Source organism: Streptomyces sp. NPDC001852 (assembly GCF_042891825.1).
Taxonomy (GTDB): Bacteria; Actinomycetota; Actinomycetes; order Streptomycetales; family Streptomycetaceae; genus Streptomyces.
Genome location: NZ_JBIATN010000031.1, coordinates 1 through 113,493 on the forward strand (window position 1 = coordinate 1; position 113,493 = coordinate 113,493).

Below are 113,493 nucleotides of genomic sequence, written 5' to 3' on the forward strand. Positions count from 1 at the left end.
ATCAACGTCCCCAGATCCTGACTCGAACCCCGCGAATCACGCATCAACGTCGACAGCGTCTGCGCACCCATGTCGAACTTCATCTGGCCTCCCCCGTACGGGCTCACGCGGCATGCACCGCTCGTGTCACATACGGAAGCATCTCTATCAACTCTCAAACGGCCGGGGCAATCCAGGGCCCGCACCGTCACAAAGTCAGCAAACATCCGTGACCAAAGCTTGGCGAAGGGCCGCCCCCGGTGGCGTCAGTGTGCCGCCGGCGCCGTCGACCACTCTCGGCAGATCAGGAGCAGGGCCCGGTCGTCGTTGACGTCCTTCGCGACCGCTTCGATGAGGTGCCAGGCGGCGCCGTGGAAGCCGCCGGCGACATAGCGGTCGGCCTCGCCGGTGAGCCGGTCGATGCCCTCGACGATGTCGCGGTCCGAGGTTTCCACCAGGCCGTCGGTGAACAGCATCAACACGTCACCGGGACGCAGCGAGCCCTTCACGGAGTCGAACTGGGCGCCGTCGTACACACCGAGGAGCGGGCCCTCGGCGGCCTTCTCCTCCCAGCGTCCGCTGCCCGCGCTCAGCTGCAGCCCCGGCGGATGCCCGGCGGAGTACAGCTCGTAGTCGCCGGAGTCGAGGTCCAGGACGAGGTGGATGGAGGTGGCGAAGCCCTCGTCCCAGTCCTGGCGGAGGAGGTAGCCGTTCGCGGCCGGGAGGAAGGCGTGCGGCGGGAGGGAGCCCAGGAGGCCGCCGAAGGCCCCCGACAGCAGCAGGGCGCGCGATCCCGCGTCCATGCCCTTGCCGGACACGTCGGTGAGCACGACCTCCAGCGTGCGGCCGCCGTTCGTGCGGGCCGCGACGACGAAGTCACCGGAGAAGGACTGTCCGCCGGCCGGCCGCAGCGCCATCTCGTGGTGCCAGCCCTGCGGCAGCTTCGGCAGCTTGCTCTGCACCCGGATCCGCTCGCGCAGGTCGAACAGCATGGTGCCGCCGCGCCGCCACGGCACGCCGACCCGGCTGCGGAACTGGGCCGTGAGCAGGCCGAAGAAACCGCACGCGGCCACGACCAGGACCACGCCCGGGGTGACCCGCGACGGTCCCTCGGTGTACGGGCCGAGCCGTACCGACTCCACGATCAGCGCGGTGGCCCCGGCCGCGTACAGGCCGAGCAGGCTCGCCGGGCGCAGCAGCAGGCCGCCGGCGACGATCGGCAGCACCAGGGTGGCCGGGGAGCACCACACCGAGTCGACCAGGGTCATGCCCATGAGGGCGGGGATGGCCAGCAGCAGCCCGGCGAACGCGATCCAGTCGGAGCCGTCGCCGCGGAAGTAGTCCACGGCGCTTCTGCGCAGGCCGGTACGGACCCGGTGCCACTGCATCCTGCACCGGGCCGTGAACGTCTCGGCCTTCGCGCGCCGCTCTCGTCCTGCTGCCATTAGTTCGGGACCCTATCCATCGGACCGGCTGCTTGGCACGGGAGGTCCCACTTGTCCCCCGTGCGAGGTTCGACTTCGCGGTTCGACTTCGCGTTGGTCCTCACAGTGAACGGCACGCGGGGCCTGCGCGCCTCCGTCCGGGAGAAATTCGCTCGCTCGCCCCGCGCCGCGCTGGTAGGCATGGCCCATGGGGACTGACCGGGGAACCGAGTTGAAGGTACTGCGCGAGTCCGACTGGGACCGGTGGTACGACGTCCTGTACCGCGCCTTCGGCGCCTCGGCGGCGCCGGCCGAGGAGCGCGAACTGGACAGATCCCTGACCGAGTTCGACCGTTCCCTGGCTGCCTGGGACGGGGACGAGATCGTCGGTACGACGGGGGCGTTCAGCTTCCGGATGACCGTGCCGGGCGGGGCCGCGGTCCCGGCGGCCGGCGTGACCATGGTGAGCGTGGCGGCCACCCACCGGCGGCGCGGGGTGCTGACCTCGATGATGCGCCGGCAGCTGGACGACGTACGGGCGCTGGGCGAGCCGATCGCGGTGCTGACCGCGTCCGAGCCCGCGATCTACGGCCGCTTCGGGTACGGCGCGGCCACCTTCCGTACGAGTGCCGAGATCGACACGGGCCGGGTGACGCTGTCCCTGCCGCCCGGGGTCGAGGGCGTACGGGTGCGTTATGCGGCGCCCGCCGACGTCCTGGGCGCCTGCGAGGCGGTCTACGCGGCGCTGGTGCCGCTGCGGCCGGGGATGCTGGCCCGGCAACCGGGCTGGGAGCGGGCCGGTCTCCTCGACCCCGAGAGCGAGCGGGGCGGGGCGTCGGCGCTGCAGTGCGCGGTCGCCGAGCGGGACGGCGAGGTGACGGGTTACGTCCGCTTCCGCACCAAGATGGGCTGGGGCGAGAGCGGCCACGACGGCACGGTGCACCTGAAGGACCTGGCCGCGCTCGACCCCGTCACCGAGGCGGCGCTGTGGCGGTTCCTGTTCGGCATCGACCTGATGACGACCCTGTCGGTGGGGTCGCGGCCCGTCGACGACGCCTGGCGGTACCTGGTCTCGGACACCCGCCGCTGCCGGCCGCGCCTGAGGGACGACGCGTACGTCCGTCTCGTCGACGTCGGTGCGGCGCTGTCGGCGCGTACGTATCAGGCGCCGGTCGATGTGGTGCTGGAGGTGGCGGACGCCTTCTGCCCGTGGAACGCGGGGCGTTGGCGGCTGACGGGCGACGCCAAGGGCGCGTCCTGCGAGCGCACGTCCGACGCCGCCGACCTCTCCCTGTCCGTACGGGAGCTCGGCGCGTCCTTTCTCGGCGGCGTGACGCTGCTGTCGCTCGCGGCGGCCGGGCGGGTGCGGGAGCTGCGGCCGGGGGCACTGACGGAGGCGTCGGTGGCCTTCGGCTCACCGGTGGCCCCGTGGCTGCCGCACGGCTTCTGAGAAGGCCTGAAGGCACCTGCAGCGACCACGGCACGGTGAAGGGGGCCTTCACCGTGCCGTGGTCGCTGGAAGAGGAGGGGACGGATCAGCCGACGGACACCTTGTCGGCCGGGGCCTCGACGGCGGGGTCCGTGCGACGGCCGGCGACCTTCTCCTTGATCAGGGCGGTGGCGACCACGAGCGCCGCCACCAGCACCGACAGCAGCACCGTCGTACGACCGCTGCTCTCGCCCTTGGTGTCCGTGAGCATGTAGCCGAGGACGCCGATGATGAAGAGGGCCGTCGCCCAGGTCAGGTACGGGTAGAGCCACATCCTGACGACGAGCTTCTCCGGCGCCTCCCGCTGGATGATCTTCCGCATCCGCAGCTGCGAGAAGCAGATGACCAGCCACACGAACAGGGCGACCGCGCCGCTGGAGTTGACCAGGAAGAGGAAGACGGTGTCCGGGTAGGCGTAGTTGAAGAACACCGCCACGAAGCCGAAGACGACCGAGGCCAGGATCGCCGCCATCGGCACACCGCGGGAGGTGGTGCGGGCGAACGCCTTCGGGGCGTCACCGCGCTGGCCGAGCGAGAACGCCATGCGGGAGGCCGTGTACAGGCCGGAGTTGAGGCAGGACAGCACCGAGGTCAGGATGATGACGTTCATGATCTGACCGGCGTTGGGGATGCCGAGCGAGTTCAGCGCGGCGACGTAGGAGCCCTGCTTGGCGATGGACGGGTCGTTCCACGGCAGCAGCGAGACCACGACCAGGATCGAGCCCAGGTAGAAGACGCCGATACGCCAGATGATGCTGTTGGTGGACTTGGTGACCGCGCGCTGCGGGTCCTCCGACTCGCCGGCCGCGAGGGTGGCGATCTCGCTGCCCATGAAGGAGAAGACGACCAGCAGCACACCGGTGAGGATGGTGCCGGGCCCGTGCGGCAGGAAACCGCCGTGGCTCGTCAGGTTGCCGAAGGACGCCTTGTCGGCGTGCACCCCCGGAAGCACGCCGAAGATGGCCAGCACGCCGATGGCGATGAACGCGCCGATCGCCACGACCTTGATGCCGGCGAACCAGAACTCGAACTCGCCGTAGGAGCCGACGGAGACCAGGTTGGTCGCGGTCAGCACGGTCATCACGATAAGCGCCCAGCCCCACTGCGGCACGGCCGGGACCCAGCCCGAGAGGATCTTGGCGCCCGCGGTGGCCTCGACGGCCAGCACGACGACCCAGAAGAACCAGTAGAGCCAGCCGATGGAGAACCCGGCCCAGCGGCCGAGGGCACGGTCGGCGTGCGCGGAGAAGGAGCCGGAGGTGGGGTTGGCGGCGGACATCTCGCCGAGCATCCGCATCACGAGGACGACGAGGGTGCCGACGAGCGCGTAGGACAGAAGGATGCCCGGTCCCGCGGTGGCGATACCGGAACTGGAACCGACGAAGAGGCCGGCTCCGATGACACCACCGATCGCGATCATCGTCAGGTGGCGGTTCTTGAGTCCTGCTTGAAGGCCCGAACCAGGGGTCATGGAGGGGTTTCCTTTACACCAGGCGGAGCATCTCGCACGAGCGGTGTACGAGTCGGTCCAGTGAATCCGAGGCGAACGGATTCGGGAACCTCTGAATCCGTATCGTTACTTGAGGTTCCCTTGAGGTTCTATGGTCCTGCTCACGTTTTCCGAGGCCTGGTGAGGTAATTCCTCGGAGCCCGGCGGCGGCCGCCACCCGAGGCTGCTGCCCTCCATGGGGCGTGTCACACTCATGGCATGCGCGTGTATCTCGGCTCCGACCATGCTGGCTACGAACTCAAGAACCACCTCGTCGAGTGGCTCAAGGCGGCGGGTCACGAGCCCGTCGACTGCGGGCCGCACATCTACGACGCCCAGGACGACTACCCGCCCTTCTGCCTCCGCGCCGCGGAGCGTACGGCGGCGGACGCCGACGCCCTCGGCATCGTGATCGGCGGCTCGGGCAACGGTGAGCAGATCGCCGCGAACAAGGTGAAGGGCGTGCGGGCGGCGCTGGCCTGGAGCGAGGAGACGGCGGCGCTCGGCCGGCAGCACAACAACGCCAACGTGGTCTCGGTGGGTGCGCGCATGCACAGCACGGAGGAGGCGACGAAGTTCGTCGAGGTCTTCCTCAACACGCCGTTCTCCGGTGACGAGCGTCACATCCGGCGGATCGACATGCTGGCGGTGTACGAGACGACGGGCGACCTGCCCCCGATCCCGGCCCACCACCCGCAGGCCTAGGCCCTGTCGGCCTGGAGCCCGACGCACGCGGCCGAAAGGGCGTCCCTGGGGGCTCGGCCCCCAGGCACCCCGGTCCTGGCGAGGAAGAAGGAAAGGACACCCCGCCGTGCCGGAAGGGCACACCATTCATCGGCTGGCCCGGGACTACGCCGAGCGCTTCCACGGCACGGCGCCCCGCGTCAGCAGTCCGCAGGGCAAGTTCTCCGACGCCGCGGCCCTTCTGGACCGAGCCCCGCTGACGGCCACCGAGGCCCACGGCAAGCACCTCTTCCTCCGCTTCCGGGGCACCGACTGGGTCCACATCCACCTCGGCCTGTTCGGCAAGGTCACCTTCGGCGACGCCCCCGCACCCCCGCCGACCGACACCGTCCGGCTCCGGCTCGCGAACGACACGGCGTACGTCGACCTCCGCGGCCCCACCACCTGCCGACTGATCACCGGCTCCGAGAAGCGGGCCGTGCACGACCGCCTCGGCCCCGACCCGCTCCGCGAGGACGCCGACCCGGACGCGGCGTACCGCAGGGTCTCCCGCAGCCGTACGACGATCGCCGCGCTGCTCATGGACCAGAAGATCGTCGCCGGCGTCGGCAACGTCTACCGCGCCGAGGTGCTGTTCCGGCACGGCATCGACCCGTACCGCGCGGGCCGGGACATCACCCCGGCCGAATGGGGCGCCCTGTGGGCCGACCTCGTCGAGCTGATGCACGAGGGGGTCCGGAACAACCGGATCGACACCGTCCGGCCCGAGCACACCCCGGAGGCCATGGGCCGGCCACCCCGCGTGGACGACCACGGCGGCGAGGTGTACGTCTACCGCCGCGCCACCCTGCCCTGCCACATCTGCGGCGACGAGATCCGCACCGCCGGCCTCGCCGCCCGCAATCTCTTCTGGTGCCCCACCTGCCAGCAGCCGTGACCGGATGTGCGTGGTGCAGATCAATCACCTGGGCGGCGCGCTCGGCCGCCCTCGGCCGAACGCGGTGCCGTACCGCGAAGGGCGGTTCCTGGTGCGGCTGCTGACGGTCCGCGAGCGGGCGCGGGCGCGGGCCCTGCTCGACCCGGCGTTCGCGCTGCCGGCCGGGGACACCCTCGGACGGTCCCTCGACTTCGCCTTCGGGGCCGGGGACAGGAACGCCGGGTTGTACGACCCGGAGACGCGAAAGAGGCTCGCCCGGGTCAAGGAGACGTACGACCCGGCGAACCACTTCCGCAGGAACTACGGCGTCGGCGCGTGAGGGCTCAGCGCTTGCCGGCGAACTTCCAGGCGGTGGGCAGCGCGCCCATCGCCAGGGCCGCCTTGAGGGCGTCCCCGATCAGGAACGGGGTGAGGCCGGACGCGACGGCCTGGGACAGGGAGAGGTGGGCCGCGAGGGCCAGGTAGGGGACGCCCACGGCGTAGATGATCGCCTCGCCGAGGATCACCGTGCCCGCCATGCGCAGCGGCGATCGGTCGGCGCCGCGCCGGGCCAGCGCGCCGACGGCCGCCGAGGCGAGCAGCATGCCGAGGATGTAGCCGAAGGTGACCGAGGCCGCGCCGGAGGAGCCGTCCGCGAACCACGGCACGCCCACGACACCGGCGAGCGCGTACAGGGCGAGGGAGAGGAAGCCGCGGCGGGCGCCGAGCGCGGTGCCGACGAGCAGGGCGGCGAAGGTCTGGCCGGTCACCGGCACCGGGGAGTGGGGCACCGGGATCGCCACCTGGGCCGCGAGGCCGGTGAGCACGGCGCCGCCGACGACGAGGGCCGCGTCGCGGACGCGGGTGGGGGCACCGCCCAGCTCGAGCGAAGCCGAGAGCCTGGGGGAGGGCAGCAGATCGGCGAGGACTGCGCCGGGGTGAGCGGTGGCGGTGGCGGTGCTCATGGGGACTCCGCGGGTGAGTGGGCAGGTGGGAACACGGTGACGCTATACCGCGCCGCTCGCGGCGATCACCGTCTCCGGTCGACAAAGGCTTGAGCGGGGCATTGGTGGGCTCCGCACAAAGGATGTGGGTTACACCGGGTTCGGCGTGATACCGGTCACTGAGGTGGAGTGGCCTGCGGTACCTGGGCGCCGGGCGGCGCCTCTGTGGACTCCCGCCAAAGCCCCGTGGGGCCCGTCTCGCCCGTCGGTCGCCGTCTGGGCAGCGCCGGGGCGTTTTGCTAGCTTCGAGCGCATGGTTGCCCAGGCCCGGTACCTCACCTCGCGTCGCTATGTCGACCTGCGACGCCAGGGCACGGCCACCTGTCGCCGCCCGGGGTAGGGGCGAGCGCTCGGCACGCCCCTCCTTCCGAGACGTGTCGGCCCGTTGCCTCCAGGACGGTTCCCATGCCCCGTACCGCGGTGTCCACCCTCGACTCGCCCGTTCCGCGGGCCGCCGACAGCGACCGGCGGCGCACCAGCGCCAGTGTCGTGCTCCGGTCCGTGCTGGAGCACGGGCCGGTGGCGCGCAGCACCGTCGCCCGGCTGACCGGCCTGTCGCCCGCGTCGGTGACCGAACACTGCGCCCGGCTCACCGAGCTCGGCCTGATCCGCGAGTCCGCCGCGCCCCGTCGCTCGAACGGGGTCGGCAGACCGCACGTCCCCGTCGACCTGGACGACACGGGGTTCGTCGTCGCCGGGGTGCATGTGGCCGTGCCGTACACGACGGTCGCGCTGCTGGATCTGCGCGGCCGGGTGGTGGCCCGGCGCGAGCTGAAGCACGAACGCACCGATCCCGGCTGGGTGCTGGCGCGAGCCGCCGAGGGACTCGCGGCGCTGCTCGCCGAGGTGCCGGGCCGGCGGCCGCTGGGGGCCGGGGTGGCCGTCGGCGGCTGGGTGGACCGGGAGACCGGCACCGTGGTCGAGCACGAGCTGCTGGGCTGGCGCGAGGTGCCGGTGCGGGAGCTGCTCGGCGCCCGCACCGGGCTGCCGGTCCATGTGGACGGGCACGCACGGGCGTTGGTGCACGGGGAGCGGCTGTTCGGGCGGGCCCGGGGCGCCCGGAGCGTGCTGCACCTGTTCGTGGGCAATGTGGTCGACGCGGCCTTCGCCACCAACGACGAGGTGCACCACGGGCCGCGTTCGGCGGCCGGGGCGATCGCGCATCTGCCGGTGCCGGGCGGCAGCGAGCCCTGCCCGTGCGGCCGTACCGGCTGCCTGCAGGTGGAGCTGAGCGAGCGGACGCTCAGCCGGCGGGCCCGGGAGGCCGGGGTGATCGACTCGGCGAACCCGATGCATGTGGTGGCCGCGGCGGCGGGCGGGGACGCGGTGGCGCGGCGGCTGCTGGTGGAGCGGGCCCGGGCGACCGGGCGGGCGGCCGGGCTGCTGCTGGACGTGCTCAATCCGGAGACGGTCGTGGTGACCGAGGTCGGGACCCTCCACTTCGAGGACTGCCTGGGCGCGCTCCGCGAGGCGGCCGGAATTCGCCGTGCGGCGGCCGTGCTGCCGACGAGTTTCCCGGATTCCGTGCTGGCGGTGGCGGGCGGCTCGGTGGTTCTCGACGTGCTGTTCCGGGATCCACTGGGCCTGTCACCTGAGGGTATTTAATTCAGAAACTCGGAATGTTGACAGGGATCGCCGAGAGGCAGGAACATCCTGGTCATGAGCCCGCTTACCAGCTGTCGCACCCTTTGTTGCTGACACATTGCCGCGCGTGAAGCGCGTGTTTCCGGCTCCTTGCGCTCTTTTTCCTCCGGCTTCTCGCTCCGGAATTCCGCCTGTCTTTCCCCTCCTTTCCCTGGGGTGTTCTCTCATGCACCGTCGTGTCTTTCTCACCTCCCTGCTGGGCGCGTCCGCCGCCGCCGTGGGCCTGAGCGGCTGCGCCAAGGGCGACGCGTCCGCCGACACCGGTGGCGCCGCCACCAAGCCGCTCGCCGACAAGGTGCCGGCCGGCACCAGCCTGAAGATCGCCTCCTACCAGGGCCAGCAGCAGCTGCAGTTCCGGCTGGCGAAGCTGCCCGCGCTGCCGTTCACCGTGTCGAACTGGCTGAACATCGGGGCGGGCCCGGATGTCATCAACGCCTTCCGCGCGGGGTCCCTGGACCTGGCCAACAATGCGGGCATCCCGCCGATCCAGGCGCACTACCAGGGCTTCGGCGCCAGGATCGTGGCGATCGACCTCACCCGCAAGCCCAACTACCTCTTCGCCACCAAGCCCGGCAGCGACATCCACACCGTCGCCGACTTCAAGGGCAAGCGGCTCGCGTTCTCCCAGGGCCAGGCGCAGGGTGTCGTCCTGCTGCGGGCGCTGAAGCAGGCGGGCCTGAAGTACGACCAGGTGAAGCTGGTCCCACTGACCAGCAACCAGTTCCTCACCGCCCTGCAGTCCGGCCAGGTCGACGTGGCCCCGCTCGCCATCAGCCAGGCGCCCGCCTATCTGCAGCAGTACGAGGCGAAGGGCGCCCGGACCATCCCCACCGATGTCGTCGACCTGCTCAACCTGCTGTGGGCCCCGCAGTCCGTGCTGAACGACCCGGCGAAGGCCGCCGCGATCGCCGCGTACATCCCGCAGTGGGCCAAGGGCCAGGTGTGGCAGTACGAGCACCCTCAGGTGTGGGACGAGGAGTTCTACGTCAAGACGCAGAACCTGACCCTGCAGCAGGCGCAGGGCATCTCCAGGCTCGCCAACAAGCCGCTGTTCCCGGCCAGTTGGGCCGAAGCGATCAAGTGGGAGCAGGAGACGGCCGACCTGCTCGCCGAGGGCGGGTTCGTGAAGAAGTTCGACGTCGGCTCGCTCTTCGACCACCGCTTCGAGTCGATCGCCGCCAGGGCCGTACCCGAGGAGTACCGGAAATGACCGCGCTGACCACGACGACGACCGCCGTCGCGGCGGCGGAGGCCGGGGAGCTCCCCCAGGTCCGCCGGCGCCGACGGCTCTCCCCCGGCCGCCGGCTGCCCGCCGCCCGGCTGATCGGCCCCCTCATCGTCCTCGCCCTGTGGGCCGCCGCCTCCGCCGCCGGGACGCTCGACACCGGTGCCGTACCGGCGCCCTGGACGGTGGTGAGGACCGCCGGTCACCTGTGGACCGACGGCACCCTGTCCACGGACGTCCTGACCTCGCTGACACGCGCCGGGTACGGCTTCGCGATCGGCCTGGCCGCGGGGGTGCTGCTCGCCCTCGCCGCCGGGCTGAGCCGCACCGGCGAGGCGCTGATCGACGGGACCGTGCAGCTCAACCGGGCGATCCCGACGCTCGGCCTGATCCCGCTGTTCATCCTCTGGCTGGGCATCGGCGAGACCTTCAAGGTCGCCATCATCGCGATCGTCGTCTACATCCCGATCTACCTGAACACGCACGCCGCGCTGTCCGGCATCGACAGCCGGTACGTCGAACTCGCCGAGGTGCAGGGCCTGTCCCGGCTCGCCTTCGTCCGCCAGGTGGTGATCCCCGGCGCGCTGCCCGGATTCTTCGTGGGACTCCGGCTCGGTGTGACCGGCTCCTGGCTGGGCCTGGTGGTGCTGGAGCAGATCAACGCCACGTCCGGGCTCGGCTACATGATGTTCCAGGCGCAGAACTACGGCCAGACCGACGTGATCCTGGTGGGTCTGCTGATCTACGGCGTCTTCGGCCTGGTCTCCGACAGCGTGGTCCGTCTCGTCGAACGGAGGGTGCTGTCGTGGCGCCGCACACTGAGCAACTGACCCGCCCGGCCGTCCGGCTCCAGGGCCTGACCCGGTCCTTCGAGGGCCGTACGGTCCTCGACGGCATCGACCTCGACCTGCCCGCCGGCCAGTTCACGGCCCTGCTCGGGCACAGCGGCTCGGGCAAGTCCACGCTGCTGCGGGCGGTGGCGGGGCTGGACCACGGGGTCGCGGGCGACGGCAGGCTCACCGCCCCCGAGCGGGTCTCGGTCGTCTTCCAGGACTCCCGGCTGCTGCCCTGGCGCCGGGTGCTGGACAACGTCCTGCTGGGCCTGGACGGCAAGGACGCCGAGGAGCGCGGCCGGGCCGCCCTCGCCGAGGTCGGGCTGAAGGGCCGCGAGCGGGCCTGGCCGGGCGAGCTGTCCGGCGGCGAGGCCCAGCGGGCCGCGCTCGCCCGCTCCCTGGTCCGCGAGCCCGAACTCCTGCTGGCCGACGAGCCGTTCGGCGCGCTGGACGCGCTCACCCGGATCAAGATGCACAACCTGCTGCGCGACCTGTGGCAACGCCACCGCCCGTCGGTGCTCCTGGTCACCCACGACGTGGACGAGGCAATCGTGCTCGCCGACCGCGTCCTCGTCCTGGACCAGGGCCGCATCGGTCTCGACCTGACCATCGACCACCCCCACCCGCGCTCCTACCGCGAGCCGGTCCTGGGCGAGTACCGCGAACGACTGCTGGGCGCACTGGGCGTCACGGAGGACCACCGGTGACACGGGAAAAGACACAGAGAAGACTCCACCTGAACGCGTTCCTCATGAACACCGGCCACCACGAGGCATCGTGGCGGCTCCCGGAGAGCGATCCGTATGCGCATGTCGACCTGCAGCACTACGTCACGCTGGCGCGCATCGCCGAGCGCGGCACGTTCGACTCGCTCTTCCTCGCCGACGGCCCCCAGCTGTGGGGCAACCTCGCCCAGCGGCCGGCCGGCGCCCTGGAACCGCTCACCCTGCTGACCGCGCTGGCGACGGCCACGGAGCACATCGGGCTGATCGCCACCGCGTCCACGTCCTACAACTCGCCCTACAACCTGGCCCGCAAGTTCGCCTCGCTGGACCTCATCAGCGGTGGCCGGGCCGGCTGGAACATCGTCACCACCGCCGGTGCCGAGGCCGCCCGGAACTTCGGGCTGGACGCCGAGCCCGCGCACGCCGAGCGCTACGCCCGCGCGGCCGAGTTCCTCGACGTGGCGCTGAAGCTGTGGGACAGCTGGGAGGACGACGCGATCGTCGCCGACAAGGCGGCCGGCGTCTGGGGCGACGACAGCAAGATCCACCCGCCCCGGCACCGGGGCACGTACTTCAGCGTGGCCGGTGCCCTCAACGTGCCCCGCACACCCCAGGGTTACCCGCTCCTGGTGCAGGCGGGGTCGAGCGAGGACGGCAAGGCCTTCGCCGCCCGGTACGCGGAAGCGGTCTTCACCGCGCAGCAGACCCTCGCCGACGCCCAGGCCTTCTACGCCGACCTCAAGTCCCGCACGGCACGAGCCGGAAGGGACCCCGAGCACATCAAGGTGCTGCCCGGGATCGTGCCCGTCCTCGGCTCGACGGAGGCGGAGGCACGGTCGGCGGAGCAGCTGCTGGAGGACCACATCGTGTACGACCACGGGGTGCGCCGGCTGGAGAGCCTGCTGCAACTCCCGGACGGCGCACTGGAGTTGGATGCCCTGCTGCCCGCCGACCTGCCGCCCGAGTCCGCCGTCGAGGGGGCCAAGAGCCGCTACACGCTCGTGGTCGAGCTGGCCCGGCGGGAGAGCCTCACCGTCCGGCAGCTGATCGCCCGGCTCGGCGGCGGGCGCGGACACCTCACCTTCGCCGGGACCCCCGAGCAGGTCGCCGACCAGATCGAGACCTGGTTCACGCAGGGCGCCGCCGACGGCTTCAACATCATGCCCGCCGTGCTGCCCTCCGGCCTCGACGCGTTCGTCGAGCACGTCGTACCGCTCCTGCGCACCCGCGGCCTGTTCCGCGACGCGTACGGCCCCCGCCAGACCCTCCGGGAGCGCTACGGCCTCCCCCGACCCGCCAACCAGTACCTGAGCCCGGCCCCCGCCCTCGTCTGAAAGGACCCGCACATGTCCCTCGAGATCACCAAGGTCACCGCCCGGATCGGCGCCCGTGTCTCCGGCGTCGACATCACCGCCCCGCTCGCCCCGGAAGAGGTCTCCGCGATCCGCGAGGCCCTGAACGTCCACAAGGCGCTCGTCTTCGACGCGGCCGGCCTGGACGACGCCGGCCAGCAGGCCTTCGCCCGCCACTTCGGCGACCTGACCACCGCGCACCCGACGGTCGGCGCGGTCGACGGTGCCCCGAACGTGCTGCCCGTGGACAGCGAGCGGGGCCGGGCCAACCACTGGCACACCGACGTGACCTTCGTCCTCAACCCGCCGCAGGCCAGCACCCTGCGTTCGATCACCGTCCCGCCGTACGGCGGCGAGACCCTGATCGCCAACGCGGCCGCCGCCTACCGCGACCTGCCCGAGCCGCTGCGCCGCCTCGCCGACACCCTGTGGGCCGAGCACACCAACGACTACGACTACGCCGTACCGGAGGAGGAGATCGACGAGGAGAAGGCCGCCCAGCGCGCCCAGTTCACCTCGATCACCTACCGCACCGCCCACCCGGTGGTCCGGGTGCACCCGCTGACCGGGGAGCGCGGGCTGTTCATCGGCGGGTTCGCGCAGCGGATCGTCGGCCTGTCCGTCGGCGAGTCCCGCAGGATCCTGGACCTGTTCCAGGCGTACGTCACCCGTCCGGAGAACATCCTGCGCCACCGCTGGGCGGAGAACGAGCTGGTGCTCTTCGACAACCGGATCACCCAGCACTACGCCATCGACAACTACGACGGGCGGCCCCGTCGGCTGCACCGGGTGACCGTCGCCGGTGACGTCCCGGTCGGCATCGAGGGCAAGGAGAGCTACTCGATCGAGGGCGACGCCTCGCACTACACGCCGGTGCTCGCGGCGGCGTGACCGTCCGGACACCCTCCGTACGGCGGGTGTCCGGATACTGGGCGGCTCCTTCGCGTCAGCGGACGGGCCGCCCAGACTGGCGGGGTTTTTGCCCGCCCATTGCCTTGCCCGGGAGAGCCGCGCCCATGCCCAGCAGCACGACCACAGAGACGCCGCCACAACAACAGGACGGCGCCTCCCTCTCCCACGGCCTCAAGCAGCGCCATCTGTCGATGATCGCCCTGGGCGGCGTCATCGGCGCGGGTCTGTTCGTCGGCTCCGGCGCGGGCATCGCCGCCGCCGGTCCGTCCATCGTGATCGCGTACACGCTCTCCGGCCTGCTGGTGATGCTGGTGATGCGCATGCTGGGCGAGATGTCCGCCGCCTACCCCTCCTCCGGCTCCTTCTCCGCGCACGCCGAGCGGGCGATCGGCCCCTGGGCGGGCTTCGCCGCCGGCTGGTCGTTCTGGGTGCTGCTGTGCACGGCCGTCGGCCTGGAGGGCATCGGCGCCGCGAAGATCGTCCAGGGCTGGGTGCCGGGCACCCCGCAGTGGATGTGGGTGGCCCTGTTCATGGTGGTGTTCTGCGGGGCGAACCTGGCCGCAGTGAAGAACTTCGGCGAGTTCGAGTTCTGGTTCGCCGCGCTGAAGGTCGGCGCGATCAGCCTGTTCCTGATCCTCGGCGTCCTGGCCATCGCGGGCGTCCTGCCCGGCACCCACTCCCCCGGCGCCGCGCACCTCACCCACTTCCTCCCGCACGGCAGCGAGGGCCTGATCATCGGCCTGCTCGCCTCCGTCTTCTCCTACGGCGGCATGGAGACGGTGACCATCGCGGCCGCCGAGTCCGAGAACCCGGTCAGGGGCGTGGCGTCCGCCGTCCGCACCGCCATGTGGCGCATCGCCCTGTTCTACATCGGCTCGATGGCGGTCGTCGTCACCCTGGTCCCGTGGAACTCCGAGGAGGTCGTGGAGAAGGGCCCCTACGTCGCCACGCTCGACCATCTCGGCATCCCCGGCGCGGGCCGGCTGATGAACGTGGTCGTCCTGGTCGCCCTGCTGTCCGCGATGAACGCCAACATCTACGGCTCCTCGCGCATCGCCTACTCGCTGGTCGAGCGCGGCCAGGGTCCGAAGGCGCTGGTCAGGCTGTCCGGCGGGGTGCCGCGGATCGCGGTCCTCACCTCCTGCGTCGTCGGTTTCGTCTGCGTGCTGCTCAGCTACTGGAGCCCGGACCGCGTCTTCCCGTGGCTGCTGAACATGATCGGCGCGGTCATCCTGGTCGTCTGGATCTTCATCGCCGTCTCCCAGCTGCTGCTGCGCCGCCGTATCGAGCGCGAGGCCCCCGAGAAGCTGGTCGTGCGCATGTGGGCGTTCCCGTGGCTGACCTGGGTCGCGCTGGCCGGCATGGTCGCGATCTTCGTCCTGATGGCCCGCGAGCCGGACACCCGCGTCCAGCTCGGCTCCACCGGCGCCATGACCCTGTTCCTGGCGGTCGTCGGCTACCTCTGGCAGCGGGCCCGCGCCAGGCGCTGACCCCCTTGGTCCGGCAAGGCCCCCACGTGCGACACGTGGGGGCCTTTCTGTTGCCCGGGCACTGTTGTTGCTAGCGTGTAGTTGCAAGCTCTTTGCAATAAGCTTCTCGAGGGGATGACCCATGCCCGTCTACTCGCTGCCCGACCTGCCCTACGACTACTCCGCGCTCGCCCCCGTGATCAGCCCGGAGATCATCGAGCTGCACCACGACAAGCACCACGCGGCCTATGTGAAGGGCGCCAACGACACCCTGGAGCAGCTCGCCGAGGCACGGGACAAGGAGGCGTGGGGCTCGATCAACGGCCTGGAGAAGAACCTGGCCTTCCACCTCTCCGGGCACATCCTGCACAGCATCTACTGGCGGAACATGACCGGCCCGAGGGACGGCGGCGGCGAGCCGCTCGCGGCCGACGGCGTGGGCGAGCTGGCCGACGCGATCAAGGAGTCCTTCGGCTCCTTCGCCGCCTTCAAGACCCAGCTCTCCAAGGCCGCGGCCACCACCCAGGGCTCCGGCTGGGGCGTGCTGGCGTACGAGCCGCTGAGCGGGCGCCTGATCGTGGAGCAGGTCTACGACCACCAGGGCAACGTCGGCCAGGGCGCCACCCCGATCCTGGTCTTCGACGCCTGGGAGCACGCCTTCTACCTCCAGTACCGCAACCAGAAGGTGGACTTCATCGAGGCCATGTGGCAGGTCGTGAACTGGCAGGACGTGGCGCGCCGTCACCAGGCCGCCAGGTCCCGCGCGAACGCGCTCCTGCCGGCCCTCTGAGAACGTCCTGCCTCGTGATCGTCTTCTCACCCTTCACGACGGCAGGCGGATGAACGGAGGACCCCCGCGCGGACGGGACGCGCGGGGGTCCTCCCCTCACTCCGGCCCGCAGGGCACGTTCAGCGACAGCAGCGCGGTGTGTTCACCGTCCACGCGGAGCTCGCTGACCGCCGCGTTGCGCAGGCGCGGGAAGACGCGGCGGTATTCGGCGAGCGGGATGTGCAGGAGCGAGCAGAGCACCAGCCGCAGCAGGGTGTTGTGGGCGACGACCAGGACCCGCCCGCCGGGGTGGGCGGCGGCGATGCGGCGCAGGGCGGCACTCCCGCGACCGGCCGCCGCGCGGGGGTCCTCGGCGCCCGGGAACGGGTGCGCCACCGGGTCCCGGCGGTATGCGTCCGCCGCGCCGGGGTCCTGTGCCGCGAACTCGGCGAGCGTACGGCCCTCCACCACCCCGAAGTCGCATTCGCGCAGGCCGGGTTCGCGGCGCGGGGTGAGACCGAGGGCCCGGCAGGCGGGGTCGGCGGTGAGGATCGCCCGGGACAGCGGCGAGGTCCAGACCGCGTCCACGGGCTGCGCGGCGGCCCATCGTCCCAGCGCCCCGGCCTGGGCGTACCCGGTGGGCGTGAGCGCGACATCGCTGACTCCGGCGTACCGGTTCTCGGCGTGCCAGACGGTCTGTCCGTGGCGGGCGAGGAGCAGGGTGGCGCGGGTCATGGGCAGCAGTATCGGTCCGGCATGCGGGCAGACGGCGGGTGGCGCACGATGAGCGTATGTCCGACCACGACATCGCACGCGGCGGGCGGCGACTCGTCCGGGCAGCGGCCACGGTCGCGCTGGCCGCGACCGCGCTGCTGCCGGCCACCGGTTGCGCGTCGGCCGCGCCCAAGGCGCCCAAGGCGTCCAAGGACGACACGGTCGCCGTGCGGACGCTCGACGACATCGTCAAGGGGCACTACAAGGCCGCCACCGCCCACTTCGACACGGACATGCGCAAACACCTGCCGCCGGACGGGCTCGAGAAGGTGTGGAAGAGCTACCAGGCCCAGTTCGGGCACTACACGTCGCACGAGAAGCCCAAGGACGTCAGGACCGGCCGGTACACCGTGGTCAGGGTTCCCCTGCGCATGCAGCACGGGCCCGGCGAGTTCCGCGTGAGCTTCGACAGCAAAGGGGCCGTCGCCGGCCTGTTCTTCCTCACACCGGGCGTACCCGTCCCGAAGCCGTCGCGCACCTGATCGGGGAACGGGCCCGGCGCCGAGCGGCACCGGGCCCGTACGCCGGAGACCTACAGGTTGCTGAAGTCGGGCCCCTTGGTCCGGGTCCGCTTGATCTCGTAGAAGCCCGGCACCGAGGCCACCGCGAGCGTGCCGTCCCACAGGCGGGCCGCCTCCTCGCCCTTCGGGGCGGGAGTGACGACCGGGCCGAAGAAGGCGATCTGCTCACCGTCGGGACCGGGCACCGCGATGACCGGGGTGCCGACGTCCTGGCCGACCTTCTCGATGCCCTCCTTGTGGGAGGCGCGCAGCTCGGCGTCGAACTCGAAGTCCTGCTGCTCGGCGTAGTCGATCAGGTCGGCGGGCAGGCCGACGTCGGCGAGGGCGCCGGCGACGGCCTCCAGGGTCGGGCCCTCGCCGTTGTTGTGGATGCGGGTGCCGAGCGCGGTGTACAGCGGGCCGAGGATGTCGGCGCCGTGCTTCTGCCAGGCCGCGGTGACCACGCGGACCGGCTGCCAGGCCTTGGTCGCGAGCATCTCCCGGTACTCCTCGGGCAGCTCGTCCAGCCGGTTCTCGTTGAGGACGGCGAGGCTCATGATGTGCCAGCGGACCTCGATGTCGCGGACCTTCTCCACCTCCAGCACCCAGCGGGAGGTCATCCAGGCCCACGGGCACAGCGGGTCGAACCAGAAGTCGACGGGGGTCTTGCCGGACTCGGACGCGGTCTCGGGCATGGCTCTCCTCAGCGAAGGACTCGTTTCACGCTCTCAACGACGTCCTCGGCGCCCGCATTCCCTGCTGCCGCCTGTCAGGGGCACATGGCAGGATCGGTCCTGTTCCGCCGTCATCCACGCGATCACAAGGGAGTACCGTCCGTGCCCGGTGAGAATCTGTCCCGTGACGAGGCCCGGGAGCGGGCCGCCCTGCTGTCCGTAGACGGGTACGAGGTGTCCCTGGACCTCAGGTCCGCCGTCGGCGACGGGGCCTCCGAGGGCGGGGCGCCGCGCACGTTCCGCTCGGTGACCACGATCCGCTTCCGCTGCAACGAGCCGGGGGCGGCGAGCTTCGCCGATCTGGTCGCGCCGGGTGTGACCGCCGTCTCGCTGAACGGCCGGGACCTCGACCCCAGCGAGGTCTTCGACGGCGCCCGGATCGCGCTGGAGGACCTGGCCGCGGAGAACGAGCTGGTGGTGGACGCCCAGTGCGCCTACTCCCGCACCGGCGAGGGCCTGCACCGCTTCGTCGACCCCGAGGACGGCGAGGTCTACCTCTACACCCAGTACGAGCCGGCCGACTCCCGCCGGGTCTTCGCGAACTTCGAGCAGCCGGACCTGAAGGCGCCGTACCGCTTCGAGGTGCGGGCACCCGAGGGCTGGACGGTGTGGAGCAACGGCGCGGGCGAACTGACCGACGGCGTCTGGCGGTTCGCGGAGACCAAGCCGATCTCGACGTACATCACGTGCGTGGTGGCGGGGCCGTACCACTACGTCACCGACTCCTACACCCGTACCTTCGAGGACGGGACCAAGCTGGAGATCCCCCTCGGTGCGATGTGCCGCAAGGGGCTCGCCCCGCACTTCGACGCCGACGACGTCTTCCTCGTCACCAAGCAGGGCCTGGACTTCTTCCACGAGCACTTCGACTACCCGTACCCGTTCGGGAAGTACGACCAGGCGTTCGTGCCGGAGTACAACCTGGGCGCGATGGAGAACCCGGGTCTGGTGACCTTCCGCGAGGAGTACATCTTCCGCGGCAAGGTGACGCAGGCGTCGTACGAGGCGCGGGCCAACGTCATCCTGCACGAGATGGCGCACATGTGGTTCGGCGACCTGGTCACCATGGAGTGGTGGGACGACCTGTGGCTGAAGGAGTCCTTCGCGGACTTCATGGGCACGTTCGCGAACGTCGGCGCGACGCGTTTCAAGGACGCGTGGATCACCTTCGCCAACCGCCGCAAGGCCTGGGCGTACCGCGCGGACCAGCTGCCGTCGACGCATCCGATCACGGCGGACATCCGTGACCTGGAGGACGCCAAGCTGAACTTCGACGGCATCACCTACGCCAAGGGCGCCTCGGTCCTCAAGCAGCTGGTGGCGTACGTCGGCCAGGAGGCGTTCCTGGAGGGCGCGCGGCGCTACTTCAAGCGTCACGCGTACGGCAACACGCGCCTCGCCGACCTGCTGTCGGTGCTGGGTGAGACCAGCGGCCGGGACATGTCGGCGTGGGCGCGTTCGTGGCTGCAGACGGCCGGGGTCAACTCGCTGACCCCGCAGGTGCTGCTGGACGCCGAGGGCAGGGTGGCCGAGCTGGCGGTGGTGCAGGAGGCGCCGGAGTCGCATCCCGAGGTGCGGCCGCACCGGATCGCGGTGGGCCTGTACCGGCGCACGCCCGAGGGCGCGCTGGAGCGGTACGCGCGCGTGGAGACGGACGTGCACGAGCCGCGCACGGTCGTCGCGGAGCTGGCGGGCGCCGAGGTCCCGGATCTGGTGCTGGTCAACGACGACGACCTGACGTACTGCAAGACCCGCTTCGACGACACCTCGCTGGCCACCCTCAAGGAGCACCTGGGCGCGCTGACCGACCCGCTGGCCCGGGCCCTGTGCTGGTCGGCGCTGTGGAACATGACCCGGGACGCGCTGCTGCCGGCGCGGGACTTCGTCGGTCTGGTGCTGCGGTTCGCGGGCCGCGAGTCCGACATCGGGGTGCTGCAGATGCTGCACGCGTGGGCGAACTCGGCGCTGGTGCACTATGCGGCGCCCGAGTGGCGGGAGACCGGCGGGGAGCTGCTGGCCGAGGGCGCGCTGCGGGAGCTGGAGTCGGCCGAGCCCGGCAGCGAGCAGCAGCTGGCGTGGGCGCGGTTCTTCGCGACGGTCGCGTCGGGCGAGACGGACCTCGCGCTGCTGGGTCGTCTGCTGGACGGTACGGAGGTGATCGACGGCCTGGAGGTGGACCAGGAGCTGCGCTGGGCGTTCCTGGAGCCGCTGGCGGCGCACGGCGCGGCCGACGAGTCCGTCCTCGCCGCCGAACTGGCCCGCGACGACACGGCGTCCGGCAAGCGCCACCAGGTCCGCTGTCTGGCGGCCCGCCCGTCGGCGGCGGTCAAGGCGCAGGCGTGGGCGCAGGTGGTGGAGTCCGACGCGCTGTCGAACGCGCTGGTGGAGGCGACGATCGCCGGCTTCGGCCAGCCCTCGCAGCGGGAGCTGACGGCGCCGTACGCGCAGAAGTACTTCGCCGCGATCGAGCGGGTGTGGCGGGAGCGGTCGATCCAGATCGGCATGGATGTCGTACGGGGCCTGTTCCCGGCGCTGCAGGACCGGACGGAGACGCTGCTGGCGACGGACGCGTGGCTGGAGGCGCACCGGGACGCGGCGCCGGCGCTGCGCCGGCTGGTGCTGGAGGCGCGGGACGACCTGGCGCGGGCGCTGCGCGCACAGGAGTGCGACGCGACGGCCGCCAACGGCTGACCTTTGGCCTGAGGTTGGGCCGCCGGTGACCGTTACGGAATTCGGTCAATCGGAACCGTAACCCCTGGTCCGCACCCGATCGGACCAGGGGTTTCCCGTCCCTACTCGGCACCCGAACACCTGACCTTTAGTCCCCTCTTGTCCGCATTCTTCGACGGGCGTGTAACAGCGGTTAAGGAAGGGACCGGGCGCGGGAATCCCGACGCCATGACGCACAACACCCCGCTCTCCCCCCGCCCCCTCCGCCACCTCGCCGAGGTCCACCGCCGCGTCCTGACGGCGGCCCAGCTCCGCTCCCACGGAGTGACGACGGCCGAGCTGACCGGCCAGTGCCGCCCCGGCGGCCCCTGGCAGCTGCTGCTGCCGAACGTGGTCCTGCTGCACCCGGGCCCGCCGACGAGCGAGGAGCGTCTGCACGGGGCGCTGCTGTACGCGGCCCGCGAGTCCGCGCCCGGTGTCCCGGCCCAGCCGACGGCGGAGGACCCGCACCGCCCGGTCTACGCGGAGGCGATGATCACGGGCCTCGCGGCCCTCACCCTCCACGGCTTCTCCGCGACCCCGCCGCTGCTCTCCCTGGACCGCGTCGACGTCCTGGTCCCCCGCCTGCGCCGGCTGCGCTCCGCGGGCTATGTCCGCGTGCTGCGCACGCCCTGCCTGCCCGCGCCGAAGACGGTGACGGGCCTGCCGTTGGCGCCGGTGCCGAGGGCACTGGCCGACGCGGTGGCGGAGCTGACGGACGCGGACGCGGTACGGCGGCTGCTGACCGAGGCGGTGCGCGGCGGCCACTGCGAACCGGCTTCCGTGGTACGGGAGTTGACCCAGGCGAAGCTGCTGAACCGCCCGCACGTGGTGGACGCGGTGGACGCGCTCGTGGCGGAGGGCCGCTCGATCGCCGAGGACCGCCTGTACCGGATGGTCGGCGAGTACGGCCTGCCCGACCCGGTCTGGAACGTCGACCTGCGGCTGCCCGGCGGCCCGCACCTCGGCGGCCTGGACGCGTACTGGCCGGACCAGGCGGTGGCGGTGGAGCTGGACACGAGGGCGCCCCGGCAGGACGAGGACGCGCTGTGGTCGGAGTACGCCCGCAAGCGCGAGCACCTCGAACGCCTCGGCATCACGGTCGTGTACCTCACGCCGAAGAAGCTCAGGGACGCGATGGAGCAGCAGGCGGCGGTGGTCCGCACGGCCCTGATGGCCTCGGCCGACCGTGACCCGGCCGCGTACGTCGTGGTGCTCCCCCGGTAGTGACGCACCGGGAGGAGGCAGCAGGAGGGCCGGCGCGAGCCCTCAGGAGGGGAGAGGAGGGGCCACCGGGCGACTGCCGGTGGCCCCTCCTCGTGCAGCACCCGGATTCACTCGATCGGACCAGCCGCGCGGGCGGCGCGGCCCGCGCCACGAAAGATGAGAGGTATGCGACATACCCGGACAGCCGTGTGCGCCTCGGCCCTCCTGCTCGCCACCGCCTGCCTCGTCGCCGCCCCCGGGACGGCGGGAACGGCGCCGCTGACGGCGGGCCCGGGGTACGTGGCCCTCGGTGACTCCTACTCCGCCGGGCTCGGTGCCGGCGACTACCTGCCCACCGGCACGAACTGCAAGCGCAGCGGCCGGGCGTACCCGGTCCTGTGGGCCTCGGCGCACAAGGTGGCGCCCTTCGCCTTCGCCGCGTGCAACCACGCCCGGACGGGCGACGTCCTGTCCGGTCAGCTCGGCGCGCTCGGCGCCGGCACCCGGCTGGTCACCCTCACCGTCGGCGGCATGGACGCGGGGTTCGGCGTCGTGATGACGACCTGTGCGCTGGGCGGCACCAGCCGCTGCCTGTCGGCCGTCGCCGACGCCCGCGCCACGGTGGACAGGTCCCTCGGGGCGGGCCTGGACCGGCTCTACTCGGCCATCAGGGACCGGGCTCCCGCCGCGCACGTCGTGGTGCTCGGCTATCCGCACCTGTACCAGCTCAGGGGCACCTGCGAGATCGGCCTCCAGGACACCGCGCGCGCCGCCGTCAACGACGGTGTGGACCACCTCGACGCGTTGATCGCCCGCCGCGCCGCCGCGCACGGGTTCACCTTCGCCGACGTCAGGGCCGCCTTCGCAGGCCATGAGATCTGCTCGTCCAGCCCCTGGCTGCACAGCGTCGACATCCCGGCGGTCACCGAGTCGTACCACCCGACGGCACCGGGCCAGGCGCTCGGCTACCTCCCGGTCCTCGATCGGGTCTCCTGACGGGGCCCTGACAGGCCGAGCCGTACCCTCTGGCGCATGGCTGCCGAATCCGTGACCCTGCGCCCCGTCGGCGAGGACGACCTGCCCCTGCTGGAGCGCTTCCTCACCGACCCCGAGGCGGCAGGGCCCTTCCAGTGGTACGGGTACGCCGACCCACGGCGGTTCCGGCAGCGCTGGACGGAGAACCGGCTGCTCGGTGAGGACGGCGGCGGGCTGATCGTCACGGCGGCGGCCGAGCCGCTGGGGTTCGTCGCGTGGCGGAAGGTCGTCGTCTCGGCCTCCACCCACTGCTGGAACATGGGCGCCCAGCTGCTGCCCGAGGCCCGGGGCCGGGGCATCGGCAGCCGGGCCCAGCTACAGCTCGTCCGCTATCTCTTCGCCCACACCCCCGTGATGCGCATCGAGGCCGACACCGAGGCCGAGAACATCGCCGAACAACGGGCCCTGGAGAAGGCCGGGTTCACCCGCGAGGGCGTAACTCGGGGCATCGTCTTCCGGAACGGCCGGTGGCGCGACGGCGTCGCCTACAGCGTGCTGCGCCACGACCCGCTGCCCGCCGACGTGTGAGGCGTACACCTCGTCGAGCAGGGTGGCGTAGGCCGCGATCATGCGGGTGCGGCTGAAGCGCTCGCGGGCGGCCTCCAGGGCCGGGGACAGCTCCGTACGGCGGGCGGCCGCGGCGGACCAGGCGAGGGCGATCGCGCCCGGCTCCGGCGGGGTGACGAGGCCGAGGCCGTCGACGATCGACGCGCTGTCACCGACGTCGGTCGTCACCGCGACCGCGCCGCACATCATGCCCTCGATCAGGCACAGCGGCGCGGCCTCGCCGGAGACGGAGGTCAGGGCGACGACGTCGGCGGCTGCGTACACGGTCTCCATGTCACCGCGCACGCCGAGCAGGCGGATCCGGTCCGCCAGGTGCCGGTCCTCGCCGAACGCGGTCTCGATGTCGGCCCGCAGCGCCGGGTTCTCGCCGGTCATGCCCGCGCCGCACATCAGGACGTGGGCCTCTGGCTCGCGGGACAGCCACGCGCGGGCCGCCCGGAGGAAGAGCGGGACGTTCTTCATCCGGGCGTAGCGGGCCGCGAAGACGACCACCGGGGCCGGGGCCGGGATGCCCAGGGACGCGCGGAACGCCAGCCGTGCCGCCGCGTCGGGGCGGAAGCGGAGGAGGTCCACCCCGTTGGGGATGACGTGCAGCACCTCGCCGGGGACGCCCGCCGCCTCATATGCCGCCCTGGTCGACTCCGCGCAGCACACGCACGCCACCACCTTGCCCTCGGCGATGGCGGCCTTGAGCTCGTCCAGGGCGGGGCCCTGGTTCTCCGGGTCGGAGCGGTGCAGACAGACCACCACCGGGCGGCGGGGCAGGCCGGCCTGGTTGAGCAGCGCCAGGGGCTGCTCCTTCAGGGAGAGGATCACATCCGCCCCGGCCATCGACCGAGCCGTTTCGGCCAGCTCGGGCCCGCTGAAAACGTCCGCCGCGAGCTCGCCGTCCACCAGGCCCGCGCTGCGGCCGAGCGAGGTGACGCCGACGCCGCCGGCGGTCAGCGCCCGGTAGCAGTGGTCGTCCTCCATGCGCTGCCGGGTGGCCTCGCGATGGACCTCGCCATGGAGGCTGAGCACCTGGTGGGACTGGCCGCCCTCGGCCAGTCCCAGTACGACGTCACTGTGCACGATCCGGGCTCCTCCGGAGAAGAAGCCCTCGTAGACCGACAGCACACGCAGTCCGTGCCTCGCGCGCACGCGACCACCCCGCCTTGCATAAATGATCGAGAAGATCGAGCCATCCCCGTCCAAAGCGGGATAGCCGATATGAGGCGGTACGGACATTGCATCCGGGTTAACACGGAATGACGCGGATGAAACGGTGGCTAACAGAATTCCCCGTCGATCACCGACTGCATGTCCCCGGCCCAGTCGCCGTTGAAATTGAAGGCGATCGAATGATCGCCGGCCGCCGTCGTCATCGCCGTGGACGTCGACCCGTGGATGCCACCGTTGTGTCCCCAGACGTGAACCCCGCAGGTCAGCCGGATGTCCATGAGTCCGAGGCCGTAGCGCGCGTTCGGGATGCCCGTGGCCTCGACCGTGGTCTTCATTTCCTTCAGCTGTTCGGGCGGCAGGAGTTCTCCGCGCAGCAGGGCGCTGTAGAAACGGTCGAGATCGGCGGAGTCGGAGATCATTTCACCGGCGGACGAGGCCAGGGACGGATTCAGGGTCGTGACGTCGTACACCGGCCCCGTCGGGTCGAGGAATTTCGAGTAGGCACGGCTGCTCGGGCGGGGCACGGTGATCCGGGTGCCGGGCAGGAAGGTGCCCCGCAGCCGCAGCGGCGCGATGACACGGCGTTCGATCTCGGTGGCGTACGAGTGGCCCGTCACCTTCTCGATCACCATTCCGGCCAGGACGTAGTTGGTGTTGGAGTACTTCCAGGAGGTGCCCGGCGCGAAGTACGGCTCGTGCTTCATGGCGATCGAGACCAGCTCGCCCGGGGCGAGCGTGTCGTAGCGGTGCCGGAAGAAGCCGTCCTTGGTGAAGACCGCCCGGTCGAAGTCCGCGTCGCCGGTGTAGTCGAAGATGCCGCTGGTGTGGTTCAGCAGCTGCCGGACGGTGATGTGGCGGCCGTCGTGGCCGTGCCCGTGGACGACACCGGGCAGCCACTTCTCCACCGTGTCGTCCAGCGACAGCCGGCCCTCCGCCTCCAGCTGGAGCAGGACGGTGGCGACGAAGGTCTTGGTGATGCTCCCGACGCGGTACCGGTCGGCGGTGGAACGCGGCTCGCCCGTCCGCCGGTCGCCCACGCCGGCGGTGGTGGACCAGGTGCCGTGGCCGTCCTTCGCTGTGACGGTCACCCCGGGCACCCCGGCGGCGACCGCGGCCTCGACGGCCTTGCGGGTGGCCGCGTGCGAGTGCCCGCCCGCCGGGTGCTCGCCGGTGGGGTGGGCGCCGGTGGCGGCCACGGCCGGAGCCGCGAGGGCCGCCGTGAGGAGCAGGGCGGTGGCGCCCACCAGAGTCGTGCGTACGCGCATGTCTTCCCCCAACCTGTGCTGTTCGTGCGGTCGGGGGAAGAAACCGATACCGGATGCGCGAAGGTTGCTTGCCGTTACTCCAGTTGGGTGACTTTCAGCCCTTCTTCAGCACCAGCTCCGTGTTCCGGTCGGCCGTGCCGCCCGCGCCGAGGGTCTTGCTGGCGCCCGGGGCGTTGAAGGTCAGCTCGCGGTAGAGGGCGGCGAGGCCGGTCTGGGAGAGGTCGGCGAAGTCGGTGCGGTGCGGGGCGGCGGACTCGATGAGGGTGGTGAAGACGGAGATCGTGCCGTCCTTGTTGTCGGCCACCTCGATGATCCGGGCGAGGTGCGGGAAGTCGATGTGCGAGGCGGTGGAGATCTCCCAGAAGGAGCGGCCGGCGGGGCCCTGGTGCGGGGTGATGGCGTTCTTGTGGATGTGACCGTTCACCCAGGCGAGCACGTTGGGGTGGGAGGACAGGACCGAGAGCACCTCGGCGCCGCTGTGCCGCTTCTCGCCGGGGCGCGCCGGATCGGGGCGGGTGTTGCCCATCGTGGTGCTGGTGTGGTGGCTGAAGACGACCGCGTGGGAGTCCTTGTTGGCCTTCAGTGTGCTGTCGAGCCAGTTCAGCTGGGCGGTGCCGATGGAGCCCGAGGAGTCGCCGCCGGGGTCGGTGGTGTCGAGGCTGATGCCGATGACGTCGTCGGAGATGCGGAAGACGTAGTACTGGGTGCCCGCGTCGAGGTTCGCGGAGGAGTAGCCGTGCCCGACCGGGCCGTGCCCCCGGTAGACGGGGTCGAGGTGGGCCTTCAGATAGTCGGCGGGCGTGTACGGGGCCCGCTTCTCGTCCGGGGTGACCGAGCGCATCGAGCGGGCGTGGGCCTTGAGGAAGTCCCGGTAGCCGGAACCCCTCGGGTCCTTGGCGCTGCTGATGGCGTCCTGGAGCTTCCTGGCGTCGGCGGCGGAGACGTCGAACAGCTTCCTGCCGCCGATGGCGGCCTCGGCGAGGTAGGGGTCGCCGTGGGAGCCGAAGCAGCCGAGGGCGAGGGCGTCGTGGTTGCCGACGGTGGAGTACCACGGCAGGTTGAGGCCGGGGCTGTTCACCTCGCGGATCGCGGCGGCCAGGAAGCCGCCCAGATGCGGGAAGCCGAGCGCCTTGTCACGGTCGCGGGTGGCGGAGTCCGGCTGCCAGTACAGCTTCAGACCGCTGTTCTGCACCCCCTCGTAGTGCCGGGGGTCACCGGTGTTCGGGGTGATCCGGCCGCCGCTCATGATCTGCATGAACCACTCCAGTTCGGAGTGGGCGTTGTTGTCGGTGTTGTCGCCGGTGGTCATCACGAAGTGCAGCGGGGCGCCGGTGGCGGGGGCCCCGGGCAGCGCGTTGACCCGCTCGACGAGCGCGATCGCGCCGGGCACGGTGAGCGCCTCCTGCGGGCGCCAGGAGTGCGGGGCGTTCGAGCGCAGGTACTCCAGGCGCAGCGGGTGCTGGACGTCCTGCAGGTGCAGATCGGTGAACTGCACGAACGCGGCGAGGACCGTACGGCGCTGCTCCCGGCCGGACCTGGGGGTGGCGAGCTCGCTGCGCACGACCCGCTTCCAGCCCGCCCCGTCGCCGAGGCGCTGGTAACCGGAGCTGTTCCGCGGGGCGGCGACCGAGGCGAGCGTGGTGCCCTTGGTGTACGGCGCGAGCGGGGCGGCGGAGGCCGCTGCGGACTGGGCGGCGGACACGTCCCCCGTGCCCCCGGGACCGGTGGCGGCCTGGCTGTCGGTGGGACGGAGGGCGTAGCCGACGCCCGCGGAGAGCGCGACCGCTCCGGTGGCGGCGAGGACGGTACGGCGGTTGAGGCTGGAAGCAGCGGAGGCGGTGACAGAGCGTATGCGCGACATTGGCGCGATCTCCCCGAGTGCGAACGCGTCGGCAGTGGTCGCGGGCCGTCGCTGCACGCGAACGCCCCGCTCGCTCTGGATCGTTGGCACCGGGGATGACCTGCGCGTGAACGCGGCGGCAACGCGCAGCGCCGATCACCGTACGTGGATCACGGGGTACCGGACGCGGTCATGGAGTGGATCGCGGGCGGCCGGGGGCCGGTCACTCCTCGTTCATCTCCTGGGGAAGGGGACGGGTTCCGGCGGTGAGATGCCCGTGCGTGGGGCGTTCCCGCCACAGGCGCAGGGCGGTGTCGACGAGCGGCACCCGGTTCAGGTCCGGTACGGCCGAAAGGTCCTGCCAAGCGGCGAAATCAGTCGATCCGCCGACCTCGTACCGGAGTTCACCGCCGACGACCTCTCCTTCGTAGACGAGACGCAGGGCGTGGTGGTCGGTGGGGCGGTGCCGGCCCACCGTCAGCCGGTGCGAGTCCACGCCGAGGAGACCGGTCACCGCTATGCGGTAGCCGGTCTCCTCGGTCAGTTCGCGGCGGACGGTGTCGTACGGGTCCTCGCCGTGCTCCATGCCGCCACCCGGCAGCACCCACTCCTGGGTTCCGCCGGGACCGGGGGAACGCGCCAGCAGGATCTGTCCGTCGCGGACGCACACGGCGTAGGCCGCCACCCTCAAGTTCCGTCGCATGGAGGGACGTTAGCGCGGGATGTCCGGATTCGCCGGTGAGTATTCGGGTGCGGACCAGCGCAGCGGCAGGGCGGCCTTGGTCCACAGGGCCTCGGTGAGGGTGAAGCGGACGCTTCGCCGGCCGTCGGGGGTGAGGTCGGCGTGTGCCTCGCCGGTGAGCTGGAGGGTGGTGCCGGTGGTCCAGTCGAGGAAGAGGAGTCCGGTGCGCGGGTCGCCACGCAGGTTGCCGAGGGTGAGGAACATGGCGTTGCCGGGGTAGTCCGGCCAGGTCAGTTCGCGCGGGGACATGACCTCGACGAAGCCCGGGTTGCCGCCTCGGTGGCTGGCGTCGGCTCCGGCGGGGTGGACCGTGGCCATGAAGAAGGTGTCGGCCGCTCGTACGAACTCCTGCTGCTCCGGGGTGAGTTCGGTCAGCCGGTCGGGGCTGCCCGGGGTGCGGTCGGCGAGGGACTCGTACGCCTCCCGGCGCTGGATGTGTCTGGGGCAGTTGGAGAAGACCTGGTCCGCGGTGACGGCGAACCCGCGAGCGGTGGGGCGCAGTCGGCCGTTGAGGCGCATGCGGCGGCGGGTGCGCGGGTCGAGGGCGATGGTGCCCACGTGGGTGCCGGGGGTTTCGAGGGCCGTGTCGAGAGGATCGGCCCCGTGCCCGGCACCGGTGACGACCGACACCTGCCTCGGGCCCGTCGCCCGGACGAAACCCGGGTTGCCCGTGAGGGCGGAGGCCCACACCCGCCCCGTCCCCGGATCCGCCGCTCCCACCACCAGCAGGGGCTGGAGTTCCAGGAAGGCCGCCGCGATCGGCTTGATGTCCTGGCCGAGGGAGCGGCCCACGTGGTCGGCGCGGTCGCGGACGCCCATCAGTTCCTGCACGGCGAGCGAGCCCGCGTGGTAGGTGCCCATGGCTAGAAGAAGCCGCAGGTCGGGGCGGAGGCGTGGGGGGCCGGGGCGCCGTCGGGGCCGAGGGGGGCGGAGATCTCCAGGCGGATGCCGTCCGGGTCGTGGAAGAAGATCCCGCCCGAGGTGCCGCCCTCGCGGTGGGCCACCACGCCGTCGTGCGCGAAGTCCACCCCGGCGACCCGCAGCGCCGTCTCGTACTCCCGGACGCGGTCGATCGAGTCGACCGTGAAGGCGAGGTGGTGCAGCCCGGGGCGACCGCTGTCGTACGACCCCTGCGCCTGCTGCCAGAGGGTGACGAGCGGGGCGCCGCCGGTCTCCCCCAGCATCGCCCAGCGCTGGTCGTCCTCCTTGCCCTCGGCGAGCACGGCGAAGCCGAGGAGGTCGCGGTACAGGGCGAGCGAGCGGTCGAGGTCGGTGACGTTCAGACCTGCGTGGGCGATACGCGGAGCCATGGTGTTCTCCTCAGGGGCGCTGTCTAACCTTCGTTATCCACGTTAGAAGGTTAGAGATCGGAAGGTCAACCTCTCACATACAATTGAGTGGTTAGAAGGGAAGGAGTGCCCGATGACCACCCCTCGCGACCCCCGCCCCCTGACCGGCGAGCCCCTCGCGCTCGATCTGCTCAACACCCGGTGGAACCGGGAAGGCGTCACCCAGGACCTGCTCGCCGACGTCGGGGGACTGGCGGTGTGGCTCGCGAGCAACGGGCTGGCCGGGGACCATGCGGCCGACGCGGAGGTGCTGGGGCATCTGCGCGAGGCGCGCCAGGCGATCGGGGCCGCGGTGCACGACTCGCCGCGCGAGGCGGCACCGCTCGTGGACGCCGTACTCGCACACGGGCGGGTCCGCGCCCGGCTGACCCCCGACGGCCCCGCCGAGGAACCGGAGTTCGCCGATCCGTCCTGGGGACCGGCCTGGCGTGCCGCCCGGAACTACCTGGACCTGATCACCCGGGCCCCGGAACGCATCCGGACCTGCGCCGGCGGCAGCTGCATCCTGCACTTCTTCGACACGTCCCGGAACGGCACCCGCCGCTGGTGCTCGATGGCCGCGTGCGGCAACCGCGCGAAGGCGTCCCGGCACTACGCGCGCTCGAAGGAGAACTGACCACAGCGTCACGGCGTGCCGGTGGGCGTCTCCTCGGCGGGGCAGCTCAGGTGCCGGGAGCCGGGCAGCGCCCGGGTGATCCAGGCGCGGTCGACGGCCACACGGGTGTCCCCGACGGCCCACAGGCTCGCGTTCTGCTGCCCCACGCCGACCTGGACGAGCACGTGCTGTCCGGTGCGCGGGGCCGGTGTCGCGCCGCCGTCGAGCAGGAAGCCGACCTCGGCCGGTCCACGGACCGGTTTGTACGAGCGGATCACCTTCAGCGTGATCCGGCTCCAGGGGGACTGTTTCTGGGGCTCCACCCTGGTCACGGTGCCCTCCACGACCAGGGTGGAGCAGGCCAGGTCGAGTTCCGGGTCGGCGGGCCGCCCGCTGTCCCCGGAGACCTTGGCCGGGGCATCCGCGCCCTTGGCCGCCGAGGTGGCGCTGCTGTCGTCCGAGCCGCCGGAGTGCGCGACCAGCCAGCCGAACCCGGCGACCAGCGCGAAGGCCGCGGCCCCGGCGAGCGACCCGAACGCGATCCGCACCGCCCGGCGCGGCCCCGAGGGCCGGCCGGGGCGCGGCGGCTGCGGGGGCCGGCCGGTGCGCCCCGACCGCGTGACGCCGCGCGGCCGGGACGCCGGCCCGGCACGCCCGGCGGGCTCTTCGGGCGCCGCCTCCTCCCCGGTCAGCGCCTCCGCGAGCCAGGTCAGCCGTTCCCTCAGCACCGCCACGTCGGCCTCGGCGGCCCGGTGCTCGGCCAGGAAGGCGGGGTCCCGTCGGGCCTCCTCGGGCAGCGGCTCCCCCGTGATGGCGGCCATCAGCGCGTCCATGCCGCCGTACTCCCCGGCGCTTCCCGCACCGTCCGCCCCCTGCGCACCCCCGTGTCCGGCGGTCACGTCACACCACCTCGTCCTCGTGCAGGCGGTCGCGCAGGGCGCGGACCGCCGTGTGCAGCCTGCTCTTGACCGTGCCCTCGGGGATGCCCAGTTCCTCGGCGATGGCCCGGACGGGCAGGTCGGCGAAGAAGCGCAGGACGAGCACCTGCCGCTGGGCGGCGGGCAGGTCGTCCAGGCCCTGGGCGACGGCGAGGGAGAGCAGGCTCGTCTCCTCGCCGGAGGGGTGCGCGGGCTCGCGCAGCGCGGCCAGCCGCTCCCCCAGCCGCTCCTGGCGCCGCTTGGCCCGGTGCCAGTCCATGGCGAGGTTGGAGGCGACCACCGCCACCCACGCCGAGACGTCCCGCGGCGCCCCCCGGCCGCTCGCGGTCCGCTCCAGCAGCCGCAGCCGCACCTGCTGCACCCCGTCCGGCAGGTCCGACTGCGGCACCCCGCCGAGCGCGAGCACCGCCCGTACCCGGCGTTCCTGGGCCGCGTCCAGCGGATCGTCGCCGGTACGGTCCCCACGGTCCGTACCGGCGGCGTACGCCCCCTGGTCGCGGCGCGCCCCTCCGCGCAGCACAAGCCACCCCCTCACGCGTTTCTCCTACGACGCGGCAACGGGCCGAAACGTTCGACCGGTCTCCGGCGGCCCTTCCGGTGGCCCGCAGAGGCGTACGTCACATCGCCGTGTGGCCCGGAACCGCAGGGGCAGGGACGGGACAGCACAGCTTGCGGCCCGGATGCCCGGCGGAGGGAACTTCTCCAGCTCAGCGGGGTGTCCGACGGAGGTACGGAACCGTCCGCCGGGTGATCGTGTCCCACCTTTCGGGCACGTGTGGCAAAGAATTGGACAGGTGGACCGGGGTCGGCCGCATGATGGAAAAGCCCCGGTCATGCACGAGACACAAAGAGGGAGTAACTGTGAGGGTCGGAATCGTCGGAGCCACCGGTCAGGTCGGCACGGTCATGCGCAGGATCCTCGCGGAGCGGAACTTCCCGGTGACCCAGCTGCGGCTGTTCGCCTCGGCGCGCTCGGCCGGCACCGTGCTGGACGGGGTGACGGTGGAGGACGCGGCGACCGCCGACTACACCGGCCTCGACATCGTGCTCTTCTCCGCCGGCGGCGCGACCTCCAAGGCGCTGGCCGAGAAGGTCGCCTCCCAGGGCGCGGTCGTGATCGACAACTCCTCGGCCTGGCGCAAGGACCCCGAGGTCCCGCTGGTGGTCTCCGAGGTGAACCCGCACGCGATCGCCGACCGCCCCAAGGGCATCATCGCCAACCCGAACTGCACCACCATGGCCGCGATGCCGGTCCTCAAGCCGCTGCACGAGGAGGCCGGCCTCGAGGCACTGGTCGTCGCCACCTACCAGGCGGTGTCCGGCTCGGGTCTCGCGGGCGTGGCCGAGCTGCACGGCCAGGTGCAGAAGGTGGCCGACGAGGCCGACAAGCTCACCCACGACGGCCGGGCGGTCGACTTCCCGGAGCCGAACGTCTACAAGCGCACCATCGCCTTCAACGTGCTGCCCTTCGCCGGCAACCTCGTCGACGACGGTCTGAACGAGACCGACGAGGAGCAGAAGCTGCGCAACGAGTCCCGCAAGATCCTGGAGATCCCCGCCCTGAAGGTCTCCGGCACCTGCGTGCGCGTCCCGGTCTTCTCCGGCCACTCCCTCCAGATCAACGCCCGCTTCGCCCGCCCGATCTCCCCCGAGCGCGCCACCGAGCTGCTCGCGGGGGCCCCGGGCGTCGCCCTCTCCGACATCCCGACCCCGCTGCAGGCGGCCGGCCAGGACCCGTCGTACGTCGGCCGCATCCGCCGCGACGAGACGGTGGACAACGGCCTCGCGCTGTTCGTCTCCAACGACAACCTCCGCAAGGGTGCCGCACTGAACGCGGTCCAGATCGCGGAGCTGGTGGCGGCGGAGCTGTCCGCGAAGTAGCCCGGCTGAACGGCGCGGGGGCGGTCACGATCACGTGGCCGCCCCTGTCGCGTCGGCCGCCGTCGTGCGAGGATCGCTGACCCGGAAGGCGAGCGGGAGGTGGCCGTGCAGACCTGCGCCAGCTGTGGCGGTCCGCTTCCGGCGCGGGACGGCCGCCGGGGCCGTAGCTCGGTGTACTGCTCGGCGGCGTGCCGGCAGAGGGCGTACCGGGAGCGCCAGGACGGCAACCGGGACCTGGAGGAGCTGATCGGGTCGGTCGGCCGGCAGGCGGGTGCGCTGGTGCCGAGGCCGGTCTCCGCCCTGTACGCGGGCGTGACCGAACTGTCCGCGTCCGTGGCCCGGCTGCGCCGTGTCGCACGGCTCGCGCAGGAGACCCGGGAGAGCGGGAACCACCATTCCGTCACGGAGAGCGATGTGACGGAAAGCCGCGGGCCCGGCACGTCCGATTCCGTTCCCGACTCCCCCGTGACGGAATTCGACGAGGCCGCCTTCGCCGCCCTCACCGAGGCGCACCGCCGGGAGATCCGCGCCCACTGCTATCGCATGACCGGCTCCTACGACGACGCCGAGGACCTGGTCCAGGAGACGTTCCTGCGGGCCTGGCGGGGCCGGGACGGCTATCGGGGCCGGGCGAGCACCCGTACCTGGCTGTACCGCATCGCGACCAACGCCTGCCTGGACTTCCAGCGCCGTACGGCCCGCCGCCCGCAGCGCTACGAGCCACTGCCCGGCATGGACCACGGCACCGGCGAGCCGCCCGCCCGGATCACCTGGCTGCAGCCGTACCCGGACGAGGAGCTGCCGGACAGCGCGGCGGAAGCGCGCGAGACCGTCGAGCTCGTGCTGCTGGCCGCGCTGCAGCACCTGCCGGCCCGGCAGCGCGCCGCGCTCGTGCTGCGCGACCTGCTCGGACTCACCGCCGCCGACACCGCGCAGGCCCTCGGCACCTCCGTGGCCTCGGTCAACAGCGCGCTGCAACGTGCCCGCCCCGCCCTGCGGGAGCACCTGCCCGCGAGCCGTACGGACTGGACGGCCGCCCCGCCCACGGACACCCAGCGGGACGCGCTCCGGCGGTACATGGCGGCCGCCGAGCGGCTGGACTTCGACGCGATGGCCGAGCTGCTGGCCGAGGAGGTCACGCTCACCATGCCGCCCAACCCGTTCTGGTTCACCGGCCGCGACGCGCTCCTCGCCTTCCTGCGCCCGAGCCTCGACCCGTCGTCGCCCGTGTTCCTCGGCCACTGGCGCCACCTGCCCGCCCGCGCCAACGGGCAGCTCGCGGCCGGGGGTTACGTCCGCCGCCCCGGTACGAACGTCTACCGCGCCCAGGTCCTGGACGTGCTCCGCTTCGACGCCGAGGGCCGCATCGCGGAGATCACCTCCTTCGAACCGCACCTGTTCCCGGCGTTCGGACTGCCGCTGAGGCTGTGAGCGATGAGCGCCGGGGGTGCCGTACGTCTGCACGGGTGAACCGAAGAACACATCCGAAGGAGTTCACCATGCTGCTCACCGACAGGACCGCGATCGTCTACGGCGCCGGCGGCTCGATCGGCGGTGCGGTGGCCCGCGCCTTCGCCCGCGAGGGCGCCCGGGTGCACCTCGTGGGCCGCACCCGCCAGACGCTGGAGGCCGTGGCGAAGGACATCACGGCGGCCGGCGGACACGCCGAGACGGCGGTCGTGGACGCGCTGGACGAGACGGCCGTGGAGGAGCACGCGGCCCGGGTCGGCACGATCGACATCTCCTTCAACCTCGTCGGCCGCGGCGACGTACAGGGCCTGCCCCTGACGGACATGTCCGCCGACGACTTCCTGCGCCCCGTCCTCGACGGCACCCGCGCCGGCTTCCTCACCGCCCGCGCCGCCGCCCGCCGCATGGCCGAGCGGGGCTCCGGCGTGATCCTCACCCTCAACAGCGGCTCCGCGCACGGCAGTCCGATGATGGGCGGCACGGGCCCGGCCGACGCGGCCATCGACACCCTGGTGCGCAACCTCGCCATGGAACTGGGCCCGCGCGGGGTGCGCGCGGTGGGCCTGTGGGCGGCCGGCGTCCCGGAGACCCTCACCGAGGACAAGCTCCGCGCCGTCGACCCGAACGTGAACATCGCCGGCATCCTGGACCACCTGGCCGGCCTGCGCATGACCCGCCGCAACCCCACCCTCGCCGAGATCACCGCCACGGCCGTCTTCCTCGCCTCCGACCACGCGGCGGGCATCACCGGCACGTTCGTGAACGTGACCGGGGGGATGTTCCCGGGGTGAGGTGCGGGGTGCCCCGGTGCCACGGCACGTCGCGGCCGCACCCCAGGAGCGCCGCAGCTCAGGAGCGCCGCACCTCGTACAGAAAGCACCCGTACTCCACCGCCCGCACATGCACCACCGCCACCTCCGGGTCGGCGAAGGCCTCCGTGAGGGCGGAGGGGAAGCCGTCGTCCACCAGGCGCCCGCCCAGGATCCGGCCGTCGGCCGAGTACCGGCGCAGCACGCGGTGGGCGTCGGTGAAGGGCAGGGCGGCGGTGCCGGAGGGGCCCGGACACTCCTCGGCGTGGATGAAGACCGGGCCCTGCTCGTCGTACGCGCCGGGAGCGGCGCCCGTCTCGGCCGCCCAGCGGCGCAGGGGCGCGTACGACACCAGGGCGATGCGCTCACCCGGCCGGCTGCGGCGCAGGCAGCAGCGCAGCGGGGCGCCGCCCTCCTCGTCGGTGAAGGGGGACGGGGGGCGGCCCGCGTCGTCGGCGGTCCGCAGTTCCTTCAGCGACCCGGCCGAGACGGGGCGTGCGATGTACGTCGTCATGCCCCCCAGCGTCCTGCGCGGGCGCCCCGCTGACCGGCGGCAAACGGACATCGCGTTCCCCGTGGGTCCCGTGGAAGGATGGCGCAACCGACACATATCGAGGAGATGACCGCGTGCCTGGCACAAACCTGACTCGCGAAGAGGCGCAGCAGCGGGCCGAGCTGCTCACCGTTGACTCGTACGAGATCGATCTCGACCTCTCCGGCGCGCAGGAGGGCGGTACCTACCGGTCCGTGACCACGGTGCGCTTCGACTCCGCCCGCACCGGCGCGGAGTCCTTCATCGACCTGGTGGCGCCGACCGTGCACGAGGTGGTGCTCAACGGCGACCCGCTGGACCCCGCCGAGGTCTTCAAGGACTCGCGGATCGCCCTGCCGGGGCTGCTGGAGGGGCGCAACGTGCTCCGGGTCGTCGCGGACTGCGCCTACACCAACACCGGCGAGGGCCTGCACCGCTTCGTCGACCCGGTGGACGAGCAGGCGTACCTCTACACCCAGTTCGAGGTCCCGGACGCCCGGCGCGTCTTCGCCTCCTTCGAGCAGCCGGACCTGAAGGCCACCTTCCAGTTCACCGTGCGGGCGCCCGAGGGCTGGACGGTGGTCTCGAACTCGCCGACCCCCGAGCCGCAGGACAACGTCTGGGCCTTCGAGCCGACCCCGCGCATCTCGTCGTACATCACCGCGCTGATCGTCGGCCCGTACCACTCCGTGCACAGCGTGTACGAGAAGGACGGGCAGAGCGTGCCGCTGGGCATCTACTGCCGTCCGTCCCTCGCCGAGTTCCTGGACTCCGACGCGATCTTCGAGGTGACCCGGCAGGGCTTCGACTGGTTCCAGGAGAAGTTCGACTACGCCTACCCCTTCGCGAAGTACGACCAGCTGTTCGTGCCCGAGTTCAACGCGGGCGCGATGGAGAACGCGGGTGCCGTCACCATCCGCGACCAGTACGTCTTCCGGTCCAAGGTGACCGACGCGGCGTACGAGGTCAGGGCCGAGACGATCCTGCACGAGCTGGCCCACATGTGGTTCGGTGACCTGGTCACCATGGAGTGGTGGAACGACCTGTGGCTGAACGAGTCGTTCGCCACCTACACCTCCATCGCCTGCCAGGCCGCCGCGCCCGGCTCGCGCTGGCCGCACTCGTGGACCACGTTCGCGAACTCGATGAAGACCTGGGCGTACCGGCAGGACCAGCTGCCGTCCACGCACCCGATCATGGCGGACATCCGCGACCTGGACGACGTCCTCGTCAACTTCGACGGCATCACGTACGCCAAGGGCGCGAGCGTGCTGAAGCAGCTCGTCGCGTACGTCGGCGAGGACGAGTTCTTCCAGGGCGTGCAGGCCTACTTCAAGCGGCACGCGTACGGCAACACGCGCCTGTCCGACCTGCTCGGCGCGCTGGAGGAGACCTCCGGGCGCGACCTGAAGACCTGGTCGGGGAAGTGGCTGGAGACGGCGGGCATCAACATCCTCCGCCCGGAGATCGCCACCGACGCCGACGGCGTCATCACCTCCTTCGCCGTCCGCCAGGAGGCCCCGGCGCTGCCCGCCGGCGCCAAGGGCGAGCCGGTCCTGCGCCCGCACCGCATCGCCATCGGCCTGTACGACCTCGACGCCGGCTCCGGCAAGCTGGTGCGCACCGAGCGCGTCGAGCTGGACGTCGACGGGGAGCTGACGGCCGTACCCGAGCTCACCGGCAGGCACCGCCCGGCGGTCGTCCTGCTCAACGACGACGACCTGTCGTACGCCAAGGTCCGCCTGGACGAGGAGTCGCTGAAGACGGTCACCGAGCACCTCGGCGACTTCGAGCAGTCCCTCCCGCGGGCCCTGTGCTGGGCGTCGGCCTGGGACATGACCCGCGACGCCGAGCTGGCGACCCGCGACTACCTGTCCCTGGTCCTGTCCGGCATCGCCAAGGAGTCGGACATCGGCGTGGTGCAGTCGCTGCACCGCCAGGTCAAGCTCGCCATCGAGCTGTACGCCGACCCGGCCGCCCGCGAGTCCCTGCTGACCCGCTGGACCGACGCCACGCTGGCCCACCTGCGTGCGGCGGCGCCGGGCGGCGACCACCAGCTGGCCTGGGCCCGTGCCTTCGCGGCGACCGCCCGCACGCCGGAGCAGCTGGACCTGCTGGAGGGGCTGCTGGAGGGCACCCAGACCGTCGAGGGCCTGGCCGTGGACACCGAGCTGCGCTGGGCGTTCGTGGAGCGGCTGGCGGCGGTCGGCCGCTACGACGAGGCGGAGATCGCGGCCGAGTACGAGCGGGACAGGACGGCCGCCGGTGAGCGGCACGCGGCCACCGCCCGCGCGGCCCGGCCCACGGAGGAGGCCAAGGCGGAGGCCTGGGCCTCGGTGGTCGACTCGGACAAGCTGCCGAACGCCGTGCAGGAGGCGGTGATCGGCGGTTTCGTGCAGACCGACCAGCGCGAGCTGCTCGCGCCGTACGCGGACCGGTACTTCGAGGTCGTCAAGGACATCTGGGACGCGCGCTCGCACGAGATCGCCCAGCAGATCGCCGTCGGCCTGTACCCGGCGGTCCAGGTCTCCGAGGCGACCCTCGCCAAGACCGACACCTGGCTGGCCGCGGCCGAGCCGAACGCGGCCCTGCGCCGCCTCGTCTCGGAGTCCCGCTCCGGCGTCGAACGCGCGCTGCGCGCCCAGGCGGCGGACGCGGCGGCGGCCGAGTAGACACGGCACAGGGCGCCCGGCCCATGCACCGGGCGCCCTTGCCCCTGCCGACCGGCCTTCAACACGCCGGGCGCTCTTTCGGCCGACCCCGAAGGTCCAGGCGGCGGACGCAGCGGCAGGCGAGTAGACACGGCACCCAGAGCGCCCAGCCCATGCGCCGAGCGCCCTCTTCCCTGCCGACCGGCCTCCAGCGCGCCGGGCGCCCCTTGCCCCTGCCGGCCTGCCCTCAGCACGCAGGACGCCTCTCCCGCTGCCGACAGGCCCTCAGCCGGCGGCCACCGCCCGCAGCGTCTCCAGCACCCGGGCCACCGCCCGCCCCGTCTCCCCACCCCTGCGCACCGCCGCCGTCACATGCCGCACCGGCCCGTCCGGCCCGAGGTCGCGCATCACCACGCCGTCCCGGCGGCCCGCGGCCAGCCTGGGGACCAGGGCCACGCCCATGCCCGCCTCGACCATGGCGAGGATCGCGGTCCAGCCGGAGGCCGAGTGGCCCTGGTGGGGGCTGAAGCCGGCTGCCTCGCAGGCGCGGCGGGTGATGTCGGACCAGGGACCGCTGCCGCCGAAGATCCAGGGATCGGCGGCGAGGTCGGTCAGGTTCAGGGAGTCCGCGCGGGCGAGCGGGTGGTCCGGCGGCAGGGCCACGTCCAAGGGGTCGGCCAGCAGAGGGACTTGGGTGAAGCGGGGGTCCGCCGCGCTGGGGGCCGACGCCGCCAGGGACAGGGCGAGGTCGACCTCGCCGGCGGCCAGCAGGTCGTAGGCCTCGGCGGCCTCCGCCTCCGTCACCCGGACGGTCACCCCGGGATGCGTGTCCCGCAGGGCCCGTACGGCCGGTACGACCAGGGCGGGTACGGACGTCGGGAACGCACCGACCCGGACCTCCCCCGCCTCCCCGTGGAGGTACGCCGCCAACGCGGCCTCCATGCGCTCCAGTTGCTCGAAGACCGGCTCGGTGTGAGCCAGTACCAGGCGGGCCGCGTCGGTGAGCCGTACCCGGCGGCCCCGCGCCTCGAGCAGGGGCACGCCGAGTTGCCGGGCGAGATTGGTGAGCTGCTGGGACACCGCGGACGGGGTCATGTGCAGGGCCTCGGCCGTCGCGGTCACGGTGCCGCGCTCGCGCAGGGTGCGCAGGATCTGCAGCTTTCGGATGTCCCACTCGGCCATGCCGGGAAAGCTACACGTCAGCGGCGTGAACCCGCGCCCAGGACCACCCCGCCCAGGATCAGCGCCATCGACAGCAGCTGCGGCAGGCCCGTCGTCTCACCGAGCACGGCCCAGGACAGCAGGGCCACACAGACCGGCTGGAGGTGGTAGACGATGCCCGCGCGGGTCGCGCCGAGGAGGGCGATGGCCTTGTTCCAGGCGAAGAAGGCCACCGCGGAGGACGCGACGCCGACATACAGGAGGGGCAGGACGGTGGCGGCGGTGGGGTGGAAGGAGCCCTGTACGGTCACGCTCACCGCCTGTGCGGGCAGCAGGAGGGCCGTGCCGGTCAGGAACGTGGTGAACAGGAAGCCGGTGCCGGTCAGTTCGGCCGGCTTGCGGCGCAGCAGCGCGCTGTAGGCGGCGAAGCAGCAGGCGGCCGCGATCATCCACAGATCGCCGGACGAGAACTCCGCGCCACCGGCCACGAGCAGCGTCACGCCCGCGCAGGCGATCAGCAGCCCGGTGGTGCGGCGTGCGCCGAGCCGTACGCCGCCCAGCCGTTCGAACACCGCCATGAGCACCGGGGAGGCGGCCATGATCATGCCCATGGTGGCGGCGGGGGTGGTCAGTCCGGCCTGGTTGACCAGGGTGTTGTAGGTGGCCACGCCGAGGACGGAGGCGAGGAGGACGTAGCGGGCGTGGCGGCGCAGCAGGGCCCGTTGCCGCCAGGCCTGCCGGGCGCCGAAGGGGGCCACCGCCACCAGCGCGATCGCCCAGCGCCAGAAGGCGTGCTGGACGGGCGGGACGCTGTCGTGCAGACCGCGGGAGGTGACGAAGCTGCCGGACCAGACGAGGGTGGCGAGCGCGGCGAGGGCGAGACCGGCCGCGGGGGCGGTGGCCTTGCGGGCGGGGGTGGTGGAGGTGGAGGTGGTGGTGGTCCTGGGGAGGACGGCGGCCACGGGACTCCTTTCGGTGGGTGGGTGTCCGTGTTCCTACCGTCGCAGCCTCGGATCCATAAGGTCCATCGAATCTTTTCGAGCAGTCTTTTCAGTCAGACTGAACGATCCGGTTGAACTGGACGGTCGGCTCCCGCCTCCACCGAGCTGTCCCGCGAGCGTCGCGCCGAACGCCAGCGCCATGCCCGCCACCTGCAGCGGTGCGAGCACCTGGCCGAGGGCCGCCCAGCCGACGACGGCGGCGGTGAGCGGGGAGAGCGGACCGAGGAAGGCGACCTGGGTGGCGGTGAGCCGGCCGATGCCACGGAACCAGAGCCAGTACGCCACCGCCGTGTTGGCCAGGGCGAGATAGAGGTAGCCGCCGACGGCACGGGCGTCCAGGGCGGGCGGGGCACCCTCGGCCAGGACGGCGAGCGGCGCGATGAGCAGGCCGCCCGCGGTGAGCTGCCAGCCGGTGAGCGCCAGCGGGCCCACGCCGTCCGGGCGGCTCCACCGCTTGGTCAGCACCGTACCGGCGGCCATCGAGGCGGTGGAGGCCACGGCCGCGAGCACGCCCAAGACGTCGAGCGTGCCGGTGCCCTGGAGGACGACGAGGCTGACGCCGAGGGCGGCCGCGACGCCGGTGGCGAGCGTGCGCGGGGCCGGCCGCTGTCCGAGCAGCAGCGCCGAGAGGCCGACGACGAACAGCGGCTGCACCGAGCCGACGACGGCGGCCATACCGCCGGGCAGCCGGTACGCCGACACGAACAGCAGTGGGAAGAAGGCGCCGATGTTCAGCACGCCGAGCACCACCGACCGCCACCACCAGCGGCCCCGCGGCAGCACCCGGGTCAGCGCCAGCAGGAGCAGTCCGGCGGGCAGGGCCCGCAGGAGAGCCGTGAACAGGGGGCGGTCCGGCGGCAGGAAGGTGGTGGTGACGGCGTAGGTGGTGCCCCAGGAGACGGGGGCGAGCGCGGTGAGCGGGACGGTCAGGGATCGCTTCACGGCCGGGTCCCCCTGGTTCCCCCGTCACCTTCGGCAGCGGCGAGGGCGGGGGCGGCGGCGCCGCCCTGGACCACCGTCGCCGGCAGCGGTCGTACCACTGTCGTCGGCAGCGGTCGTACCGCCTCCGCCGGCAGTCGGGATTCCGTCCGGATCAGGAGGGCGGCGGCCACCGCCGAGGTCACGACGAGGACGGCCCACGGCGCCCGGCCGTCCAGGGCGAGCAGGGCCGTGAACAGGGAGGGCGCCACGGCCTTCGCCAGCGACCAGGACATCTGGTACGCCGCCAGATACCGGCCGCGCACCGCCTCCGGCGCCGCCGCCACCGCGAGCACCTGGGCCGCGGGGCTGTGGATCAGCTCGCCGAGGGTGTAGACGACGACCACGGCGACCATGGCCCCGCCGAGGACCACGTCCGAGGCCGGCCGCACGGTGCCGAGCACGATCTGCGCGGCGAAGGCGGTCGCGAACAGCCCCCCGCCCAGCGCCGCCGCCCGGGTGCGCCGTGCCCCGGCCCCGCGGACCCGCGCGCCGACACCGACACCGGCGACCGCGCACAGCACGGTGTTGAGGGTGAAGGCGGTACCGGTGAGCACCGAGGGCCCGTGCAGCCACTCCACCATGAACAGGGGGAACAGGACCGACAGCGCCGAATAGCTCAGCGCGTTCAGGAAGTTGGCGCCGGTGACGACCAGGAAGGGCCGGTCGGCGAGGACGAGCCGGTAGCCGGCGCCCGAGGGGCGCGGGGCCGCGGCCGGGGCCGGGGCCGTGGGCGCACCGGCCGTCCGCACCCGCCGCAGGGGGCGCAGGGGCCGCAGCAGCAGCGCCGCGAGCATGAAGGACAGGGCGTTGCCCCAGGCCGCGTACGTGTAACCGGCGCTGCCCGCGAGGGAGATGACCAGCGTGGCCAGCAGCGCACCCGCCCCGTTGCCGGCGTTCTGCAGGGCGCGTGTCGACGCCTGCAGCCGGTCCTGCCCCGCCCCGCTCGCCACCTCGCCGATCAGGGACTGCTGGGCCGCCGGGAAGGCCCGGTCGGCGGCGGCCGTGACCAGGGCGACGGCGGCGAAGGCGGGGAGGGAGTGGGCGAACGGGTAGAGGGCGAAGCCGGCGACCCGGATGCCGTACAGAACGTACTGCACCTGCTTCGCGCCGTACCGGTCCACCGCCGTACCGGCGAGCGGGAGTACGGCGATGCCGGCGAGGCCGGTCGCGGTGAGCACGGCGCCCACGACCGTGAAGGACAGCCCGGTGACGGCGTGGAAGAAGACCAGCGTGAACGGGACGTACATGCCGGTGCCGATGCCGTTGACGGCGGCGGTGACGGGCAGGGCCCATTCGCCGGGTATGCGCTCGCTCTTTCTTTCCACCATGCCCCCTAGAAGTGACTCGATGGCAAGTAGCTTAGCACTAAGCAACTTTCCATCAAGCTACTTTCTTGCTGGCGACCGCCCGGAAGGCGATACTCGGCGCATGAGTGCAGGCAAGGATTCCGTCGACGCGATCATCGACCAGTGGGCGGCCGTGCGACCCGATCTCGACTCCAGGGCGATGGAGGTCTTCGGGCGGATCTACCGCCTCTCCCGCACCATGGGCGACCGCATGGAGAAGGCCTACCAGCCCTACGGCATCTCACGCGGCGAGTTCGACGTGCTCGCGACCCTGCGCCGGGCCGGCGAGCCGCACACCCTCTCGCCGCGCCAGCTCTCGGCCACCCTCATGCTCACCACCGGTGGGATGACCGGGCGCCTCGACAAGCTGGAGAAGGCCGGCCTGCTGCGCCGCTCCCCCGATCCGCACGACCGCCGGGGCCTCCAGGTCACGCTGACCGAGAAGGGGCTGGACGTCATCGACCGGGCCGTCGGCGCGGGCCTCACGGTCCAGACGGAGGCCCTGTCCCGCCTGGACGACGAACAGGTCGGCCAACTGGCCGACCTGCTGCGGGAGTTGCTCGCGGGGACGCTGGAGGCGCCGCACTAGGGCGGGAGGGCCGCACTGGGGCGGCAGGCGTCGTACCGGGGCGGGCTCAGCCCCCGAGGTGCGCGGTGAGCGCCGCCTCGATCTCCGCCGCGCCGGCCGAGTCGGCGGCCCAGGCCGCGTAGCCGTCGGGGCGGACCAGCACGGTCGTACGGCGGCCGCTCGCCCAGTGCGCCACGGCCAGCCGGTCCGCGCGGCCGGGCCCCGCCCCGTACGGCTCCGGGGTGATCAGCACGAACCGGCCACCGCGCAGGGCCTCGTAGAGGCGGCCGCCGCCGGCCAGGGCGACGTCCGGGACCCGGGTGCCGGTGAGGCGGTGAGCACCGCGCGGTGCGGGGTAGCGGTAGCCGATGCCGGTGACCTGGCCGGCGACCTTGCGCCGGGCGGGACCGACGGCGTCGAGGAACGCGGTGAGCGCGGAACGGGCCGCGAGGGTCCAGGGGCGCTTGGCCATGGCGAGGCGGACGATCCCGCCGCTGCTGCGCAGCACCGACCTGCCCACGGGGTGCCGCTCGGCCTGGTAGGTGTCGAGCAGCGCGGGGCGGGCGTGGCCGGTGACGACCGCCGCGAGCTTCCAGCTCAGGTTGGCCGCGTCCTGGAGCCCGGTGTTCATGCCCTGGCCGCCGGCCGGGGTGTGCACGTGGGCGGCGTCGCCCGCCAGAAAGACCCGGCCGACCCGGTAGGCGGGCGCCTGCCGTTCGCCGCTGTGGAAGCGGGACATCCAGCGGGCGTCGTGCATCCCGAAGTCCCGGCCGAGGGCGAGCCGGGTGATCTCCTGGATCTCCGCCAGGTCCAGCGGCTCGGTGTCGGGGACGTTGCGGCCGCGGTGCCAGCCGATCACCCGGTGGTAGCCGTCGCCGAACGGCGCGAGGAAGGCGAAGGCGTCGCCGACGGCGTTGACGGTGAGCAGGGTCGGCGGCTCCTCGGCCAGCCGTACGTCGGCGAGGACCACGGACCGGATCACCGACCTGCCCGGGAAGGGCAGCCCGATCGCGTCCCGTACGGCGCTGCGCATGCCGTCGGCGCCGACGACGTACGCGGCCCGGAACGTCTCCGTACGACCCTCGGGTCCGCGCGCCTCGACGGTCACCCCGTCGGCGTCCTGGGTGAGCCCGCTCAGCTCGGTCTCGTGGCGGAAGTCGACGCCCGCCTCGACCGCTCGGCGCTCCAGGACCTCCTCGACCTCGTACTGCGGCAGGACGAGGAGGTGGTTGAACCGGGAGGGGAGGGCGGCGAGGTCGACGGTGAGCCGGCCGAAGAGGTTGAGGCGGTCGAGGGGTCGGCCGGCCTTTTCGAGGTCGTCGGCGAGGCCGCGGGCGTCGAGCTGTTCCAGGGTGCGGGCGTGGAGGACGAAGGCGCGGGAGAGGTTGCTGATCTTGTGCGGGCGCTTCTCGAGGACGGTGACCGGGACGCCGGCGGAGGCGAGGTCACCGGCGAGGAGCAGGCCGGTGGGGCCGGAGCCGACGATGACGATGTTTCCCTTGGCGCCGTTCATGGTGGGCCTCCTGAGGGTGCCAACGCTTGTTGGTCAACGCTTGTTGGCAACGGTAGAACGGACTGACGGCCGAGTCAACAGTTGTTGGCCCCACGCGCGTCGGCCTACGCTCGTTGACATGACTGGCAGGGCCGGCAGCACGAAAACGAGCCAGGCGCGCCGCTCCGACGCCACCCGTACCGCCATCCTCGACGCGGCCCGGGAGCGATTCGCCGCCGACGGCTACGAGCGGGCCACCATCCGGGCGATCGCCCGGGACGCACGCATCGACCCGTCCATGGTGATGCGCTACTACGGCAGCAAGGAGGGCCTCTTCGCCGCGGCCGTCGCGCTGGATCTGCGCCTCCCCGACCTGACGCAAGCGCCCCGGGAAGAGGTGGGCCGGACCCTGGTGGCCCACTTCCTCGACCTCTGGGAGGGGAACGAGAAGCTGACGGCCGTCCTCCGGGTCGGCGCCACCAACCCGGCCGGCGCCGAGCGGATGCAGGGCATCTTCCGGGACCAGCTGCTGCCACTGGCCGAGCAGGTGTGCCCCGACCCCGACCAGGCCCCGGCACGAGCCGCCCTGTGCGCCACCCAACTCCTCGGACTGGCCCTCACCCGCTACGTACTGCGCCTCCCGGCAGCCCGGGAACTACCACACGAGGAACTGCTGGCGTGGCTGGGGCCGACGGTACAGCGATATCTGACGGCGCCGAATCCCTGAACAAGAACTGTGGGCGCATCCGCACCTGGGCATGGGCAAGACAGTCTGGGGGCAGCGGGACCCGGGCCTCACACTCGGCGCAAACGCCGAGGGCGCCCATCTCGCCCGGGTACGGCGTCGGCGCGCGCGTAACCGTGGGAGGGCGGGCGCCCCCGGTGGAGAAGCAGTGGCCGGTCAGGCCTTGGCGTCGGCCTCGGGCTTCACGCTGGACGAGGGCTTGATCGTCCTGATCTTGGACTTGTCCAGCGCCATCACCAGACCGGCGATGACCGCGAACAGCGCGAGCGGGAGCAGCACGTAGAGGCCCAGCGTCTGGATGACGCTCAGGCCGGGGCCGGGGTCGTCGCCGTCGTCGCGGGTCAGCGCGAGCGCGGGGGACGACATGAGCAGCATCATCAGCGTCGTACCGGCGGCCAGGGCGCCGGCGCGCAGGGCGTTCTTCTTGTCCACGATCTCAAGTTAGCGAACCACCCGGACGGGCACGCGCCCGGGGTACCGTACGGGTGAGTCACCCGTCTCCGACCTGCTCGAAGACACGGAGCAGCGCCCTCAGCCGGGGGGAGGCCGTCAGTTCCTCCAGCGGCACCGGGCGGCCCTCGCGGTCCGCGATCGGCAGCCGCCAGTTCGGGTACTGGTCCCAGGTCCCCGGGAGGTTCTGCGGGCGTCGGTCGCCGACGCCGTCCGGGAGCCAGACGCCGATCAGCCGGGCCGGGGTGCGCAGCAGGAAGCGGTGGACGGCGCGGATCTCCTCCTCCTCGTCGGAGCCGGGCGGTCCGGCGGCGGTCAGGTCCAGCAGGCCGAGGCTGCCCAGCAGGGCGAGCCACTCGGCGGTGTCGGCGGTGGCCTCGGCGCGTTCCTCGGGTGCCGGGCGGGTGAGCAGGCCCAGGCGGTCGCGCAGGTCGACGTGGTCGCCGGTGAGCCGGGCGGCGGTGGGCGGCAGGTCGTGGGTCGTTGCGGTGGCCAGGCAGTCGGCGCGCCAGCGGTCGGGGGGCAGGGGGTGGCCGTCGCCGTCCCAGTCGCGTTCGAACCAGAGGACCGAGGTGCCGAGCACCCCGCGCCGTGCGAGCGTCTCGCGTACGCCGGGTTCGACGGTGCCGAGGTCCTCGCCGATGACGACGGCCCCGGCGCGGGTGGCCTCCAGGGCGAGGATCGCGAGCATGGCGTCGGCGTCGTAGCGGACGTAGGTGCCGCCGGTGGGCGGGCTGCCCTGGGGGACCCACCAGAGCCGGAACAGGCCCATGACGTGGTCGATGCGCAGGGCGCCGGCGTAGCGGAACAGGGCGCGCAGCAGCTCGCGGTAGGGGGCGTATCCGGAGGTGGCGAGGCGGTCGGGGCGCCAGGGGGGCAGGCCCCAGTCCTGGCCGCGGGCGTTGAAGGCGTCGGGTGGGGCGCCGACGGACGTGCCGGCGGCGAACACGTCCTGCTGCGCCCAGGCGTCGGCGCCGACGGGGTGCACGCCGACGGCGAGGTCGTGCACGATCCCGACGGGCATGCCGGCCTCGCGGGCGGCGCGCTGGGCGGCGCGGAGCTGGACGTCGGTGAGCCAGGCGAGGCGGGCGTGGAACTCGACCCGTTCGGAGAGCTCGGCGCGGGCGCGGGCGGTCTCGGCCGAACGGGGATCCCGCAGGGCCGACGGCCACCGCTGCCAGTCGGCGCCGTGGATCTCGGCGAGGGCGTACCAGGTGGCGTGGTCGTCGAGGGCCTGGCCGTGGGCGGCCCGGAAGGCGTCGTAGGCGGCCTGCCGGCCGGGGGGCAGGGGGACCCGCAGGACCGTCTCCAGCGCTTCCCGCTTCAGCTCCCACACCGCGTCGCGGTCGATGAGGGCGCCCTTGTCCAGGACGTCGGCGCGCAGCCGTTCGGCCCGCTCCAGCAGGGCGGCCGGCCGCTCGCGGTCCGTGACGTACGCGTACTCGGGGATGTCCTCGATCCGCAGGTGTACCGGGTCGGGGAAGCGGCGGGAGGAGGGGCGGTACGGGGAGGGGTCGGTGGGGGCGCCGGGTACGGCCGCGTGCAGCGGGTTGACCTGGACGAATCCGGCGCCGGCGGTGCGTGCGGCCCAGCCGGCCAGTTCGGCGAGGTCGCCGAGGTCGCCCATGCCCCAGGAGCGGCGGGAGAGCAGGGAGTACAGCTGGACGAGGAGGCCGTAGGAGCGGCCGGGCGGGGCGGGCAGCCGGTCGGGGGCGACGACGAGGTGGGCGTGGCCCGTGCGGCCGTCGGGGGCGAGGGCTGTCACCCGGTGGACGCCCAGCGGGAGCTCCCCGGCCGCGTCCCGCTCGTCCCCCTGCTCGGTCTCGATGCGCAGGCGGCTGCCGGGCGGGAGCGCGGCGAGGGCGGCGGGGCCCTGCGGGTCGCCGGCCCAGTGCACGAGCGTCGGCGGCAGCAGGCGCTCGCGCAGCTCGCGTTCCCGTGCGGCGAGGGCGGTGCGTACGGCGGCGGGGCCGGCCGCGTCGACGCCGAGGGCGGCCAGGGCGGCGGCCACGGCGGAGGCGGGGACCGGGACGTCGCGGCCCGGGGCGGGGCTGTAGGAGGTGGCGACCCCGTGCAGTTCGGCGAGCCGGGCCAGGTCCCCGTCCGGGAAGTCCGCGAGGTCCTCGGACGCCGCGGTCATCTACGGCCTCGCGCCGAAGGCACCGGACCCGTGGTGCCCGGCAGCGTAGGTGCCGGACTCGTACGACCCCGCGCCGTAGGGGTCGGATGCGTACGGCGCCGCGGCGAAGGCGTCCGACTCGCTGGTCAGCGCGGTGGCCTCGGCGAGCGGTGGCTCGCTGGTCAGGGGCTCGGCGTCGGGCAGGGGCGGCTCGCTGGTCAGCGGGGCCTGGGCGCAGGCGCTCTCCGCGCTGAACACGCACAGCGCTGCGTCGTCGGTCGGGGCGGACGGGTCCGCCCCGGGTTTCCACTGGGCCGGGATCGGGAGTCGAGCCGGTGCGGCCACGGGGGCCTCCTTTTGGGTGGCGCTCGGATGCTGCGGTTTTGAACGGATTACGGCAGGCCTACCCCGTGACGGCGTCGGCACTCCCGACAGCCACTCGAACACGCCTCCCCGACGGCCGCCGATCACTGTTCACTCAGTACATGTATCGAGTGCAACCGTGCTCTCGGCCGACTACGCCCTCAACCACCTCGACGCCGACCTCCGCTGGATGAACACCACGGCGGCCCGGCTCACCACTTTGACCGCGGAGGTCGACGGAGCATGACCCGCAAGGGGGACACCTCGGCCCCGGTTCTCTCGGGCCGGGACCTGGTCAAGACCCATGGCAGGACACGGGCGCTGCGCGGCGCCCCGGCGGAGCTGCACGCGGCGAGATCGTCGCCGTGACGGGGCCCGGCGGCAGCGGCAAGTCGACCCTGCTGCACACCTCGTCGCCCTCGTGATCACCCTCTCCGGTCTCGCCGTGGGCACCGCCGAGTCGGTGGCGTACGGCGCGCTGCTGGTGCCCGTGGGCGTGTACGCCTGCTGTCTGCCGGCGGCGGGCCACCGCGCTGCCCCTGTTGCGCCGTACGGCGCACCCGGCGGAGCTGCGGTACACGTGAGCGCCGGCTACGGGAGCACAGGGGACTCCCGGAGCCGGTTCGCGCCCCTCGGCACGGCGCACGCTCCTCGGTGCGGCGGGTACGCGAAGGCCCGGATCGCCGTCAGGCAGAAATGCCGTCGATCCGGGCCAGGGCATCGTCCGCGCCGAACGGCTGCAAGTAGGGCAGCCAGCGCGGGTCCCTGTGCCCGGTGCCGATGATGCGCCAGGCCAGCCCGGTCGGCGGCGCCGGTTTGTGCCGCAGTCGCCACCCCAGCTCGACGAGGTGACGGTCGGCCTTCACGTGGTTGCAGCGGCGGCAGGAGGCCACCACGTTGTCCCAGACGTGCTTGCCCCCGCGACTGCGCGGGATGACGTGGTCGACGCTGGTTGCGACGCCACCGCAGTACATGCACCGGCCCCCGTCGCGCGCGAAGAGCGCACGTCGGGTGAGAGGAACGGGCCCCCGATAGGGAACCCGGACGAATCGCTTGAGCCGGACCACGCTGGGTGCGGGGACTGTGACGGTTGCGCTGTGCATATAGGCGCCGGATTCCTCGAGGGCTACTGCCTTGTTCTCCAGGACGAGGACGAGCGCGCGGCGGAGCGGTACGACGCCGAGCGGCTCGTACGACGCGTTGAGGACCAGGACATGCGGCACGGGTGCCTCCTTGGGCGTCGGCGGCGCGTGGCTCGCGCCGGGACGATCTGCAGTCAGTCTCCCCTCATGCCTGGTGGAAGCGCCACCATGTCCCGGTAACGGGCTGGGAGTGTTTTCGACCACACCTGATTCATCCCCCGGATCATGGCCGGTTCAAGCCAGGGTGAGTCCCGTCTCTCCTGCGGCCCTCCTTGGCGGATCCGCGCGATGCTCACACAATGCCCCGTTAGTGTGGTGGCCCTGTCCGTCCGGTGACCTTTCCGTGACCTTGAAGACCTTGACCGCCCACCGGCACGGACCACGCAGCACCTGGAGGTACCTGCCGTGTCGTCCTTGCCCGCCGTCCTTCTGGCCGCCGGTGCGTCGCCGACCCCGTCCCCCCCTCCCTCCGGCTCCACGGAGCCGGCCGTGCGCTCGCTCCAGGACGCCCAGCAGAGCGCGACGCACGCGGCGAGCTGGGTCGAGCAGAACTGGTCGACATGGCTCGCGATGGGTCTGCAGATCCTGCTGATCCTCGTGATAGCCGTCGCGCTGCGCGCGGCGGTACGGCGGGCGATAACCAAGCTGATAGACCGGATGGGCCGCACCGCCGAGGCCGTGAACGGCACGGCGCTGGGCGGGCTGCTGGTCAACGCCGAGCGACGGCGGCAGCGGTCGCAGGCGATCGGCTCGGTGCTGCGCTCGGTGGCGAGCTTCCTGATCCTCGGTACGGCCGCGCTGATGGTGCTGTCCACCTTCAAGATCAACCTGGCGCCGCTGCTGGCGTCCGCCGGTGTGGCCGGTGTGGCGATCGGTTTCGGCGCCCGGAACCTGGTCACCGACTTCCTCTCCGGCGTGTTCATGATCCTGGAGGACCAGTACGGCGTCGGTGACGTGATCGACGCGGGCGTGGCCACCGGTGAGGTGATCGAGGTCGGGCTGCGGGTGACCAAGCTGCGCGGGTCCGACGGCGAGATCTGGTACGTCCGCAACGGCGAGGTCAAGCGGATCGGCAACCTCTCCCAGGGCTGGGCGACGGCCGGCGTCGACGTGACGGTGAAGGCGAGCGAGGACCTGGACCGGGTCAAGGCCACGCTGGACGACGTCGCCGAGCACATGAGCAAGGAAGAGCCCTGGAACGAGCTGCTGTGGAGCCCGGTCGAGGTCCTCGGCCTGGACTCGGTGCTGATCGACTCGATGGTGGTGCGCGTCTCGGCGAAGACGATGCCGGGCAAGTCGGTCACGGTCGAGCGCGAACTCCGCTGGCGCATCAAGCGGGCGTTCGACGCGGCCCACATCCGCATCGTGGGCGGCGCGACGTCGGTCGAGGACGCGGAGGACACGCCCGACCCGGCGGCCTCGGTGGCGGCCCCGTCGGTCTTCGCCAACGCGGACTCCGCGCAGGCCAAGGCGACGACGCCGATAGCTCCGCAGCAGCCGGAGCCTCCGGTCAAGTAGCGAGCGGAACGGTTCAGCACACTCGTTCGAGTGAACAGACGGGGCATTCCGGCGCGCGGTGCGCAGGGGTGCCCCATCGTTCTGCCGGGGCGCCCAGCGTGGGCTTAGCCTGGCATCAGCGTGACGAGGAGAAGCGATGAGCGCCGAACCGATCATGGAGCCGGTCATGACGCAGGACCCCATCGACCTGTTGAACGCGATCGAAGAGGCATCGCCGGTGCCGATTCGACCGGAGTATGTCGAGGGGACGATCATCGTGCCGCCGCAGCCGAACTACAACCACAGCAAGGGCGCCTACAAGCTCGCTGTTCAGTTCACGCTCGCTGGGTTTGACTTGGCAGGTATGGGTTTGGGATTCCGCGCGGCCCAGAAGGACGGCACCACCATCGCCGCAGTAGTCCCCGACTTCTACGTCCTGCGCCGGGAGCCGACCGATCTGGACAACTCCTATCTCAAGACACACCGCTCGTACCCCATCGACATGATCGCTCTGGTCGGCGAGGTCACGTCCACGAACCACAAAACCGACACCGGCCCCAAGTTCCGCGCCTACGCCGCTGCCGGCATCCCCATCTACGTCCTGATCAACCGCCACTCCAAAACGGCCCACTGCTACACCGACCCGGTCCTCCCCGGCGACGACCCCACCGAGGCGTACTACGCCACCGACACCAAGGTCACCCTCGGCGATCCCCTCCCCCTCCCGGCGCCGTACCCCACCCTCGACACCACCCCCTTCCTGGACAACTGACCCCCGGCCCCGCCCCCGAGGTAACGACTCCGTCTCCTCGGGGCCGCTGTCTATTGACGCCCCCTTCGTCCTGGGCTTACGTTCCTCGCACCGCGATAGGAAACTTTCCTAACAGTGATCTTCCCGGGCCGGTGATCAAGGCTGGACGCCACGCCCGGGTCACTGAGAAGCTGGGCGGCTGGAAAGGCAGGTGTCGACCCCATGGCAGGAACCGCCGGTACGCCGGGCACCCCGCGCGTCCTGCGCGCCATGAACGACCGCGCCGCCCTGGACCTCCTGCTGGAGCACGGGCCGCTGTCGCGCACCCGGATCGGGAAGCTCACCGGCCTGTCCAAGCCCACCGCCTCCCAGCTGCTGGCCCGACTGGAGGCGGCGGGGCTCGTCCGGGTCACCGGCACCAGCGAAGGCCGGCCGGGTCCCAACGCCCAGCTGTACGCCGTCAACCCCGCAGCCGCGTACGCCGCCGGGCTGGACGTCACCCCGGAGCGGATCCGCGCCGCCGTCGCCGACGTCACCGGACGGACCGTGGGTGAGTTCGAGCTGCCCACCCCGGGGCGGCGGCCCGCCCAACCCGTCGTCCGGCAGGTCACCGACGCGCTCGACGGTGCCGTCAAGGCCGCCGGGCTCGCCCGGTCCGACGTGCACCGGCTGGTCATCGGCACCCCGGGCGCCTTCGACCCCAACACCGGCCGGCTGCGCTACGCCTCCCACCTGCCCGGCTGGCACTCCCCCACCCTGCTCGACGAGCTCGCCGCCGCCCTGCCGTCGCCGGTGGAGTACGAGAACGACGTCAACCTCGTCGCCCTCGCCGAACAGCGACTCGGGGCGGCCAAGGGCCACGCGGACTTCGTGCTGCTGTGGAACCAGGAAGGCCTCGGCGCCGCCCTGGTCCTCGGTGGCCGGCTGCACCGCGGCTGGACCGGCGGCGCCGGCGAGGTCGGCTTCCTGCCGGTGCCGGGCACGCCCCTGGTGCGGCAGGTGACCAAGGCCAACAGCGGCGGCTACCAGGAGCTGGCCGGCTCCCAGGCCGTACCGAAGCTGGCCCGGGAACTCGGCATCCAGGACCTGCCGCCGGGGTCGTACACCGAGGTCGCCGCCGAACTCGTGGCCCGGGGCGCCGACCACGCCGGCGGCCCCTACCGCGAGCTGCTCCAGACCTACGCGACCCGGCTCGCCACCGGTCTCGCCTCGCTCGTCTCCGTGCTCGACCCCGAACTCGTCGTCCTCAGCGGCTCCGCGCTGACGGCCGGCGGCGAGGTCCTGCGTGCCCTCGTCCAGGCCGAACTGGAGGAGCTGGCCGCGGCCCGCCCCCGGCTGGTCGTCGGCGACGTCCACGAACACCCCGTGCTGCGCGGCGCGTTGGAGTCCGCGCTCGTGACCACCCGCGACGAGGTCTTCGACACCTCGCGCTAGAGCCCCCTCTTCACCCACCCCGTCCCGCTGGGAGACCTCGCCATGTCCGAAGTCATACCCTCAGCTGCCCGAAAAGCGGCTTTTGCCCTTACCGCCTCGCTGGCCCTCCTCACCACCGCCTGTACCGGCCAGTCCGGCTCCGGCGCCACGGACGACGCCACGAAGGACACCACGATCAACTTCTGGCACGCCTGGAGCGCGCCGAACGAGGTGGCCGCCGTCAAGTCCCTGGTCGCCGGCTTCGAGAAGGCGCATCCCAACATCCACGTGCACGTCGTCGGCGACATGACCGACGACAAGATCAACCAGGCACTGCGGTCGGGCGGTGCCGAGGCACCGGACGTGATCTCGTCCTTCACCACCAACAACGTGGGCAAGTTCTGTTCCTCCGGTGCGCTGGTCGACCTCAACCCCTTCTTCAAGAAGTCCGGGATCGACCCCGAGAAGACCTTCCCGAAGACGATGAACGAGTACACCCAGTTCGACGGGAACCGCTGCACGGTGCCGCTGCTCGGTGACGCGTACGGGCTCTACTACAACAAGACGGCGTTCAGGAAGGCCGGGATCGCGGGTCCGCCGAAGACCTGGTCCGAGTTCGAGGCCGACGCCAAGAAACTGACCGTCACCGACGGCGGCTCCTACAAGCAGCTCGGGTTCATGCCGGACTACCACGGCTGGGAGACCACCACCGAGCACTACTTCGCCCAGTTCTCGCCGACGTACTTCGGCAGGGACGGTAAGTCGAACCTCGCCAAGGACCCCGCGTTCGAGAAGGGATTCGCGCTCCAGAAGCGGCTCGTGGACGAACTCGGCGGATTCCAGAGGCTGGAGAAGTTCCGGGCCACCCTGGGTGACGAATGGGGTCCCAAGCACCCCTTCCACACCGGTCAGGTCGCCATGCAGCTCGACGGCGAGTGGCGGCTCGGAATGGCCGAGCAGGCCAAACCGAAGTTCGAGATCGGGGTCGCCCCGCTGCCCGTGCCCGACGACCAGGCGGCACAGTACGGCAAGGGCTACATCACCGGCACCATCGCGGGCATCGCCGCCACCAGTCACAGGCAGAACGCGGCCTGGGAATTCGTCAAGTACATCACCACGGACACGGACGCCGTGGTCGGATTCGCCAACGGCATCCACAACGTCCCCTCCACGCTGGCCGCGCTGAAGTCCCCGAAGCTGACGTACGACCCGCGGTTCAAGACCTTCCTCGACATCGCCGCCAACCCGAACTCCGCCACGACTCCCGCCTCCATCAACGGGGGCCAGTACCTGGTGACGATCCAGCAGTTCGGCTACGACTACGAAAGCGGCAAGGTCACCGATCTGAAAGCCGGTCTGAAGACGACGGCCGCGCAGATCGACACGGACATCGCGCAGGCGAAGTAGCCATGAGTGCGCTCACCCTGGCGTCCAAGCGCCGACGGGCGGCCCTGAGAACCGCCGCCTTCATGTCGCCCTGGCTGATCGGTTTCGCGGTCTTCTTCGCGTACCCGCTGATCTCGACGGTCTATTTCTCCTTCATGCACTACGACGGCTTCCGGCCGCCGACATGGAGCGGTGGGAAGAACTGGCGTTACGTCTTCGAGCACTACCCGCTCTTCTGGCCGGCCCTGCGCAACACGCTGTGGCTGGTGCTGGTGATGGTGACGCTCCGGGTCGTCTTCGGACTCGGCATCGGCCTGCTCATCACCAGGATCAGGACGGGCACGGGGGTCTTCCGCACCCTCTTCTACCTGCCGTACCTGGCCCCGCCGGTCGCCGCGACCATGGCCTTCGCCTTCCTGCTCAACCCCGGTACGGGCCCGGTCAACTCGATCCTGGAGAAGGCGGGCGTCCCGGCGCCGGGCTGGTTCAACGACCCCAGCTGGTCCAAGCCGGCCCTGACCCTGCTGGCGCTGTGGGGCATCGGTGACCTCATGGTCATCTTCATGGCCGCGCTGCTGGACGTGCCGACCGAGCAGTACGAGGCGGCCGAGCTGGACGGGGCCTCGGCCTGGCAGCGGTTCCGGTACGTCACCCTGCCGAACATCTCCCCGATCGTGATGTTCGCGGTCGTCACCGGCGTGATCCAGACCATGCAGTACTACACCCAGCCGCTGATCGCCGGAAAGGTCGCCTCCGGGGTGATCCAGGGCGCGGGCACCCAGTTCGAGCCCGGCTACCCGGACAAGTCCACGCTCACCCTCCCCCAGCTCGTCTACAACCTCGGCTTCCAGCGCTTCGACTACGGCTCGGCCTGCGTGGTGGCGCTGGTGCTGTTCGCCCTGTCGATGGTGTTCACCGGGTTCCTGATGCGGCGCCGGGGCGGTCTCATCCAGGCAGGTGACTGACCATGACCCAAGTACTGGACCAGCCGGTGAAGCTCGCTCCCCCCGTCTCCGGGGCCGAACGCACCGCCCGGCGCAGGGCCCTGTTCGAATGGATCGCGATCCACTCCCTCGGCGTCGCCGCAGCCCTGTTCTTCACCCTGCCGTTCGTGTTCGTGTTCCTGACCTCGCTGATGAGCGACACCCAGGCGCTCAGCCGCGATCTGGTCCCGCACACCTGGGAGTGGGGCAACTACCGGAAGGTCTTCGACACGCCCGGCTTTCTGACCTGGTGGAAGAACACCCTGATCTACGCCGGCCTCGGCACCGTCCTGACCGTGGTGTCGTCCATCCCGGTGGCGTACGCGCTCGCCAAGTTCCGCTTCCGGGGCCGCAATCTGTCCCTCATGCTGGTGATCTCGATGATGATGCTGCCCCCGCAGGTGGTCATCATCCCGATGTACCTGTTCTGGGCGAAGCAGCTGGACCTGTCCGGCACGCTGTGGCCGCTGGTCATCCCGATGGCGTTCGGCGACGCGTTCTCCGTCTTCCTGCTGCGCCAGTTCCTGATGACGATCCCGAACGAGTACCTGGACGCGGCGAGGGTTGACGGCTGCGGTGATCTCAGAACCCTGCTGAAGGTCGTCCTGCCCATGGCCAGGCCGGGCATCGCGGCCGTCGCCCTCTTCCAGTTCTTCTACGCCTGGAACGACTACTTCGGCCCGCAGATCTACGCGTCCGAGAACCCCGGCGCCTGGACCCTGTCCTACGGCCTGGAGTCCTTCAAGGGCGCCCACCACACCGACTGGAACCTCACCATGGCCGCGACCGTGCTGGTCATGGCGCCCGTGATCCTCGTGTTCTTCTTCGCCCAGAGGGCGTTCGTCGAGGGCGTCACCCTCACCGGAGTAAAGGGTTGATCCGACTGTGAAACTCACTGTGGTGGGCGGAGGCTCGACCTACACGCCCGAACTCATCGACGGTTTCGCGCGTCTGCGCGACACCCTGCCCATCGAGGAACTCGTCCTGGTGGATCCGGCCGCCGAGCGCCTGGAGCTGGTGGGCGGGCTGGCCCGGCGGATCTTCGCCAAGCAGGGACACCCCGGCCGGATCGTCACCACCGCCGACCTGGACGCGGGCGTCGACGGCGCCGACGCCGTACTGCTCCAGCTGCGCGTCGGCGGCCAGGCCGCCCGCGAGCAGGACGAGACCTGGCCGCTGGAGTGCGGCTGCGTCGGCCAGGAGACCACCGGCGCGGGCGGCCTGGCCAAGGCCCTGCGCACGGTCCCGGTGGTCCTCGACATCGCCGAACAGGTGCGCCGTACCAACCCGCGTGCCTGGATCATCGACTTCACCAACCCGGTCGGGATCGTCACCCGCGCCCTGCTCCAGGCCGGGCACCGGGCGGTGGGGCTGTGCAACGTGGCGATCGGGTTCCAGCGGAAGTTCGCCGGCCTGCTGGGCGTGGCACCGGCCGACGTCCATCTCGGGCACGTGGGCCTCAACCACCTCACGTGGGAGACGGGGGTACATCTGGGCGGTCCGGAGGGCGAGAACGTCCTGCCCGAGCTGCTGGCCGGGCACGGCGACACCATCGCCGACGACCTGCACCTCCCGCGCCCCCTCCTGGACCGCCTGGGCGTGGTCCCCTCCTACTACCTGCGCTACTACTACGCGCACGACGAAGTCGTGCGCGAACTGCGCACCAAGCCGTCCCGGGCTGCCGAAGTGGCGGCCATGGAGCGGGAGTTGCTCGCGATGTACGGCGACCCCTCCCTGGCCGAGAAGCCGGCGCTGCTGGCCAGGCGGGGCGGCGCCTACTACTCGGAGGCGGCCGTGGACCTGGCGGCGGCCCTGCTGGGCGGGGGAGGCAGCCCCTACCAGGTGGTGAACGCCGTCAACCGGGGCACGCTGCCCTTCCTCCCCGACGACGCAGTGATCGAGGTCCAGGCCGCGGTCGGCCCGGCCGGCCCGGCCCCGCTGCCGGTGCCCGAGCTCGACCCCCTGTTCTCCGGTCTGATCGCGAACGTGACGGCGTACGAGGACCTGGCCCTGGAGGCGGCGCTGCGCGGCGGCCGCGACCGCGTCTTCCGCGCGCTGCTCGCCCATCCGCTCATCGGCCAGTACGCGTACGCCGACGCCCTCACCGACCAGCTGATCGCACACAACCGGGAGCACCTCGCGTGGGCCTGACCTCACCCGTTCCCGCAGGGGTACTCGCCATCGACGCGGGCAACAGCAAGACCGACGTGGCCGTGGTCACCGCCGCCGGGGAGGTGCTGGCCACGGCTCGCGGCGGCGGCTTCCGCCCGCCCGTGGTCGGGGTGCCGGCGGCGCTGGAGGCGCTGGCCGAACCGGTGGGGCGCGCCTTCGCGGACGCGGGCGTCACCTCCGTCTCGCACGTCTCGGCGTGCCTGGCCAACGCCGATCTCCCCGTCGAGGAGGAGCAGTTGGCGACGGCGCTGGGGGCGCGCGGCTGGGGCGCGTCGGTGGAGGTGCGCAACGACACCTTCGCGATCCTGCGGGCGGGTGTCACCGAGCCGCGCGGGGTGGCCGTGGTGTGCGGGGCGGGCATCAACTGCGTCGGCATGCGACCCGACGGCCGTACCGCGCGCTTCCCGGCCATCGGCCGTATCTCCGGGGACTGGGGCGGGGGCTGGGGGCTGGCGGAGGAGGCCCTGTGGTTCGCGGCGCGCGCGGAGGACGGCCGGGGCGGGCCGACGGCGCTCGCCCGCACCCTGCCCGGCCACTTCGGCCTGCCGACCATGTACGCGCTGATCGAAGCCCTGCACCTGGAGCACGTGGGCCACGACCGCCGACACGAGCTGACACCGGTGCTCTTCGCGACCGCCGCCGAGGGCGATGCGGTGGCGCGCTCGATCGTCGCCCGGCTCGCGGAGGAGGTCGCGGTGATGGCCACGGTGGCGCTGACCCGACTTGACCTGCTAGACGAGGAGACGCCGGTCCTGCTGGGCGGCAGCGTCCTGACCGCCGGTCACGCCCTGCTCGACGACGGCATCCGCGACCTGCTGGCCGCCCGCGCCCCCAAGGCCGACGTCCGCGTGGTCACCGCGAGCCCGGTCCTGGGCGCGGCCCTGCTGGGCCTGGACCGGCTGGGGGCGGACGCACAGGCGCGGGAGCGGGCGCGGGTGCACTGGAAGGGGTGAGCGGGGCGCGGGGCGCGGGAGGCGGCCCCGCTGGAACCGAACAGTTGCACAGGGCGTATTCATGAGCAGCGCACGCTGCGATCCGATCAAGATCCAGTGAAGGCCGGTGCGGATGTCGGTCCCGGCGGCGATACTTGGCGCGAACGGATGACCCTGGGGGAGGTCGAGTGACACACGCGCCGCAGAGCAGCACGGCACCACCACCGCCGGCGGGCCCCGGCGTGCCCGCCGCCCCCGGCATCCCCGCGCAGCCCGCCCGCCCGGCTCCCCCCGGCCCGTCCGCCCGGCGGACCGCGTTCGCCGAGGGCGTCGACCGGCTGCGGGACGCGGCGACCACCGAGCCCGGGCGGCTGCGGATGATCGGGGCCGTACTGGCGCTGCTGGTCGTGGCGTTCGGCGCGGTCACCGCCTGGCAGGCCAGTGAGCGGGCGGCCGCCGCCGACGACGTGCTGCACCGCAGCCAGCCGCTCAGTTCCGGCGCGGCCGACATCTACCGCTCGCTCGCGGACGCCAACACGGCCGCCTCCAGCGGTTTCCTGGCCGGCGGGCAGGAGACGGCCGCCTCCCGGGACCGGTACGAGAAGGACATCCAGACGGCCGCATCGGGACTGGTGACCGCCGCCGCGAACGCCGAACCGGGATCGGCCTCCGAGGCGACCATCGCCAGGCTGAACAAGCTGCTGCCCGCGTACAAGGGGCTCATCGAGCGCGCCCGGACCTACAACCGGCAGGGCTACCCGGTCGGCGGCGCGTATCTGCGCTACGCCAACGAGAAGATGCAGAGGGAGATGCTCCCGACGGCGGAGGATCTCTACACCAAGGAGAACCAGCGGCTCGACGCCGACTACGGGGACGCGACCCCGTACCCGTGGGTCGCCATCGCGCTCGGCGTGCTCGCGCTGGCCGCGCTCGGCTGGGCCCAGCAGCGCAGCTACCGGCGCACCAACCGGGTCCTCAACCACGGCCTGGTCGCCGCCTCCTCCGCCACCACCATCGCCCTGCTGTGGCTGGTCGTCGGGCACGCGGTGGCCCGCTCGGAGCTGAACGGCTCCTACGACCACGGCATCCGCTCGCTGACCGTTCTGCACGACGCCCGCATCGCCTCCCTCAAGGCACGCGGCAACGAGAACCTGAGTCTGGTGGCGCGCGGCGCCGAGACCATCACGGTCGACGGGCAGACGTACGACGCGTACTACTACGACTTCGACAAGGACATGACCACCCTCGGCAACGGTCTGACCCGGGCGGCGAAGCTCGCCGACGACCAGGGCGGCGGCGCACCGGTGAAGGCGGCGGAGGGCAACATGGCGGTGTGGAAGCAGCGTCACGCGGCGGCCCGCACCGAGGACGAGGACGGCAACTACCAGCTGGCGCTGGACAAGGTGATCGGCGCCAAGGGCGCCACCGGCGAGTGCTTCGACAGCGTCGACGCCAACCTCGCCCGGGCCATCGACCACGAGCAGACCGAGTTCCAGCAGGCCGCCGGCGACGGCCGGGACGCCATGACCGGGCTGCCGGTGGGCGCGGCCGTGCTCGCGGTGCTCGGCGCGGCCGGGGCGCTGTTCGGCATCGGCCGCAGGCTTTCGGAGTACCGGTGACAGGGGGCATGACGATGTACGCGGCACGTGTACGGGCCTCCCTGCGGGGCTGGGGCGGGGTCGGCGCGATGGCGGTGCTGTGTGCGCTGGCGCTGGCGTTCGTCCTGCTGCTGCCGTGCACCCAGCAGTCCCCGCAGCACCGTCCGGCACGGACCGGTCAGGCCGTCGCCAGCGGTGTGCAGGCCCGCGCCGAGGACTGCAAGCCCGACGAGGCGCAGAACCAGACCCTGTCGCCGTCCGACGCGGACGGCCCGACCATCGACGCGATCAAGGCCCGTACGGGCGCCAAGCGCAAACTGATCGTCGGCGTCGACCAGAACAGCTACCACTGGGGCTACCGCAACCCGAACACGCAGGGCGCGGAGCTGGAGGGCTTCGACATCGACCTGGTGCACCGGATCGCACAGGACATCCTCGGCGACCCGGGCGCGGTGCAGTTCAAGGCGATCCCGACCAGCCAGCGGATCTCCGCGATACAGGACGGGCGGGTGGACCTGGTCGTGCGGACCATGACGATCACCTGCGAGCGGCTGTCCCAGGTGGCGTTCTCCGCGCCCTACTTCAAGACCGGACAGCAGGTCCTCGCGCCCAAGTCGTCGTCCATCACGGGCTACAACGGCACCCTGGCGCACCAGCGGATCTGCACGGCGGCCGGTTCGACGGCGTACACCAAGCTGGACGCCGACAGGAAGGACGGCACGCTGCCCTCCTCCACGGACATCTCCACGACCGTCCCGAACCAGCTCGACTGCCTGGTCAGGCTGCAACTCGGCGAGGTGGACGCGGTGGTGACCGACGGCGCGCTCGCCGCCAGCCAGGCCGCGCAGGACCCCACCGTCGAACTGAAGGGCGGGGCGTTCACCACCGAGTACTACGGCGTGGCGATGAAGAAGGACGCCTCCGATCTGGTACGCCGGGTCAATCGCATTCTGGTGGGCTACCGCGCCAGCGGCTGGCAGGCGTCCTACGACACATGGCTGTCGGCGACACTGGGGAAGGACTCCAGCGCGTCCAAGCCGCCCGCGCCGCAGTATCTGCGCACGAGTTGAGCCACATCCGACCGGAAAACCCCCAAGCAGCGAGAGGTGATCGATGGGCGTCACGGACCCCGCCGGGCCGGTGATGGACCGGGACGAGGTGGACCGTGCGCTGGCGCGGCTCGGCCAGGAGCACGAGGCGATCGAGACCTCGCTGCTGGCGCTGCAGGACCACGCGGGCCGCAGACTCCTCGAGGGCGCCGACCTGACCGGTGTCACCAGGGAACGCTGGCAGGAGACGGAGACGCGGATCACCCGGCTGTGGGGGTACTTCGACGCCTACGCGGCCGCGCTGCGCTCCGCCCGTGAGATCCGCGCCCGGCGCCGCTGGGCCAGCCGCGAGGACCTGGTGGAACTGACCGAGCTGCTGCGCGGCGAGTCCGTCACCGTGGCCGGGAACGGCGTGCTCAGCGAGTCCTTCTCGCTGTCCGCGCTGGTGGACCGGATGAACGAGCTGTACGCGACGAGCCTGGACCTGGTCGTGGCCTGCGACGCGGTGTGGTCGGCGTTGCCCGCCCGGATCGATTTACTCGCCGCGGAACTGCAGCGCACCCGCAAACTGGCCCACTCCGTGGGGGTGCGCCCCGGCGAGCACCCCTCCGGTGACGACCTGGAGCGGATCACCCGCACGCTCACCAGGCTCAGGGAGGACGTCATCTCCGACCCGCTCGCGTTCTGGGTGCCGGCCGAGGGCAGTTCGGCGCCCGGCGGCGGCCGTCCGGACACCACGGTGTACGACCGTGAGGCGCGCGCCCTGGAGGACGTGCGCCGGGAGATCGACGCGGTGCTGACGGTCCGGCAGGACGCGGAGGCGCGGCTGATCCGGCTGCGGGACGTGCTCTCGCGCGCCGACCGCACCCTCGCCGAGGCCCGCACCGCGCGCGGCGAGGTGCTGGCGAAGATCGCGGCGACCGAGGTGCCGGTGGTCAGCGGCCCGCCGACCGTGCTCCAGGAGCAGCTGGCGACGGCGGCCGAGTACCGCAGGCAGGCGCAGTGGCACCGGCTCTCCCCGCTCCTGGAGTCCCTGGAGCAGAAGGCGGAGGACGAACTGCTGCGCGCCCGCGAGTCGCTCACCGCGGTCACCGCGCCGCTCGCGGTCCGCGCCGAGCTGCGCGGCCGGCTCGACGCGTACAAGGCGAAGGTCGCCCGGCACGGCCTCGCGGAGGACCCGTTCCTGGTCGAGCGGTACGACGCGGCCCGGCGCATGCTGTGGAGCGCGCCCTGCGACCTGCGGGTGGCCGAGCAGGCCGTGCTGCGGTACCAGCAGCTGGCGGCCGAGCTGCTCGGCGGCGGCTCGGGCGCGCCCGAGGACCGTAAGGGGGACCAGTCATGAGTCAGCCGGGGCAGACCTGTCAGCGGCCGGGCTGCGAGGGGTCGTACGAGGACGTGGGCGGCGGCGAGCTGTACTGCGACACCTGCGGCCTCGCACCCGTCGTCTCGGCGAGCGGGCTGGTCGGGTCGCCGGCGACCGGGGTGACCAGGGGGGCGGCGGACAGCGGGAGTTCGCGCAGCAGCTCACGCACGTCCTCGCAGTCGTCGAAGTCGCGCCGCTCGGTGTCCGGGCGGCTGTCGCGCTCGGCGTCGGGCCGGTCCACCGGCCGTTCGGTGTCGGTGCGCAGTTCTGGTTCGTCGTCGGGGACGTCGACGCGCGGCCGGCTGGGGGCCGGGCTCGTGAGCGTGCCGCAGGTGCCGCGGCCGGATCCGCGCTCGATGGTGCTGGAGAACCCGGAGGTGCCGGAGCGGAAGCGGTTCTGCTCGCGCTCGGACTGCGGGGCGCCGGTGGGCCGGGCACGGGGTGATCGTCCTGGCCGTACGGAGGGCTTCTGCACCAAGTGCGGGCATCCGTACTCCTTCGTGCCCAAGCTGAAGGCCGGGGACGTCGTGCACGGCCAGTACGAGGTCGCGGGCTGTCTCGCGCACGGCGGGCTCGGCTGGATCTACCTCGCCGTGGACCGGGCCGTCTCCGACCGGTGGGTGGTGCTCAAGGGCCTGCTGGACACCGGCGACCAGGACGCGATGGCCGCCGCGATCTCCGAGCGGCGCTTCCTCGCGGAGATCGAGCACGCCAACATCGTGCGGATCTACAACTTCGTGGAGCACCTGGACCAGCGCACCGGCTCCCTCGACGGCTACATCGTCATGGAGTACGTCGGCGGCAAGTCCCTGAAGGAGATCGCCAACGCCCGCCGCACCCCGGAGGGCCGCCGAGACCCGCTGCCGGTGGAGCAGGCCTGCGCGTACGGCATCGAGACCCTGGAGGCCCTCGGTCACCTGCACAGCCGTAACCTCCTGTACTGCGACTTCAAGGTCGACAACGCCATCCAGACCGAGGACCAGCTCAAGCTGATCGACATGGGCGCCGTGCGCCGCATGGACGACGACGAGTCCGCGATCTACGGCACGGTCGGCTACCAGGCGCCCGAGGTCGCCGAGGTCGGCCCGTCGGTGGCGAGCGACCTGTACACGGTCGGCCGTACGCTCGCGGTGCTCACGTTCGACTTCCAGGGCTACACGAACGTCTACGTGGACTCGCTGCCCGACCCCGACACCATCGACGTCTTCCGCCGTTACGAGTCCTTCTACCGGCTCCTCGTCCGCGCCACCGACCCCGACCCGGCCCGCCGGTTCGCCTCCGCACAGGAGATGGCCGAGCAGCTGACGGGTGTCCTGCGCGAGGTCGTCTCCCTGCAGACCGGCCACGCCCGGCCCGCCCTGTCCACCCTCTTCGCCCCCGAAGTGAAGGTAACCGACCGGGAGTTGTTCCCCCGGCTGGACGGGGATGTGTCCCGGCTGGGGGCACGGGAGGTACGGGGACGCAGGCGGCGGGGCGCCGGAGCGCCGGGGACGGCCGCCGGTCCTGGTGCCGGTGGGCTCGCGCAGGGCGCGGCAGGCCCCGCAACCGGTGCGCCCGCGCACGGGACATCCGGGCCCGCGGCCTCCGGCCTGCCCCCGGCCGCCCTCGTCCGGCCCGTCGACACCCCCGCCACCGCGCTCGCCCTGCCGGCCCCGCTGGTCGATCCGGGCGACCCCAACGCGGGCTTCCTCGCGGGCCTGATGACCTCCGCGCCGGCCGAGCTGATCGGTGCCCTGGACGCGGCGCCGACGCAGACCGTGGAGACCCGGCTCCGGCAGGTCCGCGCCCGGCTGGAGAGCGGCGACCACCAGGCCGCGCTGATGAGCCTGGCCAAGCTGGAGGAGGAACGGCCCGACGACTGGCGGGTGGTGTGGTACCGGGGCGTGGCCGCCCTGGTCACCGGCGACTTCGAGGGCGCCGCGCTGTCCTTCGACGCGATCTACGACGCCTTCCCCGGCGAGGCCGCGCCCAAGCTGGCGCTCGGCCTGTGCGCGGAGGTGCTGGGCCAACTGGACAACGCGGCCGAGTACTACCACCTGGTGTGGGCGACCGACCCGAGCTTCGTGAGCGCCGCGTTCGGGCTCGCCCGGGTGCAGCTCGCGGCCGGGAACCGGCACGGTGCCGTACGGACCCTGGAGTCGGTGCCGGAGTCCTCCATCCACTACACGGCCGCCCGGGTCGCCGCCGTACGGGCGCGGCTGAGACAGCGCACGGCAACCGCCGGTGACGTACCGTTCCTGGACGACCTGACGGCCGCCGCCGGGCAGGTCGAGGCGCTGGACGCGTACGGCCTGGACCCGGCGCGACGCGAGCAGTTGGCCGCGGAAGTGCTCGGTTCGGCGCTGGACTGGATACTCTCCGGAGGCCAGGGCACCCAGCCCGCCGCCGGTGGACGGGTGCTGCTGGGCAGCGGTCTGGACGAGCGGGGCCTCCGCTTCGGCCTGGAGCGCGCCTACCGCACGCTGGCCCGGCTGGCGCCCGGCGGCGAGGAGAGGATCGAACTGGTGGAACGGGCCAACCGTTACCGCCCCCGGACGTGGGTGTAGTTGATGTCGCAGATGCCCCAGCAGGCCGCACCGGCGAAGTGCCCGAGCTGCGCGGAGCCCGTGGAGTCGGGCGACCTCTTCTGCGGAGCGTGCGGGTACGACCTCTCCGTCGTACCCGAGCCGCCGCAGGACCATCCGACGCTGACCATGACCGGCTCCGCGGCCGGTTCCGGCGGGGACGGCGTGGGCTGGCCCGCCCCCGACCCGGACGGCTCCGGCATCCCGCCGGCGCCGCACCTGCCGACCGACCTGCCCGGCACCGACTCCGGCGGCACCCCCCTGCCCGAGCACGGGCCCGGCCCGCAGGGAGGCCCGGGGCAGCCGGCCGGCTCCGGGGTGCGCTTCGACCGGCCCGCCGAGCCCGAGGAGTACCCGCTGCAGGCGCCCGACCCGCGCGTGGCCGAGAACCTCGCCCCGCCGGAGGAGCCGACGCAGGTGTGCGTGGCCTGCCGGGCCGGCCGGGTGGACAGCGACGGCTACTGCGAGAACTGCGGGCACGCCCAGCCCCGCGAACGCGACCACATGGAGCGGGAGTCGGGCCCGGTGGCCGCCGTCAGCGACCGGGGCCTGCGCCATCACCGCAACGAGGACGCCTTCGCCGTCGGCCACACCGCGCTGCCCGACGGCACCCCGGCCGCCGTCGCGATCGTCTGCGACGGCGTGTCCTCCGCGACCCGCCCCGACGACGCGTCGACCGCCGCCTCGCAGGCGGCCGGTGACACGCTGCTGACCTGCCTGCCGCGCGGCACGCATCCGCAGACGGCCATGCACGAGGCGATCGTCGCCGCCGCGCAGGCCGTGAACGCCCTCGCCGAGGAACCCGCCACGGCCCGTGAGCACGCCCCGCACCAGAACGCCCCGGCGTGCACGATCGTGGGCGCGGTGGTCGCCTCCGGGCTGCTGGTCGTCGGCTGGGTCGGGGACAGCCGCGTCTACTGGGTGCCGGACGACCGCAGCGCGCCGGCGGCCCGGCTGACCGAGGACGACTCCTGGGCCGCGCAGATGGTCGCCGCCGGCCTGATGAGCGAGGCCGAGGCGTACGCCGACGAGCGCGCCCACGCGATCACCGGCTGGCTCGGCGCGGACGCCTACGAACTGGAGCCGCACACCGCCTCCTTCAAGCCGGACCGGCCCGGAGTCGTGGTGGTGTGCACCGACGGCCTGTGGAACTACGCCGAGACGGCCGAGGAGATGTCCGAGGTCGTGCCGGCGGACGCGGCCGCGCGCCCGCTGCACAGCGCCCGGGTGCTGGTCGGCCACGCCCTGGACGGCGGGGGCCACGACAACGTAACAGTGGCCGTCGTGCCGTTCCCGGCGCCGCCGCAGGGGGCAGGATCGGCCTGAGGCCGCGGGAGCGGGAGCGGGGAAGCCTCGCACGGACCGCCGGGGAACGGTCCGTTCACAGCCGTCGCCCTGTGTCAGCGGGGCGGTCAAGGGGGATTTGAGTACGCATGGCCAATTTCGCGAAGTCGCATGTGCCGCAGTTCTCGATGGACGTCTATCAGAACGAGTACCTGCCGGAGGGCGGGCGCGAGGTCAACGCGATCGTCACCGTGACGGCGACCGGCGGCGGCACCGTCGGGTCCGCCGTGACCCCGGTGTATCCCAAGGGCCAGGGCCCGGCCGCCGCCGTGGCCCTCATGGTCGACTGCTCCGGTTCGATGGACTACCCGCCGACCAAGATGCGCAACGCCCGGGACGCCACGGCCGCCGCGATCGACACCCTGCGCGACGGCACGCACTTCGCGGTGATCGGCGGCACGCACGTGGCCAAGGAGGTCTACCCGGGCGGCGGGGGCCTCGCGGTCGCCGATCCCGCCACCCGCGAGCAGGCCAAGCAGGCGCTGCGCAAGGTGAGCGCGGGCGGCGGCACGGCCATCGGCACCTGGCTGCGGCTCGCCGACCGGCTCCTCAACTCGGCGGACGTCACCATCCGGCACGGCATCCTGCTCACCGACGGCCGCAACGAGCACGAGTCGCCGGAGGACCTGCGAGCGGCGCTGGAGGCGTGTGCCGGACGGTTCACCTGTGACGCGCGGGGCGTGGGCACCGACTGGGAAGTGAAAGAAGTCACAGAGATCGCCTCCGCGCTGCTCGGCACCGCCGACATCGTCGCCGACCCGGCCGGCCTCGCCGCCGACTTCACGCAGATGATGGAGACGGCGATGGGCAAGGAGGTCGCGGACGTCTCCCTGCGGGTGTGGACGCCGGTCGGCACGACCATCCGCTTCGTCAAGCAAGTCGCGCCCACCGTCGAGGACTTGACCGCCCGCCGCACCGAGGCAGGGCCGCGCGCCGGGGACTATCCGACCGGGTCCTGGGGCGACGAGTCCCGCGACTACCACCTGTGCGCGGAGGTGCCGGCGGCCGGCCTGGGCCAGGAGATGCTCGCCGCGCGGGTCTCCCTGGTGGTGCCCCAATCGGACGGATCGGTACAGAACCTCGGTGCACAGGGGCTCGTACGGGCGGTGTGGACCGACGACATGGCGGCCTCCACCTCGATCAACCCCCAAGTCGCCCACTACACCGGGCAGGCCGAACTGGCACAAGCCATCAAGCAAGGTCTCGATCTCCGCAAAGCGGGTGATTTCGATGGTGCAACGGCCAAACTGGGGCGTGCCGTTCAGCTCGCCAACGCCTCCGGGAACGCCGATACTGCGAAACTGCTTGCGAAGGTGGTGGACGTGGTCGACGCCGCGACAGGTACTGTGCGGTTGAAGACGAAGGTCGCAGAGGCGGATGAGATGACTCTGGAGACCCGATCCACAAAGACTGTTCGTGTAAAGAAGTGACCCTGGAAGCGTAGGAGAAGGGGAAGCGCCGACATGCCGACCTGCCCGAACGGACACCAGTCGGGTTCCGACGACTGGTGCGAGGTCTGCGGTCACCGCATGGCCGGTGCCGTACCTCCGCCCCCGCCGCCCCCGCCGCCGGGCGGTTACGGCTTCCCGCCCCCGCAGGGCGCCCAGGCCGGCGGACGCCCGCCGGCCGCGTCGGCCCCGGAGCCGGAGCTGTGCCCGCAGTGCCGTACGCCCCGCGAGGGCGGCGCGCCCTTCTGCGAGGAGTGCCGGTGGAACTTCCTGACCAACACGGCCACCTCGTACACCCCGGCCGCGCCGCGCCCGCCGCAGCCGCGGTTCCAGCCGCCGAGCGCGACGTACGGCGGCAATGACGGGTACGAGTACCAGGGCTCTCGGCCCTCGCAGATGAACCGGCCCGCCGAGCCGATCCCGTCCTTCGGCAGCGAGCCGTCGGGCCCGACGCCGTTCGCCGGCGAGCGCGGCCCGGCGGGACCGCCGACCTCGCCCGGTCCGGGCGCTCCGGGCGGCTTCGGTGGCGGCCCGGGGTCCGGTGGACCTTCCGGCTTCGGTGGCGGACCGGGGCAGCCTCAGGGCCAGGGTCCCGGCGGGCCTTCCGGCTTCGGCGGCGGTCCGGGTCAGGGCGGTCCGGGCTCCGGTGGTCCCTCCGGCTTCGGTGGCGGACCCGGTCAGCCTCAGGGCCAGGGTCCCGGCGGGCCTTCCGGCTTCGGCGGCGGTCCGGGTCAGGGCGGTCCGGGCTCCGGTGGTCCCTCCGGCTTCGGTGGCGGACCCGGTCAGCCTCAGGGCCAGGGTCCCGGCGGGCCTTCCGGTCCGCCGCCCTTCGGCCGTGAGCCGTCCGGTCCCGGTGGCCCCTTCGGCCGTGAGCCCTCGGGTCCCGGTGGCCCCACGCCCCCCGGTCCGACCCAGGGCGGTCCCTCCGGCTTCGGCGGCGACCCCTCGCGTCCGGTACCGCCGCCGCCCGGTCCGACCCCGCCCGCCGGCCCCGTTGCCGGTCCCGGCGGCGCCCCGCAGGCGTTCCAGCAGTCCGGCCCGCCCGCGCCACCCGCGTTCCCGCGCGAGACCGGCCGGCCCGCCGGCGGTCCGCCCCCGTTCGGCGGTGGCGCGGACCCGGCCGGTCCCCCGTCTCCCGGCCCGGCCTTCGGCGGTGACGAGGACTGGGTGATCTCCCCGCCGTCGTCCGCCGCCCCCGGTGGCGGTCAGGGCGGCGGGTACGGCTACCCGCAGCCCGGCGCCACACAGGCCCCGCCCGGCGGAGGTTTCCCGCAGCAGCGGGCGACCTGGACGGCGACCATCGGCCCGGACCGCGACTACTTCATGGCGATGATGCAGCGCTCGGGTCCCGAGGCCGCGGGCCTGAACCTGCCCGCGTACTCGCCCGAGCAGCAGCGCACGCTCAGCGGCAACCAGGTCACCATCGGCCGCCGCCGGCACTCCACCGGCGACACCCCCGACATCGACCTGGCGGTGCCGCCGGAGGACCCGGGCGTCTCGCACCAGCACGCGGTACTGGTCCAGCAGCCGGACGGCAACTGGGCGGTGGTCGACCAGAACTCGACCAACGGCACCACGGTCAACATGTCCGAAGAACCGATCCAGCCGTTCGTGCCGGTTCCGCTGCAGGACGGCGACCGGGTGCACGTGGGCGCCTGGACGACGATCACCATCCGGCGCGGCTAGCAGGAGGTCACGGTCGGCAGGAGTCAGGGCAGGGGCCAGGCGTACGGCCCCTCCGGCTGGTCCAGCCACGCCCAGGCGTGCTCGCCGTCGACCGTGACGCCGTACCGCTCGCGCTCCGGACAGCCCTCGCGCTCCCACAGCGCACACGCCTCCAGCGGATCGAGGGTGCCCCGGGTCAGCGCGAGCAGGAAGCGGAACGTCTCCTGCTCGCGGGCCCGGCCCGGCAGCCCGGCGAGCGACACGCCCTCCGCGCCTCCCCGGCCCTCGCCGCGCAGCGGCACGAAGTAGGCGGGCGTGGGCAGGAAGCGGCCCTCGCCGTGGGTCGCGTCCCGCACCGTGAGCGCGAGCAGGCCGGTGGCCAGGGGGGTCAGGATGCGGGCGCCGGGGCGGCACTGGGCGAGCCAGGCACGCGGGACCGTGGACAGCTCGCAGGTGGCGATGATCCGGTCGAACGGGCCACGTTCCGGCACACCGCGCGCGCCGTCGCCGGTGACGACGGCCGGGTGGAATCCGGCCGCTTCCAGGTGCCGGCGGGCCGACTCGGTGATCTCCGGTTCCAGCTCGACGGTGGTGACCAGGTCGTTGTCGCCGAGCCGGTGGGCGAGCAGGGCCGCGTTGTAGCCGGTGCCCGCGCCCACCTCCAGGACCCGGTTTCCGTCCTCGACCTCCAGCGCGGCCAGCATGCGCGCCATCAGGGAGGGCTGGCTGCTGGAGGAGACCAGCTCGCCGTCGCGCAGCCGGGTGGCCAGCGGAATGTCCGCGTAGGCGCCGCGCACCCAGCGCTCGCGGGCCTCCGCGTCGGGGCTCTCGCCCCAGCGACGCTCGTAGCCGCGCTGTCCGGCGACGTAGTAGTACGGCACGAACAGATGCCGGGGCACCTCCGCGAACGCCTCCCGCCACACCGGGTCCGAGGCCCAGGCCCCCTCGGCGTCGATCTCCCGCACCAGCGCGTCCCGCGCGGCGGCGGCCAGGCGCTCGGTCTCGGCGTCGTAGGCACCCATGGGGTCCACAGTAGGGGCGGGCCGGCCCGCGGGTCCTCAAGCTCTCGCAGGTCCTACGGCTCGAGTCCTCGGTCACCGGGTCTGAGACCATAGGGGACGTGAATGAGATTCGGCGCGGCACGCTTCAGGAGCAGACCTTCTACGAGCAGGTCGGCGGGGAGGAGACCTTCCGCCGGCTGGTCCACCGTTTCTACGAGGGAGTCGCCGGGGACCCGTTCCTCAGGCCGATGTATCCCGAGGAGGACCTGGGCCCGGCCGAGGAGCGGCTGGCCCTGTTCCTGATGCAGTACTGGGGCGGCCCCACCACCTACAGCGAGAACCGCGGCCACCCCCGGCTGCGGATGCGGCACGCCCCCTTCACCGTGGACCGGGCGGCGCACGACGCCTGGCTGCGGCACATGCGGGTGGCCGTCGACGAACTCGGGCTGTCGGAGGAGCACGAGACGACGCTCTGGAACTACCTGACGTACGCCGCGGCGTCGATGATCAACACCCCGGACTGACGAACAAGGCGCAGGAGACGGGCGCCGCGGTGCTGCACACGCGCACCCGCGCCCGCACCGAACGCGCCCTGGAGCCAGCGGAGTTGCTGCAGGCGGCCGCTCAGCGCACGCTGACACCCAGCGAGCCGAGCCCGGCCCGCCGTACCGCGACGGACCCGTACGGGGTGCGCAGCCTGAGCCACGCCCCCGAGGAGAACAGCACGGTGTCGGCCGGATCGGCGCCCGGCCGCAGGAAGCCCAGGGACTGGGCCGCGTGCACGGCCCGCACCGGAAGCCCGGTCCGCCCGATCTCCCGGGACCAGATGTCCCGCCCGATCCGGTCCAGCTCCGCGCGGGTACGGCCGTCCGGTGCCAGTTCCTCCGTACGGGACCGGAACTCGGTGACCGCCGCGGCGACGGTGGCCCGCAGCGCGTCCGGCGCGGGCAGCCCCGGCTCGGGCTGCCAGCCGCCGCGCGGCGGCAGCACACCGGCCCACGGCGGACCGGTGACCGCGGCCGACACGCCGGCGGTGGCCCCGCGCTCGTCCACGGACTCCAGGAACTCGCCGGCGGATACGGTCACGTCGAGGGTGGCGTCGAGCCCCTTCTCGTAGGGCTTCGCCAGCCGTACCGCACGGACGGCCAGCACCTCGAAGGACGGCGGCCGGCCGAAGACGGCGAGCGCCGTGCCGGCCGCCTGCAGGCGCACCGCGGCTCCACGGTCGTAGTGGAGCAGCCGGGAGAGGAAGGCGGCGAGGTCGGCCGCCTCCGTCTCGTCGGCCAGGTGCAGCACGGTCATGCGGCGACGGCCTCCTCTTCGGAGTCGTCCCGGTACTTCTGGAGGAACTCCCGCTCCCCGGCGGTGATCCGGCGCGGCCGCTGGGCCTCGAAGTCGAACGGGACGACCACGGTGGCGGCCTGTACGTAGATCGCGTCCGCGTCCTTCACCTCGTAGTTGACGGTGAAGGACGCGGCCCTGATCTCCGTGACCCACAGCTCGATGTCCACGGGCGTGGGCCGGTGGACGAGCTGGCGCCGGTAGTCGATCTCATGGCGCGCCACCACGGACCCCTGCTTGGACTCCGTGCCGCGCAGCGACAGGAAGTCGATGCGAGCCTCCTCCAGATAGCGGAGGAAGATCGCGTTGTTGACATGTCCGTACGCGTCCATGTCCGACCAGCGCAGCGGGCAGCGGTAGATGTGGCGCAAGATCGATCAGCCCCGGGTCAGCTTCTTGTAGGTGGCGCGGTGCGGACGCGCGGCGTCCGGGCCGAGCCGCTCGATCTTGTTCTTCTCGTACGACTCGAAGTTGCCCTCGAACCAGAACCACTTCGACTCACCCTCGTAGGCGAGGATGTGCGTGGCGACGCGGTCGAGGAACCACCGGTCGTGGGAGACGACGACGGCGCACCCGGGGAAGTCCAGCAGCGCGTTCTCCAGGCTGCTGAGGGTCTCCACGTCCAGGTCGTTGGTGGGCTCGTCGAGGAGCAGCAGGTTGCCGCCCTGCTTGAGGGTGAGCGCCAGGTTGAGCCGGTTACGCTCACCGCCGGAGAGGACGCCGGTCGGCTTCTGCTGGTCCGGGCCCTTGAAGCCGAAGGCGGACACGTACGCCCGGCTCGGCATCTCGACCTGTCCGACGTTGATGTAGTCGAGCCCGTCGGACACGACCTCCCACAGCGTCTTCTTCGGGTCGAGGTTGGCGCGCCCCTGGTCGACGTAACTGATCTTGACGGTCTCGCCGACCTTGATGTCACCGGAGTCCGGCGTCTCCAGCCCCTGGATCATCTTGAACAGGGTGGTCTTGCCGGCGCCGTTCGGGCCGATGACGCCCACGATGCCGTTCCTCGGCAGCGTGAAGCTGAGGCCGTCGACGAGGACCTTCTCCCCGAAGGCCTTGTTGAGCTTGTCGACCTCGACGACGATGTTGCCGAGCCGCGGGCCCGGCGGAATCTGGATCTCCTCGAAGTCCAGCTTCCGCATCTTCTCCGCCTCGGCGGCCATCTCCTCGTACCGGGCGAGACGCGCCTTGGACTTGGCCTGCCGCCCCTTGGCGTTCGACCGCACCCACTCCAGCTCTTCCTTGAGCCGCTTCTGCCGCTTGGCGTCCTTCTGGCCCTCGACCTTCAGACGGGAGGCCTTGGTCTCCAGGTAGGTGGAGTAGTTGCCCTGGTACGGGTACGCGCGGCCGCGGTCGAGCTCGAGGATCCACTCGGCCACGTTGTCCAGGAAGTACCGGTCGTGGGTGATGGCCACGACGGTGCCCGCGTACTTGGCGAGGTGCTGCTCCAGCCAGTTCACGGACTCGGCGTCGAGGTGGTTGGTGGGCTCGTCGAGCAGCAGCAGGTCGGGGGCTTCCAGCAGCAGCTTGCAGAGCGCGACGCGGCGCTTCTCACCACCGGAGAGGTTGGTGACGGGCCAGTCGCCCGGGGGGCACCCGAGCGCGTCCATGGCCTGCTCCAGCTGGGCGTCCAGGTCCCATGCGTTCGCATGGTCGAGCTCCTCCTGCAGCTTGCCCATCTCGTCGAGCAGCGCGTCGGAGTAGTCGGTCGCCATCAGCTCGGCGATCTCGTTGAACCGGTCGAGCTTGCCCTTGATCTCGGCGACGCCGTCCTGGACGTTCTCCAGGACGGTCTTCTCCTCGTTCAGCGGCGGCTCCTGCAGCAGGATGCCGACGCTGTAGCCCGGGGACAGGAAGGCGTCGCCGTTCGACGGCTGCTCGAGCCCCGCCATGATCTTCAGCACGGTCGACTTACCGGCACCGTTCGGCCCGACGACGCCGATCTTCGCTCCCGGCAGGAAGTTCAGGGTGACATCATCGAGGATCACCTTGTCGCCGTGCGCCTTGCGCGTCTTGCGCATGGTGTAAATGAACTCAGCCAAGAGAAACCGTCCGGCAGCTTGAAATCTGGCAGTGGGCAGATACACCCCATCTTGCCTGACCGCCACCCCTGGATGGAAACCCGTATGCTTGGGGGCCTCTGACCTGGGCTTTCGCTGGTGGCGGCTGTGGCGCGTCTGTCACTGTCGGTCGCCGTTGGTCGGCCTCGGGCGGCCTCGCACGGCCCGGGGACGGCCCAGAATTGATCATCAGCAACCTGCCGGTGGCCGACGGTGGCCACCATCGACACGGGCCGCCTGAACCTCAGCCGACGACGGTCTGCCGCGACGGCGGGCGTGCCGACCGGCCATGCGCGCGTGTCTCGCTGCACCCCCACCGGCCTCCACCACGCTGCCGGTGCCGCCGACCAGAGCAAGCCACGACGGCCGGCACGTGATGGCGGTGCCTGAGCCCTCAGCTTGGGAAGCTGCGAGCATTCGGGGCGGGTACGGCTGCTGAGCTGGGCGATCGCCTGGTACCAGGTCTCATCGCCTTTGGCTGCTTTCCCCGTGATTCCCCGCTGCTCCCCGCTCTATCCGGTGCGTTTGTGGTGCGGCGGTCGCGTCCTCGCCTGGCGTCGTCGACTCGTCGGCTTCGCCGTACAGGTTGGCGCGTAGGCGCTCCTTGGCCTGTTCTAGCCGTGGGCCGTAGTCGGGCATGAAGATCTCACTCAGCGTCTTGTCCAGCGTTCCTGAGATCGAGTAGATCGGTGACCAGACGGCTCGGTCGTGCACGATCCCCTCAAGGTCGTCGGATCGGAACATGACTTGGTAGAGCCAGTCCGACAGTACGAACGCTTGATCGCGCGTGAGCCGGATGGTGATCGCTTCCTCGTCCACGCCCTCAACCTAGCCGCCTCGACTGGTGGCGTCGCGGGCCCAAGCCTCCACGGTGACCAACACGCTTTCCAAGTCTGTTGGTGCCTGGTCGGGGCGCTTACAGGGCCGTTCACCTGCGTTCATGGGTGGCCTGGCTACGGGAAGGACCTGGCATACGGTCTCGTCCGAACGACGGTGAACGGGGCTGAACGAGACGGAAACCGAGACGGCCGCACTCTTCACCGCAGCACGGGAGGCGGCCCGCGGCCAGTTGCCGGAGCCGCCGTCATTCGTGACCCTAAGCGGCCTTGGGCCGCGCCGCACGTAGGCCCGACGCGGGCTCCTGTGCGTCGAGTGGCAAGGCCTCGTCTTCCCCAAAGTCAGGGGCCTGGAAGGGGTTGGTCGTCGGAGGCGGCGATGCTGCAGCGGAGCAGTGGGGCCGCCCTTCCAGGGCGGAAAACAGCGACGTCAGATCGATGAGAGGACTCTCTTTCGTTACAGGTCCCTGAAGGGGCCTGGTGTGCCGTGACCGGGCACAGCGGTCCTACAGTCTGGTCATCTTGCCGTACGGACTCAAGATCCGCATTTGCGCCGAGCCGAAATCCACGAGCGCCGCGATTCCGTCCTCGATGCCAATGACTCGGCCGAGGCCGTACATGTCGTGTGAGACCTGGTCGCCCACGGCGAAGTGCTTGGGAGCCGGTGTGACCGGGGCCTTGAAGGGGCTGGTAGGCAGATGACGCTTCGGCGCAGCAGGCTTTGTCATGGCTCAGTATGAGCCTACGTGCGTCCCGTTCGCTGTGGCCGTCGGCACAGATCCGGACGGGAACAACCGCTTCATGCCGCTGACCTGGGGTTTCGAGACGTGGTGAGGCGAAACTAGACCGTAGATCCCCTTCACTGACCGTGGCTACCCCCGCATCCCGCACGGTTGCACACGAACCTCAGCCGACGGCAGTCAGCCACGATGGCGCCCCGGTCACGCTACCGGTTCGTGTCGCCGACCAGAGCAAGCCACGACGGCCGGCCCGGGCCGGCTAGGCAGGCGTTTATGTTGACATGTGGGTATCCGCTCTGCCCTGGGACGCAATCGGTCAGGGTGCGTTGAGCGAGGCGATCGGATCGCTCGCCGTCACGGTGGTTTTGACGGGCGGCAGTTGGGCGATGCGAGGCATGCGCCGCCGGCGAAGGAACAAGGGAGTGGTGGCCCCCGCCGTTTCTACGGCCTCCCCGTCCATGCATGAAGCCTGCTCGGTGCCTGACACTGCGGTCAAGCAGGAGTGACTCGGGGAGGAGGGCCCGGGACCCAAAGAATCCCGGGTGCCGGGAGGCTCCGAACCTGTGCTCTCTCCAGACCTTCTGATCCGTAGCTCTACATGGATCGGTCATCCAAGGTCATACAGGCTGCCGGAAGGGCTATGAGGGTTCGTGTTGGGCGCTGCCGGTTGCTGGGGTTGATGTACTTCGCTGCTGTACGGCATACGCCCTCACGAGGTCAGCCGGGCCGTGAAGAACGGCTTGGTGTTAACCGCTTTGCCAGCCCCAAGTTCCCAGTACAGTCCTATCGTTGGCTGATGCGCACACACCCCATTGACCGCCCGGCGGATCTCGACGTCGTACGTGAGTCCTACGACCGGGTGGCCGACAACTACGCCCACATGGTCGTGACGTCGGGAATCGGCGACATCCGCAAGGATCCATGGCTCAAGGCGTCGATCGACGCTTTCGCCGACACCGTGCGCGGGCTCGGGCCCGTCCTCGACGTCGGCTGCGGCCCCGGAACGGTGACCGCCTACCTCGCCGAACGCGGACTCGATGTATCCGGGGTGGATCTCTCTCCTCGCATGATCGAGAATGCGCGCCGACTTCATCCGGAGTGCCGCTTCGCTGTCGCTTCCGCCACCGAGCTCGACCTCGGTGAAGGGTCTTTGGGCGGCGTGCTCGGGTGGTGGTCACTGTTCAACCTCCCTCGGGACGTCCTTCCCCAAGTCCTCGCCCTGTTCGCGCGCGCGTTGAAGCCAGGCGGCCACTTCATTACCGGAACACACGTCGGTGACGAGGACGCGGTGCGCACCGAGGCCTACGGCGGCGTACCCGTCCGCTGGACGACACACAAGTGGCGGCCTGAACAACTCGTCAACCTGATCGAGCAGGCCGGCCTAAACCCGGTCGCCGAATTGCGACTCCCTCCGACGGATTACAGCGGGCCCGGTCTGGTCGTCATGGCCAAGCGGCCCGACTGACGATCACGAGGAATCGAAGCGGCATAGGGGCTTCTGCCGGGAATCACCACCTGACGCCTACCGCCACTTGTCGTTTGGATACTCCCCGATGGGCCGGGGGGGTGCTCAGTAGTCGAGGAAGTAAAGGACCGGGTCTCTGACCTGCGGCCCGGCAATCGATCAACGCTGCGACCTGCGACTTAGCTGTCGGTGGTTGTCCGTGTTGGTCGTCGTTGAGCACCCCCGCACGGCCCAGAGACGGCCCGAGCGGGGGTGTCGTACATGGCCCCTCGATGCGAACCATGGGCATGGTGGTCACTGAGGTTTCCTGAGCTGGTGGCGCACCTGGCTAGGGTCGAAGACGGCTGGCGCTGGTCGGTGGGGTTGCTGTCCTTCGCTGCTGTACCGCCGCCGGGTACGTGGCCATTGAGGAGTTGGATCAGGTGCCGGTACAACTGACGAGTGACAGAACCTCTTGTCCCCCGCCCGGCCGCGAAAACGGGCCGGTGGACCAAGCAGTCAGCGGGCGCGACGTTCGCCGCTGCCGCAGCATTCGCGATCACTCGCGACGTCGCATTTGAGCCCTTCAGGCAGGCGCTGCCCGACTGGGCGTACACGGCTACCGTGCTGGTGGGACTCATCGTGGCTGCTGGCGCCTACTGCCTTGCCGTGATGTGGCTGAGGCGCTTGCCGTAGCCAGGCTCACGCGACCTTGGATTGCTGCCTTCACGAGACCGCGCGGTCGGCGTAGCGACTTCAACCGGGAGTTTCAATGACTTAGTCAAGCGCCGCTGCCCGAGTCCTGAGCACCAGTTTGGAAGATCGCGTATGCGAGTGCGATACCCGCTCATCGGGCACGCAGGGGGCACGCGTGGCTCTCTGCCGTGCTCTCAGCATCATGCAGCGTCTTGCAGGTCGGTCCACCCGCTGCATGCCTCAATCCGCAGTCCGCTGCCATCCCTGACTGACCGCTGCCGTTCGCTGTTGTTGGTGTCAGGCGTTGACCTGGGGGTGCCGGTCGCTACGACCGTCGCTAGTAGGCGTCACGGTCGGCACTAAGTGGCGTCGGACGGCCCAGGGACGGCCCGAGGACGGGCGCTCGTGCGCAGGCTCACCGCATGATGGGACCGATCGTTGGGTAGACGGTCGTAGAGGGCGGCTCTATGCAAAGGGTGCGGCGCTATGACCGAGATCCCGGCAGAGGTCTTCGAATTGGTGGCGCGGAAGGCCCTGCAAGACCTGTCCAATGCGGCGGACCTACGAGCGCTGGAAGCCCTTGCTGGCTGTGACGTGCTGATTCCTGCGATCGGCGGGATCCGATACACGCGTGATCGCAGTGAACTCGTGCGGCTTGTGCTGCCGGTGATCGAAAGCGTCAGCGACGCCCCCGCGGTCATGGTGTTCACGTCGGAGGAACGGCTGCTCAGGGCCTTTCCTCAGGTGCCCTGCTACAGGCCTGTCACCCTGCGGGACCTGGCCTCTCGCTGGCCGAGCGACGAGGTGGTACTGGTGATCGACGCCGGGGACGAGGACGAACTGACCCTGTCCGCACACAAGGCGCGGTGGCTGCTCGGTCGCTGCCTCGTGTGACCGCCAGGGTCTGTAAGGCAGCCTCGAACTCCGGAGCGCGGCTCCAGCACCCCGACGCGCTATCTCCACTGGACCATCCTCGCCGCCCGAAGCGGCCCCTCGGTGACGTTTCCGCCCCAGGTCAGAGGCAACTCTGTACAGGCCCCTGGCAAGTAACACCCCATCTTGCCGTACGGCCAGCGGGCTCGGCCGACGGCCGTTCTGTCGTCGTTGGCCTTGCGACGCGCGCCGCCGGTCAGCCGTCGGCCTGTTCGCGCTTGCGCAGCAGGACCAGGACCGCGCCGCCGATCACCACGAAGCCGATGGCCACCCCGGCGATCAGCGGGGTGATGGCGGAGCCGCCCGTCGCGGCGAGGTTGGTGTCGGGGGCCGTGGTACCGCCGACCGAGGCGGGGCTGGGCTCGTTGCGGACCTGGGCCGACTGCGTGGTGATCGCACCCTGCGTCTTGCAGTCGAGGACTCCGGTGAAGCGATGGCTGAAGCCGTGGGGTCCGGTGATCGTGAAGTCGTAGGCCTGGTCCTCCTGCAGCGGGACGGTCACCGTGCGGGAGGCGCCCGCGGGGATGTTGTGCTCGGCGCCCATCAGCTCGAAGGTGAAGGGCTTGTCGCCCTTGTTGGCCGCGAAGATGTCCAGGGCGCCCTTGGCGCAGTCCTTCCGGGCCGACACCGCCGGTATGGGACCCCCGGCCGCCCAGGTGGCGGTCGCGGCCGCGGAGACCGTGGACTCGCTGGAGCCGGCCAGGATCTGGGTCTGGCTGCGGCTGTCGGAGGCGAAGGCCCGGCCGACCGGCACCGTGGTTGACGCCTGCACGGTCAGCTGCGCCGAGCCGGTCGAGGCGTTCTCCGGAATGTCGAAGTACAGCTGGGTGCCGTTCTGCGCGGAGGTGATCGCCTTGCCGGTCTTGTCGGTGATCCGTACCCCGCTGGTGGCCGCGTCCGGCGGCGGGCTCACCGTGACGGTGGCCGCGTTGGTGTGCACGGTCACCGGGCCGAGTACGCCCCCCGGCCGGCCGGAGACCGCCGGCGGGTCCAGGGTCAGCGAGGCCTGCGGTTCGCCGAGGTCGCGGGCGCTCTTCTGCAGATAGTCGGCGAGCTTCTCGGCCTGCGCGTCGACGGCGTCGACCTTCGCGTGGTCGGAGTAACGCCAGATGGCCACCTGGGTGCCGGCCGCCGCGTCCTGCTCGGTCAGGGCACCGACGCCGGCCTGACGGGCGAGCGCGGCGAGGTCGTTGACCTGGGGGTAGGAGTTCTGCAGGATCCAGCGGATCCGGCCGGCGTCCTTGTTGCCGCCCAGCGAGGTGCCGCTCCAGGGCGTCTCCTGGTAGAGAGCGTCACGCTGGGCGGGATCGTGGAGGTCGATGCAGTACGTCTGCAGGGTGCCGCCGCCGTCGACGGACATCTCGAACAGGCCCGCCTCCACGCGCTGGTCGCCGCCGACCTCGTGGATCACCGCCTCGCCGTAGGTCTTCAGGCCGTTGATCGTGGCCGTCGCCCCACCCTGGGTCTGCGGTATCCCGTCGGTCCCGTCGGCCACGGCCGTACCGGCGCCGGACAGCACACCGGCTGCCACGAGGCCGGTCACCGTCGCGGCGGCCGCCAGGCGGGCCGTTCCGTTGGAACGGCGGAACCCACAGAACGCAACAAGCACAGAATTCCCCTTCGAGCAGGACCCGTTGGACGTGGGGGACGGTCCCACCAGCAGAATCGGCAGCCCCTAGGGGCACGCCCGGCATCCTATGGATCAGCCGAAGACTCTCCTGCCGGTCGGATGATCCGATGGGCGATCCGATCCGCAATCGTTATCGCCGGGACCGTCCATGAGCTGGGCATATCGACAAATGCACCGGTTCGTACGGGGCGTTCGGCAACCGGGCGATCACCGGCCCGGTCGCCGAACGCCCCGCCTGTGACCGGATGCTGATCTCATGTCACCGCCACTGCCACTGCGGCCTGTTGAGGCATACCGCCGCCCTCGTCCGGTGTGTCATCGGGGCGCGGTGCCTCCCAGTTCGGCTCCGGCCGGGTCGCCGTCGGCGGTGCGTCCGGTTTGGCCGCACGCTGGAAGGCGGCCGTACCGCGTGCGAGGTCGTGGCCGATCGCCACGGCATCGATGTCGGCGGAGGCCCACTGCTGCTGCCCGTCGCGCACCTCCGTGCGCACCTTCAGCCGGCCCTGTACGACGACGGGCTGGCCCACCTCCACACACGCGGCCACGTTGACCGCGAGCTGTCGGTTGGCCCACACCGTGAAGAAGTTGGTGTGCCCGTCGGTCCAGGTGCTCCTCTCCCGGTCCCAGTAGCGCGCGGTCACGGCCAGCCGGAACCGGGCCGACGGACCCGCCGCCGACTCCCGGTACACCGGCTGGGTGGCCACATTGCCCACCACGCACACGATGGTCTCGTTCATGTCTCGCTCCCCTCCCCCGCCCGGTCCCTTCCGACCGGGCGGACACGCGCACGGGCCCTTCCCGTACAGCGGTGTCTGCGGCCGGAACCGCCCTGCGATCGCCGCGAACCCAGACTGCCTCCGCCGGGCCGGGCCCGCTGAGAGCTGTGGACGACCACCCCACCTGTGGAAAACCCCGTCACCCGCACGAGTGGCCCCGCCGACGGCGGCCCTCCTCACCCACCCGGGCCGGCCCTCGAAACACGGCCGAGGGGCCCCGGAAACACCCGAGGCCCCTCGCGCTCACGCATCGTCCGCTGCGGCTCTCACCCCACTGCGGCCCCGTTCCGCACGACGCGCCCGTACTGCTCCCGTACCTCCCGGTACCGCAAGAGCTCCGCCGCCACCGGATCGAGCACCCGGGCCCGGCCGCAGCCGGCGGCCGCCTCCCGGAGCCGGCGTTCCGCCTCCTGGCCGTAGCGCCGGGCCGGGCCCCTCGCCGCCATCCGGCAGCCCCACTCCACCAGCGGTCCGCCGATGATCCCGCACACCATCAGCAGCACCGGCACCCAGAGGTTGGGCGCCATGACCCCGACGATCTGGCCGAACAGCCACAGTCCGCCCAGGACCTGCAACAGGGTCATCGCCGCCTGGACCAGCACCGCAGCCGGCCACCAGCCGGGCCGCGGTGGGCGGCCCGGCGGGAGTCCGGCCCGAGCCGCCAGTTCGTCCAGCGCCTCGGACAGCCCCTGCGACCCGCGTACGGCCGCCTCGCGCACCGCCTGCGCCCACGGCGCCGGCAGCCCGGCCGAGGCCCGCTCGGACACCGTACGGACCGCCTGTTCCACACGCTGGCGTGCCGTGGCCTCCTCGTCGGGCTGGGCCGTGCGCACCGGGATGCGGCCCGTGGTGGACTCGCCGCGGCTCTGGTACCAGCGCCACAGCCGCAGCCAGGGCGTGCCGCAGGCCCGGTTGGCGTTGCGCAGCCAGGCGCGCTCGGCGGCCTCGCCCGCCGCGGTGGCGCCCACCGCGTCCGCGAGCCGCGCGGCGAACTCGTCGCGCGCCTCCTCGCTGAGGCCGACGCGCCGGCCCGTGGCGTACATGGGCCGCAGCCCTGCCGCGGCGGCGTCCACGTCGGCCGACACCCGGCGGGCCGCCGCACCGCGCTCCGCCACGAACTGCCCCAGCAGCTCGCGCAGTTCACCGACGCCGTTGCCGGTGAGGGCGGACAGGGCGAGCACGGTGGCGCCCGGTTCGCCGTACTCGCCGAGCGCGATCCCGTCCTCGTCCAGCAGTCGGCGCAGATCGTCCAGGACCTGGTCGGCGGCCTCCTCGGGCAGCCGGTCGACCTGGTTGAGGACGACGAACATCACCTCGGCGTGGCCGGCCATGGGCCGCAGATAGCGCTCGTGCAGTACGGCGTCGGCGTACTTCTCCGGGTCGACCACCCAGATCACCGCGTCGACCAGCTTCAGGATCCGGTCGACCTGCTTACGGTGCTCCACGGCAGCGGAGTCGTGGTCGGGCAGGTCGACCAGGACCAGCCCGCGCAACTGCGCTTCTGCCTCCGGGCTCTGCAGCGGACGGCGGCGCAACCGGCCCGGGATGCCGAGCCGGTCGATGAGGCCCGCCGCACCGTCGCTCCAGCTGCACGCGATGGGCGCGGCCGTGGTCGGACGTCGTACGCCGGTCTCCGAAATGGCCACTCCGGCGAGGGCGTTGAACAGCTGCGACTTGCCACTGCCGGTCGCGCCCGCGATGGCCACGACGGTGTGCCGGCCGGAGAGCTTCCGGCGGGCAGCCGCCTCGTCCAGCACCCGGCCCGCCTCGGCGAGGGTGTCGCTCTCCAGGCGGGTCCGCGAGAGGCCGACCAGCTCGCGCAGGGCGTCCAGCCGGGAACGCAGTTTGCCGTCGTACGCCAGGGGAGCCGGGCTCTGGCTGCCGGGGCCGCGGCTGCTGCTCTCCAGGGCGGAGGCCCGTTCGGCGGCGAGGGCGGCGGCCGTCGCCTCCGTGACGCGCCGGGCGATGAGGCCGTCGTCCCAGGACTCGGCGGACTCGGAGGAGTCTGCGGATTCGGGCGACTCGGGGGACGGCAGTTGCGAGGACTCCGTTGCCCCGGAAGGCTCCACCGGCCTGGGGCGCTTGAGGACGGCGGCGTCTGCGTCCCTGGTGGCGCGGGGGACGGGGGTCGGCGCGAACGTGGGCATGGGCGGGAGCGGCGGCCTGGGAGGGAGTGAGGGTGTCGGCGCGGGTTTGGCGATGGGGGCGGATGTGGCTTTGGGGGCCTCTTCGGTGGTCGAGACGGGGGCGGTCCTGGGGCCGGATTTCGCAAACGGGGCTGGTTCGGCGATCGGGGTCGGCTTGGTGGTGGGTGCCGACGTGACTTCGGCGATCTGAGTGCCTCGTGGGGCGGAGGCGTCCTGTGTGAGTTCGGGCAGCGGGTGTGGCAGGCAGAGCTGCGTGCCGTACCCGGTGTCGGCGTACTCGACGTCGCCCTCGTCCGCGCCCCCGGCCTCTTCCTCGTCCCGCACGCGCGCGTGCCGCTCGATCGCCGGGCTCTCGGGGCCCCAGGCGGCAACGTGCCCGCCCTCCGCCCGCTGGTCGCCGGTGCCCGCACCGCCGGAGCGAACAGCGGGTCGGGCGAGAGCAGCGCTGCCGGAGTCGGAGTTGTCGAAGGCGTCGGAGGCGTCGGAGGCGTCGGAGGCGTCGGGGGCGTAGGGGGCGTAGGGGGCAGCATCGGAGATGTCGGCGATCCCGAAGCGGTCGATGACGTCCGCGAACCCGGGACGGGGATCACCCGCCCCACCGCCGCCGTTCAACCCGTTCGGGCCACGCCCAAGAGGCTCGGCACGCCCGGCCGCACCTGCGCCGTGTGTGACGCCTTCCGCGTACTCCACGTACTCGACGCGCTCACCCACGCGATCCACGTGCTCGATGTGTTCCCCGTGCGCTACGTGCTCCACGTGCCCCGCTTGCTCCACAAGCCCGGGCTCGAAGTGGCCACCGCGTTCCATGTGGCCGTTACCCGCGTCGCTGCCCTCGCTGCCGTCGCTGGCGTCGCTGCTGTGGCTGCCGTGGCTGCCGTGCTCGATGTCCCTCATGCGTCCCACGCGCCTCGTGTGGTCGATGTGATCCGTATCCGTGTGGTCCTGGTCAGTGACGGCGGTCACCGGTCACCTCTCCTTCTGCAGTACGGACAGCGCGGCGATGAGTTCGGCCTGGGGCTCGGGGTGGACGTCCAGGGCGTCGAGCGGGGCGAGGCGCCGCTCGCGTTCCGTGTACATGACACGATCCACGTGCTCGTTGAGCAGCCGCCCGGCCCGGTCGCGCAGCCGCAGCGCACCGTGCGCCCCGAGCCGCTCCGCGAGCCCCTCGCCCGCGCTGCGCGCCCGGCGTCCACCGAGCAGCGCGGTGGCGACCAGGGCGGCGATGAGCTCCGGGTCGGGTGCGGTGGTGCGTTCCAGGCCGCGTACCTCGTCCTCGGCGTACTCCTCCAGCTCGCGCCGCCAGCGTCGTACGGCGACGCCGATGCGGTGTTCGGTGCTCTCCGCGGAGGACTCCCCGGCGGCGAGGGCCGGGTCGGCTCCGGCCGGCTCGCGCCGCCAGGCCTCGTCGATGCGCTCGTCGGCCGCGGTGACGGAGCACAGCAGCAGGGCGGCCAGACTGGCCACGAGTGCGTCGAGGAGCTCGCCGGGGGCGCAGTCCAGGGGGAAGGCCCGCCAGCGCTTGAGGGCGTCCCCGGCCAGTACGGCGCCGGACTGGAGCCGGCCACGCACGCGCGCGTGCTCGCCGTCGTACGCGGTGTCCACCGCGGAGGTGAGCCGGAGCGCGGCCGCGTACTGGGCGGCGGCGGCGCCGGCCAGCTCGGGCAGGCGGGACCTGAGCGAGTCGAGGAGGCCGTAGGCCGTGCGGGCCATGATCTGCCCCCGGGCTGCGGGGTCCTGGGTGTGCTGCGCGAGCCAGTTCTTCAGCGGCGCGACGGCGGTGGCGGGCAGCAGGCCCGCACCCCAGGCGGACTCGGGCAGCTCCGGCACGGTGAAGCGGGGTACGTCGCCGAGGCCGGCCTTGGCGAGCAGGGCGCCGTACTGCCGGGAGACCTCGGAGACGACCTGGTGGGGCACGCGGTCCAGGACGGTGACGAGGGTGGCGTCGTACTCCTTGGCGGTGCGCAGCAGGTGCCAGGGGACGGCGTCGGCGTACCGGGCGGCCGTGGTGACCATGATCCAGATGTCGGCTGCGCACATCAGCTCGGCGGCCAGGACGCGGTTGTCGGCGATCAGGGAGTCGATGTCGGGGGCGTCGAGGATGCCGAGTCCGGGCGGGACGGTGTCCGCGGTCTCGACGCGCAGCACGCGCGTGGGGGGCTCGCCCGCCAGGAGGAGGTCGTCGGGGTCCTCCTGGGGCGCCCACACGCGCGTGAGCGTGGGCAGCACACGCGTGGTGCCGAACCAGTGATGGTCCTCCGGATGGCAGACGAGCACCGGCGTCCGCGTGGTCGGCCGCAGCACCCCTGCCTCGCTCACCGGGCGGCCGACGAGCGAGTTGACGAGCGTCGACTTGCCGGCGCCGGTGGACCCGCCGACGACGGCCAGCAGCGGCGCCTCGGGATCCCGTAGGCGGGGTACCAGGTAGTCGTCGAGTTGCGCGAGGAGTTCGTCGCGGTTGGCACGCGCGCGTGGCGCTCCCGGCAGGGGCAGCGGAAAGCGTGCGGCGGCGACACGGTCGCGCAGTGCGGAAAGTGTGTCGAGCAGCTGAGGCCGAACGTCCAAGGTCACCACATGTGAAGAATGCCCAATTTTAGGGTGATTCTGAAGCATATGGACATGTCTGCGCGCCGACGGAACAGAACGGACTCATGGGGCGACCGGGACACGAGCACAGTCCAGGCATAACGAGTGCACAACACCCGGTGCGCCGGAGGCCAAAAGCGATGCACGATTCGTACCTGCCTGCGATTATCGGGATCGCTTCACCAAACCTCCACATCGAGCCACGGAGGCGAAGCGACAGGGTCGAGGACCAGGGAGCTTTATCCTTGTCCCGCCACCAGGCCCCCGTAGCTCAGTGGATAGAGCAGGCGCCTTCTAAGCGCTTGGCCGCAGGTTCGAGTCCTGCCGGGGGCGCCATCTCAGCCCTCCCGCTCGGGAGGGCTTTTTGCTGGTCAGGGTGGGTGCCGGTGGGTACGACGAAGCCCCGGCCGCCCTCTCGATGGTCAAGGGAAGATTCCGGGGCTGCCCGGCTGTCACCGGGTTTTCGCGGGTGACCGCGTCGGATACGTGTCGAAGTTCCCGACCGGGGAAGATCAGCCAGCGCCTGGCAGCTCTGTCTCTGGGAGATCGCCCGCGGCCTCCAGTCGCCGTTTCAGGTCCGGCAGCTGCCCGTCGACGCAGCGAGCGTAGGTCCCCAGGAGCACGGCGACGCTGTTTCCGGCCCACTCGGCCACCTGGGCGAGCGGGATGCCGTCGTTGAGCCACTTGGTCAGGCGCGTGTTCCGGTTGTCGTACACGCGCCGCCCGGTGGGCGAGTCGAAGACGTGCGGAGGCAGTACGGCCTTACGTGCGCTGCGCCAGACCCGGCGGATGACGGAGCCGGCGAGGATGCCACCGGTCTCCCCCTGGAACAGGAGATCACCCGGCTGGAGCTGTTCGTCCTCGATGTGCTGCCGCAGGATGCGCGTCAGGGCCGTATGCCCGGCACCGTGCGTGTTTCACCCTGGATCTCCCCCGTGTCGGTCCACTGCTTTCCCACCTTCGGGATGGCTACGGCTTCTTCGGGGTGTGGGCCGCAGTAATACAGCCTGGCGAAGAAGGCGTGGAGCCGCTTGCCGCGGCGCGGCCGGCGCCGTATCCAGTCGAGGAGTGCCGCTGCCTGCTCGGGATTCAGCAGGGACCGCTTGTCCACGGCGTTCGTGGTCTTCGTGAGCGCCGTCGGGTCCTTTGCCCTTGAACAGGGGGTTGGTCCGCAGGATGCGCCGCCGGATCGCGTACTTCATGGCGACGTTGAGGATCCGGCGGTTGCGCTTCCGGGACCAGGCCGCCGCTTGCTTGCCGTCGAGGCGGGTGTCGATGGCCTGCAGGACCTGGTCGACCTTCTCGGGGTCCTCCCAGGCGGAGACGGGAAGGGAGTTCCGCTCGACCCGCTTGAGGATGGCCACCACGTCTCGGGGTGCCTCCGGGCGCCGGTTCGTGTTGAACGCCCATTCGCGAAGGGCCGTCCGCACGGCCGCAGGTGCGAACTGGGTGGGCTTGGCCCGCAGCAGGGCGTTGGTGGTCGCGGTCAGTGTCTTCGCGATGTTCTTGCGGCTGTTGCCGCCGAGTTGAGGCCAGCGGGCGTCCACGTACTCGACGGCGAACTTGTACCAGCTCATGGCAGCCGACTTGGAGCGATGGGACACCGGGAGACCCGTGGCGACGACGAAAGCCTCGCCCGTGCCCGTGGCCCGGATGAGTTCTGAGCGGAAGCCCTCGGCGAGCGCGACGGTGTTGACAGGGCTCGCGCCAGCGCTCGCTCCGCCGGATCCGGAGGTCGCCATTCGGGAGCTTGATGCAGCGCGGCGCGCGACGCTTGGCCCGCCAGTCGTAGAAGGTCGAGCGGGAGATGGCCAGTTCCTCGCAGACCTCCACGAGGGTGAGCATGGTGCGTCGTGACCGGATGGCCGTGGTCATTCCGTGCTCCCTTCGTTCAGGAGGGCGTCGCGGGCGGTTTCGCGGTTGGTCTGGAGGTCGCGGGCGATGGTTGCGGCGAGGGCGGGCTCACCCGGCGTGTGGCCGTGGCCGGCGTACTGCCAGTCGGCCAGGACGAGGACGGTGTCCGGCTCACGGTCGTCGAGACCGAGGACGGATGCCTCCTGGGCGGCGCGGTAGTCGGCGCGTTCCTGGCGAAGGGCGCCGGGGGTGGTGGAGTAGGTGCGCGACTTGGACGAGGAGTGGCCGCGGATGTTCTCGGCAGCCTTGGTGGCGTACTTGGCCACGTATCAGGCGACGGTCTGTTCGGTGATGTCGGAGCCGTCGTCGAAGGCCTTGACCGGGCGGACGTCGAGCTGTCGGCCCCAGCGGAAGGTACGGGCGGGCTCGTCACCGGCAGCCGGGACCGAAAGGGAGGTGTACGAGTGCGCTGCGGCTGCGTGGAGCGCGTCCGTGAGGAGGTCGACCGTGGCCCAGGCGGGCGGCGGCGTTCCGGGCCCTTCCGGGCCGTCGAGGCGTACGACGGCGTGGAAGGGCAGGGCTCCGACCAGCGGGTCGACGGCGGACGGGATGGGAGCTGGGGTGAGTGGTGGGTGAAGAGGTAGGCACCTGAGCCTCGCAGCCGTGCCGAATGTGGTTCGGCGCTCAGACCGCGGCGTACGCCCCGGCAAGGTCTCCGGGCACGCCAATCGATCACCGTTCGTGTGTAGCCGCCCTTGGGCCTACAACATCATGAGGCGAGCTGCGACTCCCCGCTCGTATCGTGAAAAGAGACAGAGCTGCGGGCAAGGCAGGGAAGTCATGAAGGTACCGGCGATCGACTACGCGGCGGTGTTCCAGGCCCTTCCCGGGGCGGTGGCGCTGGTGACCCCGCAACTGATCTACGCGGACGCCAACGCGGAGTTCCTGCGCCTGCGGGGCCTTCCACGCGAACAAGTGATCGGTCACTTCGTGCCCGAGGACCACCCCGAAAAAGCCCCCGCCGAGCCTCTCCTGCTCAGAGTTCTGGCGTCACTGCGCCAGGCGGCCGACACCGGTGAGCGCAGCATCGTAGCGTTGCAACGCTACGAGATGGAGGACCCCGATCAGCCCGGAGTGTGGCACGAGCGGTACCTCAACATGACCAACATTCCTGTGTTCGGACCGGATGGGCAGGTGGCACTGCTGCTGCACCGGGCGGAGGACGTCACCGAACTCATCCGCGCCCGGGAAGTCGCGCTGACCTTGCAGGAATCCATGCTGCCCGCTCCCCGGCCGGTCGGCCGGCATCCGGCGGCCGTACGCTACCGGCCCGCCGCCGAAGCACTGAATGTGGCAGGCGACTGGTACGACCTGGTTGATCTGCCCGGCGACCGCATCTCCGTCGCTGTCGGCGACGTCGTCGGCCACGGCCTGGCCGCGGCCGGCGTCATGGGACAACTGCGCAGCGCCCTCAGCGCCGCCTCCCTCGTCGCCAAAGGCCCCGCCCGCGCCCTGGAAGTCCTCGGGCTGTACGCCCGCACCGTCGACGGCGCCGAGAACACCACCGTGGCCACGGCATTCATCGACTGGGAGACCCGCACCATCACCTACAGCAGCGCCGGCCACCCCCCACCCGCGCTCCTGCAGAGGGACGAGACCGTCGAGTTCCTGGACCAGGCCACCGACCCGCCCCTGGCCGCCTGCCCTCAGCACGCCCCCCGGGTCCAGGCTGTCACGACCTTCCGCGAGGGCGCCGTCCTCGTGCTCTACACCGACGGCCTGATCGAACGCCGCCATGAAGACATCGATACCGGCCTCGCCCGGCTCGCCGACTCTCTGGCCCGCCATCAGGCAGAGGACCCCGAAGCCCTCGCCGACGCCGTGCTCAACGACCTGCTTCCATCAGGCGACGCCACCGACGACACCGCCCTGGTCATCATGCGCCTGTGAATCCAGCCCGCTACGTTCGCCTGCCCGTTCGTACCCCGCCGACGACAGTGAAGCGCTTACAACGCGCGGCAGCAAGACGCTGGGTTCACAGAAGCGGTATCGAACTCCCAAGCGCCTGGCCGCAGGTTCGAGTCCTGCCGGGAGCGCCCGAGCGCGTTCGTTCGTTTCGCGGAAGGCCGAGGTCACGACCGATATTCGGCCCTGATGGGGGAGGGTCGTGTGCGTCTCGTGGGGCGGAAAGCCGCCCGTGATGGCAGTGCGTCATCCGCAGTGCGTCCAGCGTGTCCGCGGTATCAGCCCGGACAGCCTGCGTATCAGCCCGGTCAGCCTGCGCATCGGACAGGTGCGGCGGCGGGCGGGCCTCCTCTCCGGTTCCCGGAATATCGCGTGCTCACCAGGTGTCGGACCCTCCGGGCGGGGGATGGAGACTCCTCCCGTCCGGGAACGGCGACAGATGTCCGGGAGGAGAGACGACGTGCGACTTCGCTGTGCGGTGCTGGACGACTTCCAGGGTGTGGCCACCGAGTTGGCCGATTGGTCGGTGATCGAGAACCAGGTGGAGGTCGTCTCGCTGCGAGAGCACCTGGACGGCGAGGACGCCCTCGCCTCGGCGCTCGCGGACTACGACATCGTCGTCACGCTGCGTGAACGCGTCCCCTTCCCCGGCTCCCTGCTCGCCCGCCTGCCCCGGCTGAAGCTCCTCATCGCCTCCGGCATGCGTAACACCGTCATCGACTACGCCGCAGCCGAGGCACACGGCGTCACCGTGTGCGGCACGGAGAGTTCGGGCACCCCGCCGGTCGAGCTGACCTGGGCGCTGCTGCTCGGGCTGGCCCGCGGGATCGTCGAGGAGAGCACCGCGCTGCGCACGAACGGCCCCTGGCAGTCCACCGTCGGCGCCGACCTGCACGGCCGTCGGCTGGGCCTGCTCGGACTCGGCCGGATCGGGAGCCGGGTGGCCAGGGTCGGGCTCGCCTTCGGCATGCGGGTCAGCGCCTGGACCCCGGGCCTCACCAAGGAGCGCGCCGAGGAGGCCGGCGTCGAACTCACCGCCTCCAAGGAGGAGTTGCTCGCCGAGAGTGACTTCGTGTCCGTGCACACGGCTTCCCGCGCGAGCACCCGGGGACTCGTCGGTGCCGCCGAACTCGCCCTGATGAAGCCGACCGCCTATCTCATCAACACGTCCCGGGCGGCCGTCGTCGACCAGGACGCCCTGCTGGCCGCGCTGCACGAGGGCCGGATCGCGGGTGCGGGTGTGGACGTCTTCGACATCGAGCCACTGCCCGCCGGCCACCCGATGCGCACCGCACCACGTCTCCTCGCCACACCCCACCTCGGTTACGTCTCGCACGCCAACTACACGACGTACTACCGCCAGGCGGTGGAGGACATCCAGGCCTACCTGGCCGGATCCCCGACGCGGCTCCTGTCCTGAGCCACCGGCGAAATCCGGCGCACGCCGTCGGCCACCGTCACGGGCACATCCCGTTACGGGAAACCGCCCTTGCGCAGTATGACTTTCCCACCAATCCGACACCCGGCCATCAGAACCGGCCACAACGGGCACTTGTCCCCATGACGTGATCTACTGCCCGTGATCGCCGCCCATGGATGCAGGAATGCGAACGGCAAGCGGTCGGGCGGAGGAGGTCCGGCGCATGAGGACGACGAGCCGCGTCGTGGCGCTGATGATGGCCGGGATGGTGTTGTCGGGGTGTCAGGGAACCGCCACGCTCCACGGACACCGTCATGACGGGGCCGTTCGGAGCGACGGGATCGTCCAGGACGCCCTCAGTCCGTCCGGCACACGGCCCGGGACCGCGGTGACCGCCACCGTACGGCTGCACGCGGCCACATGTATCACGGTCAAGAAGGTGGGCGTGGCCGTCCAGGACGGACTCGAAGAACACCTCGACTACCCCGGCGTGGCCGAGAACGCCCGGATCTGCCCCGACGGCTTCACCTTCACCACCCGGCCCCGCACCTTCCGCGCGGGCACCTACACCCAGTACGCCTATTACGAGGACGAGACCGGCACCCACCCGCTGGGAAGGACCAGGCTCCGGGTGATCTCCTCGAGCCGGAACGCGGATCCGGCCGCGGGGAAGGGACTCGCCTGGGCAGAGGACTTCAACGCACCCTTCACGTGGGGTGACCGCTGGACCCGCGACACCAGCTCCGCCTATGAATACGGAACCCACAACCCCCGGTACTCCAAGCTGGACTGGGTGAATCCCGAGAACGTGCGGATCGCCGACGGCACGGCGACGTTCACCGCTCGGCCCGGCCCGCACACCCTGGAGAACGGCCGGCGGGCCTGGGAGACCGGGCTGATCACCACGGAGGGGTCCCGGGAGGGGTTCCGTCTGCGGCCCGGTGACTACCTCGAGACGCGGGTGAAGCTGCCCTCCGCGGTCGGCGCCTGGCCGGCGGTGTGGACCTGGGTCGACGGCGGCCACGAGATCGACGTGTTCGAATACCATCCCGACGCCCCCGACCTCGTGGAGATGGCGAACCACGTCCGGGAGGCCGCCAATTACGACGTCATCAGTCCCCCGGGCAGCCGGGGCTGGACCCGTATCGGTGTGCGGCTGGGCACCGATTCCGTCGACTGGTACGTCGACGGCGCCCTTGTCTACGAGGACGGGCGCGGAATCGACCCGGGCTGGTCGGCCTACCTGAATATCAATCTCTCGATTTCCTCGGGCGACCTCCACTCCGCCCCGCGCACCACCGACCCGATCACCTTCAGCGCCGACTACGTGCACGTCTTCCGGTGAGCGGGGGTCCGCGCCGGCTTCCCGCGTCAGCTGCCGACGGGGATCGGGGGCGCCGGGGCGGTGCGTCGGCCGGGCGCTGAGGGACGCCGACCCCCGCGGCGATGGCGAGGAGCAGTTGGGGTGCGCGTGCGCAGGGGGCGCGGTCGCAGCGGGTGTGTCCGTGCGTGACGCAGCTGCCAGAACTGTGCACAGGCACGGGGAGTTGGTGGCCGCGGTGCCGCTCGTGCGCGTGCGCCACCTGCCGTCGGCGCCGGCGTCCGCCCGGCCGCCTCCTCGTCCAGGAGCACGTCGCGGAAACCGGTGAGGGCACTACCGATGGCGGCCCCCGCCGACGCACCCGCCCGCGTCCTCGCCGAGGCCCTCGCCTGCCAGACCCGTGACGCTCTGATCGACGTCCGCCAGGTGCGGCCTGGGTGGTGCGGCGGAGGCGACCCTCCGCGATCGGCGCGGGCCGCGCCGGCGACTGGGCTGCTCCGGTGCCCGGAGCGGCCTGAACTCCGGGCGCGGGCAAGGACATCACACCGGGACGGTGGCCCGCGATGCGTCGTACGGGTGTTCTTGCCCCGGCGACGGAATGGGCCGCGGTATGTCGCAGCCGGTCCGCGGCGCCGGGCACTCCTACATTTCTGATGCACCTGTCACATTATTTGGTTCTAATTCGGGAGGAGTAGTGCTTTGGTAGGAGTAGCCCAGGCGCTGAGCGGTGCCGAAGGCTCGGCGGTGACCTCACCGCCTCCGCTCACCGGCGAGACCCGCGTCGAGCGTTCCGCCGGCGCCCGCGCCAAGCGCACGCTCGACGTCGCGCTCTCCGCGCTTCTGCTGATCGCCTTGCTTCCTCTGATGGCGCTCATCGGTCTCGCCGTGGCCGTCAGCAGTGCGGGACCCGTCATCTACCGGCAGGCTCGGGACGGCATCGGGCAACGGCCCTTCACCATGCTGAAGTTCCGTACGATGTACCACAATTCGACCGTTGACGTGGCGGCGCTGCTGCTCGCCGACGGCAGCGAGATGTCCATCTGCACCAAGCCACGGCACGATCCGCGCATCACCCCGGTCGGCCGCTTCCTGCGCAAGACCTCACTGGACGAACTGCCTCAGCTGATCAACGTGCTGCGGGGCGACATGTCGCTGGTGGGACCGCGCCCCAACGTGCGCCCCGAGAACCAGCTGCTGCGCCCGGAGCACCGGGCCAGGCGCCTGTCCGTCAAGCCGGGCATGACGGGCCTGTGGCAGGTCTCGGGCCGCTCCAGCACCACGGCGGACGAGGCGATCCGGCTCGACCTGCGGTACGTCGACCACTGGAGCCTGCAGTTGGACCTGCTGATCCTCCTGCGCACGCTGCCCGCCGTGCTGAGAACCAGCAATGCCCGGTGACCCGCGCGACGCGGCGAAGAACGACGGGCGGCCCGCTGTCCTGCATGTCGCGGAGGCTTGGGGCGGCGGGGTGCAGACGGCGGTCTGCGACTATGTGCGGTCCGTTCCGGAGGTACGGCACCTGCTGCTGATGTCCGAACGCCCCGGCTGCCGGGTCGCCGACACGGACTCGCTCTTCGACGGCGTCTGGCGGATGCCGTCCGGCCATGTCGCGCGCGTCCGCGAAGTGGGCCGGCTCTTCCGTGAGCTGCGGCCGCAGGTGGTCCACGCGCACTCCTCCCTGGCGGGGGGTTATGTGCGCCTCGCCCCCGCCGTGCCGACGGACCGCATCGTCTACACCCCGCACTGCTACGCGATGGAGCGCGGCGACCTCGCGCGGTACGCGGCGGCGGCGGTGCAGGCGGTCGAGCGTGTGCTGTCCCGGCGTACGGGCACCGTGGCGGGTGTCAGCCCCCGTGAGGTCGAGCTCGCTCGCTCGCTGCGCAAGCGCCAGCGCGCCGTCCACGTACCCAACCTGGTGCCCCGCCAGGAAGCCGCGACGGCCGCCCCGCCGCAGCCGAGGACGGAACCCGAGGTGCGCACCGGCGACGGCAACGGTCTGCCGCCGCGGACGGTTGCCGCCGTCGGCAGGCTGTGCCCGCAGAAGGACCCCGCCTTCTTCGCGGAGGCGGCGGCCGAAGGGCGGCGGCTGATGCCGTCGAGCAACTGGATCTGGCTCGGCGGCGGCGAATCCGCCCACCGCGCGCGACTGGAGCGGGCCGGCGTGACGGTCACCGGCTGGCTGGACCACCGCTCCCTGCAGCGACTGCTCGGTCAGGCGGACGTGTACGCGCACACCGCGCTGTGGGAGGGCGCGCCGATGACGCTCCTGGAGGCGGTGGGGCTGGGGCGGCCGGTGGTGGCGCGGCGCATCCCGGCCCTGGAGTCCCTGGGCCTGACCGGTCTGGTCGACACGCCGCGGGACCTGGCGGCGGCGGCCGTCGCCGTACTGACGCACGGTCCCGGTGGGCAGACCGGCGCGCGGCTGGACCGGCTGTTCGCCGAGCACACCCCGGAGCGGCAGCGCATGATGCTGCGGTACGCGTACGGGCAATGACTGATGCCGGCCGTGCGCCGGACGGCGACAGGGCGGGACGCAGAAGAGCGCCGGACTCTCCCCGCGGTCGCGGGACGGGTCCGGCGCTTTCCCTGCCGGTGCGGGGCGACCGGATCAGAGCGCCTTGCTGTTGCACCCCATGTCCGAACCGAGGTGGCTCTGCTGCGCACCCGGGGACCCTTCGCCGTTCAGCAGGTTGCCCGCCAGGCCGTTGACGGCGCCGACCTCGCCGAGCACATCGATGTTCATGTCGTGCGAACGGCACTCGATGCCCTGGGTGACGTCGAGGTCGTCATGGCCCGGCTCACCGTGGGCGAAGGCCGTGTTGAGGCCGAGCGTACCGACGCTGCCGAGGACGGCAGCACCCACGAGGACGGCCTTGTGGAACTTGCGCATTACTTCTCCGTTGGTCGAGCGGATGCGATCTGGGCGTCAGGAGCGGCAGATCGAGTGGGGGCGGCGGACATCGCTGCGAGCGGTCAGCCGAGTCGGGGCAGGCCCAGTGAGCCGACGGGAGGCGCCGCGACCTGTCCGAGGCCGAGCCCGGGAACCTGCGGTGCGTCGGTCGGCGCGACCAGCGGGTTGACGAGCGGGTTCACCTGAGGGTTCACCGACGGGTTCACCTGCGGGGCGACATGCGGCGGGCCGTCCGCCGCGCCGAAGGTCTGGGGCATGGCGACCTGCGGGGCGACCCGTGGCATGACCTCCGGCGCCGACTGCGGGCTGACCTGCGGCACGACCTGCGGCGCCGACTGCTGGGGGGCGGCGGCCTGCTGCGGGGCGTACGACGGGCCGGAGGCCTGCGCGGCACCTCCCGACGAGGCCGAGGCGGAGGCGATGGCGGTGTGCTCCTGCGGCGGCGCCGGTGGCGGCGGCGGAGGGGCCTGCATCATCGGCGGGGAGTACGGCTGCGGAGCGGTGGCCTGGGCGTTACCCGTCGAGCGGGACACCGCCTCGGCCTGCGGACCGCTCGGCTGCGGCGCCGCGTACTGAGGAGCCGCGTACTGCGGCGGCGCGTACTGGGGCTGGGGGTACTGGGGCGCCGCGTACTGCGGCGGGGGGTACTGCGGCGGCGCGTACTGGGGCGGCGGGTACTGCGGCGCCGTGTACATCGGTGCGGGGTACTCGGGAGCCGATGCTGGAGCGGCACCGCTGTACCCCGCGGGATAGTCGGCGGCCTGGCTGACGCCGGCGCCGATGGCGGACAGACCGCCGGCCGCTGCTGCGACGAGCGCGGCCTTGTGAAGCTTGCGCATGGAACCCTCGGCCCTTCAAATACCTGTACAGGGAAATCCGTTGTATTCGGTGCGGTCTCACGTGTGCACAGTCTGATGTTCGTACTGCACCGCCACGGCGATAACTTCCGGGCTGCACGCGGACTTTCGCCGGAGCGGGCAGCGAATTCCCTTGTCCTCCGCGATCCATGATCGCTGCCCTCTCCCTGCTGGCAACGACTTCTCCCCCACCCCGGTCACGGGACCGGAAACCGTGTCACCCATTTGCCATTGACCGGGGGATGCGCCGGACCAGGGTGACAGAGGGGCCCGGGACACCATTCCGAGGCACACGGAGCCTGGGGCAAATGGGTGACCAGGGCCCGGCATCCGTATCCGTTCACCGCTTCCCTCGTTCCCCACTGGGCCAGGGCGATGGTCCGTCGCAGCCGTACAGGGCAGCAGGAAACAGCAACACCGACACCAACTCGTCAGCATTTCCCATACGTTCCGTGCACAGGTCAATGAAGGGCCGAGGGTTTCATGCGCAAGCTTCACAGGGTCGCGCTCGTCGTCGCCGCAGCCGGCGGTCTGTCCGCCGTCGGCGCGGGCCCGAGCGACGCCGCTCCCGTCTACGGCGGTGGTGTTCCGCTCCCCTATTCGCAGCCGGATGCCCAGGCGGCCTCGGCGACCTCCTCCCAGGCCAGCGTGCAGTCCTACGGCTCGCCGACGGCCCCGCAGCGGGGTGCTGACGTCACCCCGCAGGTGAACCCGACCCTGAGCCCGCAGATCAACCCGCAGATCTCCCCTCAGGCGACGCCCGGTTCGGGAGGCGGCCTGGCGGGCCAGACCAACCTCTTCCGTCCGTCCCAGGAGTGCAGCCCGCAGTCCCTGCTCAACGCGGCCGTCCCGGTCGCCCTGCTCGCCGCGTCCGAGACGCACGGCATCGAGTGCACGCAGGCCAACTACCAGTCCAACGCGCTCGCCCACGCCAGCGCGCACTAGGACCACCGGACGACCGCAGGCCGACGCCCGCACTGGCCCTTCGAGGAGCACCCTCGAAGGGCCCGTCGGTATGCGTACGGCTTTCGGGTGCTTTCACGTGGAGATCAAGAAACCGGCGCGTCGCTGTCCGCTTTGGGTTATTTCCTATTAATCTCCGTGACTGTAAGAAAGCGATCTGTGACAGATCGTGATCACCTTCACTCCACCGGAGAAGACATGCACAAGCTTCGCAAGGCCGCCGTTCTGATCGCCGCCGTCAGCAGCATCGGACTCGTGGGCGGCACCGCCCACGCAGGCGGCCAGGAAGGCGGCGGCAAGGGCGGCGAGGGCGGGCGCTTCAGCGTCCTGCAGAGCTCCAACTGCAAGTCCCACGACCTGAACCTGGACGTCCTCGGCGAGGTCGGCATCCTCAACGGCCTGCTGGGCAACGCGCTCAACGGCGAGGGTGACCCGGGCGCCCAGGCCACGCACATCGGCTCGACCATGGGCTGCAACAACAGCGCCTTCTAAGCTTCCGTCGCATCAGCGACAAAGCAGAAAATAGTCCCGGCATCGAGCCCCAGGCCCGATGCCGGGCCTTTTTTGTGCGCCTGTGAGCATTCAGGGTGACAAGAATTCGGAATTCGGCGCGTCGCGGGTTGCCCTCGGATATTTCCTATTAGCCTCCATTACCGCACGAAGTCGATCTCTCACGGATCGCATCCACTTCACTTTCCACCGGAGAAGACATGCACAAGCTGCGCAAGGCTGCCGTCCTGGTCGCCGCCCTCGGGAGCGTCGGACTCCTGAGTGCCGGCGCCGCCCACGCCGACCAGGGCTGGGGCAAGGGCGGCAACGGTCCCCGCTTCAGCGTCCTGCAGAGCACCACCTGCAGGTCCCACGACCTCAACGCCGACGTCCTCGGCGAGGTCGGCATCGCCAACGGCCTGGGCGGCAACCTGCTGAACGGCGAGGGCAACGCCGGCGCCCAGTCGTCGAACCTCGGCTCGTCCATGGGCTGCAACAACAGCGTCGGCAAGTAAGCCGGGCTTTCGTCCCCGGTACCCCGGCAACAGGCCGGGGTACCGGGGACTTTCACGTCGGCGGACGGTCTCTCTCCACCGGGGAAACCGAAATACCCGGCCAGAAAAGCGAAATGCCGGACCGGGAACGATCCCGGTCCGGCATGTGCCGGTCGCGCGTCAGAACCCGAAACGCAGTTTGTCGAACCGGGGCTTCTTGAAGCCCTTGGGCAGCTTCAGATGGTTGGAGCAGTCCATCACCTGCCCGACGTGCGCGGATCCGCCGTCCAGCAGTGAGCCGTCGGGAAACACCACGCGCGGCCGGTCGGCCGTCAGGCAGTCCTGCGTCTGGTCGATGAAGTGCTTGCCGTGCTCGTTGGTACGGGTGTCGCTCTTGCGCATGCAGACGACGCCGCCGGTGGCGGTGGTCCTGCACTCGCCGCCGGGTTCGTCGGCGTACGCGTGTGCGGCACCGGCGCAGAGCACGGCGATACTTCCGACGAGCCCCGAGATGGTCGCGGCCTTCTGTCGAGTGAACATGTGGTGCATTCCTTTGCAATTGAGTGCAGGAGGCGAGCGGGTGCCGCAATTGGCGCAGCCCGGACGCGCTCCCTGAGGGATCTGCCGCGCGTCCGGGCTGCCTACGCATGGGGGGTGTTACTCAGCACACCGGTGAACAAGCCGAGTTGGTCCGGGACAGGAAGCTCCAGTTCGTGCGATGTGCCAGTCGTCCTGAATTACTGGGCGTCGCTCGGAGCGGCGTACTGGCCGTAGCCCTCCTCGGGCGCACCCTTGTGCTCGCCGCCCTTTTCGTCCGAGTTGTAACCGCCCCACGTGGCCACGGCGTTGGCCGACGAGTTGGCCACAGCAGTGATCGTCGGAGGCTCGGTGTCGTGGTCCTGGCCGCCGGCGAAGCTGACGCCGATGCCGAGGGTGGACAGCCCCGCAACCGCTGCCATTACGACCGCAGCACGCTGAAACTTACGCATGGTTTGACCCTTTCTTAACCCGGGCGGACAGCCCTGGTTGACTACTTGCTGTGAGCTTATACACACAGCCCGTAGCAATTTGGGATCTTCGCCCCATACGTCGTGTCGGCTCATCACACGGCGTCATTCACCGGGTTCCGTCCTGATAATCAGACCAGACCGGCAAACTCCCCATTTCCGTCAGCCTTGTCGGGCGCTCCCGATGTCGTGTTGGAACACGTCACCTGGGGCCCGATCTTCATCGACCCGCCCCCCAGGGCGGCGGGCACGCTGAAGGGCTGCGTCGGCAGGCAGTTCTCGTAGTGGGGGATCTGGCCGTCCTCGGGGATCTCACCCTGGATCCGCTGGACGCAGCTGACGTTGCCCAGGATGTCGCGCGTGCAGGTACCCGGTCCCGCCGCGGTGTGCGCCTGGGCCACGCCGGCGCAGGTCACGGCGAGACCGCCGATGAGCCCCGAGACGGCCGCGATCTTCTTCGTGCTGAACATGGCTTGCGTTTCCTTTGTGAGGGGCGCCAAGCACCGTGCGCCACCAATCAGCCGGGCGTGAAGGGAACCCCTCGGGGAATGACCCGAAGGGTTCCGCGGAAGGCGTCGCGCAGGAGGACGCCGTCGACCTCAGTGGCCGGTGAAAGCGTTGTTGAACTGGCCGCAGGTGGTGTCCAGGGTCTGGGCAAGCCCGAGCACGCCGATGGGGAGATCGTTCTCGGCCACCGTCTGCGGGCTGCACTCCTGGTAGGGACGGTAGAGGTCGTTCACCTCAAGACCGCCGTGAGCGTAGGCGGTACCGGCGCCGGCACCGACGGCGGAGAGACCGCCGGCCGCCGCGACTGCTGCGATCACGACCTGCTGAAGCTTGCGCATGGAACCCTCGGTTCTTCATTGCTTGACGTCGAGGCTGATTGCCTACCGTGACTTGCTGAACACTACCAGTAGCCAAGTGTCGTATTCCACTTTGGCGGATATCCGTGTCTAAAAGGGGACATGAGGGCACGGGCTCTTCCGAAGAATCGCAACTGACGCCGCATCGCCGCGAATTGACATCAGGTGCGCCAACTCCCCGCGGTATTAAGAAAATGTCGGCTCCGCTGCCCGATGACAGCGGTCCGCCGGCACGGACACCACGAGGTCCCGCAACCCCTCGATGTACCGGCGCATGTTCTTGTACGCGACGTCGGTGTCCGGGTAGCGGCAGGCGAACCACAGACCCTCGTGCAGCCGGGTGATCCAGGCGCACACCTGGTCGCCGTACGACACCCGGATCAGCCCGTACGCCTTCTGCTCGGTCCAGTGGGCCGAGCCGGGGACGAGGCGGGCGTCCGTGTACGAGACGATCGAGTACATGTCGGGCGACGTCGGGCGGAAGTCCGCGCCGAGCAGGCGCAGCACCCGGGCCAGCGGAATGCGGGCGAGCGACCGGTTGGCCTGCAACTCGGCGCGGACCGCGGCGAGCGCGCCGTCGAAGTCCCCGGTCGTCGGCACCTCGATCGGTGCGCCGCCGACGTACCAGCCGACGGAGTCCGACCAGGCCGACTTCACCCGGGTGTGGAACGGCACGACCGTGCGGTAGACCGGCTGCCCGCCGAGCTGGTGCACGAGCAGGCTGGTCGCGGCCAGCACGCCCACCATGCTGCCGCCGTAGGGCCGGCAGTACGCCTCGAACGCGGCGGCGGCGTCCGCGTCGACGAGCGGCTCGCGCAGGAGCTTCTGGGTGGGCAGTGGGTCACCGGGTCGCACCCCGAGGTCGACGGGGAAGTCCGGGAGCTTCCCTCCGCACCGGCCGATGAACTCCCGCCAGCGGGCGACGATGGCGTGGGTGCCGTCGATGTCGTCCGCGTTCGCCCGTTCCTGCTCGCAGAAGTCGACGTAACTGCCCACCCGCGTACCGGCCGTGGACCGGCCCGTGGTGCCCGCCAGGTACAACTCGTGGATCTCGTCCGGGATGCGGTAGAGGGAGTAGGCATCGACGTTGGTGTGGTCGAACGCCAGGTACACGCTGGTGGAGTCGTCGCGTACGACGGCCGCGTAGATCAGGTTCGGCCAGCCGAGCGCGTCCGCCGCGACGTCGAATCGGTCCTGCAGATAGCGGACCAGCGTGTCCGCGTCGGAGAAGTCACCGACCACCTCGCGGCGCAGCGTCACGTCGCCCTCGTCGAGCGTGAACCGGTGCATGTCCTCACCGGCCCACCTGAAGCCGCTGCGCAGCGTCTCGTGCCGCAGCGTCCAGCCGCGCAACGCCTCTTCCAGCGCGTCGAGATCGGCTCGGCCCGGCAGATCGAACGCCGTACCGATCCAGGTCGGCACGAACAGACCGTCGTCGCGCACCGAGCGCGCGGTTCTGATGTGCGACTCCTGGATGTACGCCGGCGGCCGCGGGTCGGGGGGCAGCGCTGTCGCGGCCGCGACCGTCGCCGGGCTGTACGTCCACTCGACGAGGCGTCCGGGCCGGACTTCGCAGCGCTGAATGTCAGAAATTCGCACGGGGGCGTCTCCTTCGCAGAAGACTCAGACTTGATCACGGGGAGGCCGTGCGCGAGCGGCGGTTGCCGTGTCGCCGGTTTTTCAGCGGGACGTGTGAGGACTCGAACGGCGAAGCGAGCGGCGCCGGTTCAGGGCACCCGGGGAAGAGCGCCGCACCTGGCACGGCGGAGCTCTTCCCGTGGCGCCCGTCCGGAACCGGTCTCACTCGTACCGGTAGATCCCGCTCAGGTCCTCCAGTTCGTCGGGGGTCACGTCCCACGGCGGCATCCGCTCGTACCGGGCCACGACCCGGTCGTACTGGGCGTCGTCCTCGCCGGGCGGGTCGGCCGGGAGGTAGTGGTGGCCCCGGTGCCGCTGCTGCCAGCGGGTCCACTGCAGGTCGACGAAGGAGTGGTGCAGCCAGAAGACGGGGTCGTTGACGGCGGCGCCGCCGAGCATCACCCCGCCGATCCAGCGGTGCACCCGGTTGTGGTTGCGCCAGGAGACACTGCCCCGGCCGGGCCCCCAGCCCTCCAGCTTGTTGCGGAAACCCGTGCGCACCGTGGAGTCCCAGGGCGCGGCGTCGTAGACGGGGTCGGCCAGCGCCGACTCCAGGTCCCGGCCGGTCGGCAACTGGATCGGGCTGCGGGAGTGGCCGAGGTCGCGGGTGAGGTACTGCACGTCGGTCACGTTCTCGGTGATCTTCCAGTGGCCGGCCCGGTAGGCGAACGGGCCGGTCGTCACCTGCTTGTCCGAGCGCCGCCCGTTGCCGCCCATCAGGTCGTCGGTCCACGGCAGCGCGGTGGCCGTGCGGTCGCGGGTCCAGTCCCAGTACGGCACGGTCACCGACTCGTCCACCCGGCGCAGCGCCCGCTCCAGTTCCAGCACGAGCTTGCGGTGCCAGGGCAGGAAGGACGGCGTCATGTGGGCGGTGCGCAGGCCGCGTTCACCGTCGGGGGCGTTGTACTCCATGTGCATCCGCACGAACTCGTCGTACTCGCCGCGCCGTTTGACCGCCAGCAGGGCTTCCACGAACCGTCGCCGCTCACCGCGGGTCAGTCTGCTGACGTTCTTACGCGTGTACGTCATGCCCGCCTCCTTCGTGCATCGGCATCCCGCCCATCGGTCCCGGTGCCAGGTCGCGCAGTTGCTCCTGGGGACCCAGCTCGTCGACCGCCGCGCGGGCCGCGGCGAGCGGGGTCGGGTACGAGCGGTAGTGGTCGACCATGCTCAGCCAGCTGCCGTCGGCGCGGCGCATCAGATGCAGCGGGCGGCCGTCGATCGTGACCTCCCACTGACCGGCGGCGGCCCGGCGGCCGGTGTGGTTCTCGACGCCGCGGATGTGGCGCCCGCGGTAGGTCTCGTCGAAGGCACCGGCCTGCCGGTCGTCGTCCGGGATGCTCGGGGACCGCTCGCAGGCCACGGCCAGCGGGACGGAGGCGACGCCGACGGCCGAGCCGAGCAGCCTGCGCGTCACCTCCCGCCGGGTGCTCTGCCCTGGCCGCGCTCCGCCCGCGACCGGCGTTCCGCGCTGCCCGTTCACCGGGGCCGCGCCGACCTCTGGAATCATTGCTCACTCCTCGTCCGGTCAGGTGTCCGAAGCGGTAACCGCCGGACTGCCCTCCCGGTCACCGCAGTGCGGCCGGTCCGGTGACGAGAAGCGCGGAAGCCGGCGCCTCGGTGGACGGGTGCCGGAACCCTCAGCTGGTCCAGAAATCCCACCAGCGGGTCAGAATCAGCATGCCGACGACGCCGGTGTGCAGCAGCGGCAGCACCCAGGTGAACTCCGCGAGGAAAGCCCGCAGCGGGGCCGGCGCGGGCAGGAAGCGGTGTCGTACGGCGAAGGAGGTGACGTACCAGAACATCAGGATCGTGGCGACCCAGGCCAGACAGCACCACAGGCACAGCGCGTTGATCCGGTACAGCGACTCGAACTGCAGCCACGACACGAACCCGATCCCGAACAGACAGCCCGCGTCGAAGGTCAGCCAGTACCAGCGGGGGAAGGCGGCGCCTGCCAGCAGGCTCATGCCCACGCAGATCACGACGCCGTACGCCACCAGGCCCAGCATCGGGTTGGGGAAGCCGAAGACCGAGGCCTGCGCGCTCTTCATGACGCTGCCGCAGGACACCACGGGGTTCAGGCTGCAGCCGGGCGTGAAGTTCGGGTTCTTCAGCAGCTTGAACTCGTCGAGGGTGATGACCCAGGAGGCCAGCAGCCCGGCCGCGCCGGCGAGGACCAGGAGGAGCCCGAACCCACGGCTGCCACCCGCCGCCCCGGGCGTCTGCGCCGACGCCATCAGGCGCCGGGACCGAGGGAAGGGACAGTGGCGTGCAGCGGTGCCCTCGGGCCCGGCCGGACGGGACTGCCCAGGCCGGCGGGGTGGAAGGAGCACGTGTCGCCGGAGGTTGAGGTCACCGCGCGACCTTATCGGCACCCCGCTGGACACCCCGGTCGGCGGCTCACCCGACCGGTGGAGTGCGACCGGCGCTCCACACGATCGGGGGACGCCGGACGAGCGTGCCGTGTCGCCCGCCGGAACGTCCGGCACCCCACGGATGCCCGCTGCCGTACCGGCCGACCCACCCGACCGGGACCGGGCAGGCCACCTCACGGCGCCCACCTCCCGGCCCGACCGGCCACCCCGGGCCGCCTGCCTCCCAGATCGGTCGGCCACCTCCCGGATCAGGCAGGGCGCCTCGGGGTGTCTTACTTCCGGCTCAGGCAGGTCCCGGGGCGCCCACCTCCCTGGTCGGCCGGCCACCCCGGGCGCGCCCGCCATCGGATCGGGCAAGCCGCCTCGGGCCGCCTGCCTCCCGGCTCGGCGGGGCGGGATGTGCCGGGTGAGCCGGCCCGGCCGGATGCGGTGGCCCGGCCCTACAGGCCCAGCAGATGGGTGAGGAGGCCGAGGAGGCCGGAGAGGACTCCGTGGGCCGCTCCGGTCACCTGGTCGCCGTCACCGTCGGTGGCGGCCTTCTGCAGGGTGTCCAGCGCCTTGTCGAGCGTTGCTTGCGCCTCCTTCACGCTCTCGTCGCTGTCGGTCCTGCCGAGCGAGCCCGCCGAGCCCGTGGCGGGGGCCGACGCGGCCGCCTTGGCCACGGCTTCCTTGGCGGCCTGGACCAGCTTGTTCGCCTGGTCGGCGGAGAGCTGGCCCTTGTCGGCCTTGAGCACGGTGTTGAGCAGGGTGCTGACCGGCTCGAGCACGGTCCCGAAGTGGCCGAGGCTGCTGACGTTCACGAGGAGCTTGTCCGCACCGGGGACCGGCGCCTGCACCGTGGTCCGGGTGTGCTCCGGGGCGGAGTCGGCCGCGAAGGCGGCCGGGCCGGCGACGCCGGCCAGCACGGCGGCGCAGAGGGCGGTGGACACGATGCGTCGAACGGGTGGAACCCCCATGGATGTTCCTTTCGCTGGTGAACGGGATCTTGTGCCCACCGTGAAATCGCCCGCCGCACCCCGCAACCGATCGAGCGCGTTCCGGTGAACCACCCGTCCGTTCGGGGCACGACTTCCGCATGCCGGGCCCATTGACCATCCGCTACGCACGAGTAAGTTGACTCTTCGGTAAGTCCGCGTCAGCCGAGCCGCGACCGGGGAGCCGTGATGGGCGTACGCAGGGATCTGAAACGGGCTCAGCAGCGCACCGACCTGGCGGCGCGGGCGCGTATCGAGCTGATCAGGGACGCGAGCGGCACGGTGCGCGAGGTCCGTACCGCTGCGCTCGCGCCCGGCGGCGCCGGCGGCGCCATCGCCGACATCCCGTTCACCAACGCGGCACAGGCGCCCGACTCCGCGGTCCTGCGCCGCCGGGAGCACGGCACCTGGCACCGGGTGACCGCCGTGGCCTTCGCCCGCGAGGTCACCGCCGTCGCCAAGGGGCTGATCGCGGCCGGTCTCGAACCCGGCGGCCGCGTCGCCGTGATGTCCCGCACCCGCTACGAGTGGACGGTCCTGGACTTCGCGATCTGGGCCGCCGGCGGGCAGGTCGTCCCGGTCTACGCCACCTCTTCCGCCGAGCAGGTGGAGTGGATCGTCCGCGACTCCGGCTCCCGTCTCGTCGTCACCGAGACGGACGAGAACGCCGGGACGGTCACCACCGCCACGGCCCGCCACCCCGCTCAGCCGCGGGTCCTCACCATCGACGCGGGCGCGCTCGCCGACCTCACCGCCCTCGGCCGGGACGTGCCCGACGAGGAGGTCACCAAGCGCCGTACGGCCCTGACGCCCGATGCGGTGGCCACGATCTGCTACACCTCCGGCACCACAGGACGGCCCAAGGGCTGCGTGCTCACCCACGCCAACCTGTACGCCGAGGCGGCCAACACGGTCGAGCTGCTCCACCCGGTCTTCCAGGAGGTCACCGGCCAGGTGGCGGCCACCCTGCTCTTCCTGCCGCTCGCGCACATCCTGGGCCGCACCCTGCAGATCGCCTGCCTGCTGGCCCGGATCGAGCTGGGCCACTGCCCGAGCCTCAAACCGGACGAACTGCGCCCGATGCTCAAGGAGTTCCGGCCCACCTTCCTGGTCGGCGTGCCGTACCTCTTCGAGAAGATCCACGACACCGGGCGCGCCACCGCCGAGCGGATCGGCCGGGGTGCGTCCTTCGACCGCGCGGACCGCGTCGGGGTGCGCTTCGGAGAGGCGTACCTGGACAAGTTCCTCGGCACGGGCAAGGGCCCGGGGATCGGCCTGTACGCGGCCTGGGCGCTGTACGACCTGCTGGTCTACCGGCGCATCCGCAAGGAGCTCGGCGGCCGGATGCGCTACGCCATCAGTGGCGGCTCCCCGCTCGACCGCAACCTCAACCTCTTCTTCTACGCGGCCGGCATCATCGTCTACGAGGGCTACGGCCTGACGGAGACGAGCGCCGCCGCCACCATCGTCCCGCCGCTGAGGCCGCGTCCCGGCACGGTCGGCCTGCCGGTCCCCGGCACCGCGGTCCGCATCGCGGACGACGGGGAGGTCCTCGTCAGGGGCGGGGTGGTCTTCGAGTCGTACTGGAACAACGCGGCGGCCACGGACGACGTGCTCGCCGGGGGCTGGTTCGCCACCGGCGACCTGGGTTCGCTGGACGACGACGGCTATCTCACGATCACCGGCCGCAAGAAGGACATCCTCGTCACCTCCGGCGGCAAGAACGTCTCCCCGGCCGTGCTGGAGGACCGTCTGCGCAGCCGCCCGCCCGTCGGCCAGTGCCTCGTGGTCGGCGACGGGCGCCCCTTCGTCGCCGCCCTCGTCACGCTCGACCCGGAGGCGGTGGCCCACTGGCTGTCGGTCCGCAAGCTGCCACCGGACACACCGATGTCGGAGCTGGTCCGCGACCCGCGGATGCGCGCCGATGTGCAGCGGGCCGTGGACTACGCCAACGAGGCCGTCTCACGTGCCGAGTCGATCCGCGCCTTCGCGCTGGTCGAGGGGGAGTTCAGCGAGGAGAACGGGCTGCTGACCCCGTCCCTGAAGGTGAAGCGGCAGGCGGTGACGACCGCGTACGCGCAGGAGATCGAGGCACTGTACGGCGGATGAGCCTTTCGGGCCGCGCAGAAGCGGCGTTCGGGTGAATTAACCGGCATATCCCCTCTTCCGGTTTCTTCGGGTGTCCATATCTCGTTCACAGTCTGCAGGTCGTGGCACGCGTGAAGCCCCCTCCATCGGGCTCCGTGGCCGGCGTCCGATTCCCCCTGAGAGGAAGACAACGAGAGTGCGACAGACCCTGAGCAAGGGATTGGTCGTGGCTGCCGCCGCGACAAGCGCCCTGTCTCTGTACACACCATGGGCGTTCGCGGACTCCGATCCGTTTTCGACGGTGACGGACTCGCGCGCCGCTGCACCGACCGCCAACATGGCGGACGAGGACGACGCCGACGGGGACTTCCCGGGCATTGCGAGCGCCATGAGGGCGATCGAGCAGGCGCAGGACGCCGTACAGATGGCGCACAGGGAGGCCACGATGGCGGCCCCGGAGGCCCCCGCGGCCGTACCGAGTTACCAGCACTCCTCCGGGGGCGGGGACTACGGCGACGACGAGCCGAGCCACAAGCCCTCCCGGAGCTACGGAGACGACGACGAGCAGAGCCACGGGAGCTCGGGGAAGTCCGGGAGCTACGGCGACGACGACAAGACGGGGTACGGCAACTCCGGAAGTTACGGCGACGACGAGTCGAGCCACGGCAGCAGCTACGGCGACGACGAGCACTGCGGGTGCCACGACGAGGAGGAGAAGCCGCCGCCGCACCGCCACCACGTGAACCCGCCGCCGCACAAGCCGGAGCACAAGCCCCACAAGCCGCCGCACCACCACAAGCACCACCACCACAGGCCCCCGGAGATGGCCCACACCGGATCCGAGGGCACCATCGCGGCCACGGCCGCCGGTGGTCTGCTGCTGGCCGCCGGAACCGTCCTCTACCGGCGGGGCCGGGCCGCTTCCCGCCGGTAGTACGCCCGGGTGCCGGACGCTCCGCGCCCGGCACCCGCCGCTCACGCTTGTGGCCGATCGGCGCCGAGTCGCTCAACTCCATTGGTGCAATGAGCGTATATATGGCTGTGCCCTGACAATTGGGGCATAGCCGCACCAAAGGAGTGGGGAATGACGTCCGAGTGCCGCCGGCCCCTGAGGCGAATGGCGTTCATCGCCGCCGGCGTGTGCGCGGCGGCGGCCTTCATTCCCAGCCCGGTCCTCAAGGGCGACTCCGCGGCGGACCTGCTTGCGCGGCCCTGCGCGCCGGTGGCGCGGTCCATGCCGTCGGCCGTGTCCCCGCAGGAACGGTCCGCCGGCCCCATCCCCTCGGCCTGCCCTGCCGACGCGGCGGCGGTTCCGTCCCCGGGGGCGGCGACGCTGCCGCCCGCGTTCGGCGCGTACCTCAACTACGGGCCCCTCGGCGTGCAGGAGATCCAGGGCCTCAGCGACTGGCTCGACCACGCCGAGGTGCGCGTGGGCCACACCTATCTGCCCGGCGACCTGTGGAGCAACATCGAGGGCGCGCACAACTTCCTGGACAGCTGGGCCCAGTGGCGGCGCGCCAAGGACGACCGGCTCCTCGTGGTCAACGTCCCGATGATGGAACGCAACGAGGCACACCTGTCGGACGCCGAGGTCGGACAGCTGCTGCAGCGCGCCGCGAGAGGCGAGTTCGACCAGCACTTCCGGGTGCTCGCCGAACGGCTCGTCGCCCTCGGAGCGCCGGACACGATCCTCGTGCCCGGCTGGGAGATGAACGGCATCACCTACACCCACCGCTGCGGCCCCGACCCGGCCGACTGGAAGACGTACTGGCGGCGCATCGTCACCGTCATGCGCTCGGTGCCGGGCCAGAAGTTCCGGTTCGACTTCACCCCGAACCGGGGCGCGGACGCGGTTCCGTGGCCGCAGTGCTACCCCGGCGACGACGTCGTCGACATCATCGGCATGGACTCCTACGACCAGCCGGAAGGCGTCACGTTCGACCAGCAGGTGTCCGAGCCCTACGGCCTGCAGTACCAGGTCGACTTCGCGCGGACGCACCGCAAGCCGTTCTCGTACCCCGAGTGGGGTCTGTTCCGCAACGGCGACCACCCGATGTACGTGCTGCGCATGCTCGCGTGGATGGACGAGCACAAGCCGCTCTACCACTCGATCAGCGACTACTGTCCGCACGGCGTGTGGCTGTGCTCCGCCAATCCCCGCTCGTCCGCCATCTACCGGGCGCTGCTGTCCGACGGCCCGGCGCCGGGTCCCACCCCGGACCCGATGCCCCAGCCGCCCGCCTCCACGGCGCCGACACCCCAGCCGCCCGCCCCCACGACGCCACCGCCGCACCCCTGCGGCCTGTGCCGGCGGACGGGGAACCCGCACTAGGCGCCTAGGCGGACTCGGCCGGGGCGGTGGTCCGGCTCAGGAGCCGCTTCGCGCAGTCCCGTGCCGCGGCGCCGCAGACGGCGGCCGCCAGCAGCGGTGCGGTGCGCCGGCGGGCCAGCAGGAAACGCTGGTTGACGACGGTCTCGGGAACCCAGCGGTACTTGTACGGCTCCATGCCGCGCAGGAAGCTCAGCACCGCGACGCCGTCGGGGACGAGGTCGTCGACGGCCGCGCTGATCATCATGGTCGCCGCGTCCGCCTTGCGTTCGAGCAGCCCCGGGTGGATGCCGTAGAGGTAGAGCCCCGCCAACTCCCGTGCGCGGAAGTTCAGATCGACGGCCACCACCTCGTCCTGGAGCCGGTACTCCCGCACCACGGCCTCGCCGGACCGGGCCAGGGCGACCACCGAGCGGAACAGGTGGTCGTGGAAACGCGGCCGCAGATGCTCGCCGGTGACCCTCCTGCCCTTCCACTGCAGCCGGTGGAGTTCCAGCAATCGCCGCAGCGCCGTCCCCGCCTCAAGGTGGCCCACGGTGCGCCACTCGACGCCGAGCTTCCTCAGCTTGTTCTGTTTGTTGCGCACCAGCTGGGCGCGCCTCCTGGGCAGCCGTTTGGTCAACTGCTCCATCGGCAGGGCGGGGATCTGAAGGCACACCGAGTCGCTCAGGAGCCGGCGCGGACCGTGCCAGGCCGCGTAGACGCGTTCCACCGCGCTGCCGGGCCGTACCTCGCGGAAGTCGATCAGGGCGGTGCGGGCCAGGCCGGCCAGGGCGTCCGCCAGCGCGGCCGCGCCCTGCTCGGCCGCCGTCTCGTCGAGCAGCACGTCGCAGAAGTCGGTGACGGCGCCGCCGATCGGCGCCAGCACCGGCAACGGGCCGGGCAGGCGCATCAGCGGTGCCACCGCCACCAGGTCACCGTGGGCACGCACCAGGACCAGCCGGAGCCTGCCCGGCTTCCCGTACGACAGCCACCACGAGTGCAGCCAGGCGTGGCTCTGGAACGTCGTCGCGGAGGGGCAGGCCCGGTACAGGCGTTCCCACTCCCCCGCCAGCCCGGCGAAGGTCTCCTCGTCGGTGCACACCTCCACCGACAGCGCGGGTGCGGACGCGGTGGTCATCGCACGGCCTCGGCGGCGGGAGCAGGGCCCGGCAGCTGCGCCCGTCCCGTGCCGTCGTCCACCGCCGCCCGCCGCGGCCGGGCCAGCAGCGCGAGGCCGCCCAGCAGGCCACCGGCGCCGGCGCCCACGAGCGAGGTGAGCGCCGGGGACTCGGACGAGGGGGCGGTGGGTGTCAGGGCACGGGACAGGCCCACCAGCGCGACGCCGGTGTCCTTCCTGGTCCGGTCGGCCTGCTGGGTCAGCGCGCCGGACACGGCGTTGGCGATGGCGGCGGCCCGGCCGGGGCGCTCGGAGGTCGCCGAGATCGCGATCATCGGCGCGTCGGGCGAGGTCGCGGCCTGGACGCTGCTGCGCAGCTTCTGCACCGGCACCCCCGACCGCGCCTGCGCCTGCCCGAGCACGGCGGGGTCGGTCACCACCCGGCCGTACCCCTGCGCGAAGCCGAGTGCGGTCGCGGAGTCGGCCTTCGCCCTGTCGGCGGGTACGGCGATGACGTAGCTGGTGGCCGTGTACCGAGCCGGTGTCACCGCTCCGTACACGCCCCCGGCGGCGGCGCCGACCAGCGCGCCGGCCGGGATGATCCACCGCAGCAGCAGTCGCCCGGCACGCGCGAGCATCGGACGCGGCAGTCGTACGGGCGACGAGGGGCTGTCGGACATCGGGGCCTCACTTCCACGTTGAGCCGGACAGCACGGCCGTGTACACGTCCATCAGCTGCCCGGCGGTTCGCTCGATGCTGTAGTGCCGCACGGCGTCCGGAACGGCACGCTCGCCGGGTCCCGCCGCGCGCAGCCGCAGTAGTTCCCGGACGTACGCGTCGGTGCCGCCGCCGACCCGTCGGGCGCACGGTGCGCTGTCCGGGGGCAGGTCGTCGACGGCGGGGCAGGTCGTGTAGAGCACGGGCAGCCCGGCCGCGAGCGCCTCCAGCACGGCCAGGCCGAAGGACTCCTCCGCCGAGGGGGCGGCGAGCACGTCCATCGCGGACAGCAGGGAGGCCAGCGCGGGCGCACGGTCCCGGGGGGCCGGCAGATACGGCCGTTCGCCCGTCAGCACCACCCGGTCGGCGACCCCCAGGTCGTGGGCGGTGCGCCGCAGCGCCGCCTCCTGGCATCCGCCCCCTACCAGCAACAGCCGGACATCCGCGGGGAGTTGGTGCAGCGCGTGCACGAGCAGGTCGAAGCGCTTGCCCCGGTCGAGGCGGCCGAGGCCACCGACGACGTACGCGTCCTGGGGGATTCCGTAGAACGCACGGGCCTCCTCGCGGCGCACCGCGTCGTAACGCAGCCGGGGCGCGTCGATGCCGTTCGGGATCATCCGGACGCGACGACCGGGCACACCCCACCGCCGCAGCCGTTCTGCCACCGTCGGCGAGACGGCGATCGTGGTCCGGCCGAGGCGCTCGCCGGCCAGGTACAGGGCCCGGACGCCCGCGGTCAGCCGACGGCCCTCGATCTGGGTCTCGCCCAGGGAGTGCTCGGTGGCCAGCACCGCCCGCACCCCTGCCAGGCGCGCCGCGATCCGGCCGTACAGACAGGCCCGGTACAGGTGTGTGTGCACGAGGTCGTAGCCGCCTGCGCGGATCAGTCCGGCCAGGCGGGGCAGGGCGCTCAGGTCGCGGTTGCCGCCCATGCCGAGGTGGGCGACACGGACGCCGTCGGACCGCAGTGCGTCGGCGACCGGGCCGGGGTTGGCCAGCGTCACCACGTCGCAGCGGACCGGCAGGTGACCGAGCAGCAGACGCAGCTGCTGCTCGGCGCCACCGACCCCAAGACCGGTGATGACGTGCAGGGCTTTCACGGTGCCTCTTTCACGGTGCCTCTTTCACGGTGCCTCCAGACCCCGCCCGCAGAAACGGGCGAGGCGCGTCTTCAGCTCCAGGCGCGCGGCGGTGTCGGCCCGCCCGATGTGCAGCCGGGGCAGGGCCAGGTCGCCGGCGAGGGCGGGGTGGGGGGCGATGGCGCAGGCGTAGCCGTACCCGGCGCGGCCCACGGCGGCCTGGGCCTGTGCGTCGACCCGGCCGTAGGGGTAGGAGAAGCCCTGCACGTCGGCGTCGATGAGCTCGGCCAGTAAGTCACGGCTGCGGCGGACCTCGGTGTCCAGTTCCTGGGGGCCGACCCGGGTGAGGTCGACATGGGTGAGGCCGTGCGAGGCGATCTCGACGCCGGCGGCCGCGGCCCGGCGGATGCCGTCGACGCCGAGGAGGCGCTTGCGCGGGCCGAGCGGGTCCCAGTCGTTCTCGCCGTCCAGCAGCCCGGCCAGCACGAACGCCGTGGCCCCGCACTGCCAGCGGCGCAGGACCGGCAGCGCCGCGGTGACGAAGTCGGCGTAGCCGTCGTCGAAGGTGAGCCCGACGAGTCCGCGCTCCCGTCCGCGTGCGCGGGCCGCGAGCAGCTCCCGCATGCTGACCCCGCGCAGGCCGCGGCCGCGCAT

Annotated in this window: 101 protein-coding genes, 1 tRNA gene and 5 pseudogenes (1 of these 107 only partly in view); 56 read left to right on the forward strand and 51 right to left on the reverse strand. The window is 71.6% G+C overall.

Features of this window, described 5'->3' with window-relative positions; all coding sequences use genetic code 11:
- Positions 1–245 precede the first annotated feature (245 nt).
- Complete coding sequence (locus ACFYZB_RS37335) at positions 246–1,424, reverse strand: PP2C family protein-serine/threonine phosphatase (protein ID WP_388766057.1); 1,179 nt, start codon at positions 1,422–1,424, stop codon at positions 246–248.
- Positions 1,425–1,611: 187 nt separating this feature from the next.
- On the opposite strand from ACFYZB_RS37335, the gene ACFYZB_RS37340 reads away from it, so the two are divergent.
- The gene (locus tag ACFYZB_RS37340) at positions 1,612–2,853 is read left to right on the forward strand and encodes a GNAT family N-acetyltransferase (protein ID WP_388766059.1); all 1,242 of its coding nucleotides are present in this window, start codon (positions 1,612–1,614) and stop codon (positions 2,851–2,853) included.
- Positions 2,854–2,938: 85 nt separating this feature from the next.
- Here ACFYZB_RS37340 and ACFYZB_RS37345 read toward each other — a convergent pair whose 3' ends face one another.
- Entirely contained in the window at positions 2,939–4,363 is a 1,425-nt protein-coding gene (locus ACFYZB_RS37345) for an amino acid permease (protein ID WP_351212850.1), read from the reverse strand.
- A gap of 237 nt (positions 4,364–4,600) precedes the next feature.
- Here ACFYZB_RS37345 and ACFYZB_RS37350 point away from each other — a divergent pair, with 237 nt between their 5' ends.
- From ACFYZB_RS37350 to ACFYZB_RS37360, 3 genes and pseudogenes are all read left to right on the forward strand, one after another.
- Entirely contained in the window at positions 4,601–5,086 is a 486-nt protein-coding gene (locus ACFYZB_RS37350) for a ribose-5-phosphate isomerase (protein WP_388766061.1), read from the forward strand.
- A gap of 106 nt (positions 5,087–5,192) precedes the next feature.
- Positions 5,193–6,002: a DNA-formamidopyrimidine glycosylase family protein gene (locus ACFYZB_RS37355; protein WP_351212854.1), complete on the forward strand. Its 810-nt coding sequence runs from the start codon at positions 5,193–5,195 to the stop codon at positions 6,000–6,002.
- A gap of 4 nt (positions 6,003–6,006) precedes the next feature.
- Positions 6,007–6,321: pseudogene (locus tag ACFYZB_RS37360) on the forward strand (BBE domain-containing protein); the annotation flags it as partial.
- Between the two features lie 4 nt (positions 6,322–6,325).
- On the opposite strand, the gene ACFYZB_RS37365 reads toward ACFYZB_RS37360, so the two are convergent.
- On the reverse strand, positions 6,326–6,946 hold the full coding sequence (locus tag ACFYZB_RS37365) for a biotin transporter BioY (RefSeq protein WP_388766062.1): 621 nt from the start codon (positions 6,944–6,946) through the stop codon (positions 6,326–6,328).
- 444 nt (positions 6,947–7,390) lie between these two features.
- On the opposite strand from ACFYZB_RS37365, the gene ACFYZB_RS37370 reads away from it, so the two are divergent.
- From ACFYZB_RS37370 to ACFYZB_RS37405, 8 genes are all read left to right on the forward strand, one after another.
- Positions 7,391–8,590: an ROK family protein gene (locus ACFYZB_RS37370; RefSeq protein ID WP_388766064.1), complete on the forward strand. Its 1,200-nt coding sequence runs from the start codon at positions 7,391–7,393 to the stop codon at positions 8,588–8,590.
- 205 nt (positions 8,591–8,795) lie between these two features.
- The gene (locus tag ACFYZB_RS37375; RefSeq protein WP_388766067.1) at positions 8,796–9,839 is read left to right on the forward strand and encodes an ABC transporter substrate-binding protein; all 1,044 of its coding nucleotides are present in this window, start codon (positions 8,796–8,798) and stop codon (positions 9,837–9,839) included.
- Positions 9,836–10,684, forward strand: a complete 849-nt coding sequence (locus ACFYZB_RS37380; RefSeq protein WP_388766069.1) for an ABC transporter permease — start codon at positions 9,836–9,838, stop codon at positions 10,682–10,684. Before ACFYZB_RS37375 ends, ACFYZB_RS37380 begins: the two co-directional genes overlap by 4 nt.
- A complete protein-coding gene (locus ACFYZB_RS37385) occupies positions 10,660–11,394 on the forward strand; it encodes an ABC transporter ATP-binding protein (RefSeq protein WP_388766070.1) in 735 nt (244 codons plus the stop codon). Before ACFYZB_RS37380 ends, ACFYZB_RS37385 begins: the two co-directional genes overlap by 25 nt.
- Positions 11,391–12,746 carry an LLM class flavin-dependent oxidoreductase gene (locus ACFYZB_RS37390; protein ID WP_388766071.1) on the forward strand — a complete coding sequence of 452 codons (1,356 nt, stop codon included), beginning with the start codon at positions 11,391–11,393 and terminating at the stop codon, positions 12,744–12,746. Before ACFYZB_RS37385 ends, ACFYZB_RS37390 begins: the two co-directional genes overlap by 4 nt.
- A 12-nt stretch (positions 12,747–12,758) precedes the next feature.
- Positions 12,759–13,655, forward strand: a complete 897-nt coding sequence (locus ACFYZB_RS37395; RefSeq protein ID WP_388766073.1) for a TauD/TfdA dioxygenase family protein — start codon at positions 12,759–12,761, stop codon at positions 13,653–13,655.
- Between the two features lie 125 nt (positions 13,656–13,780).
- Positions 13,781–15,166, forward strand: a complete 1,386-nt coding sequence (locus ACFYZB_RS37400) for an amino acid permease (RefSeq protein WP_388766074.1) — start codon at positions 13,781–13,783, stop codon at positions 15,164–15,166.
- 121 nt (positions 15,167–15,287) lie between these two features.
- A complete protein-coding gene (locus ACFYZB_RS37405; protein ID WP_388766076.1) occupies positions 15,288–15,935 on the forward strand; it encodes a superoxide dismutase in 648 nt (215 codons plus the stop codon).
- A gap of 96 nt (positions 15,936–16,031) precedes the next feature.
- On the opposite strand, the gene ACFYZB_RS37410 is transcribed toward ACFYZB_RS37405, so the two are convergent.
- Positions 16,032–16,649, reverse strand: coding sequence for a histidine phosphatase family protein (locus ACFYZB_RS37410; protein ID WP_388766078.1), 618 nt, complete (start codon positions 16,647–16,649; stop codon positions 16,032–16,034).
- Positions 16,650–16,705: 56 nt separating this feature from the next.
- Here ACFYZB_RS37410 and ACFYZB_RS37415 point away from each other — a divergent pair, with 56 nt between their 5' ends.
- Positions 16,706–17,170 carry a DUF3887 domain-containing protein gene (locus tag ACFYZB_RS37415; protein WP_388766079.1) on the forward strand — a complete coding sequence of 155 codons (465 nt, stop codon included), beginning with the start codon at positions 16,706–16,708 and terminating at the stop codon, positions 17,168–17,170.
- A gap of 50 nt (positions 17,171–17,220) precedes the next feature.
- Here the strand turns inward: ACFYZB_RS37415 and ACFYZB_RS37420 are convergent, their stop codons facing one another.
- A complete protein-coding gene (locus ACFYZB_RS37420; RefSeq protein WP_388766080.1) occupies positions 17,221–17,883 on the reverse strand; it encodes a DsbA family protein in 663 nt (220 codons plus the stop codon).
- 141 nt (positions 17,884–18,024) lie between these two features.
- On the opposite strand from ACFYZB_RS37420, the gene pepN (ACFYZB_RS37425) reads away from it, so the two are divergent.
- The 4 genes and pseudogenes from pepN (ACFYZB_RS37425) to ACFYZB_RS37440 form a co-directional block, all read left to right on the forward strand.
- Complete coding sequence (pepN, locus tag ACFYZB_RS37425; RefSeq protein WP_388766082.1) at positions 18,025–20,613, forward strand: aminopeptidase N; 2,589 nt, start codon at positions 18,025–18,027, stop codon at positions 20,611–20,613.
- Between the two features lie 207 nt (positions 20,614–20,820).
- Positions 20,821–21,858 (forward strand): hypothetical protein, encoded by a 1,038-nt coding sequence (locus tag ACFYZB_RS37430; protein WP_388766085.1) that lies wholly within the window; start codon positions 20,821–20,823, stop codon positions 21,856–21,858.
- A 165-nt stretch (positions 21,859–22,023) separates the two neighbouring features.
- Positions 22,024–22,833, forward strand: coding sequence for an SGNH/GDSL hydrolase family protein (locus ACFYZB_RS37435; protein ID WP_388766086.1), 810 nt, complete (start codon positions 22,024–22,026; stop codon positions 22,831–22,833).
- Positions 22,834–22,869: 36 nt separating this feature from the next.
- A pseudogene (locus ACFYZB_RS37440) lies at positions 22,870–23,238 on the forward strand (GNAT family N-acetyltransferase); the annotation flags it as partial.
- On the opposite strand, the gene ACFYZB_RS37445 reads toward ACFYZB_RS37440, so the two are convergent.
- From ACFYZB_RS37445 to ACFYZB_RS37470, 6 genes are all read right to left on the reverse strand, one after another.
- Positions 23,188–24,555: a glycosyltransferase gene (locus ACFYZB_RS37445; protein ID WP_388766216.1), complete on the reverse strand. Its 1,368-nt coding sequence runs from the start codon at positions 24,553–24,555 to the stop codon at positions 23,188–23,190. The pseudogene ACFYZB_RS37440 and the gene ACFYZB_RS37445 sit on opposite strands and share 51 nt — an antisense overlap.
- Positions 24,556–24,707: 152 nt before the next feature.
- The gene (locus ACFYZB_RS37450) at positions 24,708–25,865 is read right to left on the reverse strand and encodes a serine hydrolase domain-containing protein (protein WP_388766088.1); all 1,158 of its coding nucleotides are present in this window, start codon (positions 25,863–25,865) and stop codon (positions 24,708–24,710) included.
- 94 nt (positions 25,866–25,959) lie between these two features.
- A complete protein-coding gene (locus tag ACFYZB_RS37455) occupies positions 25,960–27,726 on the reverse strand; it encodes a TIGR03767 family metallophosphoesterase (RefSeq protein WP_388766089.1) in 1,767 nt (588 codons plus the stop codon).
- Between the two features lie 202 nt (positions 27,727–27,928).
- Positions 27,929–28,390 (reverse strand): NUDIX hydrolase, encoded by a 462-nt coding sequence (locus tag ACFYZB_RS37460; protein ID WP_388766218.1) that lies wholly within the window; start codon positions 28,388–28,390, stop codon positions 27,929–27,931.
- Between the two features lie 27 nt (positions 28,391–28,417).
- The gene (locus ACFYZB_RS37465; protein WP_388766090.1) at positions 28,418–29,308 is read right to left on the reverse strand and encodes a pyridoxamine 5'-phosphate oxidase family protein; all 891 of its coding nucleotides are present in this window, start codon (positions 29,306–29,308) and stop codon (positions 28,418–28,420) included.
- A 2-nt stretch (positions 29,309–29,310) separates the two neighbouring features.
- Entirely contained in the window at positions 29,311–29,757 is a 447-nt protein-coding gene (locus ACFYZB_RS37470) for a VOC family protein (RefSeq protein ID WP_388766092.1), read from the reverse strand.
- Between the two features lie 112 nt (positions 29,758–29,869).
- On the opposite strand from ACFYZB_RS37470, the gene ACFYZB_RS37475 reads away from it, so the two are divergent.
- Complete coding sequence (locus ACFYZB_RS37475; RefSeq protein WP_388766093.1) at positions 29,870–30,412, forward strand: CGNR zinc finger domain-containing protein; 543 nt, start codon at positions 29,870–29,872, stop codon at positions 30,410–30,412.
- An 8-nt stretch (positions 30,413–30,420) separates the two neighbouring features.
- Here the strand turns inward: ACFYZB_RS37475 and ACFYZB_RS37480 are convergent, their stop codons facing one another.
- The gene (locus ACFYZB_RS37480; protein ID WP_388766094.1) at positions 30,421–31,290 is read right to left on the reverse strand and encodes a hypothetical protein; all 870 of its coding nucleotides are present in this window, start codon (positions 31,288–31,290) and stop codon (positions 30,421–30,423) included.
- 1 nt (position 31,291) lies between these two features.
- The gene (locus tag ACFYZB_RS37485) at positions 31,292–31,849 is read right to left on the reverse strand and encodes an RNA polymerase sigma factor (RefSeq protein ID WP_388766220.1); all 558 of its coding nucleotides are present in this window, start codon (positions 31,847–31,849) and stop codon (positions 31,292–31,294) included.
- Between the two features lie 341 nt (positions 31,850–32,190).
- Between ACFYZB_RS37485 and ACFYZB_RS37490 the strand changes: the two genes are divergently transcribed.
- The 3 genes from ACFYZB_RS37490 (at position 32,191) to ACFYZB_RS37500 (ending at position 35,471) form a co-directional block, all read left to right on the forward strand.
- Positions 32,191–33,210, forward strand: a complete 1,020-nt coding sequence (locus ACFYZB_RS37490) for an aspartate-semialdehyde dehydrogenase (RefSeq protein ID WP_388766095.1) — start codon at positions 32,191–32,193, stop codon at positions 33,208–33,210.
- A gap of 99 nt (positions 33,211–33,309) precedes the next feature.
- Entirely contained in the window at positions 33,310–34,641 is a 1,332-nt protein-coding gene (locus ACFYZB_RS37495) for an RNA polymerase subunit sigma-70 (RefSeq protein ID WP_388766097.1), read from the forward strand.
- Between the two features lie 68 nt (positions 34,642–34,709).
- Positions 34,710–35,471, forward strand: coding sequence for an SDR family NAD(P)-dependent oxidoreductase (locus tag ACFYZB_RS37500; RefSeq protein ID WP_388766098.1), 762 nt, complete (start codon positions 34,710–34,712; stop codon positions 35,469–35,471).
- A 58-nt stretch (positions 35,472–35,529) separates the two neighbouring features.
- Here the strand turns inward: ACFYZB_RS37500 and ACFYZB_RS37505 are convergent, their stop codons facing one another.
- Positions 35,530–36,003, reverse strand: a complete 474-nt coding sequence (locus tag ACFYZB_RS37505) for a DUF1203 domain-containing protein (RefSeq protein WP_388766100.1) — start codon at positions 36,001–36,003, stop codon at positions 35,530–35,532.
- Positions 36,004–36,116: 113 nt separating this feature from the next.
- Here ACFYZB_RS37505 and pepN (ACFYZB_RS37510) point away from each other — a divergent pair, with 113 nt between their 5' ends.
- On the forward strand, positions 36,117–38,693 hold the full coding sequence (pepN, locus tag ACFYZB_RS37510) for an aminopeptidase N (RefSeq protein WP_351212908.1): 2,577 nt from the start codon (positions 36,117–36,119) through the stop codon (positions 38,691–38,693).
- A gap of 264 nt (positions 38,694–38,957) precedes the next feature.
- Here the strand turns inward: pepN (ACFYZB_RS37510) and ACFYZB_RS37515 are convergent, their stop codons facing one another.
- Genes ACFYZB_RS37515 through ACFYZB_RS37530 form a run of 4 tightly spaced genes read right to left on the reverse strand, consistent with a single transcriptional unit; the run spans position 38,958 to position 43,143 of the window.
- Positions 38,958–39,854, reverse strand: coding sequence for a LysR family transcriptional regulator (locus ACFYZB_RS37515; RefSeq protein WP_388766102.1), 897 nt, complete (start codon positions 39,852–39,854; stop codon positions 38,958–38,960).
- 17 nt (positions 39,855–39,871) lie between these two features.
- Positions 39,872–40,795 (reverse strand): DMT family transporter, encoded by a 924-nt coding sequence (locus tag ACFYZB_RS37520; RefSeq protein ID WP_388766104.1) that lies wholly within the window; start codon positions 40,793–40,795, stop codon positions 39,872–39,874.
- A gap of 33 nt (positions 40,796–40,828) precedes the next feature.
- Entirely contained in the window at positions 40,829–41,776 is a 948-nt protein-coding gene (locus tag ACFYZB_RS37525) for an EamA family transporter (RefSeq protein ID WP_388766106.1), read from the reverse strand.
- Positions 41,773–43,143 carry an MFS transporter gene (locus ACFYZB_RS37530; RefSeq protein WP_388766107.1) on the reverse strand — a complete coding sequence of 457 codons (1,371 nt, stop codon included), beginning with the start codon at positions 43,141–43,143 and terminating at the stop codon, positions 41,773–41,775. Before ACFYZB_RS37530 ends, ACFYZB_RS37525 begins: the two co-directional genes overlap by 4 nt.
- A gap of 100 nt (positions 43,144–43,243) precedes the next feature.
- Between ACFYZB_RS37530 and ACFYZB_RS37535 the strand changes: the two genes are divergently transcribed.
- A complete protein-coding gene (locus tag ACFYZB_RS37535) occupies positions 43,244–43,750 on the forward strand; it encodes a MarR family winged helix-turn-helix transcriptional regulator (protein WP_388766110.1) in 507 nt (168 codons plus the stop codon).
- 46 nt (positions 43,751–43,796) lie between these two features.
- On the opposite strand, the gene ACFYZB_RS37540 is transcribed toward ACFYZB_RS37535, so the two are convergent.
- A complete protein-coding gene (locus ACFYZB_RS37540; RefSeq protein WP_388766111.1) occupies positions 43,797–45,242 on the reverse strand; it encodes an FAD-dependent monooxygenase in 1,446 nt (481 codons plus the stop codon).
- 118 nt (positions 45,243–45,360) lie between these two features.
- Between ACFYZB_RS37540 and ACFYZB_RS37545 the strand changes: the two genes are divergently transcribed.
- Positions 45,361–45,948, forward strand: a complete 588-nt coding sequence (locus ACFYZB_RS37545; RefSeq protein WP_388766113.1) for a TetR family transcriptional regulator — start codon at positions 45,361–45,363, stop codon at positions 45,946–45,948.
- Positions 45,949–46,122: 174 nt separating this feature from the next.
- Here ACFYZB_RS37545 and ACFYZB_RS37550 read toward each other — a convergent pair whose 3' ends face one another.
- From ACFYZB_RS37550 to ACFYZB_RS37560, 3 genes are read right to left on the reverse strand one after another with little or no spacing between them, the layout of a single operon-like run.
- Positions 46,123–46,398, reverse strand: coding sequence for a hypothetical protein (locus ACFYZB_RS37550; protein WP_388766114.1), 276 nt, complete (start codon positions 46,396–46,398; stop codon positions 46,123–46,125).
- A 58-nt stretch (positions 46,399–46,456) separates the two neighbouring features.
- Positions 46,457–48,556 carry a 4-alpha-glucanotransferase gene (gene malQ, locus ACFYZB_RS37555; RefSeq protein WP_388766115.1) on the reverse strand — a complete coding sequence of 700 codons (2,100 nt, stop codon included), beginning with the start codon at positions 48,554–48,556 and terminating at the stop codon, positions 46,457–46,459.
- The gene (locus tag ACFYZB_RS37560; RefSeq protein WP_351212927.1) at positions 48,557–48,880 is read right to left on the reverse strand and encodes a hypothetical protein; all 324 of its coding nucleotides are present in this window, start codon (positions 48,878–48,880) and stop codon (positions 48,557–48,559) included.
- 151 nt (positions 48,881–49,031) lie between these two features.
- On the opposite strand from ACFYZB_RS37560, the pseudogene ACFYZB_RS37565 reads away from it, so the two are divergent.
- Positions 49,032–49,145 (forward strand): annotated as a pseudogene (locus tag ACFYZB_RS37565) (PadR family transcriptional regulator); the annotation flags it as partial.
- Positions 49,142–49,305 (forward strand): annotated as a pseudogene (locus ACFYZB_RS37570) (ABC transporter ATP-binding protein); the annotation flags it as partial. The pseudogenes ACFYZB_RS37565 and ACFYZB_RS37570, both read left to right, overlap by 4 nt.
- Before the next feature lie 279 nt (positions 49,306–49,584).
- On the opposite strand, the gene ACFYZB_RS37575 reads toward ACFYZB_RS37570, so the two are convergent.
- Complete coding sequence (locus ACFYZB_RS37575) at positions 49,585–50,121, reverse strand: HNH endonuclease (RefSeq protein WP_388766116.1); 537 nt, start codon at positions 50,119–50,121, stop codon at positions 49,585–49,587.
- A gap of 324 nt (positions 50,122–50,445) precedes the next feature.
- Between ACFYZB_RS37575 and ACFYZB_RS37580 the strand changes: the two genes are divergently transcribed.
- From ACFYZB_RS37580 to ACFYZB_RS37650, 15 genes are all read left to right on the forward strand, one after another.
- A complete protein-coding gene (locus ACFYZB_RS37580; protein WP_388766117.1) occupies positions 50,446–51,558 on the forward strand; it encodes a mechanosensitive ion channel family protein in 1,113 nt (370 codons plus the stop codon).
- Positions 51,559–51,694: 136 nt separating this feature from the next.
- Positions 51,695–52,309: a Uma2 family endonuclease gene (locus ACFYZB_RS37585; protein WP_388766119.1), complete on the forward strand. Its 615-nt coding sequence runs from the start codon at positions 51,695–51,697 to the stop codon at positions 52,307–52,309.
- A 201-nt stretch (positions 52,310–52,510) separates the two neighbouring features.
- Entirely contained in the window at positions 52,511–53,722 is a 1,212-nt protein-coding gene (locus ACFYZB_RS37590) for an ROK family transcriptional regulator (RefSeq protein WP_351212937.1), read from the forward strand.
- Positions 53,723–53,764: 42 nt separating this feature from the next.
- Entirely contained in the window at positions 53,765–55,108 is a 1,344-nt protein-coding gene (locus tag ACFYZB_RS37595; protein WP_388766121.1) for an ABC transporter substrate-binding protein, read from the forward strand.
- 2 nt (positions 55,109–55,110) lie between these two features.
- Positions 55,111–56,052, forward strand: a complete 942-nt coding sequence (locus ACFYZB_RS37600; RefSeq protein ID WP_388766123.1) for a carbohydrate ABC transporter permease — start codon at positions 55,111–55,113, stop codon at positions 56,050–56,052.
- Between the two features lie 2 nt (positions 56,053–56,054).
- Entirely contained in the window at positions 56,055–56,948 is an 894-nt protein-coding gene (locus ACFYZB_RS37605) for a carbohydrate ABC transporter permease (protein ID WP_388766125.1), read from the forward strand.
- 7 nt (positions 56,949–56,955) lie between these two features.
- Positions 56,956–58,221 carry a 6-phospho-beta-glucosidase gene (locus ACFYZB_RS37610; protein WP_388766126.1) on the forward strand — a complete coding sequence of 422 codons (1,266 nt, stop codon included), beginning with the start codon at positions 56,956–56,958 and terminating at the stop codon, positions 58,219–58,221.
- On the forward strand, positions 58,212–59,195 hold the full coding sequence (locus ACFYZB_RS37615; RefSeq protein ID WP_388766128.1) for an N-acetylglucosamine kinase: 984 nt from the start codon (positions 58,212–58,214) through the stop codon (positions 59,193–59,195). The genes ACFYZB_RS37610 and ACFYZB_RS37615 overlap by 10 nt, the downstream gene beginning before the upstream one ends.
- A 167-nt stretch (positions 59,196–59,362) precedes the next feature.
- Positions 59,363–60,793, forward strand: coding sequence for a hypothetical protein (locus ACFYZB_RS37620; RefSeq protein WP_388766130.1), 1,431 nt, complete (start codon positions 59,363–59,365; stop codon positions 60,791–60,793).
- A 14-nt stretch (positions 60,794–60,807) separates the two neighbouring features.
- Complete coding sequence (locus ACFYZB_RS37625) at positions 60,808–61,842, forward strand: glutamate ABC transporter substrate-binding protein (RefSeq protein ID WP_351212949.1); 1,035 nt, start codon at positions 60,808–60,810, stop codon at positions 61,840–61,842.
- 43 nt (positions 61,843–61,885) lie between these two features.
- Entirely contained in the window at positions 61,886–63,163 is a 1,278-nt protein-coding gene (locus ACFYZB_RS37630; protein WP_388766132.1) for a hypothetical protein, read from the forward strand.
- A complete protein-coding gene (locus tag ACFYZB_RS37635) occupies positions 63,160–65,730 on the forward strand; it encodes a tetratricopeptide repeat protein (RefSeq protein WP_388766134.1) in 2,571 nt (856 codons plus the stop codon). Before ACFYZB_RS37630 ends, ACFYZB_RS37635 begins: the two co-directional genes overlap by 4 nt.
- A gap of 3 nt (positions 65,731–65,733) precedes the next feature.
- Positions 65,734–67,074, forward strand: a complete 1,341-nt coding sequence (locus tag ACFYZB_RS37640) for a PP2C family serine/threonine-protein phosphatase (protein ID WP_388766136.1) — start codon at positions 65,734–65,736, stop codon at positions 67,072–67,074.
- 107 nt (positions 67,075–67,181) lie between these two features.
- Positions 67,182–68,522 (forward strand): VWA domain-containing protein, encoded by a 1,341-nt coding sequence (locus ACFYZB_RS37645; protein ID WP_388766138.1) that lies wholly within the window; start codon positions 67,182–67,184, stop codon positions 68,520–68,522.
- A 33-nt stretch (positions 68,523–68,555) separates the two neighbouring features.
- Positions 68,556–70,226: an FHA domain-containing protein gene (locus ACFYZB_RS37650; RefSeq protein WP_388766139.1), complete on the forward strand. Its 1,671-nt coding sequence runs from the start codon at positions 68,556–68,558 to the stop codon at positions 70,224–70,226.
- A 23-nt stretch (positions 70,227–70,249) separates the two neighbouring features.
- Here the strand turns inward: ACFYZB_RS37650 and ACFYZB_RS37655 are convergent, their stop codons facing one another.
- Positions 70,250–71,227 carry a methyltransferase domain-containing protein gene (locus ACFYZB_RS37655; RefSeq protein ID WP_388766141.1) on the reverse strand — a complete coding sequence of 326 codons (978 nt, stop codon included), beginning with the start codon at positions 71,225–71,227 and terminating at the stop codon, positions 70,250–70,252.
- Positions 71,228–71,325: 98 nt separating this feature from the next.
- Between ACFYZB_RS37655 and ACFYZB_RS37660 the strand changes: the two genes are divergently transcribed.
- On the forward strand, positions 71,326–71,730 hold the full coding sequence (locus ACFYZB_RS37660; protein ID WP_351212963.1) for a globin: 405 nt from the start codon (positions 71,326–71,328) through the stop codon (positions 71,728–71,730).
- Between the two features lie 100 nt (positions 71,731–71,830).
- On the opposite strand, the gene ACFYZB_RS37665 is transcribed toward ACFYZB_RS37660, so the two are convergent.
- From ACFYZB_RS37665 to ACFYZB_RS37685, 5 genes are all read right to left on the reverse strand, one after another.
- The gene (locus ACFYZB_RS37665; RefSeq protein ID WP_388766143.1) at positions 71,831–72,508 is read right to left on the reverse strand and encodes a hypothetical protein; all 678 of its coding nucleotides are present in this window, start codon (positions 72,506–72,508) and stop codon (positions 71,831–71,833) included.
- Positions 72,505–72,918 carry an acyl-CoA thioesterase gene (locus ACFYZB_RS37670; protein ID WP_388766144.1) on the reverse strand — a complete coding sequence of 138 codons (414 nt, stop codon included), beginning with the start codon at positions 72,916–72,918 and terminating at the stop codon, positions 72,505–72,507. The genes ACFYZB_RS37665 and ACFYZB_RS37670 overlap by 4 nt, the downstream gene beginning before the upstream one ends.
- A 6-nt stretch (positions 72,919–72,924) precedes the next feature.
- Entirely contained in the window at positions 72,925–74,589 is a 1,665-nt protein-coding gene (ettA, locus tag ACFYZB_RS37675) for an energy-dependent translational throttle protein EttA (protein WP_351212968.1), read from the reverse strand.
- A gap of 483 nt (positions 74,590–75,072) precedes the next feature.
- Positions 75,073–75,426 carry a hypothetical protein gene (locus ACFYZB_RS37680; RefSeq protein ID WP_388766146.1) on the reverse strand — a complete coding sequence of 118 codons (354 nt, stop codon included), beginning with the start codon at positions 75,424–75,426 and terminating at the stop codon, positions 75,073–75,075.
- A gap of 523 nt (positions 75,427–75,949) precedes the next feature.
- Positions 75,950–76,171 (reverse strand): hypothetical protein, encoded by a 222-nt coding sequence (locus tag ACFYZB_RS37685; protein ID WP_388766148.1) that lies wholly within the window; start codon positions 76,169–76,171, stop codon positions 75,950–75,952.
- 808 nt (positions 76,172–76,979) lie between these two features.
- On the opposite strand from ACFYZB_RS37685, the gene ACFYZB_RS37690 reads away from it, so the two are divergent.
- On the forward strand, positions 76,980–77,648 hold the full coding sequence (locus ACFYZB_RS37690; protein ID WP_388766149.1) for a class I SAM-dependent methyltransferase: 669 nt from the start codon (positions 76,980–76,982) through the stop codon (positions 77,646–77,648).
- A gap of 1,161 nt (positions 77,649–78,809) precedes the next feature.
- Positions 78,810–79,217 (forward strand): SseB family protein, encoded by a 408-nt coding sequence (locus ACFYZB_RS37695; protein WP_388766150.1) that lies wholly within the window; start codon positions 78,810–78,812, stop codon positions 79,215–79,217.
- A 235-nt stretch (positions 79,218–79,452) separates the two neighbouring features.
- Here the strand turns inward: ACFYZB_RS37695 and ACFYZB_RS37700 are convergent, their stop codons facing one another.
- The 4 genes from ACFYZB_RS37700 to ACFYZB_RS37715 all read right to left on the reverse strand — a co-directional run bounded on the left by ACFYZB_RS37700 (position 79,453) and on the right by ACFYZB_RS37715 (position 86,380).
- A complete protein-coding gene (locus tag ACFYZB_RS37700; RefSeq protein WP_388766152.1) occupies positions 79,453–80,865 on the reverse strand; it encodes a Cys-Gln thioester bond-forming surface protein in 1,413 nt (470 codons plus the stop codon).
- A 275-nt stretch (positions 80,866–81,140) separates the two neighbouring features.
- Positions 81,141–81,623 (reverse strand): single-stranded DNA-binding protein, encoded by a 483-nt coding sequence (locus ACFYZB_RS37705; protein WP_388766153.1) that lies wholly within the window; start codon positions 81,621–81,623, stop codon positions 81,141–81,143.
- A gap of 305 nt (positions 81,624–81,928) precedes the next feature.
- Positions 81,929–83,809: a YfjP family GTPase gene (locus tag ACFYZB_RS37710; protein ID WP_388766223.1), complete on the reverse strand. Its 1,881-nt coding sequence runs from the start codon at positions 83,807–83,809 to the stop codon at positions 81,929–81,931.
- Positions 83,810–84,775: 966 nt separating this feature from the next.
- A complete protein-coding gene (locus ACFYZB_RS37715; protein WP_388766155.1) occupies positions 84,776–86,380 on the reverse strand; it encodes a dynamin family protein in 1,605 nt (534 codons plus the stop codon).
- Positions 86,381–86,652: 272 nt separating this feature from the next.
- On the opposite strand from ACFYZB_RS37715, the gene ACFYZB_RS37720 reads away from it, so the two are divergent.
- Positions 86,653–86,728 (forward strand) — tRNA-Arg (locus ACFYZB_RS37720).
- Between the two features lie 176 nt (positions 86,729–86,904).
- Here ACFYZB_RS37720 and ACFYZB_RS37725 read toward each other — a convergent pair.
- The 3 genes and pseudogenes from ACFYZB_RS37725 to ACFYZB_RS37735 all read right to left on the reverse strand — a co-directional run.
- On the reverse strand, positions 86,905–87,108 hold the full coding sequence (locus ACFYZB_RS37725; protein ID WP_388766156.1) for a hypothetical protein: 204 nt from the start codon (positions 87,106–87,108) through the stop codon (positions 86,905–86,907).
- A gap of 201 nt (positions 87,109–87,309) precedes the next feature.
- The gene (locus ACFYZB_RS37730) at positions 87,310–88,134 is read right to left on the reverse strand and encodes a hypothetical protein (RefSeq protein ID WP_388766157.1); all 825 of its coding nucleotides are present in this window, start codon (positions 88,132–88,134) and stop codon (positions 87,310–87,312) included.
- A gap of 129 nt (positions 88,135–88,263) precedes the next feature.
- A pseudogene (locus tag ACFYZB_RS37735) lies at positions 88,264–88,830 on the reverse strand (replication initiator); the annotation flags it as partial.
- A 256-nt stretch (positions 88,831–89,086) separates the two neighbouring features.
- Here ACFYZB_RS37735 and ACFYZB_RS37740 point away from each other — a divergent pair.
- The 5 genes from ACFYZB_RS37740 to ACFYZB_RS37760 all read left to right on the forward strand — a co-directional run bounded on the left by ACFYZB_RS37740 (position 89,087) and on the right by ACFYZB_RS37760 (position 95,446).
- Positions 89,087–90,196 (forward strand): PP2C family protein-serine/threonine phosphatase, encoded by a 1,110-nt coding sequence (locus tag ACFYZB_RS37740; protein WP_388766159.1) that lies wholly within the window; start codon positions 89,087–89,089, stop codon positions 90,194–90,196.
- A gap of 475 nt (positions 90,197–90,671) precedes the next feature.
- Positions 90,672–91,631, forward strand: coding sequence for a D-2-hydroxyacid dehydrogenase family protein (locus ACFYZB_RS37745; protein WP_388766162.1), 960 nt, complete (start codon positions 90,672–90,674; stop codon positions 91,629–91,631).
- Between the two features lie 223 nt (positions 91,632–91,854).
- Positions 91,855–92,976 (forward strand): hypothetical protein, encoded by a 1,122-nt coding sequence (locus ACFYZB_RS37750; protein WP_388766164.1) that lies wholly within the window; start codon positions 91,855–91,857, stop codon positions 92,974–92,976.
- A 720-nt stretch (positions 92,977–93,696) separates the two neighbouring features.
- Positions 93,697–94,350, forward strand: coding sequence for a sugar transferase (locus tag ACFYZB_RS37755; RefSeq protein WP_388766167.1), 654 nt, complete (start codon positions 93,697–93,699; stop codon positions 94,348–94,350).
- Positions 94,340–95,446, forward strand: coding sequence for a glycosyltransferase family 4 protein (locus ACFYZB_RS37760; RefSeq protein ID WP_388766170.1), 1,107 nt, complete (start codon positions 94,340–94,342; stop codon positions 95,444–95,446). Before ACFYZB_RS37755 ends, ACFYZB_RS37760 begins: the two co-directional genes overlap by 11 nt.
- Positions 95,447–95,560: 114 nt before the next feature.
- Here the strand turns inward: ACFYZB_RS37760 and ACFYZB_RS37765 are convergent, their stop codons facing one another.
- Both ACFYZB_RS37765 and ACFYZB_RS37770 read right to left on the reverse strand, forming a co-directional pair.
- On the reverse strand, positions 95,561–95,842 hold the full coding sequence (locus ACFYZB_RS37765) for a hypothetical protein (RefSeq protein ID WP_351212988.1): 282 nt from the start codon (positions 95,840–95,842) through the stop codon (positions 95,561–95,563).
- Positions 95,843–95,925: 83 nt separating this feature from the next.
- Positions 95,926–96,702 (reverse strand): hypothetical protein, encoded by a 777-nt coding sequence (locus ACFYZB_RS37770; protein WP_388766173.1) that lies wholly within the window; start codon positions 96,700–96,702, stop codon positions 95,926–95,928.
- Between the two features lie 501 nt (positions 96,703–97,203).
- Between ACFYZB_RS37770 and ACFYZB_RS37775 the strand changes: the two genes are divergently transcribed.
- From ACFYZB_RS37775 to ACFYZB_RS37785, 3 genes are all read left to right on the forward strand, one after another.
- Positions 97,204–97,665 carry a hypothetical protein gene (locus ACFYZB_RS37775; protein WP_351212992.1) on the forward strand — a complete coding sequence of 154 codons (462 nt, stop codon included), beginning with the start codon at positions 97,204–97,206 and terminating at the stop codon, positions 97,663–97,665.
- Positions 97,666–97,881: 216 nt separating this feature from the next.
- Positions 97,882–98,175: a hypothetical protein gene (locus ACFYZB_RS37780; protein WP_055705018.1), complete on the forward strand. Its 294-nt coding sequence runs from the start codon at positions 97,882–97,884 to the stop codon at positions 98,173–98,175.
- Between the two features lie 218 nt (positions 98,176–98,393).
- Entirely contained in the window at positions 98,394–98,687 is a 294-nt protein-coding gene (locus tag ACFYZB_RS37785) for a hypothetical protein (RefSeq protein ID WP_388766177.1), read from the forward strand.
- A 159-nt stretch (positions 98,688–98,846) separates the two neighbouring features.
- On the opposite strand, the gene ACFYZB_RS37790 is transcribed toward ACFYZB_RS37785, so the two are convergent.
- The 9 genes from ACFYZB_RS37790 to ACFYZB_RS37830 form a co-directional block, all read right to left on the reverse strand.
- On the reverse strand, positions 98,847–99,206 hold the full coding sequence (locus ACFYZB_RS37790) for a hypothetical protein (RefSeq protein ID WP_351212996.1): 360 nt from the start codon (positions 99,204–99,206) through the stop codon (positions 98,847–98,849).
- 197 nt (positions 99,207–99,403) lie between these two features.
- The gene (locus ACFYZB_RS37795; protein ID WP_388766180.1) at positions 99,404–99,655 is read right to left on the reverse strand and encodes a hypothetical protein; all 252 of its coding nucleotides are present in this window, start codon (positions 99,653–99,655) and stop codon (positions 99,404–99,406) included.
- Positions 99,656–99,804: 149 nt separating this feature from the next.
- Positions 99,805–100,143, reverse strand: a complete 339-nt coding sequence (locus tag ACFYZB_RS37800) for a hypothetical protein (protein WP_388766183.1) — start codon at positions 100,141–100,143, stop codon at positions 99,805–99,807.
- A 129-nt stretch (positions 100,144–100,272) separates the two neighbouring features.
- Complete coding sequence (locus ACFYZB_RS37805) at positions 100,273–100,518, reverse strand: hypothetical protein (protein ID WP_351213002.1); 246 nt, start codon at positions 100,516–100,518, stop codon at positions 100,273–100,275.
- A 204-nt stretch (positions 100,519–100,722) separates the two neighbouring features.
- Positions 100,723–102,135 (reverse strand): condensation domain-containing protein, encoded by a 1,413-nt coding sequence (locus ACFYZB_RS37810; RefSeq protein ID WP_388766185.1) that lies wholly within the window; start codon positions 102,133–102,135, stop codon positions 100,723–100,725.
- 201 nt (positions 102,136–102,336) lie between these two features.
- On the reverse strand, positions 102,337–103,203 hold the full coding sequence (locus ACFYZB_RS37815; RefSeq protein ID WP_388766187.1) for a tyrosinase family protein: 867 nt from the start codon (positions 103,201–103,203) through the stop codon (positions 102,337–102,339).
- A complete protein-coding gene (locus ACFYZB_RS37820; protein ID WP_388766189.1) occupies positions 103,187–103,684 on the reverse strand; it encodes a tyrosinase cofactor in 498 nt (165 codons plus the stop codon). Before ACFYZB_RS37820 ends, ACFYZB_RS37815 begins: the two co-directional genes overlap by 17 nt.
- 130 nt (positions 103,685–103,814) lie before the next feature.
- Complete coding sequence (locus ACFYZB_RS37825) at positions 103,815–104,414, reverse strand: vitamin K epoxide reductase family protein (RefSeq protein ID WP_388766191.1); 600 nt, start codon at positions 104,412–104,414, stop codon at positions 103,815–103,817.
- 578 nt (positions 104,415–104,992) lie between these two features.
- The gene (locus ACFYZB_RS37830; protein WP_388766193.1) at positions 104,993–105,508 is read right to left on the reverse strand and encodes a hypothetical protein; all 516 of its coding nucleotides are present in this window, start codon (positions 105,506–105,508) and stop codon (positions 104,993–104,995) included.
- A gap of 207 nt (positions 105,509–105,715) precedes the next feature.
- On the opposite strand from ACFYZB_RS37830, the gene ACFYZB_RS37835 reads away from it, so the two are divergent.
- The 3 genes from ACFYZB_RS37835 to ACFYZB_RS37845 all read left to right on the forward strand — a co-directional run bounded on the left by ACFYZB_RS37835 (position 105,716) and on the right by ACFYZB_RS37845 (position 109,946).
- Positions 105,716–107,635: an AMP-dependent synthetase/ligase gene (locus tag ACFYZB_RS37835; protein WP_388766195.1), complete on the forward strand. Its 1,920-nt coding sequence runs from the start codon at positions 105,716–105,718 to the stop codon at positions 107,633–107,635.
- A 280-nt stretch (positions 107,636–107,915) separates the two neighbouring features.
- Entirely contained in the window at positions 107,916–108,548 is a 633-nt protein-coding gene (locus ACFYZB_RS37840) for an LPXTG cell wall anchor domain-containing protein (RefSeq protein WP_388766197.1), read from the forward strand.
- A gap of 150 nt (positions 108,549–108,698) precedes the next feature.
- Positions 108,699–109,946: a glycoside hydrolase family 26 protein gene (locus ACFYZB_RS37845; RefSeq protein ID WP_388766199.1), complete on the forward strand. Its 1,248-nt coding sequence runs from the start codon at positions 108,699–108,701 to the stop codon at positions 109,944–109,946.
- A gap of 4 nt (positions 109,947–109,950) precedes the next feature.
- Here ACFYZB_RS37845 and ACFYZB_RS37850 read toward each other — a convergent pair whose 3' ends face one another.
- The 4 genes in view from ACFYZB_RS37850 to ACFYZB_RS37865 are tightly spaced (at most 24 nt apart) and all read right to left on the reverse strand, a layout consistent with a single transcriptional unit that may run on beyond the window.
- Positions 109,951–111,063 carry a GNAT family N-acetyltransferase gene (locus ACFYZB_RS37850; protein ID WP_388766201.1) on the reverse strand — a complete coding sequence of 371 codons (1,113 nt, stop codon included), beginning with the start codon at positions 111,061–111,063 and terminating at the stop codon, positions 109,951–109,953.
- A complete protein-coding gene (locus tag ACFYZB_RS37855; protein ID WP_388766203.1) occupies positions 111,060–111,722 on the reverse strand; it encodes a lipopolysaccharide biosynthesis protein in 663 nt (220 codons plus the stop codon). The genes ACFYZB_RS37850 and ACFYZB_RS37855 overlap by 4 nt, the downstream gene beginning before the upstream one ends.
- Before the next feature lie 7 nt (positions 111,723–111,729).
- Positions 111,730–112,860, reverse strand: coding sequence for a glycosyltransferase (locus ACFYZB_RS37860; protein ID WP_388766205.1), 1,131 nt, complete (start codon positions 112,858–112,860; stop codon positions 111,730–111,732).
- Positions 112,861–112,884: 24 nt separating this feature from the next.
- A protein-coding gene (locus tag ACFYZB_RS37865) for a polysaccharide deacetylase family protein (RefSeq protein ID WP_388766208.1) crosses the window boundary here: on the reverse strand, positions 112,885–113,493 show its 3' portion. The gene runs 84 nt beyond the window's last position; the window shows 609 of its 693 coding nt (coding positions 85–693); its start codon lies off the right edge, out of view; it ends in the stop codon at positions 112,885–112,887.

Excerpts from the sequence above, each read along its gene's own strand:
- ACFYZB_RS37400 (WP_388766074.1), top strand. The coding sequence starts at position 13,781 with ATGCCCAGCAGCACGACCACAGAGACGCCGCCACAACAACAGGACGGC.
- ACFYZB_RS37450 (WP_388766088.1), bottom strand. The coding sequence starts at position 25,865 with ATGCGCGTACGCACGACTCTGGTGGGCGCCACCGCCCTGCTCCTCACG.
- ACFYZB_RS37420 (WP_388766080.1), bottom strand. The coding sequence starts at position 17,883 with ATGCCCGAGACCGCGTCCGAGTCCGGCAAGACCCCCGTCGACTTCTGG.
- ACFYZB_RS37695 (WP_388766150.1), top strand. The coding sequence starts at position 78,810 with ATGACCGAGATCCCGGCAGAGGTCTTCGAATTGGTGGCGCGGAAGGCC.
- ACFYZB_RS37340 (WP_388766059.1), top strand. The coding sequence starts at position 1,612 with ATGGGGACTGACCGGGGAACCGAGTTGAAGGTACTGCGCGAGTCCGAC.
- ACFYZB_RS37780 (WP_055705018.1), top strand. The coding sequence starts at position 97,882 with ATGCACAAGCTTCGCAAGGCCGCCGTTCTGATCGCCGCCGTCAGCAGC.
- ACFYZB_RS37605 (WP_388766125.1), top strand. The coding sequence starts at position 56,055 with ATGACCCAAGTACTGGACCAGCCGGTGAAGCTCGCTCCCCCCGTCTCC.
- ACFYZB_RS37775 (WP_351212992.1), top strand. The coding sequence starts at position 97,204 with ATGCGCAAGCTTCACAGGGTCGCGCTCGTCGTCGCCGCAGCCGGCGGT.
- ACFYZB_RS37795 (WP_388766180.1), bottom strand. The coding sequence starts at position 99,655 with ATGCGTAAGTTTCAGCGTGCTGCGGTCGTAATGGCAGCGGTTGCGGGG.
- ACFYZB_RS37800 (WP_388766183.1), bottom strand. The coding sequence starts at position 100,143 with ATGTTCAGCACGAAGAAGATCGCGGCCGTCTCGGGGCTCATCGGCGGT.
- ACFYZB_RS37435 (WP_388766086.1), top strand. The coding sequence starts at position 22,024 with ATGCGACATACCCGGACAGCCGTGTGCGCCTCGGCCCTCCTGCTCGCC.
- ACFYZB_RS37750 (WP_388766164.1), top strand. The coding sequence starts at position 91,855 with ATGAGGACGACGAGCCGCGTCGTGGCGCTGATGATGGCCGGGATGGTG.
- ACFYZB_RS37830 (WP_388766193.1), bottom strand. The coding sequence starts at position 105,508 with ATGGGGGTTCCACCCGTTCGACGCATCGTGTCCACCGCCCTCTGCGCC.
- ACFYZB_RS37815 (WP_388766187.1), bottom strand. The coding sequence starts at position 103,203 with ATGACGTACACGCGTAAGAACGTCAGCAGACTGACCCGCGGTGAGCGG.
- ACFYZB_RS37535 (WP_388766110.1), top strand. The coding sequence starts at position 43,244 with ATGAGTGCAGGCAAGGATTCCGTCGACGCGATCATCGACCAGTGGGCG.
- ACFYZB_RS37475 (WP_388766093.1), top strand. The coding sequence starts at position 29,870 with ATGACCACCCCTCGCGACCCCCGCCCCCTGACCGGCGAGCCCCTCGCG.
- malQ (WP_388766115.1), bottom strand. The coding sequence starts at position 48,556 with ATGACCGCGGCGTCCGAGGACCTCGCGGACTTCCCGGACGGGGACCTG.
- ACFYZB_RS37365 (WP_388766062.1), bottom strand. The coding sequence starts at position 6,946 with ATGAGCACCGCCACCGCCACCGCTCACCCCGGCGCAGTCCTCGCCGAT.
- ACFYZB_RS37595 (WP_388766121.1), top strand. The coding sequence starts at position 53,765 with ATGTCCGAAGTCATACCCTCAGCTGCCCGAAAAGCGGCTTTTGCCCTT.
- ACFYZB_RS37730 (WP_388766157.1), bottom strand. The coding sequence starts at position 88,134 with ATGGCGACCTCCGGATCCGGCGGAGCGAGCGCTGGCGCGAGCCCTGTC.
- ACFYZB_RS37405 (WP_388766076.1), top strand. The coding sequence starts at position 15,288 with ATGCCCGTCTACTCGCTGCCCGACCTGCCCTACGACTACTCCGCGCTC.
- ACFYZB_RS37505 (WP_388766100.1), bottom strand. The coding sequence starts at position 36,003 with ATGACGACGTACATCGCACGCCCCGTCTCGGCCGGGTCGCTGAAGGAA.
- ACFYZB_RS37820 (WP_388766189.1), bottom strand. The coding sequence starts at position 103,684 with ATGATTCCAGAGGTCGGCGCGGCCCCGGTGAACGGGCAGCGCGGAACG.
- ACFYZB_RS37590 (WP_351212937.1), top strand. The coding sequence starts at position 52,511 with ATGGCAGGAACCGCCGGTACGCCGGGCACCCCGCGCGTCCTGCGCGCC.
- ACFYZB_RS37430 (WP_388766085.1), top strand. The coding sequence starts at position 20,821 with ATGACGCACAACACCCCGCTCTCCCCCCGCCCCCTCCGCCACCTCGCC.
- ACFYZB_RS37650 (WP_388766139.1), top strand. The coding sequence starts at position 68,556 with ATGCCGACCTGCCCGAACGGACACCAGTCGGGTTCCGACGACTGGTGC.
- ACFYZB_RS37465 (WP_388766090.1), bottom strand. The coding sequence starts at position 29,308 with ATGGGCACCTACCACGCGGGCTCGCTCGCCGTGCAGGAACTGATGGGC.
- ACFYZB_RS37770 (WP_388766173.1), bottom strand. The coding sequence starts at position 96,702 with ATGCGCAAGCTTCACAAGGCCGCGCTCGTCGCAGCAGCGGCCGGCGGT.
- ACFYZB_RS37805 (WP_351213002.1), bottom strand. The coding sequence starts at position 100,518 with ATGCGCAAGCTTCAGCAGGTCGTGATCGCAGCAGTCGCGGCGGCCGGC.
- ACFYZB_RS37705 (WP_388766153.1), bottom strand. The coding sequence starts at position 81,623 with ATGAACGAGACCATCGTGTGCGTGGTGGGCAATGTGGCCACCCAGCCG.
- ACFYZB_RS37600 (WP_388766123.1), top strand. The coding sequence starts at position 55,111 with ATGAGTGCGCTCACCCTGGCGTCCAAGCGCCGACGGGCGGCCCTGAGA.
- ACFYZB_RS37410 (WP_388766078.1), bottom strand. The coding sequence starts at position 16,649 with ATGACCCGCGCCACCCTGCTCCTCGCCCGCCACGGACAGACCGTCTGG.
- ACFYZB_RS37380 (WP_388766069.1), top strand. The coding sequence starts at position 9,836 with ATGACCGCGCTGACCACGACGACGACCGCCGTCGCGGCGGCGGAGGCC.
- ACFYZB_RS37350 (WP_388766061.1), top strand. The coding sequence starts at position 4,601 with ATGCGCGTGTATCTCGGCTCCGACCATGCTGGCTACGAACTCAAGAAC.
- ACFYZB_RS37765 (WP_351212988.1), bottom strand. The coding sequence starts at position 95,842 with ATGCGCAAGTTCCACAAGGCCGTCCTCGTGGGTGCTGCCGTCCTCGGC.
- ACFYZB_RS37625 (WP_351212949.1), top strand. The coding sequence starts at position 60,808 with ATGTACGCGGCACGTGTACGGGCCTCCCTGCGGGGCTGGGGCGGGGTC.
- ACFYZB_RS37740 (WP_388766159.1), top strand. The coding sequence starts at position 89,087 with ATGAAGGTACCGGCGATCGACTACGCGGCGGTGTTCCAGGCCCTTCCC.
- ACFYZB_RS37850 (WP_388766201.1), bottom strand. The coding sequence starts at position 111,063 with ATGACCACCGCGTCCGCACCCGCGCTGTCGGTGGAGGTGTGCACCGAC.
- ACFYZB_RS37415 (WP_388766079.1), top strand. The coding sequence starts at position 16,706 with ATGTCCGACCACGACATCGCACGCGGCGGGCGGCGACTCGTCCGGGCA.
- ACFYZB_RS37375 (WP_388766067.1), top strand. The coding sequence starts at position 8,796 with ATGCACCGTCGTGTCTTTCTCACCTCCCTGCTGGGCGCGTCCGCCGCC.
- ACFYZB_RS37760 (WP_388766170.1), top strand. The coding sequence starts at position 94,340 with ATGCCCGGTGACCCGCGCGACGCGGCGAAGAACGACGGGCGGCCCGCT.
- ACFYZB_RS37585 (WP_388766119.1), top strand. The coding sequence starts at position 51,695 with ATGAGCGCCGAACCGATCATGGAGCCGGTCATGACGCAGGACCCCATC.
- ACFYZB_RS37645 (WP_388766138.1), top strand. The coding sequence starts at position 67,182 with ATGGCCAATTTCGCGAAGTCGCATGTGCCGCAGTTCTCGATGGACGTC.
- ACFYZB_RS37665 (WP_388766143.1), bottom strand. The coding sequence starts at position 72,508 with ATGACCGTGCTGCACCTGGCCGACGAGACGGAGGCGGCCGACCTCGCC.
- ACFYZB_RS37540 (WP_388766111.1), bottom strand. The coding sequence starts at position 45,242 with ATGAACGGCGCCAAGGGAAACATCGTCATCGTCGGCTCCGGCCCCACC.
- ACFYZB_RS37370 (WP_388766064.1), top strand. The coding sequence starts at position 7,391 with ATGCCCCGTACCGCGGTGTCCACCCTCGACTCGCCCGTTCCGCGGGCC.
- ACFYZB_RS37785 (WP_388766177.1), top strand. The coding sequence starts at position 98,394 with ATGCACAAGCTGCGCAAGGCTGCCGTCCTGGTCGCCGCCCTCGGGAGC.
- ACFYZB_RS37640 (WP_388766136.1), top strand. The coding sequence starts at position 65,734 with ATGTCGCAGATGCCCCAGCAGGCCGCACCGGCGAAGTGCCCGAGCTGC.
- ACFYZB_RS37630 (WP_388766132.1), top strand. The coding sequence starts at position 61,886 with ATGGGCGTCACGGACCCCGCCGGGCCGGTGATGGACCGGGACGAGGTG.
- ACFYZB_RS37470 (WP_388766092.1), bottom strand. The coding sequence starts at position 29,757 with ATGGCTCCGCGTATCGCCCACGCAGGTCTGAACGTCACCGACCTCGAC.
- ACFYZB_RS37845 (WP_388766199.1), top strand. The coding sequence starts at position 108,699 with ATGACGTCCGAGTGCCGCCGGCCCCTGAGGCGAATGGCGTTCATCGCC.
- ACFYZB_RS37825 (WP_388766191.1), bottom strand. The coding sequence starts at position 104,414 with ATGGCGTCGGCGCAGACGCCCGGGGCGGCGGGTGGCAGCCGTGGGTTC.
- ACFYZB_RS37855 (WP_388766203.1), bottom strand. The coding sequence starts at position 111,722 with ATGTCCGACAGCCCCTCGTCGCCCGTACGACTGCCGCGTCCGATGCTC.
- ACFYZB_RS37345 (WP_351212850.1), bottom strand. The coding sequence starts at position 4,363 with ATGACCCCTGGTTCGGGCCTTCAAGCAGGACTCAAGAACCGCCACCTG.
- ACFYZB_RS37710 (WP_388766223.1), bottom strand. The coding sequence starts at position 83,809 with ATGCCCACGTTCGCGCCGACCCCCGTCCCCCGCGCCACCAGGGACGCA.
- ACFYZB_RS37790 (WP_351212996.1), bottom strand. The coding sequence starts at position 99,206 with ATGTTCACTCGACAGAAGGCCGCGACCATCTCGGGGCTCGTCGGAAGT.
- ACFYZB_RS37395 (WP_388766073.1), top strand. The coding sequence starts at position 12,759 with ATGTCCCTCGAGATCACCAAGGTCACCGCCCGGATCGGCGCCCGTGTC.
- ACFYZB_RS37655 (WP_388766141.1), bottom strand. The coding sequence starts at position 71,227 with ATGGGTGCCTACGACGCCGAGACCGAGCGCCTGGCCGCCGCCGCGCGG.
- ACFYZB_RS37515 (WP_388766102.1), bottom strand. The coding sequence starts at position 39,854 with ATGGCCGAGTGGGACATCCGAAAGCTGCAGATCCTGCGCACCCTGCGC.
- ACFYZB_RS37335 (WP_388766057.1), bottom strand. The coding sequence starts at position 1,424 with ATGGCAGCAGGACGAGAGCGGCGCGCGAAGGCCGAGACGTTCACGGCC.
- ACFYZB_RS37500 (WP_388766098.1), top strand. The coding sequence starts at position 34,710 with ATGCTGCTCACCGACAGGACCGCGATCGTCTACGGCGCCGGCGGCTCG.
- ACFYZB_RS37530 (WP_388766107.1), bottom strand. The coding sequence starts at position 43,143 with ATGGTGGAAAGAAAGAGCGAGCGCATACCCGGCGAATGGGCCCTGCCC.
- ACFYZB_RS37635 (WP_388766134.1), top strand. The coding sequence starts at position 63,160 with ATGAGTCAGCCGGGGCAGACCTGTCAGCGGCCGGGCTGCGAGGGGTCG.
- ACFYZB_RS37690 (WP_388766149.1), top strand. The coding sequence starts at position 76,980 with ATGCGCACACACCCCATTGACCGCCCGGCGGATCTCGACGTCGTACGT.
- ACFYZB_RS37685 (WP_388766148.1), bottom strand. The coding sequence starts at position 76,171 with ATGACAAAGCCTGCTGCGCCGAAGCGTCATCTGCCTACCAGCCCCTTC.
- ACFYZB_RS37835 (WP_388766195.1), top strand. The coding sequence starts at position 105,716 with ATGGGCGTACGCAGGGATCTGAAACGGGCTCAGCAGCGCACCGACCTG.
- ACFYZB_RS37455 (WP_388766089.1), bottom strand. The coding sequence starts at position 27,726 with ATGTCGCGCATACGCTCTGTCACCGCCTCCGCTGCTTCCAGCCTCAAC.
- ACFYZB_RS37545 (WP_388766113.1), top strand. The coding sequence starts at position 45,361 with ATGACTGGCAGGGCCGGCAGCACGAAAACGAGCCAGGCGCGCCGCTCC.